103 protein-coding genes, 2 pseudogenes and 1 riboswitch (2 of these 106 cut by a window edge) are annotated in these 111,296 nt (G+C 69.1%); of the genes and pseudogenes, 42 read left to right on the top strand and 63 right to left on the bottom strand.

Going from position 1 to position 111,296, the window contains the following annotated elements; genetic code table 11:
* Positions 1-924, bottom strand: the 5' portion of a protein-coding gene (locus A9977_RS30610) for an aromatic ring-hydroxylating dioxygenase subunit alpha (RefSeq protein ID WP_183028570.1). It extends 279 nt beyond the left edge of the window; only the first 924 of its 1,203 coding nucleotides appear in the window; the start codon lies at positions 922-924; its stop codon lies beyond the left edge, outside the window.
* A 246-nt stretch (positions 925-1,170) separates the two neighbouring features.
* Here A9977_RS30610 and A9977_RS30605 point away from each other — a divergent pair, with 246 nt between their 5' ends.
* Positions 1,171-2,184, top strand: coding sequence for an ABC transporter substrate-binding protein (locus A9977_RS30605; protein WP_259652218.1), 1,014 nt, complete (start codon positions 1,171-1,173; stop codon positions 2,182-2,184).
* Positions 2,181-3,755: a carboxylesterase family protein gene (locus tag A9977_RS30600; RefSeq protein ID WP_183028569.1), complete on the top strand. Its 1,575-nt coding sequence runs from the start codon at positions 2,181-2,183 to the stop codon at positions 3,753-3,755. Before A9977_RS30605 ends, A9977_RS30600 begins: the two co-directional genes overlap by 4 nt.
* Positions 3,756-3,774: 19 nt before the next feature.
* Here the strand turns inward: A9977_RS30600 and A9977_RS30595 are convergent, their stop codons facing one another.
* The 4 genes from A9977_RS30595 to A9977_RS30580 form a co-directional block, all read right to left on the bottom strand.
* Positions 3,775-4,416 carry a TetR/AcrR family transcriptional regulator gene (locus tag A9977_RS30595; RefSeq protein ID WP_183028568.1) on the bottom strand — a complete coding sequence of 214 codons (642 nt, stop codon included), beginning with the start codon at positions 4,414-4,416 and terminating at the stop codon, positions 3,775-3,777.
* Between the two features lie 82 nt (positions 4,417-4,498).
* On the bottom strand, positions 4,499-5,776 hold the full coding sequence (locus A9977_RS30590) for a flavin-dependent oxidoreductase (protein ID WP_183028567.1): 1,278 nt from the start codon (positions 5,774-5,776) through the stop codon (positions 4,499-4,501).
* A 33-nt stretch (positions 5,777-5,809) separates the two neighbouring features.
* A complete protein-coding gene (locus A9977_RS30585) occupies positions 5,810-6,802 on the bottom strand; it encodes a tripartite tricarboxylate transporter substrate binding protein (protein WP_183028566.1) in 993 nt (330 codons plus the stop codon).
* Positions 6,803-6,842: 40 nt separating this feature from the next.
* On the bottom strand, positions 6,843-7,319 hold the full coding sequence (locus A9977_RS30580; RefSeq protein ID WP_183028565.1) for a DUF3237 domain-containing protein: 477 nt from the start codon (positions 7,317-7,319) through the stop codon (positions 6,843-6,845).
* 105 nt (positions 7,320-7,424) lie between these two features.
* Between A9977_RS30580 and A9977_RS30575 the strand changes: the two genes are divergently transcribed.
* The gene (locus A9977_RS30575) at positions 7,425-8,195 is read left to right on the top strand and encodes a helix-turn-helix transcriptional regulator (protein ID WP_183028564.1); all 771 of its coding nucleotides are present in this window, start codon (positions 7,425-7,427) and stop codon (positions 8,193-8,195) included.
* Between the two features lie 10 nt (positions 8,196-8,205).
* On the opposite strand, the gene A9977_RS30570 is transcribed toward A9977_RS30575, so the two are convergent.
* Genes A9977_RS30570 through A9977_RS30550 form a run of 5 tightly spaced genes read right to left on the bottom strand, consistent with a single transcriptional unit; the run spans position 8,206 to position 14,172 of the window.
* The gene (locus tag A9977_RS30570; protein ID WP_183028563.1) at positions 8,206-9,783 is read right to left on the bottom strand and encodes an FAD-dependent oxidoreductase; all 1,578 of its coding nucleotides are present in this window, start codon (positions 9,781-9,783) and stop codon (positions 8,206-8,208) included.
* A 2-nt stretch (positions 9,784-9,785) separates the two neighbouring features.
* Positions 9,786-11,342 (bottom strand): polyamine aminopropyltransferase, encoded by a 1,557-nt coding sequence (locus A9977_RS30565; protein ID WP_183028729.1) that lies wholly within the window; start codon positions 11,340-11,342, stop codon positions 9,786-9,788.
* Between the two features lie 13 nt (positions 11,343-11,355).
* Complete coding sequence (locus tag A9977_RS30560) at positions 11,356-11,583, bottom strand: DUF350 domain-containing protein (RefSeq protein WP_183028562.1); 228 nt, start codon at positions 11,581-11,583, stop codon at positions 11,356-11,358.
* 42 nt (positions 11,584-11,625) lie between these two features.
* Complete coding sequence (locus tag A9977_RS30555) at positions 11,626-13,113, bottom strand: DUF4178 domain-containing protein (RefSeq protein ID WP_183028561.1); 1,488 nt, start codon at positions 13,111-13,113, stop codon at positions 11,626-11,628.
* A 9-nt stretch (positions 13,114-13,122) separates the two neighbouring features.
* Positions 13,123-14,172: an SPFH domain-containing protein gene (locus A9977_RS30550; RefSeq protein WP_183028560.1), complete on the bottom strand. Its 1,050-nt coding sequence runs from the start codon at positions 14,170-14,172 to the stop codon at positions 13,123-13,125.
* A gap of 172 nt (positions 14,173-14,344) precedes the next feature.
* Here A9977_RS30550 and A9977_RS30545 point away from each other — a divergent pair, with 172 nt between their 5' ends.
* The 3 genes from A9977_RS30545 (at position 14,345) to A9977_RS30535 (ending at position 17,810) form a co-directional block, all read left to right on the top strand.
* Entirely contained in the window at positions 14,345-16,702 is a 2,358-nt protein-coding gene (locus A9977_RS30545; RefSeq protein WP_259652217.1) for an NADP-dependent malic enzyme, read from the top strand.
* Positions 16,703-16,905: 203 nt separating this feature from the next.
* On the top strand, positions 16,906-17,313 hold the full coding sequence (locus A9977_RS30540) for a ribonuclease domain-containing protein (protein WP_183028559.1): 408 nt from the start codon (positions 16,906-16,908) through the stop codon (positions 17,311-17,313).
* Positions 17,314-17,366: 53 nt separating this feature from the next.
* A complete protein-coding gene (locus tag A9977_RS30535) occupies positions 17,367-17,810 on the top strand; it encodes a barstar family protein (RefSeq protein ID WP_183028727.1) in 444 nt (147 codons plus the stop codon).
* 266 nt (positions 17,811-18,076) lie between these two features.
* On the opposite strand, the gene rsmA is transcribed toward A9977_RS30535, so the two are convergent.
* Genes rsmA through A9977_RS30520 form a run of 3 tightly spaced genes read right to left on the bottom strand, consistent with a single transcriptional unit; the run spans position 18,077 to position 22,679 of the window.
* Complete coding sequence (gene rsmA / locus A9977_RS30530; RefSeq protein ID WP_183028558.1) at positions 18,077-18,853, bottom strand: 16S rRNA (adenine(1518)-N(6)/adenine(1519)-N(6))-dimethyltransferase RsmA; 777 nt, start codon at positions 18,851-18,853, stop codon at positions 18,077-18,079.
* Positions 18,853-20,274, bottom strand: a complete 1,422-nt coding sequence (locus tag A9977_RS30525; RefSeq protein WP_183028557.1) for a peptidylprolyl isomerase — start codon at positions 20,272-20,274, stop codon at positions 18,853-18,855. The genes rsmA and A9977_RS30525 overlap by 1 nt, the downstream gene beginning before the upstream one ends.
* Positions 20,275-20,285: 11 nt before the next feature.
* Positions 20,286-22,679 carry an LPS-assembly protein LptD gene (locus A9977_RS30520; RefSeq protein ID WP_183028556.1) on the bottom strand — a complete coding sequence of 798 codons (2,394 nt, stop codon included), beginning with the start codon at positions 22,677-22,679 and terminating at the stop codon, positions 20,286-20,288.
* Between the two features lie 210 nt (positions 22,680-22,889).
* Here A9977_RS30520 and A9977_RS30515 point away from each other — a divergent pair, with 210 nt between their 5' ends.
* The 4 genes from A9977_RS30515 to A9977_RS30500 all read left to right on the top strand — a co-directional run bounded on the left by A9977_RS30515 (position 22,890) and on the right by A9977_RS30500 (position 26,626).
* Positions 22,890-23,981 (top strand): aminoglycoside phosphotransferase family protein, encoded by a 1,092-nt coding sequence (locus A9977_RS30515; protein WP_183028555.1) that lies wholly within the window; start codon positions 22,890-22,892, stop codon positions 23,979-23,981.
* A 1-nt stretch (position 23,982) separates the two neighbouring features.
* Positions 23,983-24,702, top strand: a complete 720-nt coding sequence (locus A9977_RS30510) for a 16S rRNA (uracil(1498)-N(3))-methyltransferase (protein WP_183028554.1) — start codon at positions 23,983-23,985, stop codon at positions 24,700-24,702.
* Positions 24,699-26,078, top strand: a complete 1,380-nt coding sequence (locus A9977_RS30505) for a M20/M25/M40 family metallo-hydrolase (protein WP_183028553.1) — start codon at positions 24,699-24,701, stop codon at positions 26,076-26,078. Before A9977_RS30510 ends, A9977_RS30505 begins: the two co-directional genes overlap by 4 nt.
* A gap of 113 nt (positions 26,079-26,191) precedes the next feature.
* Positions 26,192-26,626, top strand: a complete 435-nt coding sequence (locus tag A9977_RS30500) for a YidB family protein (RefSeq protein ID WP_183028552.1) — start codon at positions 26,192-26,194, stop codon at positions 26,624-26,626.
* An 88-nt stretch (positions 26,627-26,714) separates the two neighbouring features.
* On the opposite strand, the gene A9977_RS30495 is transcribed toward A9977_RS30500, so the two are convergent.
* Complete coding sequence (locus A9977_RS30495) at positions 26,715-28,226, bottom strand: M20 family metallopeptidase (RefSeq protein WP_183028551.1); 1,512 nt, start codon at positions 28,224-28,226, stop codon at positions 26,715-26,717.
* Between the two features lie 107 nt (positions 28,227-28,333).
* Between A9977_RS30495 and A9977_RS30490 the strand changes: the two genes are divergently transcribed.
* Positions 28,334-29,149 carry a DUF72 domain-containing protein gene (locus A9977_RS30490; RefSeq protein WP_183028550.1) on the top strand — a complete coding sequence of 272 codons (816 nt, stop codon included), beginning with the start codon at positions 28,334-28,336 and terminating at the stop codon, positions 29,147-29,149.
* A 12-nt stretch (positions 29,150-29,161) separates the two neighbouring features.
* Here A9977_RS30490 and A9977_RS30485 read toward each other — a convergent pair whose 3' ends face one another.
* Positions 29,162-29,683 (bottom strand): polymer-forming cytoskeletal protein, encoded by a 522-nt coding sequence (locus tag A9977_RS30485; protein WP_183028549.1) that lies wholly within the window; start codon positions 29,681-29,683, stop codon positions 29,162-29,164.
* Positions 29,684-29,870: 187 nt separating this feature from the next.
* Here A9977_RS30485 and A9977_RS30480 point away from each other — a divergent pair, with 187 nt between their 5' ends.
* Entirely contained in the window at positions 29,871-30,782 is a 912-nt protein-coding gene (locus A9977_RS30480) for an ion transporter (RefSeq protein WP_183028548.1), read from the top strand.
* 6 nt (positions 30,783-30,788) lie between these two features.
* Here the strand turns inward: A9977_RS30480 and A9977_RS30475 are convergent, their stop codons facing one another.
* From A9977_RS30475 to A9977_RS30460, 4 genes are all read right to left on the bottom strand, one after another.
* Positions 30,789-31,376 (bottom strand): YigZ family protein, encoded by a 588-nt coding sequence (locus A9977_RS30475; protein ID WP_310936225.1) that lies wholly within the window; start codon positions 31,374-31,376, stop codon positions 30,789-30,791.
* Positions 31,377-31,380: 4 nt separating this feature from the next.
* Positions 31,381-31,965, bottom strand: a complete 585-nt coding sequence (metW, locus tag A9977_RS30470) for a methionine biosynthesis protein MetW (RefSeq protein WP_183028546.1) — start codon at positions 31,963-31,965, stop codon at positions 31,381-31,383.
* Entirely contained in the window at positions 31,962-33,128 is a 1,167-nt protein-coding gene (locus A9977_RS30465; RefSeq protein ID WP_183028545.1) for a homoserine O-acetyltransferase, read from the bottom strand. Before A9977_RS30465 ends, metW begins: the two co-directional genes overlap by 4 nt.
* Before the next feature lie 243 nt (positions 33,129-33,371).
* Positions 33,372-33,935 (bottom strand): TMEM165/GDT1 family protein, encoded by a 564-nt coding sequence (locus tag A9977_RS30460; RefSeq protein WP_183028544.1) that lies wholly within the window; start codon positions 33,933-33,935, stop codon positions 33,372-33,374.
* A gap of 11 nt (positions 33,936-33,946) precedes the next feature.
* A riboswitch (yybP-ykoY riboswitch) is annotated at positions 33,947-34,127 on the bottom strand.
* 248 nt (positions 34,128-34,375) lie between these two features.
* Between A9977_RS30460 and A9977_RS30455 the strand changes: the two are divergent.
* Positions 34,376-34,795, top strand: a pseudogene (locus A9977_RS30455) (RNA recognition motif domain-containing protein); the annotation flags it as partial.
* Positions 34,796-34,877: 82 nt separating this feature from the next.
* On the opposite strand, the gene A9977_RS30450 reads toward A9977_RS30455, so the two are convergent.
* Genes A9977_RS30450 through A9977_RS30435 form a run of 4 tightly spaced genes read right to left on the bottom strand, consistent with a single transcriptional unit; the run spans position 34,878 to position 37,856 of the window.
* Entirely contained in the window at positions 34,878-35,657 is a 780-nt protein-coding gene (locus A9977_RS30450; RefSeq protein ID WP_183028542.1) for an SDR family oxidoreductase, read from the bottom strand.
* An 8-nt stretch (positions 35,658-35,665) separates the two neighbouring features.
* Positions 35,666-36,307 carry an LPS export ABC transporter periplasmic protein LptC gene (gene lptC / locus A9977_RS30445; RefSeq protein ID WP_183028541.1) on the bottom strand — a complete coding sequence of 214 codons (642 nt, stop codon included), beginning with the start codon at positions 36,305-36,307 and terminating at the stop codon, positions 35,666-35,668.
* On the bottom strand, positions 36,304-36,855 hold the full coding sequence (locus A9977_RS30440; protein ID WP_183028540.1) for an HAD family hydrolase: 552 nt from the start codon (positions 36,853-36,855) through the stop codon (positions 36,304-36,306). Before A9977_RS30440 ends, lptC begins: the two co-directional genes overlap by 4 nt.
* On the bottom strand, positions 36,855-37,856 hold the full coding sequence (locus tag A9977_RS30435) for an SIS domain-containing protein (protein WP_183028539.1): 1,002 nt from the start codon (positions 37,854-37,856) through the stop codon (positions 36,855-36,857). Before A9977_RS30435 ends, A9977_RS30440 begins: the two co-directional genes overlap by 1 nt.
* 106 nt (positions 37,857-37,962) lie before the next feature.
* Here A9977_RS30435 and A9977_RS30430 point away from each other — a divergent pair, with 106 nt between their 5' ends.
* Positions 37,963-39,948: a monovalent cation:proton antiporter family protein gene (locus A9977_RS30430; protein WP_183028538.1), complete on the top strand. Its 1,986-nt coding sequence runs from the start codon at positions 37,963-37,965 to the stop codon at positions 39,946-39,948.
* 12 nt (positions 39,949-39,960) lie between these two features.
* Here the strand turns inward: A9977_RS30430 and A9977_RS30425 are convergent, their stop codons facing one another.
* The 6 genes from A9977_RS30425 to rpmH form a co-directional block, all read right to left on the bottom strand.
* The gene (locus A9977_RS30425) at positions 39,961-40,428 is read right to left on the bottom strand and encodes a Crp/Fnr family transcriptional regulator (RefSeq protein WP_183028537.1); all 468 of its coding nucleotides are present in this window, start codon (positions 40,426-40,428) and stop codon (positions 39,961-39,963) included.
* 74 nt (positions 40,429-40,502) lie between these two features.
* On the bottom strand, positions 40,503-41,909 hold the full coding sequence (mnmE, locus tag A9977_RS30420; protein WP_183028536.1) for a tRNA uridine-5-carboxymethylaminomethyl(34) synthesis GTPase MnmE: 1,407 nt from the start codon (positions 41,907-41,909) through the stop codon (positions 40,503-40,505).
* 80 nt (positions 41,910-41,989) lie between these two features.
* A complete protein-coding gene (yidC, locus tag A9977_RS30415) occupies positions 41,990-43,726 on the bottom strand; it encodes a membrane protein insertase YidC (protein ID WP_183028535.1) in 1,737 nt (578 codons plus the stop codon).
* Positions 43,723-44,007 carry a membrane protein insertion efficiency factor YidD gene (yidD, locus tag A9977_RS30410; RefSeq protein ID WP_183028534.1) on the bottom strand — a complete coding sequence of 95 codons (285 nt, stop codon included), beginning with the start codon at positions 44,005-44,007 and terminating at the stop codon, positions 43,723-43,725. The genes yidC and yidD overlap by 4 nt, the downstream gene beginning before the upstream one ends.
* The gene (locus A9977_RS30405) at positions 44,004-44,396 is read right to left on the bottom strand and encodes a ribonuclease P protein component (protein ID WP_183028726.1); all 393 of its coding nucleotides are present in this window, start codon (positions 44,394-44,396) and stop codon (positions 44,004-44,006) included. The genes yidD and A9977_RS30405 overlap by 4 nt, the downstream gene beginning before the upstream one ends.
* A gap of 80 nt (positions 44,397-44,476) precedes the next feature.
* Entirely contained in the window at positions 44,477-44,611 is a 135-nt protein-coding gene (gene rpmH / locus A9977_RS30400; RefSeq protein WP_007834827.1) for a 50S ribosomal protein L34, read from the bottom strand.
* 319 nt (positions 44,612-44,930) lie between these two features.
* On the opposite strand from rpmH, the gene dnaA reads away from it, so the two are divergent.
* The 3 genes from dnaA to gyrB all read left to right on the top strand — a co-directional run bounded on the left by dnaA (position 44,931) and on the right by gyrB (position 50,264).
* Positions 44,931-46,310: a chromosomal replication initiator protein DnaA gene (dnaA, locus tag A9977_RS30395; RefSeq protein WP_183028533.1), complete on the top strand. Its 1,380-nt coding sequence runs from the start codon at positions 44,931-44,933 to the stop codon at positions 46,308-46,310.
* A 76-nt stretch (positions 46,311-46,386) separates the two neighbouring features.
* Positions 46,387-47,493, top strand: a complete 1,107-nt coding sequence (gene dnaN / locus A9977_RS30390) for a DNA polymerase III subunit beta (RefSeq protein ID WP_183028532.1) — start codon at positions 46,387-46,389, stop codon at positions 47,491-47,493.
* Between the two features lie 152 nt (positions 47,494-47,645).
* On the top strand, positions 47,646-50,264 hold the full coding sequence (gene gyrB / locus A9977_RS30385; protein ID WP_183028531.1) for a DNA topoisomerase (ATP-hydrolyzing) subunit B: 2,619 nt from the start codon (positions 47,646-47,648) through the stop codon (positions 50,262-50,264).
* A gap of 49 nt (positions 50,265-50,313) precedes the next feature.
* Here gyrB and A9977_RS30380 read toward each other — a convergent pair whose 3' ends face one another.
* The gene (locus tag A9977_RS30380) at positions 50,314-52,686 is read right to left on the bottom strand and encodes a DNA polymerase II (protein WP_183028530.1); all 2,373 of its coding nucleotides are present in this window, start codon (positions 52,684-52,686) and stop codon (positions 50,314-50,316) included.
* Positions 52,687-52,813: 127 nt separating this feature from the next.
* On the opposite strand from A9977_RS30380, the gene A9977_RS30375 reads away from it, so the two are divergent.
* Entirely contained in the window at positions 52,814-53,446 is a 633-nt protein-coding gene (locus A9977_RS30375; RefSeq protein WP_183028529.1) for a LysE family translocator, read from the top strand.
* 14 nt (positions 53,447-53,460) lie between these two features.
* Here A9977_RS30375 and A9977_RS30370 read toward each other — a convergent pair whose 3' ends face one another.
* Both A9977_RS30370 and A9977_RS30365 read right to left on the bottom strand, forming a co-directional pair.
* Complete coding sequence (locus A9977_RS30370) at positions 53,461-54,234, bottom strand: SDR family NAD(P)-dependent oxidoreductase (protein ID WP_183028528.1); 774 nt, start codon at positions 54,232-54,234, stop codon at positions 53,461-53,463.
* A 27-nt stretch (positions 54,235-54,261) separates the two neighbouring features.
* On the bottom strand, positions 54,262-55,131 hold the full coding sequence (locus A9977_RS30365) for an NmrA family NAD(P)-binding protein (RefSeq protein WP_183028527.1): 870 nt from the start codon (positions 55,129-55,131) through the stop codon (positions 54,262-54,264).
* A gap of 120 nt (positions 55,132-55,251) precedes the next feature.
* On the opposite strand from A9977_RS30365, the pseudogene A9977_RS30360 reads away from it, so the two are divergent.
* The 3 genes and pseudogenes from A9977_RS30360 to A9977_RS30350 all read left to right on the top strand — a co-directional run bounded on the left by A9977_RS30360 (position 55,252) and on the right by A9977_RS30350 (position 56,883).
* Positions 55,252-56,219 (top strand): annotated as a pseudogene (locus A9977_RS30360) (LysR family transcriptional regulator).
* Between the two features lie 95 nt (positions 56,220-56,314).
* Positions 56,315-56,503 carry a DUF2970 domain-containing protein gene (locus A9977_RS30355; protein ID WP_183028526.1) on the top strand — a complete coding sequence of 63 codons (189 nt, stop codon included), beginning with the start codon at positions 56,315-56,317 and terminating at the stop codon, positions 56,501-56,503.
* A gap of 122 nt (positions 56,504-56,625) precedes the next feature.
* The gene (locus A9977_RS30350) at positions 56,626-56,883 is read left to right on the top strand and encodes a hypothetical protein (RefSeq protein WP_183028525.1); all 258 of its coding nucleotides are present in this window, start codon (positions 56,626-56,628) and stop codon (positions 56,881-56,883) included.
* A 21-nt stretch (positions 56,884-56,904) separates the two neighbouring features.
* On the opposite strand, the gene A9977_RS30345 is transcribed toward A9977_RS30350, so the two are convergent.
* The 3 genes from A9977_RS30345 to A9977_RS30335 all read right to left on the bottom strand — a co-directional run bounded on the left by A9977_RS30345 (position 56,905) and on the right by A9977_RS30335 (position 59,772).
* Positions 56,905-58,338 carry a short-chain fatty acyl-CoA regulator family protein gene (locus A9977_RS30345; protein ID WP_183028524.1) on the bottom strand — a complete coding sequence of 478 codons (1,434 nt, stop codon included), beginning with the start codon at positions 58,336-58,338 and terminating at the stop codon, positions 56,905-56,907.
* Between the two features lie 154 nt (positions 58,339-58,492).
* The gene (locus A9977_RS30340; protein ID WP_183028523.1) at positions 58,493-59,311 is read right to left on the bottom strand and encodes a dienelactone hydrolase family protein; all 819 of its coding nucleotides are present in this window, start codon (positions 59,309-59,311) and stop codon (positions 58,493-58,495) included.
* On the bottom strand, positions 59,308-59,772 hold the full coding sequence (locus A9977_RS30335; RefSeq protein WP_183028522.1) for a tautomerase: 465 nt from the start codon (positions 59,770-59,772) through the stop codon (positions 59,308-59,310). Before A9977_RS30335 ends, A9977_RS30340 begins: the two co-directional genes overlap by 4 nt.
* Before the next feature lie 93 nt (positions 59,773-59,865).
* Between A9977_RS30335 and A9977_RS30330 the strand changes: the two genes are divergently transcribed.
* The 3 genes from A9977_RS30330 (at position 59,866) to A9977_RS30320 (ending at position 62,775) form a co-directional block, all read left to right on the top strand.
* The gene (locus tag A9977_RS30330) at positions 59,866-60,855 is read left to right on the top strand and encodes a GlxA family transcriptional regulator (protein WP_183028521.1); all 990 of its coding nucleotides are present in this window, start codon (positions 59,866-59,868) and stop codon (positions 60,853-60,855) included.
* A gap of 99 nt (positions 60,856-60,954) precedes the next feature.
* Positions 60,955-61,461 carry a hypothetical protein gene (locus tag A9977_RS30325; protein WP_183028520.1) on the top strand — a complete coding sequence of 169 codons (507 nt, stop codon included), beginning with the start codon at positions 60,955-60,957 and terminating at the stop codon, positions 61,459-61,461.
* A gap of 129 nt (positions 61,462-61,590) precedes the next feature.
* The gene (locus A9977_RS30320; protein ID WP_183028519.1) at positions 61,591-62,775 is read left to right on the top strand and encodes a metallophosphoesterase; all 1,185 of its coding nucleotides are present in this window, start codon (positions 61,591-61,593) and stop codon (positions 62,773-62,775) included.
* On the opposite strand, the gene A9977_RS30315 is transcribed toward A9977_RS30320, so the two are convergent.
* Positions 62,776-63,270, bottom strand: coding sequence for a polyhydroxyalkanoate granule-associated phasin (locus A9977_RS30315; protein ID WP_183028518.1), 495 nt, complete (start codon positions 63,268-63,270; stop codon positions 62,776-62,778). It abuts the gene before it with no gap.
* A 172-nt stretch (positions 63,271-63,442) separates the two neighbouring features.
* On the opposite strand from A9977_RS30315, the gene A9977_RS30310 reads away from it, so the two are divergent.
* Entirely contained in the window at positions 63,443-64,015 is a 573-nt protein-coding gene (locus tag A9977_RS30310) for an acyloxyacyl hydrolase (RefSeq protein WP_183028517.1), read from the top strand.
* Between the two features lie 10 nt (positions 64,016-64,025).
* Here the strand turns inward: A9977_RS30310 and A9977_RS30305 are convergent, their stop codons facing one another.
* Genes A9977_RS30305 through A9977_RS30285 form a run of 5 tightly spaced genes read right to left on the bottom strand, consistent with a single transcriptional unit; the run spans position 64,026 to position 69,885 of the window.
* Entirely contained in the window at positions 64,026-65,549 is a 1,524-nt protein-coding gene (locus A9977_RS30305) for a UdgX family uracil-DNA binding protein (protein WP_183028516.1), read from the bottom strand.
* A gap of 42 nt (positions 65,550-65,591) precedes the next feature.
* The gene (locus tag A9977_RS30300; protein WP_183028515.1) at positions 65,592-66,890 is read right to left on the bottom strand and encodes a putative DNA modification/repair radical SAM protein; all 1,299 of its coding nucleotides are present in this window, start codon (positions 66,888-66,890) and stop codon (positions 65,592-65,594) included.
* Positions 66,891-66,935: 45 nt separating this feature from the next.
* A complete protein-coding gene (locus A9977_RS30295) occupies positions 66,936-67,925 on the bottom strand; it encodes a lysylphosphatidylglycerol synthase domain-containing protein (protein ID WP_183028514.1) in 990 nt (329 codons plus the stop codon).
* The gene (gene clsB / locus A9977_RS30290; protein ID WP_183028513.1) at positions 67,925-69,160 is read right to left on the bottom strand and encodes a cardiolipin synthase ClsB; all 1,236 of its coding nucleotides are present in this window, start codon (positions 69,158-69,160) and stop codon (positions 67,925-67,927) included. Before clsB ends, A9977_RS30295 begins: the two co-directional genes overlap by 1 nt.
* On the bottom strand, positions 69,157-69,885 hold the full coding sequence (locus A9977_RS30285) for an endonuclease/exonuclease/phosphatase family protein (RefSeq protein ID WP_183028725.1): 729 nt from the start codon (positions 69,883-69,885) through the stop codon (positions 69,157-69,159). Before A9977_RS30285 ends, clsB begins: the two co-directional genes overlap by 4 nt.
* A 296-nt stretch (positions 69,886-70,181) precedes the next feature.
* Here A9977_RS30285 and A9977_RS30280 point away from each other — a divergent pair, with 296 nt between their 5' ends.
* Complete coding sequence (locus A9977_RS30280; protein WP_183028512.1) at positions 70,182-70,595, top strand: serine/threonine protein kinase; 414 nt, start codon at positions 70,182-70,184, stop codon at positions 70,593-70,595.
* A 75-nt stretch (positions 70,596-70,670) separates the two neighbouring features.
* On the opposite strand, the gene A9977_RS30275 is transcribed toward A9977_RS30280, so the two are convergent.
* The 8 genes from A9977_RS30275 to A9977_RS30240 form a co-directional block, all read right to left on the bottom strand.
* The gene (locus tag A9977_RS30275; protein ID WP_183028511.1) at positions 70,671-71,216 is read right to left on the bottom strand and encodes a Spy/CpxP family protein refolding chaperone; all 546 of its coding nucleotides are present in this window, start codon (positions 71,214-71,216) and stop codon (positions 70,671-70,673) included.
* Positions 71,217-71,415: 199 nt separating this feature from the next.
* Positions 71,416-72,486 (bottom strand): flavodoxin family protein, encoded by a 1,071-nt coding sequence (locus tag A9977_RS30270; protein ID WP_183028510.1) that lies wholly within the window; start codon positions 72,484-72,486, stop codon positions 71,416-71,418.
* 77 nt (positions 72,487-72,563) lie between these two features.
* On the bottom strand, positions 72,564-72,884 hold the full coding sequence (locus tag A9977_RS30265) for a thioredoxin family protein (protein ID WP_183028509.1): 321 nt from the start codon (positions 72,882-72,884) through the stop codon (positions 72,564-72,566).
* Between the two features lie 76 nt (positions 72,885-72,960).
* Positions 72,961-73,686 (bottom strand): aspartate/glutamate racemase family protein, encoded by a 726-nt coding sequence (locus A9977_RS30260; RefSeq protein ID WP_183028508.1) that lies wholly within the window; start codon positions 73,684-73,686, stop codon positions 72,961-72,963.
* 10 nt (positions 73,687-73,696) lie between these two features.
* Positions 73,697-74,590 carry an ABC transporter permease gene (locus A9977_RS30255; protein ID WP_183028507.1) on the bottom strand — a complete coding sequence of 298 codons (894 nt, stop codon included), beginning with the start codon at positions 74,588-74,590 and terminating at the stop codon, positions 73,697-73,699.
* A gap of 145 nt (positions 74,591-74,735) precedes the next feature.
* Positions 74,736-75,641: an ABC transporter permease gene (locus tag A9977_RS30250; RefSeq protein WP_183028506.1), complete on the bottom strand. Its 906-nt coding sequence runs from the start codon at positions 75,639-75,641 to the stop codon at positions 74,736-74,738.
* A 138-nt stretch (positions 75,642-75,779) separates the two neighbouring features.
* Entirely contained in the window at positions 75,780-77,060 is a 1,281-nt protein-coding gene (locus A9977_RS30245; protein ID WP_183028505.1) for a PotD/PotF family extracellular solute-binding protein, read from the bottom strand.
* A 25-nt stretch (positions 77,061-77,085) separates the two neighbouring features.
* Entirely contained in the window at positions 77,086-78,198 is a 1,113-nt protein-coding gene (locus A9977_RS30240; RefSeq protein WP_183028504.1) for an ABC transporter ATP-binding protein, read from the bottom strand.
* A 174-nt stretch (positions 78,199-78,372) separates the two neighbouring features.
* Here A9977_RS30240 and A9977_RS30235 point away from each other — a divergent pair, with 174 nt between their 5' ends.
* Positions 78,373-78,531 (top strand): hypothetical protein, encoded by a 159-nt coding sequence (locus A9977_RS30235; RefSeq protein ID WP_183028503.1) that lies wholly within the window; start codon positions 78,373-78,375, stop codon positions 78,529-78,531.
* A gap of 6 nt (positions 78,532-78,537) precedes the next feature.
* Here the strand turns inward: A9977_RS30235 and A9977_RS30230 are convergent, their stop codons facing one another.
* The 3 genes from A9977_RS30230 to A9977_RS30215 are packed head-to-tail and all read right to left on the bottom strand — an operon-like array spanning position 78,538 to position 83,360.
* The gene (locus A9977_RS30230) at positions 78,538-79,821 is read right to left on the bottom strand and encodes a biosynthetic peptidoglycan transglycosylase (RefSeq protein WP_183028502.1); all 1,284 of its coding nucleotides are present in this window, start codon (positions 79,819-79,821) and stop codon (positions 78,538-78,540) included.
* A 21-nt stretch (positions 79,822-79,842) separates the two neighbouring features.
* On the bottom strand, positions 79,843-81,279 hold the full coding sequence (xrtQ, locus tag A9977_RS34530; protein WP_259652216.1) for an exosortase Q: 1,437 nt from the start codon (positions 81,277-81,279) through the stop codon (positions 79,843-79,845).
* Positions 81,280-81,293: 14 nt separating this feature from the next.
* Positions 81,294-83,360: a VIT and VWA domain-containing protein gene (locus A9977_RS30215; protein ID WP_183028501.1), complete on the bottom strand. Its 2,067-nt coding sequence runs from the start codon at positions 83,358-83,360 to the stop codon at positions 81,294-81,296.
* 218 nt (positions 83,361-83,578) lie between these two features.
* Here A9977_RS30215 and creD point away from each other — a divergent pair, with 218 nt between their 5' ends.
* Both creD and A9977_RS30205 read left to right on the top strand, forming a co-directional pair.
* Positions 83,579-85,120 carry a cell envelope integrity protein CreD gene (creD, locus tag A9977_RS30210; RefSeq protein WP_183028500.1) on the top strand — a complete coding sequence of 514 codons (1,542 nt, stop codon included), beginning with the start codon at positions 83,579-83,581 and terminating at the stop codon, positions 85,118-85,120.
* A 15-nt stretch (positions 85,121-85,135) separates the two neighbouring features.
* Positions 85,136-87,511 (top strand): penicillin-binding protein 1A, encoded by a 2,376-nt coding sequence (locus A9977_RS30205; RefSeq protein WP_183028499.1) that lies wholly within the window; start codon positions 85,136-85,138, stop codon positions 87,509-87,511.
* A gap of 19 nt (positions 87,512-87,530) precedes the next feature.
* Here the strand turns inward: A9977_RS30205 and creC are convergent, their stop codons facing one another.
* Positions 87,531-88,970, bottom strand: a complete 1,440-nt coding sequence (creC, locus tag A9977_RS30200; protein WP_183028498.1) for a two-component system sensor histidine kinase CreC — start codon at positions 88,968-88,970, stop codon at positions 87,531-87,533.
* A gap of 8 nt (positions 88,971-88,978) precedes the next feature.
* On the bottom strand, positions 88,979-89,731 hold the full coding sequence (gene creB / locus A9977_RS30195; RefSeq protein WP_183028497.1) for a two-component system response regulator CreB: 753 nt from the start codon (positions 89,729-89,731) through the stop codon (positions 88,979-88,981).
* 2,983 nt (positions 89,732-92,714) lie between these two features.
* On the opposite strand from creB, the gene A9977_RS30190 reads away from it, so the two are divergent.
* Positions 92,715-93,656, top strand: a complete 942-nt coding sequence (locus A9977_RS30190) for a YcjF family protein (RefSeq protein ID WP_183028496.1) — start codon at positions 92,715-92,717, stop codon at positions 93,654-93,656.
* Positions 93,657-93,668: 12 nt separating this feature from the next.
* Here the strand turns inward: A9977_RS30190 and A9977_RS30185 are convergent, their stop codons facing one another.
* From A9977_RS30185 to A9977_RS30170, 4 genes are all read right to left on the bottom strand, one after another.
* Positions 93,669-93,833 carry a hypothetical protein gene (locus A9977_RS30185; RefSeq protein ID WP_183028495.1) on the bottom strand — a complete coding sequence of 55 codons (165 nt, stop codon included), beginning with the start codon at positions 93,831-93,833 and terminating at the stop codon, positions 93,669-93,671.
* Between the two features lie 3 nt (positions 93,834-93,836).
* Positions 93,837-94,613 (bottom strand): cupin-like domain-containing protein, encoded by a 777-nt coding sequence (locus A9977_RS30180; RefSeq protein WP_220812196.1) that lies wholly within the window; start codon positions 94,611-94,613, stop codon positions 93,837-93,839.
* A 183-nt stretch (positions 94,614-94,796) separates the two neighbouring features.
* Positions 94,797-95,219, bottom strand: coding sequence for a Cu(I)-responsive transcriptional regulator (cueR, locus tag A9977_RS30175; protein ID WP_183028493.1), 423 nt, complete (start codon positions 95,217-95,219; stop codon positions 94,797-94,799).
* Complete coding sequence (locus tag A9977_RS30170; protein WP_183028492.1) at positions 95,216-95,410, bottom strand: heavy-metal-associated domain-containing protein; 195 nt, start codon at positions 95,408-95,410, stop codon at positions 95,216-95,218. Before A9977_RS30170 ends, cueR begins: the two co-directional genes overlap by 4 nt.
* Positions 95,411-95,526: 116 nt before the next feature.
* On the opposite strand from A9977_RS30170, the gene A9977_RS30165 reads away from it, so the two are divergent.
* The 3 genes from A9977_RS30165 (at position 95,527) to A9977_RS30155 (ending at position 100,051) form a co-directional block, all read left to right on the top strand.
* Entirely contained in the window at positions 95,527-97,743 is a 2,217-nt protein-coding gene (locus A9977_RS30165) for a cation-translocating P-type ATPase (RefSeq protein WP_183028491.1), read from the top strand.
* A 242-nt stretch (positions 97,744-97,985) separates the two neighbouring features.
* The gene (locus A9977_RS30160; RefSeq protein ID WP_183028490.1) at positions 97,986-98,681 is read left to right on the top strand and encodes a response regulator transcription factor; all 696 of its coding nucleotides are present in this window, start codon (positions 97,986-97,988) and stop codon (positions 98,679-98,681) included.
* Positions 98,681-100,051, top strand: a complete 1,371-nt coding sequence (locus A9977_RS30155) for a sensor histidine kinase (RefSeq protein WP_183028489.1) — start codon at positions 98,681-98,683, stop codon at positions 100,049-100,051. The genes A9977_RS30160 and A9977_RS30155 overlap by 1 nt, the downstream gene beginning before the upstream one ends.
* A gap of 12 nt (positions 100,052-100,063) precedes the next feature.
* On the opposite strand, the gene A9977_RS30150 is transcribed toward A9977_RS30155, so the two are convergent.
* From A9977_RS30150 to gstA, 4 genes are all read right to left on the bottom strand, one after another.
* Entirely contained in the window at positions 100,064-100,813 is a 750-nt protein-coding gene (locus tag A9977_RS30150) for a VOC family protein (protein ID WP_183028488.1), read from the bottom strand.
* An 8-nt stretch (positions 100,814-100,821) separates the two neighbouring features.
* Positions 100,822-101,286 (bottom strand): GNAT family N-acetyltransferase, encoded by a 465-nt coding sequence (locus A9977_RS30145; protein ID WP_183028487.1) that lies wholly within the window; start codon positions 101,284-101,286, stop codon positions 100,822-100,824.
* Between the two features lie 40 nt (positions 101,287-101,326).
* Complete coding sequence (locus tag A9977_RS30140; RefSeq protein ID WP_183028486.1) at positions 101,327-102,430, bottom strand: alkene reductase; 1,104 nt, start codon at positions 102,428-102,430, stop codon at positions 101,327-101,329.
* Positions 102,431-102,562: 132 nt separating this feature from the next.
* A complete protein-coding gene (gstA, locus tag A9977_RS30135) occupies positions 102,563-103,171 on the bottom strand; it encodes a glutathione transferase GstA (RefSeq protein ID WP_183028485.1) in 609 nt (202 codons plus the stop codon).
* Positions 103,172-103,388: 217 nt separating this feature from the next.
* Here gstA and A9977_RS30130 point away from each other — a divergent pair, with 217 nt between their 5' ends.
* The 8 genes from A9977_RS30130 (at position 103,389) to A9977_RS30095 (ending at position 109,657) form a co-directional block, all read left to right on the top strand.
* Positions 103,389-103,574: a DUF1328 family protein gene (locus tag A9977_RS30130; RefSeq protein WP_183028484.1), complete on the top strand. Its 186-nt coding sequence runs from the start codon at positions 103,389-103,391 to the stop codon at positions 103,572-103,574.
* Positions 103,574-103,774: a hypothetical protein gene (locus tag A9977_RS30125; RefSeq protein ID WP_183028741.1), complete on the top strand. Its 201-nt coding sequence runs from the start codon at positions 103,574-103,576 to the stop codon at positions 103,772-103,774. The genes A9977_RS30130 and A9977_RS30125 overlap by 1 nt, the downstream gene beginning before the upstream one ends.
* Positions 103,775-103,951: 177 nt before the next feature.
* Complete coding sequence (gene mnmG, locus A9977_RS30120) at positions 103,952-105,910, top strand: tRNA uridine-5-carboxymethylaminomethyl(34) synthesis enzyme MnmG (protein WP_183028483.1); 1,959 nt, start codon at positions 103,952-103,954, stop codon at positions 105,908-105,910.
* Positions 105,907-106,554, top strand: a complete 648-nt coding sequence (gene rsmG / locus A9977_RS30115; RefSeq protein ID WP_183028482.1) for a 16S rRNA (guanine(527)-N(7))-methyltransferase RsmG — start codon at positions 105,907-105,909, stop codon at positions 106,552-106,554. The genes mnmG and rsmG overlap by 4 nt, the downstream gene beginning before the upstream one ends.
* 79 nt (positions 106,555-106,633) lie before the next feature.
* Positions 106,634-107,248 (top strand): LysE family translocator, encoded by a 615-nt coding sequence (locus A9977_RS30110; RefSeq protein WP_183028481.1) that lies wholly within the window; start codon positions 106,634-106,636, stop codon positions 107,246-107,248.
* A 13-nt stretch (positions 107,249-107,261) separates the two neighbouring features.
* Positions 107,262-108,134 carry a ParA family protein gene (locus tag A9977_RS30105; protein WP_183028480.1) on the top strand — a complete coding sequence of 291 codons (873 nt, stop codon included), beginning with the start codon at positions 107,262-107,264 and terminating at the stop codon, positions 108,132-108,134.
* 3 nt (positions 108,135-108,137) lie between these two features.
* Positions 108,138-108,695 carry an alpha/beta hydrolase gene (locus tag A9977_RS30100; protein WP_183028479.1) on the top strand — a complete coding sequence of 186 codons (558 nt, stop codon included), beginning with the start codon at positions 108,138-108,140 and terminating at the stop codon, positions 108,693-108,695.
* Positions 108,696-108,700: 5 nt separating this feature from the next.
* Positions 108,701-109,657: a ParB/RepB/Spo0J family partition protein gene (locus A9977_RS30095; protein ID WP_183028478.1), complete on the top strand. Its 957-nt coding sequence runs from the start codon at positions 108,701-108,703 to the stop codon at positions 109,655-109,657.
* A gap of 67 nt (positions 109,658-109,724) precedes the next feature.
* Here the strand turns inward: A9977_RS30095 and A9977_RS30090 are convergent, their stop codons facing one another.
* A complete protein-coding gene (locus A9977_RS30090; protein ID WP_183028477.1) occupies positions 109,725-111,149 on the bottom strand; it encodes an FAD-binding oxidoreductase in 1,425 nt (474 codons plus the stop codon).
* A gap of 58 nt (positions 111,150-111,207) precedes the next feature.
* Between A9977_RS30090 and A9977_RS30085 the strand changes: the two genes are divergently transcribed.
* Positions 111,208-111,296, top strand: partial view of a cob(I)yrinic acid a,c-diamide adenosyltransferase gene (locus A9977_RS30085; protein WP_183028476.1) — the start only. It continues 508 nt past the right edge of the window; the window shows 89 of its 597 coding nt (coding positions 1-89); the start codon lies at positions 111,208-111,210; its stop codon lies beyond the right edge, outside the window.

Raw genomic sequence — 111,296 nt, 5'->3', positions numbered from 1 at the left:
GGGCAGGGCGTTCTCCGATTCGGGGATCTTCATCGCGAAGCACAGGCGCAGGGTGGTGTCGTCCACCGGCACCACCCAGCCCACGCCCGAGGCCGCGCCGTGCCGCAGCTGCACGTTCGGCACCATGCGCACGTAGGGGAACATGGCGGCCGTCACGCGGTCGACCTCGCGGCCGTCCTCGAGCTTGCGGTAGGCGCTGTAGCGCACGCCGGTGTCGGTGTATTCCCATTGCACGTCGGGCATCACGCCCATCTCGGGCACGAACTGCACGCCGCTGAAGGAGGTGTGCAGCACCGGGATGTGGAAGGGGTCCATCACGTTCTCCCACTCCTGCAGCCAGTTGCAGGGCACCAGCTCGACATCGTCGTCGCCGCCCGCGTAGAGGCTGGAATGGGTGACGTGCAGCTTCATGCCCGGCGCCACGTCCTCCAGGATGTCCCAGCGCGGCAGCAGCGGCATCTTCTCGGGCGGGCCCATGTAGGCCCAGACGATGCCGTAGCGCTCCTGCACCGCGTACCAGGGCTGGCGGATCTTGCCGCGGTGCTCGCCGCCGTTCTTCTCGCAAGGCTGGTCCAGGCACTGGCCGTCCACGCTGAACAGCCAGCCGTGGTAGCAGCAGCGGATGCCCTCGTCCTCGATGCGGCCGAAGAACAGGTCGGTGCCGCGGTGGGCGCAGCGCGGGTACAGCAGGCCGGGGCGGCCCTTGCGGTCGCGGAACAGGATCAGGTCTTCGCCCAGGATGCGCACCCGCTCGGGCCGCTCCATGGTCACGCGCTCGGACAATCCGACGGGATGCCAGTAGCGGCGCATGAACTCGCCGCAGGGCGTGCCCGGCCCGACCTCGGTCAGCGTCGCATCGTGGGTGGCGGGCTTGCGTCCGTAGGCGGTTCCGAACAGGCGGATGGGTTGCGCGACGGCGTTCATCAGGGGGCTTCCTTCGTGGCGGCCCTGCGGGCCCGTCGCACATGGCGGTGGGCTTTCTCGAGGCATGGGCCAATAGTTTTACCGATCGGTCAAACCAAATGATATGCCGCAATGCTGGCCGCGGACAAGCAGGACTTCATCGTCGCGCATCAGGGTAATCTCCAGTTTGACCGTTCGGTTAAACCGTTTGTACAGTCGACCGGAGGATCGGCAACCGACCGGCCCAGCCGCCCCAAGGAAAACACGATGAAACGGTTTCGTTCGATGTCCGGCGCCAGACTGCTGGCCACCGCCGCCCTGCTGGCCGCGAGCGGCTGGGCCTTGGCGCAGGACAAGGTCAGCCTCGCCACCAACTGGAAGGCGCAGGCCAGCCAGGGCGGCTTCTTCCAGGCGGTGGCCGACGGCACCTACGCCAAGCACGGCCTCGAGGTCACGATCCAGCAAGGCGGGCCGCAGGTCAACAACCGGCCCATGCTGGCCGCGGGCCGCGTCGACTTCCTCATGACCGGCGGCCTGCTGACCGCATTGGAGAACACGCGCAACAAGGTGCCCACCACCGTGGTCGCGGCCTTTTTCCAGAAGGACCCGACCGCGCTCATCACGCACAAGGGCCAGTACCGCAGCTTCGCCGAGCTCAAGTCGGCCAAGACGGTCTTCATCGCCAAGAGCAACCAGTTCGGCTTCTGGCAGTGGCTCAAGGCCGAGCACGGCTTCAGCGACGAGCAGTTCCGCCCCTACACCTTCAACCTCGCGCCCTTCATGGCCGACAAGGCCTCGGTGCAGCAGGCCTTCGCCACCGCCGAGGTGCTGTACGCGGCCGAGCTGGGCGCCGAGACCGACGTGTTCCTGCTGGCCGACCACGGCTACAACACCTACGGCAACCTGATCGAGACGCGCAACGAGCTGATCAAGAGCAACCCCGCGCTGGTGCAGCGCTTCGTCGATGCGTCGATCATCGGCTGGCAGAACTTCCTGCACGGCGACCCCAAGCCCGGCCTGGAGCTGATCAAGAAGTTCAACCCCGACCTCAACGACGCCAAGCTGGCGGCCGAGCGCGCCCAGGTCCTCAAGCTGGGCCTGGTCGATTCGGGCGATGCCGCCACGCAGGGCATCGGCGCCATCGACAAGGCCCGCGTGCGCGACTTCGCCGAGCGCATGGTCAAGGCCGGCATCTACAAGCCGGGCGAGGTCAGCGCGGACCTCGCGGTCAGCGACCAGTTCGTGAACAAGAAAGTCGGCCTGAAGTCGGCCGCCAGGTGAGCCCGGGCCTGCGTGCGATCGCGGGCACGGCGCTCCTCGCGTGGAGCCTGGGCGCCGCCGCGGACGACCGGCCCCTGGTGCAGACCGCGCAGGGCGCGGTGCAGGGCACCTACCTCGACGACCACCGCACCGCCGCCTTCCTGGGCATTCCCTTCGCGCAGCCGCCGCTCGGCGCGCGCCGCTTCCAGTCCCCCGCGCCCGCCGCGGCCTGGGCGCCCGCCGTGCTCGACGCGGGCCGCTTCAAACCCGCCTGCATGCAGGACGGCAAGGTGCCGGCCGAGATCGGCATGTCGGAGGATTGCCTCTACCTCAACGTCTACCGCCCCGATGCGGCACGCACGAGCGATGCGCCGCTGCCGGTGATGGTCTTCCTGCACGGCGGCCGCTACTGGACCGGCCGCAGCTCGGAGAACCGGGTGGAACAGCTTGCGCGCGAGGGCCGGGTGATCGTGGTCACGCCGGCCTACCGGCTCAACGCCTTCGGCTTCCTCGCCACGCCGGCGCAGGCCGCTCAAGGCCATGCCAACGCGGGCCTGCAGGACCAGCGCATGGCGCTGCGCTGGGTGGCCGAGCACATCGCGCGCTTCGGCGGCGACGCCGCGCGCGTGACGCTGTTCGGCGAGAGCGCGGGTGCCGGCAGCGTGCTGCAGCAGCTGCTGGCCGAGGACGCGGCCGGCCTGTTCCAGCGCGCCATCCTGCAGTCGACCTGGCAATGGCGGCTGCCCACGCTGGCCGAGGCCACGCGCGGCACGCAGGCCCTGGCGCAGGCACAGGGCTGCCCGGCCGACGGCGAGGCGCTGCTCGACTGCCTGCGCCAGCGGCCGGCCGAGCGGCTGCTGCCGGGCCTGGCGCAGAGCCACGCCTTCCAGCCCACGGTCGACGGCCGGCAGTTGAAGGCGCAGCCGCTGCAGCTGCTGCGCGAAGGCCGCTTCCAGCGCGAGGTCGCGGTGACCCTGGGGCTCAACGCCAATGAAGGCCACTTCATGGCCATGTCGCGCACCGGCTGGAAGAAACCCGGCGAGCCGGTGTCCGATGCGGTCTACGAACAGGCGGCGCGCAGTGCCCTGCAGCCCTTCTACGCCCCGCAGCAGGTCGAGGACATGCTCTCCTGGTACGCACCGCTGCGCGCGGCCGAGGGCAACTGGCAGGCGCTGAGCCGATTGCTGGGCGACTTCTACATCGACTGCGGCAGCCAGGACGCGGCGCTGGCCCTGGTGCGCCACAGCCGGCGCCCGGTGCACGGCTACCGCTTCGCGCATGTGAGCGCGAACCATCCCAAGCCCTACCTGGGCGCCACGCACGGCGACGAGCTGGACCTGCTCTTCAGCGCGCCGGTCTACCCGCCCGGCTACCCCTTCACGCCGCAGGACCGGGCCCTGTCGCTGCGCATGATGCGCAGCTGGGCCGCGATCGCCCACGGCGGCGGTCCGGCCACGCCCGGATGGCGGCCGATGACCGCGCCCGCGCTGTCAGCCTACGTGTGGGCCGAACCGCCCGCCGCCACGCCGCATCCCTTCGCCGACGCGCACGGGGCCTGCGCGAAGTGGCGGCCCTTCCTCGACGCGCGCTGAACCGGCGCCGCGCCGCGCCTCAGGCCAGGTCGTCCTCGCTGGGCGTGAGGCCGCAGCCGTGCAGCACGAAAGCCACCACCTCGCGCACGATGCGCGCCCGGTCCAGTGGCTGGCCGGCGCGCACGCGCATCATGAAGCGCACCTGCACGTCGAAGTCGGCGTAGTGCTGCGTGACGGCCCAGATGTGCATCAGAAACAGCCAGGGATCGAGCGCGCGGATGCGGCCTTCGTCGATCCACTGCGTGAGCGTCTGGATGGCCTGGCCGGCGCGCGTGCGCGGCTGCGTGAGGATGCTGCGCAGCACTTCGGCGCCGCTGATCAGTTCGTTGGCGAACATCTTCGACAGCAGCGGCTGGTCGAAGGAGAAGGCCAGCTTGCGCTTCACGTACGAAGCCAGCACATGGGCCGGATCGCCGTCGCGCTGGCCGAAGGATTCGCGGCTCCATTCGTCCACCACCCCTTGCAGCAGTTCGACGTAGAGCGCTTCCTTGCTCTCGATGTAATAGTGCAGCTGGGCCTTGGACAGCTGGGCCCGCTCGGCGATGGATTGGGTGGTCGCGCCGCGCAGCCCGTGCAGCGCGAATTCCTGTATCGCCGCCTGCCGTATGTCTTCCTGGATCTCCGGTCGCGACCGCTTGGCTAGTTTCCGCTCGTTGACCATGGCGCTCCGTCGCAGTGTCTCACTCGCCCGATGGTAACGGCGGAAGCGAGGCCGCGGCCGGGCGCCGATGGCGCCTCGCGCTTCAGGCCGCGGGCCGCGCCACCACGCTCTTGGGGTCGAAGCCCGCCAGCTGCTTGTAGCGCAGCGCGATGGCCGCGAGTTCGGCGTGCGGCACCACCTGATCGATCTCGGTGAAGCCTCCGGGCGCGCGCTCGTGCGCCATCTGCATCACCTGCTCGGGGCCGTTCATGCGGTTGCGCAGCACGATGCCCGCGGTGCGCGGCAGGCGGTCGGCCTCGTACTCGCGCAGCGCCATCGACGGGTCCTTGAACTGCGTGAGCGCCACGGTGAGCGCGCGCGTGTCCATGATGGCCTGCGCGCTGCCGTTGGAACCGATGGGATACATCGGGTGCGCCGCATCGCCCAGCAGCGTGACGCGCCCGCGCGTCCAGCCCGGCAGCGGGTCCTTGTCGACCATCGGGAATTCGTAGATCGCCTCGGCGCCGTCGATCACCGAGGGGATGTCGATCCAGTCCCAGCGCCAGTCCTGGAAGGCATCGGCGAACACCGACTTGTCGACTTTCTTGTTCCAGTCGCTCTTGGGCGGCGTGTCGTCGTCGGTGCCGGGCACGCGCAGTTCGGCGATCCAGTTGATCAGCGAACGGCCTTCGCGCCGCAGCGGCTCGGAGATCGGGTAGCAGACGAACTTCTGGTCCTGGTGGCCGGCCATGAACATGGTGCGGCCGTCGAGGTAGGGCGCGGCCTCGGTCACGCCGCGCCACAGCAGGCGGCGCGAGAAGCGCGGCAGGTCGCCGCTCGGATAGAAGGACCGCCGCACCGCCGAGTGGATGCCGTCGGCGCCCACCAGCACGTCGGCGCTGTGCTCGCTCAAGGTGCCGTCGGCGCGGCTGCGCAGCGTGAAGACCGCGGGCTGGCCCGGCGCGTCCATCAGGCCCGAGCCGGTGCGCACGACCGATTCGAGCACCTGGCCGGTGTGGATGCGGCCGGCGCCCAGGCGCTGCACCGCGGTCTCGTAGAGCAGCATCTGGAAGGCGCCGCGGTGGATCGAGTACTGCGGCACCGGGTAGCCCGCGGCACGCCCGCGCGGCTCGTGCCAGATGCGCTGGCCGAAGCGGTTGTAGTAGGCCAGCGCGGCGGTCTCGATGCCGATCTCGCCCAGCGCGTCGCCCAGCCCCAGGGCCGTGAGCTCGGCCACCGCGTGCGGCAGCAGGTTGATGCCCACGCCCAGCGGGCGGATGGTCTCGGAGGCCTCGAAGACCTCGGCCTCGATGCCTTCGCGCTGCAGCGCGAGCGCCAGCGTGAGTCCGCCGATGCCGGCGCCGATGATGGCCACTTTCATGATGCTGTCTCCTGGTTGTCGTTCGGCGGCGGCTCAGTCGGCCTTGAAGCCGGTGGCCGCCACGGCCTTGCCCCACACCTGCGTGTCGTCGGCGATGACCTTGGCGAATTCTGCCGCGCTCGTGCCCGTGGCGCGGAAGCCCGCGTCCAGCATCTTCTGCCTTCCCTCGGTCGATTGCACGGCCTTGACGATGTCCGCATTGAGCTTGCGCACGATTTCGGGCGGCGTCTTCGCCGGCGCCACGATGCCGAACCAGGCGGTGAAGGCCAGGTTCGGGTAGCCCTGCTCCTTGATGGTCGGCACCTCGGGCAGCGAGGGGCTGCGCGTGGCGCCGGTGCTGCCCAGCGCGACCAGCTTGCCCGCCTTCACGGTGGAGGCCGCCAGGCCCACGGTGGCGAACACGCCGGACACGTCGCCGCCATAGAGCCCGCCCAGCGCATCGGCCGTGTTGCGGTAGTGCACCGGCTCGGGCTTCTGGCCGATCGCGTCGCCGAACATGTAGGCGCCGAAATGGCCCGGCGTGCCGGCGCCGAAGGTGGCCATGAACAGGCCCTTCTGCTGCTTGCTCCAGTCGACGAACTCGCGCACGTTCTTCGCCGGCACTTTCTGCGGATTGACCAGCAGCACGAAGTCGGAGGTGACCACCTGACTCACCGGCGCGAAGTCCTTGACCGGGTCGTAGGGCAGGCGGTTGTAGCTGCTGGGCGCGATGCTCAGCTGGCCGGTCTCGCCCAGCATCAGCGTGTAGCCGTCGGGCGCGGCGCGCGCGGCCTCGCTGGCCGCGATCAGCCCGCCGGCGCCCGGCTTGTTGTCGACCACCACGCCCAGGTTGCCCCAGCCCTCGGACAGCTTCTGCGCCAGCAGCCGCGCCACGATGTCGGGCCCGGTGCCGGCCGGGAAGCCGACGATGATGCGCACCGGCTTGTCGGGGTAGGCGCCCTGGGCCGCGGCGGACAGGGCGGCGCAGGCGACGAAGGCGGCGGCCACGGCCAGGGCCGCACGGCGGTGCGAAGGGAAGAGGGTCATGACGGTCTCCGGGTGTTTTGGGGGAAAAGCGCGGGCCGGCTCAGGCCACGCTGAAGAACTGCATCTCGACGCGGTCGGGGCGCCGCACGCCGCTGCCGATGAACAGCCGCTCGTTGATCCAGCCCAGCGCCACCGAGGCGGTCTCGAAGCGCGGCGCGCAGCGGAAGTAGATTTCGGCCGGGTCGACCGGCTCGCCGCGCGCCAGCCGCGCCATGGCCTCGGGCGCGCCGCAGCGCAGCGCGGTGTTCTGCACGTAGATCCAGTCGCCGGCATCGGTCTCGAGCGTGTAGCGCGCGTCGAGGTCGGTCATGCCGCTGGCGGTCATGAGTTGGAAGTCGGCCCCGCCCGGCGCCACGCGCGCCTGCCAGCCATGGCCCTCGGCCGAGCCGCCGGTGATCGGGATCAGTCGGCGCCGGCCGCGCGGCGTGACGCCCACGTCCTGGGGCGCGCCGACCTCCACGCGCAGGGTGGCGAAATGTTCGAGCAGGGGCGGGGCGAGGAGGGGGTTCAAGGACATCCGGCTAGCGTAATTCCGGGTGGCCGGGCGGTCTGTCATCCCGGAAGATGACAGCATGCGCGCCGCTCCCGCTTTCCTTCCATCGCCCCCTGGGCAGGCGCGGCCATGAGAAGCTGGCAGGCGGCCCCCGCGAGCGACCGGCGCACCCAGGTGCTGGGCGAACTGATCGGCCATCTCGGCAGCCCCGGCTTCGGCCCGGCCGTGCTCGACGGACTGCAGGAGCTGGTGCCCGCGGCTTCGTGGTCGGTCTACCGGCTGGGCGAGCGGCCGGCGCTGTTCCTTTCGGCCGCCCGCGGCGTGCCCGACACCACGCGCGACTGCTGGCGCGCCTACCTCAGCGGCCCGCACCGCGCCGACCGCAGCTTCGCCCAGGCCTCGAGCGCCACCGACCATGCGCCGCTGCTGTGCCACCTGACGGCCGAAGAGGCGCCGGCCGAGCACCGCGCCAAGGTCTACGAGGCGCACGGCATGGCCGAACGCGTGTCGGTCGCGCAGACGCAGGACGACGGCGGCGTGTTCGCCATCAACTTCTACCGCCACGGCCACCAGAGCGCCTTCAGCGACGCCGCGCTCGACAGCTTCGGCGCGCTGGCGCCGGCGCTGCTCGCGCTGGTGCGCAAGCACATGGCGCTGTCGCAGCCGGTGGCCGAGGCCCACGCGCACGACCTGGAAGCGCGGCTGCGCAGCCTGTGCCCGGCGCTGACCGAGCGCGAACGCGCGGTGTGCATCCGGCTGCTGCAGGGCATGACCCAGGACGGCATCGCGAGCGACCTCGGCCTGGCGCTGCCGACCGTCAAGACCTACCGCAACCGCGCCTTCGCCCGGCTGGGCATCCACTTCCGCAACGAGCTGTTCGCGCGCGTGCTGTCGGCCTGAAGGCCCGGGCTCAGGCGCTGCCCGCCAGGTGGCCGCGGGTGAAGGCCTCCTCGAAGATCGAGTAGCCCGACCAGTCGGCATGCGCGAAGGACAGCCGGCCCGCGACCACCACGCCGTCGGTGCCCAATTGCGCCAGCAGCCCCGGCGTGGGGATCGCCATCGCATGGCCGTAGCGCGTGATGTCGATGCGCGTGGCGCGCTCGGCGAGGTCCGGGTGCGGCACCGAGAGCTCGGCGATGAGCTCGTCGCGCCAGGCGCCCCAGGGCTTGTCCAGCAGCTGCCGGCGCCCGTCGGCACCGTCGAAAGCGCTGGGGCCCAGCGGGCGGTACCAGCTCAGCACGGTGGCGCGCGGCGTGGGGTCCAGCGCCTGGTGGCGCGCGTCGACGTAGCCCAGCCCGCGGCTGCCGTAGACCACGTTGTCCCAGCTGGGTGCGGCGCCGGCATGGTCGGCCAGCGGGCTGTCGATGTGCACGTTGGCCACCAGCCAGGGCGCATGGCGCAGGTGCGCGGCCGCGTGGCGCAGCACGGCGGGCGGGTTCTCGACCACGCGCGCCGCGATGAACACCGGCAGCGCGACGATGCAGCGCTCGGCCTGCCAGCGCACGCGCGACATCGTGGCCGCATCGAAGACGTCGACCTCGACGCCGTCGCGCGCCTGCGCGATGCGCGTGACCACATGGCCGGTGCACAGGCGCTCGCCCAGCGGCGCGGCCAGGCGCTGCGTCAACCAGCCGTTGCCTTCGGGCCAGGTCAGCACCGCGTCGCGCTCGGCGTTGTCGTCGCCCGGCGCATGGAAGCCGTGCCGGCTCGCGAAGTAGTGCAGGCCGGCCCAGGCCGACACCTGCGCGAGGCCCGCGCCGTAGTCGTCGCGGCAGCAGTACTCCAGGTACCAGCGCAGGTGCGGATCGTCCAGGCCCTCGGCATCGAGCCAGGGGCCGAAGGCGACGGCATCGAGCGCCAGCCGCTGCGGCGCGGCCGCGGCGCGCCAGGCCGGGATCGAGAAGCGCATCGCCTGCCGCACTTCGTCGACCCGGCGCGAGAAGCGCTGGTACTGCGCCAGCGTGGTGGCGCCCACGCCCTGCACCGGCAGCAGGCCGTCGTGCCACTCGCCCTGGAAGAAGAGCCGCTCCTGCGGGCTGTGGCACAGGTGGCGTTCGTCGTATTCCCAGCGGCCCGCGACGCGCCGCCGCAGGCCCAGCTCCTCGAGCAGGTCCTGCACCTCGTGCGCCTCGTCGCCGGGCACCGGCAGGTAGTGCGCGCCCAGCGGGCAGGCGATGCCCTGCACCCGGCCGCCGCGGCTGTTGCCGCCGGCCTGGTCCTCGAGTTCGAGCAGCACGAAGTCCTCGATGCCGCGCGCCCGCAGCGCCCGCGCCGCCGCCAGGCCGGCCACGCCGCCGCCCGCGATCACGACCTGCGTGCGCCGCAGCACCGGCGGCACGCCACCCGGCGCCGCGCCGTCACGCAGCGCATGCCCGCGCGCCACATCGATGCCGGTGAAGCCGCCCGCGATGGCGTGCGGCGCATCGCAGCCCGCCAGTGCGAGCGCGCCCGCGCCGAGGGCGCTGCCGATGAATGCGCGCCGCTGCATCGTCAATGCGCCGCGACCTTGCCCCACTCGCGCTCGTAGGTCGTGACCAGCGTCTGGTTCGACAGCCGGTTCACCTCCGCGGGAACGCGGGCCATGTCGAGCGGAAAGTCGAACATCAGCGGCAAGGTGGGCAGCGACAGGTAGCGCAGCCCGGCCGGCAGCGCCTCGGGCCGGCGGTAGGGCCGGTGGCTGGCGATCACGAAGCCCCATTCGCCGAAGCTGGGCACGTGCACGTGGTACGGGGTGGCCGTGAGGCCCACCGATTCGATGGTGGTCGCCACGGTCCAGAAGCTCTGGCGCGCGACCAGCGGCGAGGTGGTCTGCACCACCGCGTAGCCGCTGGCGGCCAGGCGCTTGTCGAGCAGCGCGTAGAAGGAGTTGGTGTAGAGCTTGCCGATGGCGAAGTTGGTCGGGTCCGGAAAGTCCACCACGATCACGTCGAACGCGTCATCGCCTTCCTGCAGCCACTTGAACGCATCGGTGTTGACGATGTGGAGCTTGGGCGATTTGAGCGAGCCGCCGTTGAGCGCCGCCAGCGTCTCGTGCTCGGCGAACAGCTTCGTCATGTTGGGGTCGAGCTCGACCAGCGTGACCGATTCGACCGAGGGGTACTTGAGGATCTCGCGCACCGCCATGCCGTCGCCGCCGCCCAGCACGGCCACCTTCTTCGGCGCGCCGTGCGCGGCCATCACCGGGTGCACCAGCGCCTCGTGGTAGCGGTACTCGTCGCGCTCGGCGAACTGCAGGTTGCCGTTGAGGAACAGCCGGTGGCCCGCGCCGCCGCGCGTGACCACGATGCGCTGGTAGGGCGAGGTGGCGCTGAAGACGATGTGGTCCTGGTAGAACTTGTCCTCGGCCAGCGTGGTGATGCGGTCGGCGAAGACGAAGCCCGCGACCAGCACCGCGAGCGTGAGCACGCAGGCCACCACATGCGCGCCGAGCCGGCGCAGCTCGTGCCGGAACAGCCACAGCGCCCACAGCGCCACGGCCGCGTTCATGAAGCCGAACAGCAGGCCGGTGCGGATCATGCCCAGCTGCGGCACGAAGATCAGCGGGAAGGCCACCGACACCGCGAGCGCGCCCAGGTAGTCGAAGGTCAGCACCTGCGACACCAGGTCCTTGAGCACCGCGTTGCGCTTGAGGATGCGCATCACCAGCGGGATCTCCAGCCCCACCAGCGTGCCGACCACGATCACCAGCCCGTAGAGCAGCAGCCGGAAGGCGCCGGGGATGTAAGCGTTGGCGATGAACAGCAGCGCCGGCAGCGCGCCGCCGATCAGCGCGACCATCAGTTCGATGCGCAGGAAGTGCGCGGGCAGCTGCCGCTCGAAGTAGCGCGAGAGCCAGGAGCCCACGCCCATGGCGAACAGGTAGGTGCCGATGATGGTGCTGAACTGCAGCACCGAATCACCGAGCAGGTAGGAACTGAGCGCGGCCGCGCTGAGTTCGTAGACCAGGCCGCAGGCCGCGACCACGAAGACGCTGGCGAGCAGCGCGATCTCGACCGGCCGGGGGCCCGCGGCCGCATCGAGCTCAGGGCCCCGGGCCGGGCCCTGCATCACGGACACCGGCTCAGCCGCCGTGGATCGCCGCAGCGACGATCAGCGAGACGCCCAGGCTCATGGCCGCGACCACCAGGCCGAGCGCGACGTTCTGCTTCTCGACGATCTCGGCCCACAGGTCGACTGGCGTGATCTTGTCGATGATGAGGAAGCAGAGCCAGAACACGATCACGCCGATGAAGGCGAACAGGATCGAACCCAGAAATGCGGCAGGCCGCAGCCATTCAATTCCCAGCATGAGAACCTCCGGAAGAAAACAGGTTTGAAAAGGCAGCGCGCGTCATTTGTGACCGCCGCCGCTGGAATAGCCGCCGTAGGAACCGCCCGAGCTGCGCGAGGACGAGCCGCCCGAGGAACGGCCGCTGCAGGTGCTCAGGATGATCAGCAGGATGAAGATCACCACGATGATCAGGATGATGGTGCCGCAGCCCATGCTCGAGGCGGCGCTCAGCGGCGCCGCATCGTCGCGCTTGAACATGTCCTTGCGCGCGTCGAGCTTGAAGGCCGAGGCCACGGCCGAACTGTCCATCTTGCTGCCGGACGACCAGGTCAGCTCGTTGGCCGAGCGCTCCATCGACAGCAGCGCGCTGCCGTTGGCGAAGTCGCGGTTGAAGCTCTTCTGCCCGCGCTCGACCTGCCAGTAGAACTCTCCCGCCACGTAGGTGGTCTCGGCGTTGTAGGCGTACTGCTGCTGGTAGCTCTTGCCCAGGTACTTCGCGCTCTTGCCGCTCTCGGCCATGCTGGGCGCGCCGGTGGTCGGGGCCACCATGCTCCAGCCGTCCTCCGCATCGACCAGGAAGCTGAAGCCGCGCTTCTTGTTGTAGAGCAGGTACTCGTTCCAGCCGAAGTGCTCGTCGTCGCCGGGCTCCACGCCCATGCGGTGCTGGAAGCCCACCACCTGCCAGGCTACGCCCTGCAGCTGGCCGATGCTGCCCAGCGCGATCAGCGGACGCACCGGGTCGTTCTGCTCGGCATGCTTGAGCTCGCCGCCGATGCCCTGCGACAGGTCGATGATGCTGTGGCAGTTGCCGCAGGTGATGCTCTTGCTGTCGGCCAGGTTGACCGTCACCGGCGAGCCGCAGTTGGGGCAGTTGAAGCTGCGGCCCTTCTCGTCCTTGGCCGATTCCTCGCGCAGGCCGGTGAGCTGCAGGTCCTCGAGGCGCACCGCGCGCCCGAGGTAGGCGCCCGGCGGCTGCGTGTCGTAGTCGAGGCTGAGCACCTCGCCGGTGTCGCTGCGCAGCTCGACCACCGCGAAGGTCTTGCCGAGCTCGGGCAGGCGCGGCAGTTCGCCCTGCGCCGACACCAGCGCCACCTGCTCGTTGGAGCTGACGGTGTAGGTCTGGCCGTTGAAGGCCGTGGTCGCGCCGACGCGCAGGTCGGTCGGCGCCGGCGCCGCGCGGTCCAGCGTGTGCGGCAGCGCGAAGACGAAGGCGCCGTTGTCCTCGCTCAGGACGCCGGTGCGCTCGCCGTCGAGCGCGGCGATCCATTCGGTCCAGCGGCCGCCCGGGTAGCTGTACTGCAGCCGCCCGACCAGCGTGAAAGGCTTGTTCTGGAGACGGCCCGCGGCGAACAGCTGCAGCGGGCTGAAGTCGTCGAACAGCTCCGCCATCTTGCCGATGCGCGCGAGCGTGTCGCCCTGGCGCACGACGGTGCTCTGGCAGTAGGGGCAGACGGCGAAGGTCGATTGCGCCGACTTGAATTCGACCGGTGCGCCGCAGCCAGGGCAGGGCGCACGGTAGGCGCGCTGGGCGCCCGCTTCCTCAGACATCGGGTCCGCTTAGACCAGCTTCTTCAAGAGCTCGGCCTTCTTCGCGTCGAACTCTTCTTGCGTCAGGATGCCCTTGGTCTTGAGATCGCCCAGCTTCTCCAGCGTGGCCATCACGTCGTTGGCGCTGATCTCGGTCACCGGCGCGGCGGCGGCCACGGCGGCCGTGGCCGCGGCGTTGGGGTTCAGGCCCTGCGCCAGGTTCTGCGCCAGCACCTGGCCCAGCGCCACGCCGGCGCCCAGGCCCATCGCGTCGCCCGCGATGCCGCCACCGCCGCTGGCCGAGCCTTCGGCGAACTTGGGGATCGCCTGCGCCGTCTGGTACTGCATGAACTTGCCCATGTCGTTGCCGACCATGCCCATGCCGATCTTCTGGTCGAGCACCTTCTGCAGCTCTTCGGGCAGCGAGACGTTCTGGACCGTGATGTTCTCGAGCTGGATGCCGATCTTGGCGAACTCGGGCTGGAGCTGGGTCGCGAGCGCCTTGGCGAACTCGATCTGGTTGGCCGCGAGGTCGAGGAAGGGCACGCCGCTCGAAGCGATCGCGTTGCTGATGTTCTGCAGCACCAGGCCGCGCAGCTGGCCGTCGAGGTCGGCCACGGTGTAGGTGTCGCGCGTGCCCGAGATCTCGGTGTGGAACAGCTTGGCGTCGCCGACGCGGAAGCTGTAGTTGCCGAAGGCGCGCAGGCGCACCGCGCCGAAGTCCTTGTCGCGGATCGTGATCGGCTGGGGCGTGCCCCACTTCTGGTCGACCTGCTGGCGGGTGCTAAAGAAGTAGACGTCGCTCTTGAACGGGGACTCGAAGAGCTTGTCCCAGTTCTTCAGGTAGGTGAGCACGGGCAGCGTCTGCGTCGTGAGCTTGTACATTCCGGGGCCGAACACGTCGGCCACCTTGCCCTCGTTGACGAAGACCGCCACCTGCGACTCGCGCACGGTGAGCGAGCCGCCGTTCTGGATTTCCATGTCACGCATCGGGAACCGCCAGGCCAGCGTGCCATCGCCGGTCTCGGTCCACTGGATGATGTCTATGAACTGCTTCTTGATGAAATCCATCAGTGCCATGGTCACTCCTCTTCAAGGTTGTCTTGAGCCGGGAGGATACTGCCACAGTCGCACCACGCGGCAGCGGCCCATTCGGCCGGCCTCGCCGGGGCGCAGGTCTACAATCGCGCCCCCTACAACAGTGTCGCGGACGCGTCATTCCACGCGCCAGCGACAGCCGGAGCACGCAGTCATGTCCGATCTCTCCCCCCTGAGCCCCCCGTCGACGGCCGTGCCGAGCGTCGAAGACAAGCGCGCCGAGCTGCGCCGCGCCGCACTGGAGTACCACGAGCTCCCGGTCCCCGGCAAGGTGGCGATCGCCGCCACCAAGCAGATGGTCAACCAGCGCGACCTGGCGCTGGCCTACTCGCCCGGCGTCGCCGCCCCCTGCGAGGAAATCGTCAAGGACCCGGCCAACGCCTTCAAGTACACGGCGCGCGGCAACCTGGTGGCGGTCATCACCAACGGCACCGCGGTGCTGGGCCTGGGCGACATCGGCCCGCTGGCCTCCAAGCCGGTGATGGAAGGCAAGGGCGTGCTGTTCAAGAAGTTCGCCGGCGTCGACGTGTTCGACATCGAGATCGACGAGAAGGACCCGGCCAAGCTGGTGGACATCATCGCCTCGCTGGAGCCGACCTTCGGCGCCATCAACCTCGAGGACATCAAGGCCCCCGACTGCTTCTTCATCGAGCGCGAGCTGCGCAAGCGCATGAAGATCCCGGTGTTCCACGACGACCAGCACGGCACCGCCATCACGGTGGCGGCGGCGCTGCTCAACGGCCTGAAGGTCGCGGGCAAGGACATCGCCAAGGTCAAGCTGGTCACCTCGGGCGCGGGCGCCGCGGCGCTGGCCTGCCTGAACCTGCTGCTCAAGGTGGGCCTGCAGCGCGAGAACGTGTTCGTGACCGACCTGGCCGGCGTGGTCTACGAAGGCCGCACCGAGCTGATGGACGACGACAAGCGCCAGTACATGCAGAACACCGAGGCGCGCACGCTTTCCGAGGTGATCGAGGGCGCGGACGTGTTCCTGGGCCTGTCGGCCGGCGGCGTGCTCAAGCCCGCGATGGTGGCCAAGATGGCGGCCCATCCGGTGATCTTCGCGCTGGCCAACCCCAACCCCGAGATCGCGCCCGAGGACGCCCACGCGGTGCGCGGCGACGTGATCATGGCCACCGGCCGCACCGATTACCCGAACCAGGTCAACAACGTCCTGTGCTTCCCGTACATCTTCCGCGGCGCGCTCGACTCGGGCGCGACCACGATCACCGACGAGATGGAGATCGCGGCGGTGCACGCCATCGCCGAGCTGGCGCAGGCCGAGCAGAGCGAGCGCGTGGCGGCGGCCTACGTGGGCGAGAAGCTGACCTTCGGCCCCGAGTACCTGATCCCCAAGCCTTTCGACCCGCGCCTGATGATGAAGATCGCGCCGGCCGTGGCCAAGGCGGCGGCCGAGAGCGGCGTGGCGATGCGCCCGATCACCGACCTCGACGCCTACCGTGACAAGCTGCAGAGCTTCGTCTACGCCTCGGGCACCGCGATGAAGCCGATCTTCGACGCCGCCAAGCGCGCGACCAAGAAGCGCGTGGCCTACGCCGAGGGCGAGGAAGAGCGCGTGCTGCGCGCGGCCCAGATCGTGGTCGACGAAGGCCTGGCCCGGCCGACGCTGATCGGCCGGCCGGCGATCATCGCCCAGCGCATCGAGAAGTTCGGCCTGCGGCTCAAGGAAGAACTCGACTACGACATCGTCAACGTCGAGCAGGACCACCGCTACCGCGATTTCTGGCAGACCTACCATCGCATGACCGAGCGCATGGGCACCACGGTGCAGACCGCCAAGATCGAGATGCGCCGCCGCCTGACGCTGATCGGCGCCATGCTGCTGCACAAGGGCGAGGTCGACGGCCTGATCTGCGGCACCTGGGGCACCACCGCGATCCACCTGCACCACATCGACCAGGTGATCGGCAAGCGCCCCGGCGGCTGCGCCAGCACGCCGCAGGACGTGCCGATCTACGCCTGCATGAACGGCCTGCTGCTGCCCGATCGCCAGGTGTTCCTGGTCGACACCCACGTCAACTACGACCCGACGCCCGAGGAGCTGACCGAGATCACGACCATGGCGGCCGAGGAGATGATGCGCTTCGGCATCAAGCCCAAGGCGGCGCTGCTGTCGCACTCGAACTTCGGCAGCAGCAACCAGGCCAGCGCGGTCAAGATGCGCCGCACGCTGGACCTGCTGCGCGTGCAGGCCCCGTGGCTCGAAGTCGACGGCGAAATGCACGGCGACGTGGCGCTCGACGGCAAGCAGCGCGCGGCCGTGATGCCCCACAGCGCGCTGTCGGGCAATGCCAACCTGCTGGTTTTCCCGAACCTCGACGCGGCCAACATTTCCTACAACCTGCTCAAGACCGCGGCCGGCGGCAACATCGCGATCGGCCCGGTGCTGCTCGGCGCGGCCAAACCTGTGCACATTCTCACGGCCAGCGCCACCGTGCGCCGCATCGTGAACATGACGGCCTTGACCGTGGCCGATGCCAACGCCGACCGTTAAGCGCCACCGCGATAGCGGCCGCTAACTTCGCTGCCCCGCACCGGGGCCGAGCGCCTGCTCAAATATTGAGCAGGCGCTTGCTATTTGTGCATCCCTGGTGCACACTGGCAAGCTTGAATTCGCGGGTTAACCCCAAGGTTGACCCCCGTTTCGGCCCCCGCCCTTTTTGCTTGTGGCGCCCCATGGCGGCCGCTGTTCCATCCATGGCCTCGATCTCGTTGTCTGCGTCCCGATTCGCCCTCGCCGGCTTGCTGCTGGTCCTGTTGGCGACCGGCGCCGACGCCCGCGATACCCGAGGCACGATGCCGCAGCAGCCGTCCCAGGCGTCGATCGCGCTGGGCGAGCTGCCGGCACAAGGCCAGCGTACCTACCAGGCCATCCTCAACGGTGGCCCCTTCAAGCACGACAAGGACGGCACGGTGTTCGGCAACCGCGAGCGCCTCCTGCCGTCCGAACGGCGCGGGCACTACCGCGAGTACACGGTCGACACGCCGGGCGCGCGCAACCGGGGCGCGCGACGCATCGTGTGCGGCGGCCAGCCCGCGACGGCACCGACGGCGTGCTGGTACACGGCGGACCATTACGCGAGCTTTCGGCGGATTGCGCCATGAGCAGCAGCAGCAAAGAATTGAACTGGAGCGGCGCATCCCTGCGCCCCGAAGAAATGACGACGACGACGACGACAACCATGGAAAGACCTGCGGAGATGACCTTATCCCTTCGTGCCGTGCGGCCCAACATCGTGCAGTCGATTCGCGCCTTCCGCGTGAACGACCTGCAGGAGGCTGCGAACGCGGCGGGACAGCACTTTCTCTATGCCAATCTGGCCAACGCCCAGACCAAGCAGGACGTGCTCGACCTCATCGCGCAGCAATTCACCTTCCCCTCGCATTTCGGGAAGAACTTCGACGCGCTGTACGACTGCATGACCGATCCCTTGCATAAATCGGGCCCGCAGCCCGGTTTCGTCATCGTGCTCGAGCAGATCCCGGCCAACGCCAAGTTCGACAAGGAAGCGCGCGAGCAACTGCTCGACATCTTCCGCGATGCCTCCGACTACTGGGGTGACCGCAAGATCCCGTTCCGCTGCTTCTATTCTTTTCTGTAGCCCGTTCTGCACACACCAGCCAAGCAGAACGGGCTGTCGAGGCTCCTGAAGGAAGCACGCCGGTCGCCGACATCGAAGTCGCGCCGGTCGATCCCACCGCCGAGAAAATGCCGACCGACAAGTTGGTCGACGTCTCGCCGCTGGCCCTGCGCATGAGCAGCCCCTTCAACGCCGGGTACTGGCTGGCCGCCGCCTGAGCGCCAGCGTCCCGCGACCCTAAAAAAAGCCCGTCGTCGACGGGCTTTTTGTTTGGGCGGGCGCGCCGCTCAGGGCGGCACGGCCTGGGCCAGCGCGACGTATTCGGCCACCGGCACCTCTTCGGCCCGGCGCTGGGCATCGAAGCTGCCGCCGAAGCCATGCTCGTCGAGCCAGCGCCCCAGCGTGTGGCGCAGGATCTTGCGGCGCTGGCTGAAGGCCACCTGCACGATCTCGCCCAGGCGCGCCGCATCGACGGCCGGCGGCTGCGCCAGCGGCACCATGCGCACCACGGCGCTGTCGACGCGCGGCGGCGGCTCGAAACTCTGGGGCGGCACGAACAGGAAGTTCTCCATCGCGTAGCGCCACTGCAGCATCACGCTCAGGCGGCTGTAGTCGGAGGTGGCGGGCCGCGCCACCATGCGGTCGATCACTTCCTTCTGCAGCATGAAATGCTGGTCGGCGATCAGGTGGGCGAAGCCCAGCAGGTGGAACAGGATCGGCGTCGAGATGTTGTAGGGCAGGTTGCCCACCACGCGCAGCGGCTTGTGTTCGGGGCCCGCCAGGCGCGCGGCCAGCGCGGCGAAGTCGACCTTGAGCACGTCGGATTCGATCACCTCGAGCTGGCCGTGCCCGCGCAGGCGCGCCGCCAGGTCGCGGTCGAGCTCGATCACGGTCAGGTGGCCGAGGCGCTCGACCAGCGGCTGGGTGAGCGCCGCCAGGCCCGGGCCGATCTCGACCATCGCGTCGCCGGGCTGGGGCGCGATGCCGTCCACGATCGCGTCGATGATGCCGCCGTCGGACAGGAAGTGCTGGCCGAAGCGCTTGCGCGCGATGTGCTGCGCCATCAGACCGGCGGCTCGCGGAATTCGACGTAGGCGCGGCCGCGCACTTCCTGCACCCAGGTCGCGAAGGCCTCGTCCATCCTCTTCTCGCGCAGCACGGCACGGGCGGCTTCGCGCTGCTCGGTCTGGCTGAGCTTGGCTTCGCGCCGGGCGACGGCCTGGATCAGGTGGACGCCGAAACGCGTGACCACCGGGTCGCTGATCTGGCCCGGCGCGAGCCGGTCCAGCGCTTCCTCGAACTCGGGCACGAACTGGCCGGGCCGCGCCCAGCCCAGGTCGCCGCCGTCCTTGGCGCTGCCGTCCTGCGAGTTGTCGCGGGCCAGCGAGGCGAAATCGGCGGTGCCGGCCAGCACCCGGCGCTTGAATTCGGCCAGTTGCTCGATCGCCTGCGCGGTGCTGCGCTGCGGGTCGTTGCGCAGCAGGATGTGGCGGGTCTGGGTCTGCGTGACCACACCTTCGGCCGCGCCGGCCTGGCCCTTGGCCAGCACCTTGATCACGTGGAAGCCCGCACCCGAACGCACCGGACCGACGATGCCGTTGACCGGCGTGGTCTGCGTGGCCTCGACGAACAGCGGCGGGTAGCGGTCGGCGCCGCGCAGGCCCAGCGAGCCGCCGTTGGCGCGGTCGGGCGAGTCGGAGTTCTCGCGTGCCAGCTTGGCGAAGTCCTCGCCGGCGCGCGCCCGGTCGGCCACGCCCTGGGCCTTTTTCTGCAGCGCCGCGACCTGGGCTTCGCTCGCATCCTCGGGCACGGTGACGAGCACGTGCGCCAGGTTGATTTCCGGCGCGGCCGCGGTGTTGCCGCTGCGCTGGTCCTGGATGAACTGGTCGACTTCGGAGTCGCTGATCTTGACGCGGGCGTTGACCTCGCGCTCGCGCAGGCGGGTCAGCAGCAGCTGGTCGCGCAGGTCGCTGCGGAACTCCGCGCGCGTGATGCCTTCGGCATCGAGCCGCCGGTACAGCTCGTCCTGGCTGACCTGGTTCTGGCGTGCCACCAGCTGCTCGGCCTGGTCCACCGCCTGGTCGTCGACCTTGATGCCGCTTTCCTTGGCCAGTTGCAGCTGCGCGCGCTCGACCACGATGCGCTCCAGCACCAGCTGGTTGAGTTCGGCGCGCGGCACGCGCTGGGCCTCGGGGTTCTCGCGCAGGATCCGGGTCACGCGCTTCTGGACTTCGGTGTTGGTCACGGGCTCGGAGTTGACCAGCGCCACGATGTACTCGGCCGCGCGCTGGCCGGTGGGCGCCGGCTGGGCCGCGGCGCTGCGCGGCACCTGGGCCGGCGCCGTGACGCGGGCGCCGCCACGCATGATGTCGGTGATGCCCGTGCCGCCGCCGGGACGCATGCCCAGTCCCTGCGCATGCACGCCCGACGCGGCGGCCAGCAGCGCCAGGCAAGCCAGGGTGAGGGTGGAGCGAGAAGATTTCATGGTGACAGGGTTCAGTCGTAATTGGTGAAGCGGCTCGGCGTCTCGCCGGGCACGCGCAGGGGCTGGTAACGCTGGATGTTCTTGGCCAGTGCGGTCATCGGATTGGAGCCCACGCCCACGCTGGCGAAGCCCACGAACTCGATCTGGAACATGATCCGCGTGTTGGTTGTGACCTGTCCCGTGGTCAGACGTTCCAGCACCACGCGCCCGATCCAGCAGCAGCCGTCATATTCCACGCCGACGACGCCGTCGGTGAGCTGCCGGTCCTTGAGGCTGTAGTTCAGGCGGCCGACCGCATACCAGCGCCCGCCCCCCTCGCCACGGCCCTTGCCCAGGTCCTTGCCCTTGTCGCCCCAGAGGTCGTTGAGCGGCCATTGCCAGCCCACGTCGATCGACTTGCTGCCGTCCTGCACCAGCGGTGTGCTGTCGGCCTGGTAGCGCAGGGCCGCATTGATGGTGCGGTACGCGCCCGGGCTGTAGCGCGCGCTCAGCGTGCTGCGCACCGAGCGCCCCTCGTCGGGGTTGTACTGGATCGTGGTGTCCATGCTCCACTTGGGCGTCCAGTTGATCTGCGCGCCCAGCAGCACGTCGCTCAGCCGGTCGGTCGCCGGCGGGACGCCCGGCAGCGTGACGCGCTGATCGGCGAAACGGAAGCGCTGCGCGATGCCGAAGCGCGCGGCCTCGGCCCCGGTGTCGGGGTCGATCAGCCGCGTGCTCACGCCGGCCGTCAGCAGGTTGCTGTCGGAGATGCGGTCGCTGCCGGAGAACGCGTTTTCGGTGTAGATGGTCGCGAAGTTGAAGTCGTTGGCCGCGGTGTCGTAGACCGGCAGCTGGCTCTGGTCGCGGAAGGGCGTGTTCACGTAGAACAGGCGCGGCTCCAGCGTCTGGCGGAAGGCCCGGCCGAAGAAGCTCGCATCACGCTCGAACACCAGGCCGCTGTCGAGGCTGAAGGTGGGCACCGTGCGGCTGGCCGAGCTGGCGCCGTTGGCCAGCGGCGTGTCGAACTGGTAGGAGGTCGCATGCAGCTGCAGCTTGGGGATCACGAAGCTCGAGGGCGTGATCCACGGCCGGCTGATCTGCACCGAGCCGAACACGCGCTCGCCGTTGGGTTGCAGCAGCCCGTTGAGCAGCGGGGCGTACTGCGAATCGGCGCGGAAACGCGTGTAGTCGAGCGCGGTCGTGACGTCGAAGCCGCCCCAGTCGTACTGCGTGTTGTTGGCCGTGATCTGCGGCATGCGGTCGTAGGGCGGCGTGATCGGCGACAGCGAGTACTGCAGCGTCTGGTAGGACAGCGCACGCACCTGGCCGCTCCAGTCGCCCTTGCTCCAGTTGACCGCGGCTTCGCTGTCCAGCAGCCGCGAGGTCAGCGTCGGGGTGCGCGAGAAATCGCGCCAGTAGTCGTTGTCGCTGACCCGGTTCAGGCGCAGCGTCGCCGAGAGCGCATCCAGGCCGAAGGGCTTGGGATCGAAGGTCTGGCGGTGCGTGGTCCAGATGCCCCAGCGGTCGCGGTCGCGCAGCGAATCGGCGGGCATGTAGTCGACGCGCGCCGTGCCGCTGTAGCTGTTCTCGAGGTAGCGGAACTCGCTGCCGATGTTGATGCCGCGCTTGCCCATCAGCGTGGGGTAGAGCGTGGCGTCGCGGTTGGGTGCGATGTTCCAGTAGTAGGGCAGCAGCACCTCGGCGCCGTTGACGCTGCCCACGCCGAACACCGGCGGCAGCAGGCCGCTCTGGCGCTGGTTGTTGAGCGGGAAGGTCATCGACGGCAGCGCCGGCGTGGTGATGCCCATGAAGGTCATGCGCGCATCGGTGGCGGTGCCGAGGTTCTCCTCGGTGTCGGTGGTCAGCGTGGCGGCCGACAGGATCCAGGCCGGCATCCAGCCGGGATAGTCCTCGCGCCGGCAGGTGGTGTAGGTGGCCTGCCGGGCCACCGAGACGCTGGAGTCGACGAAGTCGATGCGCTGCGCATCGCCGTGGCCGCCGGTCGCGAGGAACTGATAGCGCACGTTGTTGAAGAAGCCCTCGAAGGTCTCGAGCTTGAGCTGGAGCTCGGGGCCGTCGTAGGTGTTGCCGGCCTGGTTCACGTGCACGTTGCCGCGTGCCTTGGCGAGGTCGTCGGGTTGGTAGTACTCGAGCCGATCGGCGCGGATCACCGTGTCGCCGCGGCGGATCGAGGCATGGCCTTCGATCACCGTCTCCAGGTCGGGCCGCCCGGAAATCTGGTCGCCCTCGATCAGGTTCGGGCGCAGCCCGCGCTCGGTGTTGGGAATGGTCTCGACCAGCTGCGGCGTGCGCTGCAGCACCAGCGGTGCCTCGAGCCAGTTGTCCTGCGCCCAGGCGCCTTGCGCCTGCCACAGCGCCAGGGTCAGCAAGGCCAGGGGCAGCGGCGGGCGGCGCGCCGGACTCATTCGCAGCCTCCCACCGGCGACCGGGCGAGGCCCGGGACCCGTGCGGCGGACGGCAAGGGCACGGCGTGCCGGGCACGGTGGCGTTTCATTTCGGACATGGGCAGGGAAGTCAGCAATCGTCGAAAGAGCGTCGGCCAGAGAAGAGCGGGACCCCGAGGGGGGCAGCTGCCGTGGGGTCCGCCAGGCGCGGATTTGTAGAATCGATTATCCATGACCGCATCCCCGCTTCCGTCCGTTGACGCCGCCTCCCCCCTCCATTGGGACGACCCGGACCGCGCCGCGGCCTTCGTCGCCTGGCTCGCGCGCATCGCGCCCGCCCACGGGCTGAAGCCGGACACGGTCCGGCTGGCCTCGGCCGACGCCAGTTTCCGGCGCTACTTCCGCATCGACAGACTCGACGCCGCCCCCTCGCGCATCGTGATGGACGCGCCGCCCGCCAAGGAGGACAGCGCGCCCTTCGTCCACGTCGCCGGCCTGCTGCACGCGGCCGGCGTGAAGGCGCCCGAGGTGCTCGATTGGGACCCGGCCACTGGCTTCATGCTGCTGGACGACCTGGGCCGCCAGACCATGCTGGACGTGCTCGACCCGGCCAAGCCCGACGCCAGCCGACCGCTCTATGCCCAGGCCATCGACGCCCTGATCGCCTGGCAGCTGGCCTCCAAGCCCGGCGTGCTGCCGCCCTACGACCGGGCCCTGCTCGAGCGTGAACTGGCGCTGTTCCCCGAGTGGTACGTGCGGCGGCACCGCGGCGTGACGATCGAGGGCAAGCTGCAGGAGCGGCTCGAGCGCAGCTTCAAGGCCATCGTCGAGAACAACCTCGCATCGCCCAGCGTCTACGTGCACCGCGACTTCATGCCACGCAACCTCATGCTGACCGGCGCAGTCGATCAACCGCTGGGCGTGCTCGACTTCCAGGACGCGGTCTACGGCCCCATCACCTACGACATCGCCAGCCTGATGCGCGACGCCTTCCTGAGCTGGGACGAGGACTTCGTGCTCGACATCACGGTGCGCTACTGGCAGCAGGCGCGCAAGGCCGGTCTGCCGGTCGACGAGGACTTCGGCGCCTTCTACCAGGCGGTCGAGTGGATGGGCCTGCAGCGCCATCTCAAGGTGGCCGGCATCTTCGCGCGGCTCACGCTGCGCGACGGCAAGCCCCGCTACCTGGCCGACACGCCTCGTTTCATCGCTTACATCCGCGCCACCGCCAGCCGCTACACGCAGCTCACGCCGCTGCTGCGCGCCATCGACGAGATCGAAGGCACGCAGGCGGCGGTCGGTTTCGCCTACGGCCGGGTCTGAGGTGGCGCGCTTCCATTGCGCCGTGGCGCTGGGCGCCGGCACCACGCTCTCGCTGCCGCCGGGCGCGGCGCGCCATGTGCAGGTGCTGCGGCTGCAGCCCGGCGATGCGCTCACGCTGTTCGACGGCCGGGGCGGCGAGTACGCGGCCACGGTCGAGCGCATGGGCCGCAGCGAAGTCACGGTGAACGTCGGCGCGCACGATCCGGTCGAGCGCGAAGCCGCCACCGCAGTGCATCTCGCGCCGGGCATGCCAGCCAACGACCGCATGGACTGGCTGGTCGAGAAGGCAACCGAACTCGGCGTCGCGAGCATCCAGCCGCTGGTCACCGCGCACGGCGTGCTGCGCCTGAGCGCCGAGCGGGCCGAGAAGAAGCGCGCGCACTGGGAAGCGATCGCGATCGCGGCCTGCGAGCAGTGCGGTCGCAACCGCGTGCCGGTGATCCATCCGGTGCGCAGCTTCGCCGACTGGGTCGCGGCCGCCGACGACGGCGCGCGGCGCGCCGTGCTCAGCCTGGTGCCCGGCACCCGGCCGCTGGCCGAACTCGCGCACGAACACGCGGCGTCGGCCTGGCGCATCCTGAGCGGGCCCGAGGGCGGCCTGAGCAGCACCGAGGAAGCGCGCGCGCTGGACAGCGGCTTCCTTCCCGCCCGGCTCGGCCCGCGCGTGCTGCGCGCCGAAACCGCCGCGCTGGCCGCCTTGACGCTCCTGGGCGGCGCATGAGCGGCGCGCTGCGAAGCGGGTCGTTTCGCAGCAAGTGCCGGGCCGCCGGGGCCGCGTCGATCTGGCTCGCGGGCCTCTGCGTCGCCACCGCCGCACAGGCGCAGTACCTGCATTCCCGCAGCGCCGTGCCAGCGCCGGTGCGGCCCGAGGTCGACCGCGCCTACGTCCAGCTGATGGCCTCGCCGACGGTGCAGCGGCTGCTCGACGCGGTGCGCGACGACCATCCACGCGCCACCATCGACCTGAGGCGCCTCACCGAGATCGAGGCGCCGCCGTTCAAGGAGCAGGCGCGCGCCGAGGCCTTCCTGGCCCGGCTGAAGGCGCTGGGCCTCGCCGATGCGCGCATCGACGCCGAAGGCAACGTGCTGGGTCTGCGCAAGGGCCGCGGCAACGGGCCCACGCTGCTGGTCTCGGCCCACCTCGACACGGTGTTCCCGGCCGGCACCGACGTCACGATCAAGGAACGCGACGGCCGGCTCTACGCGCCCGGCATCTCGGACAACACGCGCGGCCTCGCGGTGCTGCTGTCGTGGCTGCGCGTGCTCAACGAGCAGAAGATCCAGACCGAGGGCGACCTGCTGTTCGCGGCCAATGTCGGCGAGGAGGAACTGGGCAACCTGCGCGGCATGAAGCACCTCTTCGCCGAGCACCCGGAGATCGACGGCCTGGTGGCGCTCGAGCCCGCGCCCGACGACAGCGTGCTGATCTTCGGCACCGCGAGCCGGCGCTACGAAGTGACTTTCGAGGGCCCGGGCGGCCACAGCTTCGGCGCCTTCGGCCGGGTGCCGAGCGCGATCCACGGCATGGGCCGCGCGATCGCTAAGATCGCCGACCTCAAGACGCCGCGCTTTCCGCGCACCACCTTCACCGTGGGCACGGTCAGCGGCGGCACCTCGGTCAACACCATCGCGCCGCAGGCCCGCATGGCGATCGACATCCGCTCCGACGCGAACGGCCCGCTGCTGGCCACCGAGAAGAAGATCTTCGCGGCCATCGATGCCGCGGTGCGCGAGGAGAACCACCGCTGGGGCGTGGACACGCTGCGCGTCTCGAGCCGCCTGATCGGCGACCGGCCCGGCGGCCGCACGCCGTCGGACGCGCCGATCGTCGAGGCCGCGGTGCGCGCCAACACCGCCTTCGGCCGCCGCACCGTGTTCCGCGGCGGCAGCACCGACGCCAACGTGCCGATGTCGCTGGGCATCCCGGCAATCGTGGTGGGCGGGGGCGGGCTGACCGGCGGCTTCCACGCGCTGGACGAATGGATCGACCTGCACGAGGCCTGGCGCGGGGCGCAGAACTCGCTGCTCACGGTGCTGGGCCTGGTCGGCGTGCAGGGCGTGAGCGCCCCGCTGCTGGCCAAACGCCCGCCGCCGTAAAGGAATTTCGCACGGGAACGCCGATCGCCTGACTACGATCTGTTTCATTCTGCGCAGCGGCCGAGCACAATCGCTGCGGTACTGTCATACAACAGAAACTTCAAGGAAAAACCATGGGATTGCTCGACTCGGTACTCGGTCAGGTGCTTGGCGGCGCAGCGCAGAAGTCCGGCGGACTCGGCGATGCGGGCGGCCTGGCCGACGCACTCGGCGGGCTGCTGGCGAACAACGGACAGCAGGGCGGGCTGGGAGGCCTGGTCTCGAAGTTCGAGCAGGCCGGGCTGGGCGACGTCATCGGCTCCTGGATCGGCAAGGGCGACAACGCGCCGGTCTCGGGCGGGCAGCTGAACCAGGTGCTGGGCGGCGACGTGGTCTCGGCCATCGCCGGCAAGCTGGGCATCAATGCCGCCATGCTGCTGCCGATGCTGGCCACGATGCTGCCTTCGCTGATCGACCAGCTCACGCCGCACGGCAAGATTCCCGACGAGGGACTGAACACCAACGAAGACCTGCTGTCTTCGCTGAGTGGCCTGCTGCAGAAACGCTGAGAAGCGTCAGCGGTTTCGGTACGGCGCCCTTCGGGGCGCTTTTTTTTGGCCTCTGGCGGCGCAGGCTCGGCCTGCGCCGCCTTCGGGGTCAGGCGGTCGCGGGCTCGGCCTGGGCTGCCTTGTGGGCCACCGGCAGCGCCGCGATCACCTCGGCCACCGCGGCCGTGAGCTTCTTCGCGTAGGGCACATGCAGGAACTCGTTGGGGCCGTGCGCGTTGCTCTTGGGGCCAAGCACGCCGCAGACCATCATCTGCGCCGTCGGGAAGCCGGCGCTCAGCATGTTCATCAGCGGGATCGTGCCGCCCTGGCCGATGTAGCCGCAGGGCGCGCCGAAGTGCGCGCGCGAGGCGGTGTGCAGCGCCTGCTCGAACCAGGGCGTGATCTCGGGCGCGTTCCAGCCGGTGGCGCCGCCACCGCCGTCGAAAGTAACCTTGGCCTGGTAGGGCGCGTTGTCTTCGAGCAGGGCCTTGAGCTCCTGCACCGCCTTTTCAGCGTCCACCAGCGGTGGCAGCCGCAGCGAGAGCTTGAAGGCGGTGTAGGGCCGCAGCACGTTGCCCGCGTCCTTGGGCGCGGGGAAGCCTTCGGCGCCGACCACCGACAGCGCGGGCCGCCAGGTGCGGTTGAGCAGCGCCTCGACCGGGTCGCTGGTGGTGGGCAGCGTGAAGGTGCTCGAGCCGCCGCAGTCGGCATGGGCCCAGGGGAAGCGCTTGAACAGTTCGTCGCCAAGGATGGCGGCCGTGGCCTGGGCCTGCGCCAGGCGGTCGGGCGGCACTTCGCAATGGAAGCTGGCCGGCAGCAGGCGGCCGGTGGCGCTGTCCTCGAGCCGGTCGAGCACCTGCCGCATGATGCGGAAGCTCGAGGGCACGAGGCCCGAGGCGTCGCCCGAGTGGATGCCTTCGGTCAGCACCTCGACCTTGAGCGTGCCGCCCGCGAGGCCGCGCAGCGAGGTCGTGAGCCAGAGCTGGTCGTAGTTGCCGGCGCCGGAGTCCAGGCAGATCACCAGTTCGACCTCGCCGAGCCGGTGCCGGAGGGCGTTGACGTAGGGCAGCAGGTCGTAGGAGCCGCTTTCCTCGCAGGTCTCGATCAGGCCGACGATGCGCGGGTGCGCGGCGCCCTGGCTCTTGAGCGCCTGCAGCGCCGCCACGCTGGCATAGACCGCGTAGCCGTCGTCGGCGCCGCCGCGGCCGTAGAGCAGGCCGTTCTCGTACTTGGGCGTCCAGGGGCCGAGGTCGTTGCGCCAGCCGGTGAACTCGGGCTGCTTGTCGAGGTGGCCGTACATCAGCACGGTTCCCTTCATGTCGGTCCCGCTGGCCGGCACTTCGAAGAACAGCACCGGCGTGCGGCCTTCGAGGCGCACGATCTCGAGCTTCAGGCCCTCGATCTTCTGCGCCTCGACCCAGGTCGCGGCATTGCGCAGCACGGTGTCGAGGTAACCGTTGGCCGACCAGTCCTTGTCGAAGCCTGGCGACTTGGACGGGATCGCGATGTAGTCGGTGAGCTGGCGCAGGATGTCGGAATCCCACTTGGCGGAGACTTCGGACAGGGCACGGTCGGCGTCGAGCAGGCCGGCGGGCATTTCACGGTGCAGGGGGGCGTTCATCGGGGGTCTCCGCGCAAAGGGATCGTCGGGGGAAAAAAGCATTTTGCACCTGCGGCCCCGCCGCGTAGAGTGCGCAGTCCCAAACCCGACAAGTCGGAAGGAACGCGATGAGCAGCAGCAAGGTGACGCCCGGCATCCGCGTGGGCATCGGTGGGTGGACCTTCGAACCCTGGCGCGACAACTTCTACCCGGCCGACCTGCCGCAGAAGCAGGAGCTGCACTACGCCAGCCGGCAGGTCACGGCGATCGAGGTCAACGGCACCTACTACAGCACGATGAAGCCCGAGAGCTTCCGCAAGTGGCACGACGAGACGCCCGAGGATTTCGTGTTCTCGCTCAAGGCCTCGCGCTTCGCCACCAACCGCAAGCTGCTGGCCGGCGCGGGCGAATCGATCACGCGCTTCGTCGAGAGCGGCATCGGCGAGCTGAAGGGCAAGCTGGGCCCCATCGTCTGGCAGTTCATGCCGACCAAGGCCTTCGATGCCGAGGACTTCGCGGCCTTCCTGGCGCTGCTGCCGAAGAAGGAGGGCAGCCGCGCGCTGCGCCACGTGATGGACGTGCGGCACGAGAGCTTCATGACGCCTGAGTACCTGGCGCTGGCGCGCCGGCACGGCGTGGCGACGGTGTTCACCGACTCGCCGAAGTTTCCGTCCTTCGCCAACCTCACGGCCGACTTCGCCTATGCCCGGCTCATGAACAGCGACGCCAAGCTCAAGAACGGCTATGCGCCCAAGGCACTGACGGCCTGGACCGGCCATGCGAAGCAGTGGTCCGAGGGCGGCACGCCCGCCGAACTGCCGCGCGTGGAAGGCGTCGACGACGTGGCGGCCAAGACGCGTGAGGTGTTCGTCTTCTTCATCAACGGCGCCAAAGAAAAAGCACCCGCCGCGGCGGGTGCCTTGCTGGCGAAACTGCGGGGCTGAGCCCGCATCGCATCAAGCCGCCTGCAGGCCGGGCTTCCTGCTTTCGCTGGTGCCGAAGCTGATCTCGCCCGACAGCTGGCCGCCTTCTTCGATCACGATCTTGCCGTAGCGGATCTTGCCCGTGACCTTGCCGGTCGAATGGATCACGAGCTTCTCGCGCACCGTGAGGTTGCCGTCGAACACGCCGCGGATCTCGGCGATGTCGATCTCGGCCGAGCCCTTGAACTCGCCCTGCTCGGAGATCTGGATCACGCGCGAGTCCATGGTGGCCTCGACCATGCCTTCGACCACGAGCGTGTCGCAGTCGGTGATCTCCACGCCCTTGAGCTTGATGTTCGGGCCGACGGTCAGCTTGCTGCCGCCTTCCTTGGCCGCGGGTGCGGCAGCGGCGCTGGCGGCGCCGGTGGTGAGGGAGGAGGGATTGACGGGGGTACCTGCGAGATTGGTGCCGGCGCCGACGAGCGGTGCGGGACGGGAATTGAAGTTGTCGGTGTCGCGGTCACGCTTGCCGAAGAAGGGGGACTGTGAAGCCAAGACTTACTCCTCTGGGAAACGGCCTATCGTAAGAAGCATGTGGACGCTGGTGGCACTTCTTTGAGAAAGATTGGTAACCAATCCATTCCCAGCCATTCACTTGTGAACTTTTGAATTGGGTGGCGCGCCTGCATCCGGCCCCAGGCACAGCCGCCACAATGCCTGCGATTCCACCGAACACCAAGCCATGCCCCCAAAGCCCTTGCCCAGCGGCAGCACAACGCACCTCCCTCCCGGCGACGAGCTGCGCTTCGGCAAACCCACGCATGGCTGGCGCCTGCGCCTCTACTCGGTGATCTTCGAGTCGGAGACGCGTGCCGGCCGCGCCTTCGACCTGCTGCTGATCGCAGTCATCCTGTTCAGCGTGCTGGTGGTGATGCTCGACAGCGTGCAGCCGATCCGTGCGCGCTGGGGCGAGCTGTTCGGCGTCTTCGAATGGATCTTCACCATCGTCTTCACGCTCGAGTACATCGCGCGGCTCGCCTGCCTGGGACGGCCGCTGCGCTACGCGCGCAGCTTCTACGGCGTGATCGACCTGCTGGCGCTGCTGCCCACCTACCTCGCGATCCTTGTGCCGGGGCTGTCGGTGCTGATCGACGTGCGCATCCTGCGGCTGCTGCGCGTGTTCCGCATCTTCAAGATGTCGCGCTATGCGGCCGAGTACCGCGCGCTGGTCACGGCGCTGGCGGCCAGCCGGCGCAAGATCATGGTCTTCGTCGGCTTCGTCTTCATGGTGGTGCTGGTGCTGGGCACGCTGATGTACGTGGTCGAAGGGCCGCAGCACGGCTTCACCAGCATCCCGGTGGCGATCTACTGGGCCATCTCGACCATGACCACGGTGGGCTTCGGCGACCTGGTACCCAAGACCGACATCGGCCGCGCGATCGCCTCGCTGATGATGCTGCTGGGCTGGGGCGTGCTGGCGGTGCCCACCGGCATCGTGTCGGCGGAGATGGTGCGGCACGGGCGCGACGCGACGCCCGAAGGCTTCATGGGCCGCGGCCTGCTCGGCGGCATGCCGCCCTGCGCCGGCTGCGGCGCCGAGGGCCATGCGGCCGATGCACGTTTCTGCCGCCGCTGCGGCAGCGCCTTGGGTTGAGGCGCCTCAGACCTCGCGCCAGTCGGCGCGGCCTTGGGTGAGATCGTCGATGCGCCGCACCAGCGCGGGCGCATCGGACTCGACCACGCTGAACTGCAGCGCGACCAGCGTGCCGTGCTTGACCGCCCCCAGCGTGGCGCCGGCCGCGGCCAGTTCGCGCCGCAGCGCGCCTTCCAGCGCATAGGGCACGGCACAGCAGCAGGCGCGCAGGCGTTGCAACGGCAGCTTGGCCGCACCCAGCAGGGCCTGCGCGACGGCGTCGGTGTAGGCCCGCACCAGGCCGCCCGCGCCCAGCTTCACGCCGCCGAAGTAGCGCACCACGGTGGCGAGCACGCCTTCGAGTTCCTGGTGGCGCAGCACCTCCAGCATGGGGCGGCCGGCGGTGCCGCCGGGTTCGCCGTCGTCGTTGGCAGCCGACTGGCCGCCGGCCATCAGCGCCCAGCAGACATGGGCCGCGCCGGGATGCTGCGCGCGCAGCGCGGCCACGACCTGCAGCGCGGCCTCGCGGTCGGCCACCGGCTGCACGCAGCCGATGAAGCGGCTCTTCTTGATCGAGAGCTCGCTGTGCACCGCGCCGGCCAGCGTCTGCGCCACGGCCTCAGGCGCGTTCGAACTTGAAGACGGCGGTGCTGGCGCGCGCGTTGGGCAGCCAGCGCACCTCGCGGTCCTGCTGCAGGCCGAAGGCATCGAGCACGCGCAGCCGGTTCTTCTGCGCCAGCACCTCGAAGTCCTTGAAGGTGCCGACCCGGATGTTGGGCGTGTCGTACCACTGGTAGGGCAGCCGGCGCGTCACCGGCATGCGGCCGCGCGCGATGCTCAGGCGGTTGGGCCAGTGCGCGAAGTTGGGGAAGGCCACGATGCCGATGCGGCCCACGCGCGCGGTCTCGCGCAGCATCACCTCGGCATTGCGCAGGTGCTGCAGCGTGTCGATCTGCAGCACCACGTCGAAGGTGGCGTCGTCGAACATCGCCAGGCCTTCGTCGAGGTTGAGCTGGATCACGTCGACGCCGCGGCGGATGCACTGCAGCACGTTGCCGTCGGCGATCTCCACGCCGTAGCCGGTGCAGCCGCGCTCGCGCTGCAGCAGGTCGAGCAGTGCGCCGTCGCCGCAGCCGAGGTCGAGCACGCGCGCGCCTTCGGGCACCAGGCGGGCGATCAGGCGTTGGGTGTCGAGGTCGCTCATGCTGCGGCTCCGGCGAGTTCGGCGGCTACACGCTCGAAATAAGAACGCACGACGCCCATGTAGCGCACGTCGTCGAGCAGGAAGGCATCGTGCCCGTGCGGCGCGTCGATCTCGGCGTAGCTCACGCTGCGGCGGTTGTCGAGCAGCGCCTTGACCAGCTCGCGGCTGCGCTGGGGCGAGAAGCGCCAGTCGGTGGTGAAGCTGACCAGCAGGAACTTGGCGCTGGCCCGCGCGAAGGCCCGGGTCAGGTCGCCGCCGTGTTCGCGCGCCGGGTCGAAGTAGTCGAGCGCGCGCGTGATCAGCAGGTAGGTGTTGGCGTCGAAGTACTCGCTGAACTTGTCGCCCTGGTAGCGCAGGTAGCTCTCGATCTGGAACTCGACCTCCTGCGTGGAGTAGCGGTAAGCGGTACCGGCCAGTTCGCCCTCGACCGCGCTGCGCAGCTCGCGGCCGAACTTGGCGTTCATCACGTCGTCGCTGAGGTAGGTGATGTGGCCGATCATGCGGGCGATGCGCAGGCCGCGCTTGGGGATCACGCCGTGCTCGTAGAAATGGCCGCCGTGAAAGTCGGGGTCGGTCACGATCGCGCGCCGCGCCACCTCGTTGAAGGCGATGTTCTCGGCCGTGAGGTTGGGCGCGCTCGCCACCACCACCGCGTTGCGCACCCGGTCGGGGTACTGCAGCGTCCACGACAGCGCCTGCATGCCGCCCAGGCTGCCGCCCATCACGGCGGCCAGTGTCTGGATGCCCAGCGCGTCGAGCAGCCCGGCCTGGGCATCGACCCAGTCCTCGACCGTGACCACCGGGAAGTCGGCGCCGTAGACGCGGCCGGTGGCGGGGTCGGTGTGCATCGGGCCGGTCGAACCGAAACAGGAGCCCAGGTTGTTGACGCCGATGACGAAGAAGCGGTCGGTGTCGAGCGGCTTGCCGGGGCCGATCATGTTGTCCCACCAGCCCTCGGACTTGGGCTGGCCGGCGTAGACGCCCGCCAGGTGGTGCGAGGCGTTGAGCGCATGGCACACCAGCACCGCATTGCTGCGCTCGGCGTTGAGCGTGCCGTAGGTCTCGTAGGCCAGCATGTAGTCGGCGAGCGACGCACCGCTGCGCAGGGGCAGCGGCCCCGGGAAGGACATCGACTGGGAAACGGCTTCGAGGGTGGAAGACATGGACAAAGAAAAACCCGGCCTCGCCAAAAAACGAGCCGGGTTCGGCCACGGTCTTTAGCTGAATTTGTTAAGCGCCCGCAAGCTGTAGCAAATCGGCGCAAGGTCAGTATATCGCCCCCGAGGGCTCGCGCACTGCGTGTCGCTTCGCCTTCCCCCATCCGGGGGCAACACCAGCGGCCCGGCAAAGCCGGTTCCGCGGTGTTTCTGGAAAAGAGAAGCGTGTGGGGCGGAGGGTAGGTGGTGCTACCAGCCCACGATCATGACGATGCCCAGCACCAGGAAGATCGCGGCCGAGAGGCCGTGGACCAGCTTGATGGGCACGCGCCGCATGATGCGTTCGCCCAGGAAGACCACGGGCGCGTTGGCCAGCATCATGCCCAGCGTGGTGCCGGCCACCACGCCGACGTAGTCGTGGACGAAGCGCGCCGCGAGCATCACGGTGGCGATCTGGGTCTTGTCGCCCATCTCGGCCAGGAAGAAGGCCACGACCGTGGTGCCGAACACGCCGAAGTGCGAACGCACGCCGGTGTCCTCCTCGTCGAGCTTGTCAGGGATCAGCATCCAGGCTGCCATCGCGATGAAGGAAGCGCCCAGCAGCCAGCGCAGCGTGGTGGGCCCGAGCCATTGCGTGACGAAGGCGCCGACCGCGCCGGCCAGCGCATGGTTGACGATGGTGGCGGTGAAGATGCCCAGCACGATGGGCCAGGGCTTGCGGAACCGCGCCGCGAGGACGAGGGCCAGGAGTTGGGTCTTGTCGCCCATTTCCGCCAGGGCAACGATGCCGGTGGCGACGAGAAAAGCTTCCATGATGAACGTGGGTTCCTTGGGCCGAAGGACGCAATTGACCATGCAGCGCCTTCGGCCAAATTCCGAAGCTGCATGGTCAAAGGTCTCGCCAAGTGATCGACCGTTTACGCCATGTCCTGTGTGGGGCAGGACAAGTCTGTTGACGCAAACCCTTCTCGCGATGGAAGGCGGCTACTCCCCAATGACCGGCGAATTCTAAACACCTGCCGCAGCCCATTTGTGAGCAAGCACTTGCTTTCTCTAAATTTGCGTGGGGCTTGCGTTCAAGCGCAAATCCTGTTTTCAACTTCGATATTTCACCCATAATGCACGAGCCTCCCTTTAAATTTCCCCGGGGGGCAACTGGGTGATCGGACAGTTTCGCGCGGCTCGGAATGCTCTCCGGGCTGGTGCTTTCGGGACTCCATCGCTTTCATTGATGTGTTTATAGGAGTCCCTCAATGGGCAACAAACTGTACGTCGGCAACCTGCCATATTCCGTCCGCGATGGCGATCTCGAGCAGGCCTTCGGCCAGTTCGGCGCGGTCACCAGCGCCAAGGTCATGATGGAACGCGACACCGGCCGCTCGAAGGGCTTCGGCTTCGTCGAGATGGGCAGCGACGCGGAAGCGCAAGCCGCCATCAACGGCATGAACGGCCAGCCCCTGGGCGGCCGCAGCGTCGTGGTCAACGAAGCCCGTCCGATGGAAGCCCGCCCGCCCCGTAGCGGTGGTGGCCGCAGCGGTGGCGGCGGCGGCGGTGGCGACGGCGGCTTCCGCAGCCCCTACGGCGCAGGCCCGCGCGGCGGCGGTGGCCGCAGCGGTGGTGGCGGCGGTTACGGCGGCGGCGGTGGCGGCTACGGTGGTGGCGGCAACGGCGGCTACTGAACCCACGCGTTCACCCCCCCAAAAAAGCTCCTTCGGGAGCTTTTTTCATGTCCCGTCGAATCTGGCGGAAGGGGCTCTACTCGCCGCGCCGCCGTTTTCGGCCCCGGCCCTGCACGGCGCGGTCGAACAACGCGTTCGGCACCAACCGCATCAGCTTGGCGACCACGCCCATCTGCCAGGGAATGACGCGGTAGCTGTGTCCCGCCTCGATGGTGCGGAAGGCCCGGTCGGCGAAATCGTCGGCCTGCATGAGGAAGGGCATGCCGTAGCGGTTGCCCTGGGTCAGCGGCGTGTCGATGTAGCCCGGGCAGACCGTCACCACCTTGACCCCGCTCGCGCGCATCTCGCCGCGCAGGCTTTCGCAGTACGCGACCACGCCGGCCTTGCTGGCGCAGTAGGCGCCGTGGCCGGGCAGGCCGCGGATCGCCGCCACGCTGCCGATGCCGACCAGCCGGCCGCTGCCGCGCGCCGCCATCGCCGCGACGAAAGGGTGGAAGGTGGCGGCCAGGCCGATGTTGTTGACGGCGAAGGTCTGGGCCAGCACGTCGAGGTCGGCGCGGTCGGCGGTGTCGATGCCCACGCTGATGCCCGCGTTGGCGATCACCACGTCCGGCAGGCCCTGGCGTTCGATGCAGCGCGCACCGGCGGCGGCGATCGCGTCGACCTGGGCCACGTCGGCCCCGTAGATCTCGCAGCGATCGGCGGCGATGCCGCGTGCCGCGACCCAGGCCTCGATCTCGGCGGTGCGGCGCGCCACCAGCGCCAGCCGGTAGCCGGCCTGGTAGTAACGGGCGGCCAGCGCCTGGCCGATGCCGCTCGAAGCGCCGGTGATGAAGACGAGCGGCGCGCCGGCCATGCAGCGTCTCAGCGCGCCGGCCGCATCGCGGCGGGCGAGGGCATGAGCTGGCCGCGCACCCGCCCCTGCAGGTTGGCGACACCGCTCAGGTTGTCGTAGTCCAGCGTGTCGGCCGTGAAGCGGTCGGTGCCGCGGATCAGCGTGACCGGCTTGTTCGACGTGACCCGCTCGGTGTCGAGGTAGGCGTGCAGGAACTCGCCGCGGAACTCGAGGCGGGGCACGGCACGCCCGCTGCTGCCGGTGGCGGCCTCGCGCACCACGATCGCGTTGCCGAACAGCTGGATCTCCGAGCCGTCGCCGTTGGACAGGCCGCGGTTGGCGGTGGCCTGGGTGACCAGCCCTTCGGGCGAGATCGCGCGCATGCGCACCTGGTCGACCTCCATCGTGTCGTTGTCCGGATAGTGCCGGCCTTCCTTGCCGAACAGCTCGCTGCGCAGGTCGCCGCTGGGCAGGAAGTTCTTCACCACGAAGCCGCGCATGAAGTAGTCCGGATCGTGCGTGGGCGCCTCCTTGACGGTGGGCTCCAGCAGCTTGGGCGCGTTGCGCACCAGCCAGTAGGTGCCGAGCGCGAGCAGGGCGGTGAGGATGACGGGAAGGTAGATCGTGACGCGGTCGATCGCGTCGCGCAGCAGCCGCCGCGGGGCCTTCATGCGGCCGGCCCCAGGACCGCGTCGAGCAGGCGGCGGTAGTGGCCGCCGGCGGTCAGCAGCAGGTCGCAGAATTCGCGTGCCGCGCCTTCGCCGCCGCGCGCCGTGGTCACATGGTGGACCCGGGCGCGCACCTCGACGTGCGCGTTGGGCGGCGCGGCCGCGAAGCCGGCGCGGCCGAGCACCGGCAGGTCGGGCCAGTCGTCGCCGATGGCGGCGGCCTGCGCCCAGGAGAAGCCGAGCTGCGCCAGCATGGCTTCGGCCGCGGGCAGCTTGTCCTCGGTGCCGTAGCGCACATGCACGATGCCCAGCGCCTCGAGCCGCACGCGCAGCGGCTTGGAGTCGCGCCCGGTAATCACCGCGGGCTCGATGCCGGCCTTGCGCAGCAGCTTGAGGCCGTAGCCGTCGAGGATGCTGAAGCGCTTGAGCGTCTCGCCGTCCTCGCTGAAGAAGACGCCGCCGTCGGTCAGCACGCCGTCGATGTCGAAGAAGGCGATGCGCACGTCCTGTGCGGCCAGCAGGGTCTCGGGCGTGAAGCGGGCCGTCGTCATCAGATGACCTTGGCGCGCATCAGGTCGTTGATGCTCAGCGCACCGACCAGCACGTTCTGCGCGTCCACCACCAGCACGCTGGTGATGCGGTGCTGCTCCATGAGTTCGGCGGCCTCGACGCCCAGCGCCTCGGCGCGGATGGTGCGCGGCGCGCGGTGCATCACGTCGGCCGCGCTGAGCGAGCGCAGGTCGGCGCCGGTCTCGATCAGCCGGCGCAGGTCGCCGTCGGTGAAGATGCCCTGCACGCGGCCGTCGGCATCGACCACCGCGGCGGCGCCCAGGCCCTTGGAACTCATCTCGCGCATCAGCTCGCTGAAGCCGGCGCTCGGCGCGATGCGCGGCACCTGCTCGCCCGAACGCATCAGGTCGCTGACCAGGGTGAGCAGCTTGCGGCCCAGTGCACCACCGGGGTGCGAGCGCGCGAAGTCCTCGGCGCCGAAACCGCGCGCATCGAGCAGCGCCACGGCGAGCGCGTCGCCCATGGCCATCTGGGCGGTGGTGCTGGCGGTGGGTGCGAGGTTGAGCGGGCAGGCTTCCTTCTCGACGCTGCTGTCGAGCACCAGGTCGGCATGGCGCGCCAGCATCGACCCGGCGCCGCCGGTGATCGCGATCAGCGGCACGCCCTGGCGCTTGACGACCGGCAGGATGGCGGCGAGCTCGTCGCTCTCGCCGCTGTTGGAGATCGCGAGCACCAGGTCCACCGCCTTGATCATGCCCAGGTCGCCGTGGCTGGCCTCGGCCGGGTGCACGAACATCGCCGGCGTGCCGGTCGAGGCCAGAGTGGCGGCGATCTTGCGGCCCACGTGGCCGCTCTTGCCCATGCCCATCACCACGACCCGGCCGCGCACGGCCAGGATCTTGTGCACGGCCTCGACGAAGCTGGGGCCGATGCGCGACTTCAGGCCCAGCACGGCGGCAGCTTCGATCTCGAAGGTGGTACGTGCCCGCGCCAACAGCGTCTCGGGGTCGGCCGCGAAGGCCTGGGGGGGGCGGGTGCTCATCGCCCGGATTTTATCGGTCGGACGCTCCGCGGCCCGCGCCGCACCCCTGCATGGCCTTGCGATGCCCCGGATGCGCCGTGTGCATGGCCCTTGCTAGCATCGGGTGATGTCCTCCCTCGATCTCACGCTGTTGTACCTGCTGGCCGCCGTGATCGGGGTGGTGGCCTGCCGTTCGCTCAAGCTGCCGCCGATGCTGGGCTACCTGACGGCGGGCGTGCTGATCGGCCCGCACGCCTTCGCGCTGGCGCAGAACAACGAGGGCATCCGGCACCTGGGCGAGTTCGGCGTGGTGTTCCTGATGTTCGTGATCGGGCTCGAGTTCAGCCTGCCCAAGCTGCGCGCGATGCGCAAGCATGTGTTCGGGCTCGGGCTGATGCAGGTGGTGCTCACCATGAGCATCGCCACCGTCGCCGCGCTGCTGCTCGCGCGCCTGCTGCCGCCGGCCTGGCAGCTGGGCTGGCAGACCGCGCTGGCGCTGTCGGGCGCGCTCACCATGAGCAGCACCGCCATCGTGGTGAAGCTGATGGCCGAGCGGCTCGAGCTCGAGAGCGAGCACGGCAAGCGCGTGATGGGCGTGCTGCTGTTCCAGGATCTGGCGGTGGTGCCGCTGCTGGTGCTGATCCCGGCGCTGGGCGCGCCGCCCGAGGCGCTGTTCAAGGCGCTGTCGATCGCCATGGCCAAGGCGGTGTTCCTGGTCGGCATCCTGCTCTACGGCGGGCCGCGCGTGATGCGCTGGTGGCTCACGCTGGTGGCGCGCCGGCGCAGCGAGGAGCTGTTCATGCTCAACCTGCTGCTGATCACGCTGGGCCTGGCCTGGCTGACCGAGCTCGCGGGCCTGAGCCTGGCGCTGGGCGCCTTCATCGCCGGCATGCTGGTGTCGGAGACCGAATACAAGCACCAGGTGGAGACCGACATCCGGCCCTTCCACGACGTGCTGCTGGGTCTGTTCTTCATCACCATCGGCATGTCGCTCGACTGGCACATCGTGGTCGAGCGCTGGGTGCTGGTGGCGGTGCTGCTGGTGCTGCCGCTGGCCTTCAAGCTGGGGCTGGTCACGCTGCTGGCGCGCGGGCTGGGCGCGACCACCGGCGTGTCGCTGCGCACCGGCCTCTACCTGGCGCAGGCCGGCGAGTTCGGCTTCGTGCTGCTCGCGCTGGCCCAGGACCGCAGCCTGTTGCCGCCCTGGCTGGCCAACCCGGTGCTGGCCTCGATGGTGCTGTCGATGCTGGCCACGCCCTTCATCATCCTCTACAGCAACACCATCGTGCGCAAGCTGGTGGCCAGCGACTGGATGCAGCAGTCGCTGCAGATGACCAGCATCGCGCGCAAGACCATCAACACCGCGCAGCACGTGATCATCTGCGGCTACGGCCGCTGCGGCCAGAACCTGGCGCGCATCCTCGAACGCGAGGGCATCCCCTACATGGCGCTCGACCTCGACCCGGACCGCGTGCGCCAGGCCGCGGCCGCCGGCGACTCGGTGGTGTTCGGCGACGCGGCGCGGCTGCAGGCGCTGATGGCGGCCGGCCTGGCGCGCGCCAGCGCGGTGGTCGTGACCTACCTCGACGTGCCGGGCGCGCTCAAGGTGCTGGCCAACACCCGCACCCATGCGCCGCAGGTGCCGGTGGTGGTGCGCACGCAGGACGACCTCGACCTGGAGAAACTGCAGGCCGCCGGCGCCACCGAGGTGGTGCCCGAAGCCATCGAGGGTTCGCTGATGCTGGCCAGCCACGCGCTGGCGCTGGTCGGCGTGCCGATGCGGCGCGTGATCCGCGTGGTGCAGGACCAGCGCGATGCGCGCTACAACCTGCTGCGCGGCTACTTCCACGGCGCCGACGACGACAAGGCCGACGAACTGGACCATGCGCGGCTCAACAGCTTCACCCTGAGCACCGGCGCGCGCGCCATCGGCCAGACGGTGGGGCAGGTGGCCTTGCAGGCGGTGGGCGTGCGCATCGTCGGCATCCGGCGGCGCAACGGCGTGGCCGCACCGGCGGTGGACGACACGGTGCTGGGCGACGCCGACACGCTGGTGCTGTCAGGCAAGCCCGACGCGCTGGCGGTGGCGATCGACAGGCTGCAGAAGGGCTGAGCGCCCGGCGCTTCAGGTCACGGCGATCCGCTTGAGCCGGTCGACCATGCGCTTGGCGATCACGCTGCCCAGGGCCTGCACCACCTCCAGCGCCAGGGCGGGTTGGCGGTTCGCCAGCTCGGTGAAGCGGCCCGGCGTCAGACGCCAGACCCAGGCATCGGCGATGGCGGCCACGTTGGCGGAGCGCGGCAGGCGCGAAAAGAAGGCGCCTTCGCCCACCACCGAACCGGGGCTCAGGATCGCCAGCTGCATCTGGCCCTTGCTGCCCGCGAGGTGCACGCTGAGCACGCCGCTCTCGATCAGGAACACCGTGCTGTCCTTGGCGCCCTGGTCGATCAGGGTCTGGCCGGCCGTGAGTTCGAAGCGCTGCATGTAGCCGGCCAGAAGCTCCCACTGCGATGCATTCAGCGCCGGCGTGAAGGCGTCGTAGCTGGTGTTCTGCGCGATCGCATCGCAAAGATTCTGGATCGCGGAAGCCATGGCGCAGGTCCCTTGCTCGAAAAGTGGGTGGGCAAAATGTAATCCAAAATGTTACTACATGTGAGCCAAACTGACTACTTTCCTATGCAGAACCGGGAAAAAATGACGCCCAGCAGGTCGTCCGAGCCGAACTCGCCGGTGATCTCGTTGAGCGCGTTCTGCGCCAGCCGCAGCTCCTCGGCCAGCAGGTCGAGGGCCGGCATGCGGGCCGCCAGCTGCGCCGCGGCGATGTCCAGGTGCACGGCCACGCGGCCCAGCGCGTCCACGTGGCGCGCACGCGCCAGGTAGAGCCCCTCGGGCACGGCCTGCCAGCCAGCCACTTCGAGCAGCCGCATGCGCAGGGCCTCCAAGCCCTCGCCGGTCTTGGCCGACAGCGCGAGGCCGTCGGCCGGCGCTGGCGCGCTCGCGGCATCCTGCTTGTTCCAGACATCGAGCACCGGCACACTGGCCGACAGCTTCTCGCGCAGCGTGCGCAGGATGTCGGCATCGGCCCGCGCGTAATCGGGCGCGCCGGCGCGCGTGAGGTCGTGCAGGAACAGCACCGCGTCGGCGCTCTCGATCTGGTCCCAGGCGCGGGCCACGCCGATGCGCTCGACCTCGTCGCTGCTCTCGCGCAGGCCCGCGGTGTCGGCCACATGCAGCGGCACGCCGTGGATCTGCAGCGTCTGCGAGACCACGTCGCGCGTGGTGCCGGCGATCGCGCTCACGATGGCCAGCTCGGCGCCGGCCAGCGCATTGAGCAGCGAACTCTTGCCCGCGTTGGGCTGGCCCGCGATCACCACCTTGATGCCCTCGCGCAGCAAGGCGCCCTGGCGCGCCCGCTGGCGCACCGCCACCAGCTGCGCCTGCAGCGCGGCGAGCTGGCCGGTGGCGTCGGCCTTCTGCAGGAAGTCGATGTCTTCCTCGGGGAAGTCGAGCGTGGCCTCGACGAGCATGCGCAGGTGGATCAGCGCATCGCGCAGCGTGTGGATCTCGCGCGAGAAGGCGCCAGACAGCGAGCGCCCGGCGCTGCGCGCCGCGGCCTCGGTGCTGGCGTCGATCAGGTCGGCGATGGCCTCGGCCTGCGCCAGGTCGACCTTGCCGTTGAGGAAGGCGCGCTGGCTGAACTCGCCCGGCTCGGCCACGCGCAGGCCGCGCAGCCGCGGACGGCCGGTGGTCGCATCGACTTCGGCCGCGGCCTCGAGGCAGCGCGCCAGCAGCAGCTGCAGCACGACCGTGCCGCCATGGGCCTGCAGCTCCAGCACGTCTTCGCCGGTGAAGGAATGCGGCGCGGGGAAGTGCAGCGCCAGCCCGTGGTCGATGGCCTCGCCGGCCGCATCGCGGAAGGGCAGGTAGGTCGCCTCGCGCGGCTTGAGCGGCCGGGCGCAGAGCGCCTCGACCAGCGCGGAGATGCCGCGCCCGGACACCCGGACGATGCCCACGGCCCCGCGGCCGGGCGCGGTGGCGATGGCGACGATCGGGTCGGAGGTGCGAGCGAGCATGGGCCTATTCTTTCATCGGACTTGGAAACGCGAAGGGCCGCTTGCGCGGCCCTCGGGGGAACGGGGAGTCGACGCCGGGCTTATTTGCCCAGCACGCCCAGCCGCTTGTTGATGAACCACTGCTGCGCGATCGACAGCACGTTGTTCGTGATCCAGTACAGCACCAGGCCGGCCGGGAAGAAGATGAACATCACGCTGAACGCGAGCGGCATGATCCACATCAGCTTGGCCTGCATCGGGTCCGGCGGCGTCGGGTTGAGCCAGGTCTGGAACAGCGAGGTCAGGGTCATGACCACCGGCAGGATGAACCACGGATCGGGTGCCGAGAGGTCATGGATCCAGCCGATCCAGGGCGCGTGGCGCATCTCGACCGAGGACAGCAGCACCCAGTAGAGCGCGATGAACACCGGGATCTGGATCACGATCGGGAAGCAGCCGCCCATCGGGTTGACCTTTTCCTCGCGGTAGATGCGCATCATCTCCTGCTGCATCTCCTGCGGCTTGTCCTTCAGGCGGGCGCGCATCTCCATGATCTTGGGGTTGATGCCCTTCATCTTGGCCATGCTCGCGTAGGCCTTGGCGTTGAGCCAGTAGAAGGCCGCCTTCAGCAGCACCACCAGCGCGACGATGGACCAGCCCCAGTTGCCCAGCAGGCCGTGCAGCTGGTTCAGCAGCCAGTACAGCGGCTTCGAGATGATGGTGAAGATGCCGTAGTCCTTGACCAGTTCGAGGCCGGGCGCGAGCGCCTCGAGCTTCTTCTCTTCTTCCGGGCCGGCGAACAGGCTGGAGTCGATGGTCTTGGTGGCGCCTGCGGCGATGGGCTCCAGCGGCAGCACCATGGCGGCCGAGTAGAGGTTGTTGCCCAGGTCGGCGGCGCGGAACTCGCGCTTGAGGTTCAGGCTGTCCGGCGCGTTGAGCAGCCAGGCCGACACGAAGTAGTGCTGGACCATCGCGACCCAGCCGTTGGTGGCGGGCGGCGGCAGGTCGGCCTTGTTCTTCGTGATGTCGGTGAACGCGACCTTGTGGAATTTCTTCTCGTCGGTGTAGAAGGCCGGGCCGGTGAAGGTGTTGGTGCCGAACATCGTGCCGCCCGCGACCGTGCCGTGGCGCACCAGTTGCAGGTAGAGCTGCGCGTCCTGCGCCTTGTCGCTCACGTTGACGATCTGGTGCTTGACGTGGATCGAGTAGTCGCCGCGCAGGAACTGGTAGGTCTTGACGTACTTGAGGCCGCCCGCGGGCTCCGATTCGAAGGAGACCTCGAGCGAATTCTGGCCGTCGGCCAGTTCGCGCGGGCCGGCCTTGGCCGTCATCAGGCTCAGGTGGTTCGGGAAGCGCGCGCCGCTGTCGACGGGGTTGAGCAGGCCGGTCTGCGCGACGTAGCGCGTCGCGGGCGAGCCGTCTTCCATCAGCGTGACGTTCTTGACCTCGTTCGGCGGCACCGGCTGGCCGATCAGGCGCTTGACGGTGTCGACCAGGCCGTTGTGGTTGGTCTGGTCGTCGTACTTGCGCAGCTGCAGGTTCGACAGGGTGCCGCCCTGGCCGTCAAAGACGGCGGTGAACAGGTCGGTGGACACCGTCACCTTTTCACCGACCGCGGTCTCGGCCTGCGTCGGCACGGTGGCCGTGCCGCCCGGCACGCCGGCCGCACCCGGCAAGGCCGTGCTGCCCGGCGCAGGGGCCGCGGCCGGTGCGGTGGCCACCGGCTTGCCTGGCAGGAAGGTCGGCTTCTGGCCGTTGTGGACCTGCCATTGGTCCCACAGCATCACCAGCGAGAAACCAAAGATCACCAGCAGGATGGTGCGGCGAATATCGTTCATGAAGAAGACTTCTTGTCGGAGGAGAGAAAGGAGAACAGCGTCCCGGAACCGGGACGCTGGGCCTTCGAAGGAGGCACCGGATCGTGGCCGCCCTGGCACCAGGGCTGGCAGCGCGCGAGACGGCGCAGGGTCAGGTAGCTGCCGGTGGCGGCGCCGTGAACTTCGAGCGCCTCGATGGCATAACGCGAACAGGTGGGCTCGAAACGGCAGGACTGGCCGAGCCAGGGGCTCAACAGCAGGCGGTAGGCCTTGACCAGGCCGATGAGCAGGCGCCGGATCATGTCCGTGCCGCGCGGGCCCGCTGAAGCAGTTGTTCGAGTTCGGCGCGCACGGCGGCCTTGAGCTTGTCCGAAGTGGCGCTCACGAATTGCTTGCGATCGAAACCGGCGCGCAAGCGCACCACATGCGCGGCATGCGGAAACGAGGCCTCGGCCAGGGCGCTCACGGTGTAGATCTGCCGCTTGATGGCATTGCGCGTGACCGCGCGGCGCGCCCAGCGCTTGGGCACCATGGCTCCCACCCAGACGTCCGGCGCCACGCCGAACAGCGGCGCGGCCGCACCCGCCGGCGCGTCGAGCGCGCAGCGGTGCAGGGCGAAATGGGTGGTGCGCGCCACGGTGGCTCCGGCGAGGACGGCCTGGAACTGCGCGCGCGTCTTCAGCCGTTGCATGGAAGAAGACGACGGCGTCGGGCCAACGGGAGCGGCGGGCGCGAGCGGCACGTCGAGCCGAGTGCCGTCTTGCTCGGGCCTTAGACGGCCAGGCGCTTGCGGCCCTTGGCGCGGCGTGCGTTGATGACGGCGCGGCCGCCGCGGGTCTTCATGCGGACCAGGAAGCCGTGGGTACGGGCGCGGCGGACTTTGGAAGCTTGGTAAGTGCGTTTCATGATGAGGTTTCCTGGCGCCCGGGGCGTGCCCCTGGGTGCGACGGGTGGAATGTCTGGGACGCCATGCGGCGATGCCCTCGATTCGGGTTTTTCGGGATCGCCCCGAAACACACAAAAGAGGCTTTCAGGGGAACCGAAGATTATCGCAAACATTTGACGAACCACCAAACCAGGGGTTTCGGTGGGTGCTTGCGGGGGCGTGTGCAACGGTGTGGATAAGGCTTTGACAAGTTAGAATGCCCGGCGCTTCCGAGAAGCATCTATCCACAACACCACAACCAGAAAATGATCGAGGGACACCCCCCATTTCAACCCGCCCATGCCGAACGACGGCGCGGGTGACAGCCTCTGGCAGGCCTGCGTCGACCAACTCGCGCAGGAGCTGTCGGAGCAACAGTTCAACACCTGGATCAAACCGCTGACGGCGCAGGTCACGGACGACCTGTCGCGCATGACGGTCTTCGTCGCCAACCGCTTCAAGCTCGACTGGATCCGGGCCCAGTACGCCGGCAAGATCGCCGCCATGGCCGAGAAGATCTACGGCCAGCCCGTGTCCGTGGAGTTGGCGCTCGCTGCGCGTGAAGCGCCCGTGCGCCAGTCGCCGATGGCCGCCCTGGTCGAGACCGACGTGCCGCGCGAAGTGGCCGGCCTGGGCGAGGACCCGGCCCTGGCCGCGTTCAAGAACCGGCTCAATTCCGGCCTCACTTTCGACACGCTGGTGGAAGGCACGGCCAACCGCATGGCGCGCGCCGCGGCGATGCACGTCTCGGGCATGCCCGGCCATCTGTACAACCCGTTGTTCATCTACGGCGGCGTCGGCCTGGGCAAGACCCACTTGATGCACGCCGTGGGCAACCGGCTGCTGGCCGACAAGCCGGACTCCAAGGTTCTCTACATCCACGCCGAGCAGTTCGTCTCGGATGTGGTCAAGGCCTACCAGCGCAAGACCTTCGACGAATTCAAGGAACGCTACCACTCGCTCGACCTGCTGCTGATCGACGACGTGCAGTTCTTCGCCAACAAGGACCGCACGCAGGAAGAGTTCTTCAACGCGTTCGAGGCGCTGCTGGCCAAGAAGTCGCACATCGTGATGACCAGCGACACCTATCCCAAGGGCCTGGCCGACATCCACGAGCGGCTGGTGTCGCGCTTCGACTCGGGCCTGACGGTGGCGATCGAGCCGCCCGAGCTCGAGATGCGCGTGGCCATCCTGATCAACAAGGCGCGCGCCGAATCGGCCGAGATGCCCGAAGAGGTGGCCTTCTTCGTCGCCAAGAACGTGCGCTCGAACGTGCGCGAACTCGAAGGCGCGCTGCGCAAGATCCTGGCGTACTCGCGCTTCAACCAGAAGGAGATCTCGATCGCCCTGGCGCGCGAGGCGCTGCGCGATCTGCTGTCGATCCAGAATCGGCAGATCTCTGTGGAAAACATCCAGAAGACGGTGGCCGACTACTACAAGATCAAGGTCGCCGACATGTACAGCAAGAAGCGCCCGGCCAGCATCGCGCGGCCGCGGCAGATCGCGATGTACCTGGCCAAGGAGCTGACGCAGAAGAGCCTGCCGGAGATCGGCGAGCTGTTCGGCGGACGCGACCACACCACGGTGTTGCATGCGGTGCGCAAGATCTCGGGCGAGCGCCAGCAGCTCACCGAGCTCAACCAGCAGCTCCACGTGCTCGAGCAGACCCTCAAGGGCTGAGCGCGGGCTCCCGCCACGCTCGCCACCGCACACCAACGATTCGAACGAACGAACAAACGAGGAAGAGGTAATCGACATGATCGTCCTGAAGGCAACACAAGACAAAGTCCTCGCCGCACTGCAGTCGGTGGCGGGCATCGTGGAGCGGCGTCACACGCTGCCGATCCTGGCCAACGTGCTGATCCGCAAGACCGGCGGCCAGCTGCAGCTCACCACCAGCGACCTGGAGATCCAGATCCGCACCTCGGCCGAGCTCGGCGGCGACGAAGGCAACTTCACCACCACCATCGGCGCGCGCAAGCTGATCGACATCCTGCGCACCATGCCCACCGACCAGACCGTGAGCCTGGAGTCGAGCGCCAGCAAGCTGGTACTCAAGGGCGGCAAGAGCCGCTTCACGCTGCAGTCGCTGCCGGCCGAGGACTTCCCGCTGGTGCAGGAAGCGGCCAACTTCGGCCCGGTCTTCAGCGTGCCGCAGAAGACGCTCAAGGACCTGCTGGGCCAGGTGTCCTTCGCGATGGCGGTGCACGACATCCGCTACTACCTCAACGGCATCCTGTTCGTGGCCGAAGGCAAGCAGCTGAGCCTGGTCGCGACCGACGGCCACCGCCTGGCCTTCGCCTCGGCGATGCTCGAGGTCGAGGTGCCGCGCCAGGAAGTGATCCTGCCGCGCAAGACCGTGATCGAGATGCAGCGCCTGCTGTCCGACGCCGAAGGCGCGATCGACATGCAGTTCGCCAACAACCAGGCCAAGTTCAGCTTCGGCGGCATGGAGTTCGTCACCAAGCTGGTCGAGGGCAAGTTCCCCGACTACAACCGCGTGATCCCCAAGGCCCACAAGAACAGCGTCACGCTGGGCCGCGCCACGCTGCTGGCCAGCCTGCAGCGCACCGCCATCCTGACCTCTGACAAGTTCAAGGGCGTGCGGCTCAACCTCGAGCCCGGCACGCTGCGCATCGCCTCGAGCAATGCCGAACAGGAAGAGGCACAGGACGAGCTCGACATCGACTACGGCGGCGACGCCATCGAGATCGGCTTCAACGTGACCTACCTGATCGACGCGCTGGCGAACATGAGCCAGGACATGGTCAAGCTGGACCTGGCCGACTCCAACAGCTCGGCGCTGCTGACCATCCCCGAGAACGCATCCTTCAAGTACGTCGTGATGCCGATGAGGATCTAGCCCACCCCCGAAGGCTGCGCGCACTGCGTGTCGCGTGCGCCTTCCCCCTCGAGGGGGCAACACCGGCGGCCCGGCGGAGCCGGTTCCGCGGTGTTCCTGGAATGAGAGCGGAACCGCCGCCCATCCGTTATGAGAGAGTTTGAAAGAGTCCTATGAGCGAAGAAAACAAGCCGGAAGTTCCGCACACCGAACCGGTCTACACCCCGGAAATCGAGAGCGCGATTCCGATTGAAGTCACGCCCGCCGACACCTCGTATGGCGAGGGCTCGATCACGATCCTCGAAGGGCTGGAAGCGGTGCGCAAGCGCCCCGGCATGTACATCGGCGACACCTCCGACGGCACCGGCCTGCACCACCTGGTGTTCGAAGTGGTGGACAACTCGATCGACGAGGCGCTGGCCGGCCATTGCGACGACATCGTCGTGACCATCCACAGCGACAACTCGATCTCCGTCACCGACAACGGCCGCGGCATCCCGACCGGCGTGAAGATGGACGACAAGCACGAGCCCAAGCGCTCGGCCGCCGAGATCGCGCTGACCGAGCTGCACGCCGGCGGCAAGTTCAACCAGAACAGCTACAAGGTCTCGGGCGGCCTGCACGGCGTGGGCGTCTCTTGCGTGAACGCGCTGAGCGTCACGCTGCGCCTGATCGTGCGCCGCGAAGGCAAGATCCACGAGCTCGAGTTCAGCCGCGGCTTCGTGCAGAACCGCCTGCTCGAGACCGTGAACGGCTTCGAGGTCTCGCCCATGAAGATCGTCGGCGAGACCGACAAGCGCGGCACCGAAGTCCACTTCCTGCCCGACACGGAAATCTTCAAGGAGAACAACGATTTCCACTACGAGATCCTGAGCAAGCGCCTGCGCGAGCTGAGCTTCCTGAACAACGGCGTGCGCATCCGGCTGAAGGACGAACGCACCGGCAAGGAAGACGACTTCTCGGGCGCCGGCGGGGTCAAGGGTTTCGTCGAGTTCATCAACAAGGGCAAGACCGTCCTGCACCCCAACGTGTTCTACGCGATGGGCGAGAAGCCGGCCGAGACCTACGGTGGCATCCCCGGCACGCACATCGGCGTCGAGGTCGCGATGCAGTGGAACAGCGCCTACAGCGAGCAGGTGCTGTGCTTCACCAACAACATCCCGCAGCGTGACGGCGGCACCCACCTGACCGGCCTGCGCGCCGCGATGACCCGCGTCATCAACAAGTACATCGAAGAGAACGAACTGGCCAAGAAGGCCAAGGTCGAGGTCACCGGCGACGACATGCGCGAAGGCCTGTGCTGCGTGCTGAGCGTGAAGGTGCCCGAGCCCAAGTTCTCGAGCCAGACCAAGGACAAGCTGGTGTCAAGCGAAGTGCGCGCGCCGGTGGAAGACATCGTCGGCCGCCTGCTGACCGACTACCTGCAGGAACGCCCGAACGACGCCAAGACCATCTGCGGCAAGATCATCGAGGCCGCCCGTGCCCGCGAAGCCGCGCGCAAGGCGCGCGAGATGACGCGCCGCAAGGGCGTGCTCGACGGCATGGGCCTGCCGGGCAAGCTGGCCGACTGCCAGGAGAAGGACCCGGCGCTGTGCGAGGTCTACCTGGTGGAGGGCGACTCCGCCGGCGGCTCCGCCAAGCAGGGCCGCGACCGGAAGTTCCAGGCCATCCTGCCGCTGCGCGGCAAGATCCTGAACGTCGAGAAGGCACGCTACGAGAAGCTGCTGACCAGCAACGAAATCCTGGTGATGATCACCGCCCTGGGCACCGGCATCGGCCGTGCCGGCGCGACCACCGCGGGCGGCGGCGCCGACGACTTCAACGTCGCCAAGCTGCGCTACCACCGCATCATCATCATGACCGACGCCGACGTCGACGGCGCCCACATCCGCACGCTGCTGCTCACCTTCTTCTACCGGCAGATGCCGGAGCTGGTCGAGCGCGGCCACATCTACATCGCGCAGCCGCCGCTGTACAAGGTCAAGGTCGGCAAGGAAGAGCAGTACCTCAAGGACGGCCCGGCCCTCGACGCCTTCCTGCTCAAGGTCGCCCTGAAGGACGCCAGCATCGAGACCGGCGGCGCCAACTCCACCACGCTGACCGGCGACACGCTGGCCGAGCTGGCGCGCAAGCACCAGCTGGCGCAGGCCGTGATCGCCCGCCTGGGCGTGTTCATGGACGCGGCCGCGCTGCGCGCGATCGCCGACGGCGTATCGCTCGATCTCGACACGCCCGCATCGGCCGAAGCCTCGGCCGTGCTGCTGCAGGCCAAGCTGCGCGAACTCAACGACAGCGGCGCACCCGCCGAAGTCGCGAGCGAGTTCGACGTGCGCACCGACAAGCCGGTGCTGCGCATCAGCCGCCGCCACCACGGCAACATCAAGAGCAGCGTGATCACGCAGGACTTCGTGCACGGCGCCGACTACGCGGCCCTGGCCACGGCCGCCAACACCTTCCGCGACCTGCTGAGCGAAGGCGCGGTGGTCAAGCGCGGCGAAGGCGAGCGCGCCAAGGAAGAGAAGGTGGCCGACTTCCGCGTCGCGATGAAGTGGCTGATCGGCGAAGCCGAACGCACCACCTCGCGCCAGCGCTACAAGGGCCTGGGCGAGATGAACCCCGAGCAGCTGTGGGAAACCACCATGGACCCGACCGTGCGTCGCCTGCTGCGCGTGCAGATCGACGACGCGATCGAAGCCGACCGCGTGTTCACCATGCTGATGGGCGACGAAGTGGAGCCGCGGCGGGAGTTCATCGAGCAGAACGCGTTGCGGGCGTCGAATATCGACGTGTAGGCGCGGCGATGGCCGCGGTCGAATCGCTCCAAGGCGATTCGATGCGCTGCTAGAACAGCCCGCGCTGCGCCGTGGTCAGCGCCCCAAAGCTGTCCCCCAGCGGATGAAGAATCGCATCCGCAATGGGCTGGAGCTGCTTGGCCATGTAGTGCCCGTAGTCGATGCGTGATCGGTGCGCCTCCAGCGGCTCGGGGCCGGCTTGCGTCATCACGTATTGGATCCAGCCGCCATTCTGGTACTGCTGGGGCCGGTTGACCCGCGCGTTGTGCGCGTCGGCGATGCGCGCCGCGCGCACCTGGGGCGGCACGTTGACCTGGTAGGCGTCGAGCCGGTGGCGCAGGCGCTTTCGATAGACGAGCAGCGCGTCCATGCGCCCGTCCAGCATCGACCGCGCGTAGTCGGCCACGAAGGCCCGGTAGGGCTCGCCATGGAAGATGCGCGACAGCAGGCCCTCCTGGAATTGCCGGGCCAGGGGCGTCCAGTCGGTGCGGGCCATCTCGAGCCCGCGGTAGACCATCTCTTCGCGATGCTGGGCATCGACGCTCAGGCCGGCATAGCGCTTCTTGCTGCCCACGTCCGAACCCCGGATCGTGGGCATGAAGAACTTGGCGTAGTGCGTGTCGAACTCGATCTCGAGGTGGTTCTCCAACCCTTGTTCCTCGCGCAGCCTGTGGGTCCACCAGGCGTTGATGTCCTGGACCAGGGCGGCCGCGACGGCGTGTGCCTCCTCGTTGGTGTGCGCGCGCTTGAGCCAGATGAAGATGGAGTCCGTGTCGCCGTAGATGGCCTCGTAGCCGCGCTGCTCCACGAAGTCGCGGGTCAGCTTCATCATCTCGTGGCCGCGCAGCGTCACGGCGGAGACCAGCTTCGGATTGAAGAAGCGGCACTCGGAGGCACCCAGCACGCCGGCAAAGGAGTTCATGAGCAGCTTCAGAGCCTGCGACAGCGGCTCGTTCGCGGCCCGCTTGGCCTCGTCGCGGGCGCGCGACAGCGTCGTCACGATGTCCGGCAGGCAGTGCCGGGTGCGCGAGAAGGCGGTGCCCTCCGGGCCCTGCACGATCGCTGTGGGGTCGTCGAGCGTCGCGCCCTCGACCAGGCCCACGGGGTCGACCAGGAAGGTGCGGATGATGGAGGGGTAGAGGCTCTTGTAGTCCAGCACCACGACCGAGTCGTAGAAGCCCGGCCTGGAGTCCATGACGTAGCCGCCGGGGTAGGCCTTGGCCTCGATGTCGCCCACGTTGGGCGCCACGTAGCCCAGCCGGTGCATGCGCGGCAGGTAGTGGTGGCTGAAGGCCGCGATCGAGCCGCCGAAATGGTCCGCCTGCAGGCCCGTCGTCTGCGCGCGCTCGAGCACGAAGCGCAGCAGCCTGGCCTTGTCGAAGATGCGCAGCACCAGCTGGCAGTCGCGGATGTTGTAGCTGGCGAGCGCGGGCTTGTCCTCCTGGTAGCGCCGCTCGATCTCGGCCATCTTGTCGTAGGCGTCGCCGATCTCCTTGCCTTCGCCCAGCAGCACCTGGGAGACGGTCTCCAGGCTGAAGGACGGAAAGCTCCACATCGCGGCCTTCAGCGCGTCGATGCCGTCGATGACCACGCGCCCGGGCATGGGGGCGAACAGGTAGCCCTGCCGGCCCGGGTGGGTGCGCCACGCGATGGGCAGGCGCTCACGGCCCATGAGCAGCGGCACGCCGCAGGCGTCGGCGGTCTTCTGCAGCACGCGCAGGTCGAACTGCACCACGTTCCAGCCGACGAGCACATCCGGGTCGTGGTCCACGAACCAGGCATTCAATCGCTCGATCATTTCTCCGCGGTTGGCGCAATAGACGAGGCGGAAGTCCGGCGGTGCCGCCGCATGCGCCGGCGCCTCGCCGAGCATGAAGACGATGCGGTCGCCCGCGCCGTCGAGCGCGATGGAGTACAGCGCCTCCGTGGCGCTGGTCTCGATGTCCAGCGACACCACCTTCACCGTCGGCCGGTAGTCGGGCGCGGGCCGGAGACGGCCGTTGAAGAGGGTGGAACCGTCCTGCCGCCCGCCCTCGACCCGCACGCCGGCAAAGATGAAGCGCTCCATCAGGTGGCGGTCATGCGGCCGGACGTCGGCTTCATGGAGCGGGATCTGCTGCGCCTGGAGCGCCCGGGCCAGCTTGCCGAGTTGGCGGAACTGCCGTGCGTAGACACCGAGCACCGGCTCCTGGCCGAAGGTCTTCAGTGCGAGTTCGCGCAGTTCCAGCCCCGGCAGGGACGGCAGCAGGGCTTCGACGGCGGACCGGTGGCGGGCCTGGACGAAGGCGACCGAGGTCCGCGACGTCAGGACGACCTTGCGCGGCCCGGCGTCCGTGGCGAGCCAATAGTCGATCTGGGTTCCCTCGGGCGCATCCCGCCAGTGACGGGTGAGGATGAAGCCCTGGAAGTCATGGGACGCCACGGGAGTCTAGTATTCGGATCGAGCAGGAACGTGAGGGGCTGGCGTCCATTTTCGCTGACGAACACGATCGATCCGGCTTTCCCGCGTCCCGACGCAGATTTCGTCCACCTCTTCGAAAGCCTCTCCCATGCAGGAACTCTCCGCCCTCGCCGGCGTGCTCGCCGCCCTCACGGTCGGTGTGATCAGCCCCGGCCCCAGCTTCGTGATGGTCGCGCGCACGGCCGTCTCGACCTCGCGCGCCAACGGCCTCGCGGCCGCGCTGGGCATGGGCGCCGGCGGCGTGGTCTTCGCGCTGGCGGCGTTGCTGGGGCTGCAGGCCGTGCTGCTGGCGGTGCCTTCGCTGTACCTGGTGCTCAAGATCGCGGGCGGCGTCTATCTGGCCTACCTGGGCGTGCGGATCTGGTCCTCTGCCAAGCAGCCGCTCGTGGTGCCGGGCGAGGCGACCGGCAACAGCGCCCCGTGGTCGAAGTCGCTCGCACTGGGCTTCGTCACGCAGGTGAGCAACCCCAAGACCGCCATCGTCTACGCCAGCGTCTTCGCGGCCTTCCTGCCGGCCGCGCCGTCGTGGGGCTTCGACATCGCGCTCGTGGCCGTGGTGTTCGCGATCGAGGCGGGCTGGTACGCGACCGTGGCCCTGGCGCTGTCGTCCGAACGGCCGCGCCGCGCCTACCTGCGCTTCAAGGCCGCGATCGACCGCATGGCTGGCGGCGTCATGGTGTTGCTGGGATTGAAGCTCGTGCTGTCCAGCCACCGGGCCTGAGCGGGCGCCTCGCGTCAGCGCGGAAAGGCCACGCCCGACAGGCGCGCGCACAGCGCCAGCAGCGCATCCTGCAACGGCACGTCGTGCGCGGCCGCCAGCGCTTCCTTCTGTTGTGCGTGATAGAAGTAGCGCCCCGTCACCCGCGTCGCAGGATCGACACCTGCCGCGAGCCAGGCCTGCGTGCGATGCGCCTGATCGAGATCGTCGGTGGCGCCCGGGCCGCCCATGCGCGTGGCGACCCAGCCGGGCTCGAGCGCATTGGCCTGCACCTCGGGCCAGCGGCGCGCGACCGCGAAGGCCAGCAGCACGTCGTGGAACTTGGTCTCGGCATAGGCCTGCGCACCATCCCATTCGCGCCGCTCCCAGAGCGCATCGTCGAGGGTGCCCGCTGCCTGGCGATGCAGCAGTGAGCTCAGGTAGACCAGGTGCTTCGGACGCGCGATCAGGCTGGTCAGCACATAGGGCGCGAGCGTGTTGACCGCGAACAGCTCGGGCAGGCCATCGCTCGTGAGGCGTCGCTGGCTTTCGCGGTAGCCCAGGGCGGCGTTGTGGATCACCGCGTCGGCCACCGGCAGGCGGTTGGCCTGCTCGGCGACCGCGCGCATCTGCGCCAGCGTCGACAGGTCGCCCACCAGCACGGCCTCGGCCTGCGGCAGCGCACGCCGTGCGTCGTCGGCCCGCGCGGCGTTGCGTGCATGCAGGAGGACTTGGTGGCCCTGTTCGACCAGCAGGCGGGCCGCCATCAGGCCCAGGCCGTCGGTGGAGCCGGTGATGAGGATGCGTGACATGCGTCTTTCCTTTTCTTGAAGAACCGATCAGACGGCGCTGCGTTCGATCAGGCCGTGCAGCACGGTGTCCAGGCCGGTCTCGCCGGTGCGGCGCTCCGTGCCTGTTTCTTCGAACGCGATCCAGCCTTCGTTGAAGCCGTCGAGCATCTGCATGCGCGGCAGCGGATGATGCATGCCCTGCGCACGGAACAGCGTCTCCCAGCTGTCGCGCGGCACCGGCTGTGCCTGCACCGCATGGCCCAGCAAGCGGGCGAAGGCATCGGCGATGGCGTGCGGCGACACAAGCTGCGGACCGGCGAGTTCGATGACGCGACGGCCGCTCCACGCCGTGGCCATCAGTTCGGCGCACATGCGGCCCACGTCGGCCGTGGCCACCATCGGAATCGCCCGCTCCAGTGGCTGCAGGAAGCTGGGGACCACGCCCTGGTCACGCGCCGAGGCCACGTCCCATTGCGCGTTCTCCATGAACCAGGCCGCACGCACGAAGGCGGTCGGCATCGGGAGCTCGCCCAGCACCTGTTCCATGTGCGAGAGCTGGCTCAGCAGGTTGGCGCGAGGCTGGTGCGCTCCGACGGTGGACAGGCACACCACGCGCGCAGGACGTGCAGCCGCCAGCGCCGCATGCAGCGCGGTCACGATGGCACGCGACTCGGCCAGGTCCGGCGAGGGGTCGAAGTTGGGCGGCAGCAGCACGAACACCGCCTCGGTGCCTGCAAAGGCCTGCGTCAACGCCTGCGCATCGCCCGCGTCCGCAGTCGCCACTTCGCAACCTTGCTGCGCCCAGGCCTGGGCCTTCGCGGGATCGCGCACCACGGCGCGCACGTCCTGCCCTTCGGCCAGCAGGCGGCGCGCGACCACGCCGCCCACTTGTCCGGTGATTCCTGTGATGGCATGCATCTCGAATTCCTTCTCTTTGAATGACGAATGAGCGGAATTCTGGGCGCCGGCATGCAGGCTGTCGATGGCATGAATGTCACTTTAAAATTGACCTCATGTCATCAATGCAAGAGGCTGATCATGGCCTTTGACGAACGCACGCTCAACGGCATGGGCGTGCTGGCCGCGGTGGTGCGCAACGGCAGCTTTGTGAGGGCCGCCGATGCGCTGGACATGACACCCTCCGGCGTGAGCCGCGCCATCGTGCGACTCGAAGGGCGCCTGGGCGTTCGCTTGTTCGACCGCACCACGCGTTCAGTGGCGCTGACCGACGAAGGGCGGCGCTTCCACGAACAGATCGCGCCGCTGCTGGCCGGCCTGGAGGATGCGGCCAGCGAAGCGGCGCAAGGGCAGGCCGCGGTGCGCGGCCGGCTGCGGGTCAACGTGCATCCCTTCTTCTCGCGCCTGATCCTGGTCCGCGGCTGGGCAGCTTCATGCGCCAGCACCCCGAGCTACGGCTGGAGCTGATCACGCGCGAGGCGATGGGCGACATGATCGCCGAGGGCTTCGATCTCGCGATCCGTTTCGGCGAACCGCGCAACTCCAGCCTGGCGGCGCGCAAGCTGCTCGACACGCGCATCCTGACCGTGGCCTCGCCGGCCTACATCAAGCGCCAGGGCCGGCCTGCGGCGCCGGCCGATCTCGACAGCCCGCAGCACACCTGCATCCAATTCCTCGACCCCGAGACCGGCAAGCGCTTTCCCTGGGAGTTCCATCGCGGGCGCAAGCGGCTCGAGCTGCCCATCGACGGCGCGCTGCTGGTCAACGACGTGGGCACGATGCACGGCGCCTGCCTGGCCGGCTACGGCATCGCGCAGGTGATGGAACTCGGGGCGGAGACACTGCTGGCCGAGGGCCGGCTGGTCAATGTGCTGCCGGACTGGGCCGACGAGCGCTTTCCGCTCTACGCGCTGTACCCGTCGCGCAGCCACGTGCCGGCCAAGACGCGCGCCTTCCTGGACTTCGTGGTCTCGGTGGCCAGGCTGGGCAGCGCGGTGCAGGCGCCGGAACCCGTCGCGCGCACCCGCCGCAACCCACGCGCTGCCTGACTGCTACGCCCGTTCCGGCGCGAACTGATGCTGTTTTCGCCCGCTCCCGAGGCGCACAGTTCAAACATCGTGCTCATGCGTTTCGACGAGGCCCCATGTCCAACTTCCTTCGCTATCTCCGCGCAGTGCTCTGGGGCCTGATCGGCCTGGGCGGGCGGCGCGCGGCCGCCGACGCGCGCGTCGACCGGGCCGGCGCCGTGCCGATGATCGCCATCGCGCTGACCCTGGTGCTGCTGCTCGTGCTCGGGCTGATCGCACTCGCGCGCTTTGCGGCTGGCGGTTGAAACGCCGCGCGGTCTGCGCCTGCGCCTACGTGCGCCTGCAACCTCGGCCGGCCCGCGCGCGGCTCAGCCATCCGCTCAATGGGGGCGTTCATCCGCAGCATCCGCTGCCAAGGAGAAGACCCATGACTTCAAACACCACTCCCCCGGCCAACGAGGCCGCATCGGCCGCCACCGGCGAGCTGCACGAAGCACGCCTGGGCGACCGCGGCGCGGCCTCGGGTCGCAACATCGCGCAGAACCGCGCGATCGGCCAGGACGACCCGCTGGAGGGCAGCCGCATGGGCCGCGAGCAGCACAAGGCCAAGGGCTTCCCGGGTGACGGCGAACCCGGCAGCGGCGAAGGCACCGATGCGGCACAGACGCGCGAGGCCCAGGACTGACGAAGGCGCTGCGCGTGCGCCTCAGGCCGCGTCCATGCCCTCCGCCGGATAGGGCGCGAAGCGGCTCTCGTTCTCGCTGACATCCAGCGGCCGGCCCACGAAGGGGAAGGCGCGCTGCGGGCAGCGCACGCGCTCGCAGACCTTGCAGCCCATGCCGATGGGCGTGGCGATCTCGGGGTCGTCGAGGTCCATGCCGCGTGAATAGACCAGCCGCGGCGCATGGCGGATGTCGCAGCCCAGCGCGACCGAGAAGGTCTTGCTGGGCGCGCCGTAGCCGCCCTGGCCCGCGGACACGGTGCGCGCGATCCACAGGTAGGAGCGGCCGTCGGGCATGCGCGCGAGCTGGGGCAGGATCTTGCCGGGCTGCGAGAAGGCCTCGTAGACGTTCCACAGCGGGCAGGTGCCGCCGGTCTTGGAGAAGTGGAAGTGCGTGGCCGACTGCCGCTTCGAGATGTTGCCCGCGCGGTCGACGCGGATGAAGAAGAAGGGCACGCCCGGCGCGCCCGGCCGCTGCAGCGTGCTCAGGCGGTGGCAGATGGTCTCGAAGCCCACGCCGAAGCGGCGCGACAGCCGGTCGATGTCGTAGCGCAAGGCCTCCGCGGCCTTGAGGAAGGGCGCGTAGGGCAGCAGCAGCGCGCCCGCGAAGTAGTTGGCCAGGCCGATGCGCGCCAGCGTGCGCGCCTGGGGGTCCTGCTGCAGCTCGGGCGTGTCGACCAGCGCATCGAGCAGCGCCGAATGCTCGAGCAGCGCCAGCTGCGTGCCCAGCTGGAAGCCGAGCTGGCCCTTCTCGAGCGTGAGCGACAGGCGCAGCACCTTGCTGCCCGGGTCGTAGCTGCGCTGCCTGGCGTCCATGTCGTCGGGCGAAGGCACGGCGCGCACGCCATGGCGCTGGGCCAGGCGCTGCACCAGCCAGTCGGTCAGCGGCCCGCCCTGTGCATGGGCCTCGGTGGCCAGGGCCTCGGCTGCGCGGTCCACCGCGTCGAAGTGGTTCTGGTGGGTGAAGAAGAAATCACGCACGCGCTCGAAGGCCATGGGCCGCATCGGTGACAGTTCGGCGCGGTCGTCGCCCAGCCGCAGCGCGATCTCCTCCAGCCGCTGCACGGCATCGAGGTTGCGCCGGTGCAGCGCCAGCAGCGCGCGGCCCACCGCGGGCATCTGGGCAGCGATCTCGCGCAGCTCGGGCAGGGCCACGGCTTCACCGCCGGGGTTGTCGGCCAGCGCCTCCTGCATGCCCGCCACCAGCCGCGTTTCCTCGTCTTCGGAGAACTGCTGCACGTCCACACCCAGGGCGCGGCTGACCTTGAGCAGCACGCCCACGGTGAGCGGCCGCTGGTTCTGCTCGAGCTGGTTCAAATAGCTGGGCGAGAGGCCCAGCAGTTGCGCCATCGCGATCTGCGAAATGCCGCGTTCCGCGCGCAGCTTGCGCAGGCGCACGCCCATAAAGGTCTTCTTCATCGGCTGCCTTTGACGGCGGATGAATTCGCAACATTCGCAGAACTTCTGAATTTCATTCGCAAGTCTTCGCTGATGAGTATCGTGGGCACCCCGCGATTGTGCGTAGATTGCGAATCATGGCAAGCCCTGCGCGAAGGGCTGGCGAAGCCGGCTGTCAGCCCTGCAGTCGCATCGCCAGGAAGGCCAGGATCTCGTCACGCGCCGCCAGCGTGGGCTGGCCCTCTTCGTCGATGAGGTGCGCCGTCACCACGCTGTGCGGGCTGCGCACGTGCTGCGCGAAGAAGGGCGGCGGGTTCGGGTGGGCCGCCGCGTCCGGCAGGATGCGGGCCACGAAGCGCGGCCCCAGCGCGGCCGTGTAGGCGGCGAAGCGCTGGGCCCGGCAGAAGCTGTCGCCGTCGAAGCGGTAGGCCATCACCGTGAGGTCTTCGGCTTCGAGGCGGCGGCGCACGGTGGCCAGTGCGTCGGGTGCCATCTCGAGGCCCGCCGGGTCGTCGAGCGGCAGCGAAGGCTGGCACACCACCGGCGCCAGCACCGCCGGCTCGAGCATCATCGACAGCGCGAAGTTGCCGGTGAAGCACATGCCGATCGCGCCCACGCCGGGGCCGCCGCATTCGCCATGCGCCTGCCGTGCCAACGCCCGCAGCCATTGCGTGACCGGGCTCGAGGCATTCGACGCAAAGGCGCGGAACTCGGCGCTCACGCAGGCATGGCGGAAGATCGCCGCGCCTTCCTCGGCGCTGGGGATCGCGCCGTCGCGGCCGAACAGCGAGGGCATGTAGACCGTGAAGCCCGCCGCGCGCACCCAGCGGGCAAAGCGCGCGACATGCGGGCTGATGCCGGGCATCTCGGTCATCACGATCACCGCCGGCCCGCTGCCCGACACCCACACCGTCTTCGTCGCACCGTCGAGCGTGATCTCGCGACGCGCGAAGTCGTCGAGCGTGTCGTGCTGGTTCACGTCGCGCGCGTTCATGCCGCGGCCTCCGCCACCAGGTGCTGAAGGTGCGCATAGCCGGCCGCCTGCGCCAGCGCGGGCAGGGTCCACAGCACGCCGTTGCCGCCCCAGCAGCCTTCGGGCACCTCCTGCACGATCACCGAACTGTGGAGCCGTCGTGTGTCCTCGGCCGGCATCGCCTTCGCGAAGGCTTCATGCATCGAGCCCACGTAGAGTGCCCTCGATCGGGTATCGAGCACGCCCGCGGGTACCAGCGCCAGCGCGAAGAAGGTCAGCACCTTCGCGCCGACGTCGTGGCCACCGCAGGTCCACAGGCCTGCGTCGATCTCCTCGATCAGCACCCAGTACAGCGCACGGTGGCGCGGGTCGTCGGGCATCTGTTCCGCTCTGGCAGCGGCTTCCTGGATGTTCTGCGCGAGCTGCGCGCGCGCCTCGCCGGGGAAGGCGCCGCGGGGAATCTTGACAAGGATGTTGGGCATGGCCTTTTTCGTGGAAAGTCGAGTGCCCATTGAAGCGCCGGCGGCCCTAGACTTCGAGTGTCCACTTCGACATCTTTGATGCGCTTTCAGCCAATGAACGATTTCACGATCCTGGTGCTGCCAGGGAGCTATGCGAGCAGCGTGGCCACCACCCTGGCCCTGCTCGAGGCCGCATCGATGCTGGCGCCGCACATGAAGCTGGCCCGTCCGCGCTGGCGCGTGGTGTCGGTCGACGGGAACGCTGTGCCCTTGAGCAGCGGCATGCACGTCGAGGCCACGCCCCTGCCGAAGCGCCCGCGCGCCGACGGTTCGTGCTGGATCGTGCCGGGCCTGAACCTGGCCAGCCTGCAGACGCTGCAGAGTCGGCTCGCCGACGACGACATGCAGCGCGCGGCCCGCGCGCTGGCCGCGCATGCAGGCCGGGGCGGGGCGGTCGCGGCCTCGTGCTCGGCGGTGTTCCTGCTGCAGGCCGCGGGCCTGCTGGCCGGACGCACCGTCACCACCTCCTGGTGGCTGGCCCCGGCCCTTCGCAGCCTGGAACCGGGCTGCACGGTGGATGCGGACCGCATGGTCTGCGAGGACGGCCCGCTGAGCACCGCCGGCGCCGCCTTCGCCCAGACCGACCTGATGCTGCACCTGCTGCGGCGCCGCTTCGGCGTGGCGATGGCCGATGCGGTGGGCCGCAACCTGCTGATCGACGGGCGGCAGGCGCAGGGGGCCTTCGTGGTGCCGGCGATGCTGGCCAGCGGCCATGCGCTGGTCGCGCGCCTGGTGCGCCGCATCGAGGCGGCGCTGCCCCATCCGCCGACCGTGGAGGCGCTGGCGCAGGAATTCGCGATGTCTACCCGCACCCTGTCGCGGCATGTGCGGCAGGCCACCGGCAAGAGCACCATGGCCCTGCTGCAGAGCGTGCGCTCGAACCGCGCCCGGATGCTGATCGAGTCCAGCCGGATGACGCTGGAGCAGGTGGCCGCGCAGGTCGGCTACGAAGACGCGACCGCGCTGCGGCGGCTGATGCGCAAGGTCGCGGGCGGCAACCCAAGCCGCTACCGGCCGGCGGGCGGCCCGCCTTTGCCACCCTGAACGCCGCGAGATCAAGAAAAATCTAGGCGTAAACGCTGTACCTTGCCCGACTCTTGCTAGGGAAGAATTCCTGACGCAACCCTGGAACGACGGCACAGCATGAACTTCATCCGTACTTCGCGCCGCGCAGCGCCCCTCGTGGCCGGCGCCGCCCTCCTTTTCTGCGGCCTGATGTCAGCGCACGCTTCGGCCAATCCCCCCATCCGCATGGCCGATGGCGTGGAATACATGTGCGGCGGCGCCAACAAGGACGAAGCCAGCTTCCTCAAGATGGTGGCGCCGCGCTGGGCCGCCACGCTGGAGTTCGCGCTGGGGCAGGGTGCCCGCGGCGCCGCACCGGGCGACGTGCAGGTGCTGGTTCTCAACAAGTACACCGGCAAGCCCGTGATGGAAGCCACCGCCACCGGCCCGCTGATGCTGGCGCGGCTGGAGCCGGGCGATTACGCGGTCGAGGCCACGGTCGGCGGCGTCACGCTCACGCAGGAACTCACGGTGTTCAACGGCATGCCGACCTCGGCGCGCTTCGTCTGGCCGTCCAACATCGACGTGCCGCCGCTGAGCGGGCGCACCATGCTGACGCAGGGCGTCAGCGCGTCCAGCCACTGAACGCGGCCTGAGGCCCCCTCGGCGCCGCGGGCGCCGATTTCGTTTGGTGCCGGGCCTCCGGGGCCTTGAATGCGCGCCGGGCGGCTCACAGATGCGCTGCCGGGCGTCGCCCGTCTCTTCCGAATCCGCATGCCGCTTCGCCCCCTGTCCCTCCTCACCGCGCTGCTGCATGCCTACATCGGCCTGCGCCTGCTGCCCGCGCTGTGGGCCCTGAGCCCCATCGGCGCCCTGGCACTGCTGCTCGCCCTGGTCGTCTCGGCCGCCAGCATTCCGCTGCCTTTCGTGGGCCTGGGTTCGCGGCAGCGGCCGCCGCTGCACGACGCCTGGCGCTGGCTCGGCCTGCTGTGCATGGGCTGGTTCTCCTCGCTGCTGGTGCTCACGCTGGTGCGCGATGCGGGCCTGCTGCTCGGCTGGGCCGCGCAGGGGGTGGGCGTCCTGAGCTTCGACGGCGCATCGGCCCGCCGCTGGAGCGCGGCCGCGGTGCCGCTGCTGGCCACGGCGGTGACGGCGGTCGGCTTCTTCAACGCCCGCCGCACCGCACCGGTGCAACGCGTGGACGTGCCGATCCGCGACCTGCCGGCCGCATTGGTCGGCTTCTCGATCGTGCAGCTCAGCGACATCCACGTCGGGCCGACCATCAAGCGCGGCTACATCCAGCGCATCGTCGATGCGGTCAACCGGCTCGAGGCCGATGCGATCGCCATCACAGGCGACCTGGTCGACGGCAGCGTGGCCGAGCTGCGCGAGCACATCGCGCCGCTGGCCGACCTGCGCGCGCGGCACGGCACCTTCGTGGTGACCGGCAACCACGAGTACTACGCAGGCGCCCCGGCCTGGATCGTCGAGCTGCGCCGGCTCGGGCTGCGCGTGCTGCTCAACGAGCATGTGCTGCTCGATGCGCGTGGCGCCGCGGGTGCGCAGACCGACGAGGAGAGCGGCGACGCCACCCTGGTGCTGGCCGGCGTGACCGACTTCACCGCCGGGCATTTCGATGCCACGCAGGCCAGCGACCCGCAGGCGGCATTGGCGGGCGCGCCCGCCTCGGCCACCACGCGCGTGCTGCTCGCGCACCAGCCGCGCAGCGCGCCGGCCGCGGCGGATGCGGGCTTCCAGCTGCAGCTCTCGGGCCACACGCACGGCGGCCAGTTCTTCCCCTGGAACCTGTTCGTGCCGCTGCAGCAGCCCTTCACGGCCGGCCTGCACCGGCTGCGCGACATGTGGGTCTACACCAGCCGGGGCACCGGCTACTGGGGCCCGCCCAAGCGCTTCGGCGCGCCCTCGGAAATCACGCTGCTGCGGTTGGTCGCGGCCTGATCAGGCCTCGGCGTGCGCCAGCCGGCGCGCGTTGGCCGTGGCCCGCGCATGGATCGGCTTGAGGCCGCGCTGCACCACGCGCGCACCGACGCTGCCGATCTGCGTCGCGTTGGCGAGGGTGCGCTGGCCGGCGCTCAACAGCGCATGGCTGTGCGCCGCGGCCTGGGCCGGCGTCAGGCTGGTGGCCAGGCCCAACCAGGCCGTGGTGGCGCCCAGCCAGTCGCGCACCGTGCGCTGCGTGAGCGCCTGGCCGGTGGTGTTCAACTGATTGGCGATCGCGGCGCCCGATTCGCTGACCGCGGCCAGCTTCTCCTGGCCCATCAGCTGGAACTCGACCTGGTCTGCGGCGCTGGGCGCCAGCCCGGCCAGGGCCATGCGTTCGGTGCGCAGCTGGACCACAGCGACGGCGCTCAGCAGCATCTCCTGGGTCGTGAGGGCGACGTCGGCCCACAGCAGCAGCGGATTGAAGAACCGCGAGGAGAAAGTGGGGGACATGCAGGCGTTTCGACGTGGCAAAGGAAGCACTATAGGCCTGCGGCGCTCTTTATGCTGCGGTGCAGCAATTGAAAAAGAATGCGTCCTACCGCCGACCGAGACAAATGACCGGCGGCGTGGTTTTTCCGGTTGCGCGACAGTGGCGCGAACTCCTCACCCTCGAACAACAACCATGAAAAACAAGTTCATCGGGTCGCGCGCGGCGCTGGCCTTCGGCGCGCTGCTTTTCTGCGCCACCCAGGCGCTGGCGTATGGCGACGAGGCGCCGGCTTTCTACGTCGAAGGCGGGCACGCGCTGCATGGAGGGGCCGACACCGATGCGTGGGCGCTGGGCGCGGTGCTGCCCTGGTCGCCGAGCGGTGCCGGGGTGGTCAACGGCCGCTCCTTCGCCTGGGATGTGTTCGCCAGCCAGTGGCGCGCGCCCCACGTATTGGGCGACGGTCGCCGCAGTTATGCCCAGCTGGGCGTGATCGCCACCTGGCGCTACCGCTTCGACCAGGGCGCGTCGCCCTGGTTCGTCGAAGGGGGCCTCGGCGGCACGGTGATGAACCATGTCTACCGCACGCCCGAGCGTTCGTTCAGCACGGCCTTCCAGTTCACCGAGGTGCTGGGCGTGGGCCGCAGCTTCGGCGCGCGCGGCGAACACGAGCTGTCGCTGCGGCTGCAGCATGTATCCAACGGCGGCATCAAGAAGCCGAATCCGGGCGCCAACTTCGTCCGCCTGCGCTACCTCTACCGCTTCTGACGCAGCGGCCTCAACGCGCGGCCGTTTCGCCGGCCTCCGCGCGCACCACCTGCGTGGCCTTCGACAGATCCTCCAGCCAGGCGGCATAGGCTTCGTCGCGTTGCTGCGGATCGCCGCGCAGCAGCGCCGAGGGATGCAGCGTGACCAGCACCGGCTCGCCGCGCGGCCCGGTCTGCCACTGGCCGCGTTCGCGCATCACCGCCACCGGCCGCCCGAGCACCGCGCGCGCCGCCGTGGCGCCCAGCGCCAGCACCGCCTGCGGCCGCACCTGCGCCATCTCGCTTTCCAGCCAGTGCAGGCAAGCCTGCGCCTCCTGCTGCGTGGGCGTCTTGTGGATGCGCCGCTTGCCGCGCAGTTCGTACTTGAAGTGCTTGACCGCGTTGGTCACGTAAAGCGCCTCGCGCGACCAGCCCAGGTCGTGCAGCGCACGGTCGAAGAGCTGGCCCGCCGGGCCCACGAAAGGCCGGCCGCGCAGGTCCTCCTGGTCGCCCGGCTGTTCGCCCACCACCATCAGCGCCGCACCCACCGGGCCCTCGCCGAACACCGACTGGGTGGCGTGCGCGCCGATCGGACATTCGCGGCAGCGGTCGGTGGCGCGCCGCAGCTGGGCCAGCGCGGTGGCCGGATCGGCGGAGCTGTCTTCGTCGGCCAGCAGCGGCCGGGCGATGGGCACGATGCGCCGCGCCGGCACCGTGGCCGGCGCCTCGACCATGCGCTCGCTGCGCGCCGCCGCGTCGGCCGCGAGCGGCGCGATCAGCACCGCCTCGGGCAGGTTCTGCCAGTAGCGGCGCGGCATCTCCTTCTGCATCATCGCGAGCTTGAGCCGGGCCGGGTTGAAGATGTGGCGGTAGTAGGTGAGCCACAGCGCCTCGCCCGCATCGGCCGGCGGCGCGTCCTCGCGGCGCGCGCCGGGGCCGAAGTCGAGCCGGCCTTCGGTGGGCAACGCCTCGCCGCCTTCCGCGTCGGCGGCAGCCCCGGGATGCCATTGCACCGAACGCTCGGGCGTGAGGATGGCCCAGCGCATCGTCGCGAAGCGCCGCACGAAGAAGGGCGCGACGGCCTCGACGATGTGGTGGTCGGGCTCGAACCAGGCGACATGCAGCGTCGGTTCGCCATCGTCCTGCGGCAGCGGCCGGAAACGCACGAAGGCCTTCATCTTGTGCATGTCGCGCCGTACCGCCTGCGCCATGTGGTGCGCGCGCACGCGGTCGGCATCCAGTGGATCGCGGCGCAGCGTGGGCTCGTGCACCAGCCGCCAGAGCAGCCGGTAGAGCAGGCCGAAACGGTCCGGGTCGTCGTGCAGCACCACGGTCTCGCACAAGCGCACGAAGGCCGGCGGCACGATCGCCGAGGCGCTGCCCACGCCCTGCGCGCGCGGCGTCTCGAGCGCCGCGAACAGGTCGCTCTCGGCGCTGGCGCGGGTGTGCCAGACCACGTCTTCCGGCGGCACCTGGCGCGCCAGCAGTGCGCGCGCCTCGCCGCGAAAGCCGGGCCAGTCGGTGTCGCTCGAAAGCGTGACGGTGTGGGTTGCCATGCCGGCAATGTGGCGCGCACCGGAAGCACCCCTTGTAGGCATTCAGGCGGAAAAGAGCGAGGCCTGCACCGGCGCGGGCCGGAAGCGCGCGGCGAAACCGGCCGCGTCGAGCGCGCGGCCCGGCCGGTGGTCGGCCAGCAGCACGAAGGGCAGCACCTTCTTCAGCGGCACATGCAGCCGGCCCAGGTCGGCGCTGCGAAGCTGCCGCACGCGGCGCGCGATCAGCAGCCGCTCGACCGCCTTCACGCCCAGGCCCGGCACGCGCAGCAGCATCTCGCGCGGCGCGGTGTTGAGGTCGACCGGAAAGCGCTCGCGGTGCGCCAGCGCCCAGGCCAGCTTGGGGTCGACGTCGAGCGAGAGCATGCCGCCGGCCGCGCCGGCCTCGGTGTTGGCGGCGGCCGGCACGATCTCGTCGTGCGTGAAGCCGTAGAAGCGCATCAGCCAGTCGGCCTGGTAGAGCCGGTGCTCGCGCACCAGCGGCGGCGCGGCCAGCGGCAGCGACGACGAAGCATCGGGGATCGGGCTGAAGGCCGAGTAGTAGACGCGGCGCAGCCGGTAGGCGCCGTAGAGCTGCGCGCTGGTCGCGAGCAGCGCGCGGTCGTCGGCCGCGTCGGCGCCCACGATCATCTGCGTGCTCTGGCCGGCCGGCGCGAAGACCGGCGCGGGCGCGCGGCGCGGCGCGGCGCCGGGCATCGACATGACCGTGCCCGCGGCGGCGTCGCGGCGGGCACCCTTGGCATCGTCGATGTGCACCCGCATGCGCGCCATCGCGCGCCGGATGCCGGCACCGTCCTTCTCGGGCGCCAGCGCGGCCAGGCCGTCGGCCGTGGGCAGTTCGACGTTGATGCTGAGCCGGTCGGCATAGCGGCCGGCGCGCTGCAGCAGCTCGGGCGAGGCCTCGGGGATGGTCTTGAGGTGGATGTAGCCGCGGAAGTCGTGGTCTTCACGCAGCGCGCGCGCCACTTCCACCACCTGCTCCATCGTGTGGTCGGGGCTCTGGATGATGCCGCTCGACAGGAACAGGCCCTCGATGCAGTTGCGGCGGTAGAAGTCGAGCGTGAGCTGCACCACCTCGTCGGTCGTGAAGCGGGCGCGCGGCACGTTGCTGCTCACGCGGTTCACGCAGTAGAGGCAGTCGTACTGGCAGAAGTTGGTCAGCAGGATCTTGAGCAGCGAGATGCAGCGGCCGTCGGGCGCATAGCTGTGGCAGATGCCCGCGCCTTCGGTCGAGCCGATGCCGCGCCCGCCCACCGAGTTGCGCGCGCCCGTGCCGCTGGAGGCGCACGAGGCGTCGTACTTGGCGGCGTCGGCCAGGATGGCGAGCTTGCGATCGATGTTCACTGTACGAATATACAGTGATGCGAACAACCCTTGTCGCGGGTCGGCTCAAGCGACCGGCGTGCCCGCCGCGAGCCGCTTCGCACGCGCTTCCATCGCGAGGTAGCCCAGGGTGGCGATCGCCAGCGGCGCCAGGTAGTAGAGCGCGCGGTAGCCGATCAGCCCGGCCAGGATCTGGCCCGGCGGCAGCCGGTGCGAGAGCAGGGCGACGAACACCGCCTCGAGCACGCCCAGGCCGGCCGGCACGTGGGTGATCACGCCCGCGACCGCGCCCACCAGCAGCACGGCCAGCACCTCGGGGTAGGGCACCTGCCGCTGCAGCAGCAGCCACACCACGCCGCCCATCAGGCACCAGTTGGTGCAGGACATCAGCAGCTGCAGCAGCGCCAGGCGCAGCGCGGGCGGCTGCCAGGCATGGCCGCGCAAGTGCCAGGTGCGGTCGCTCGCGACCGCGCACAGCGCGAGGTAGGCCGCGGCCAGCGCCAGCAGCGCCGCGCCGAGGAGGCGCAGGCCGGAATTGCCGATCTTCCAGTCGGCCGGCAGGTCCAGCGGCCAGAAGCAGAAGGCGGTGCCCGCCACCACCATGTAGCCCAGCCAGTTGGTCAGCATGCTGAAGCCCAGCACGCGCGTGATGGTGGCGTTGTCCAGGCCCAGCCGCGAGTACAGCCGGTAGCGGAAGGCCACGCCGCCCACCAGCGAGCCCAGATTGAGGTTGAAGGCGTAGCTCACGAAGGTCACGGCCATCACGGTGCCGGCGCGCAGGCCGTGGCCGGTGATGTGCCGGCCCAGCAGGTCGAAGGTGCTGTAGAGCGTGAAGCTCAGCGCGACCAGGCCGCCCGCCATCGCCAGCGTGGAGGCCGGCAGGCGCGAAAACGCGGTCATCACCTCGTCCCAGTCGATGGCACGCGCCTGCTGCACCAGCAGCCAGGCCACGCCCGCGAAGAACACCCAGGTGCCGATGCGTTTGATCCAGGGCCAGGCCCGGCGCCAGGCACTGGCAGGTTCCGCCTGCGCGGTGCTCGCAGGCGCGGTGGCCATCACGCGACCTCGGTCGGCGTCGCGCCGGCCTGCGGGATCGGCGGCGGGTCGAGCGGCTTGAGGCGCGGCGCGTGGCGCGGCAGCCAGCCGGTGAGCGAGGGGTACCAGCGCAGCACGTGGAAGATGAAGAAGCTGCGCACCAGGCGCCAGCCGCTCCACTCGGTCAGGTCCTTGGCCTCGATCTGCTTGCAGCTGTGCGCCATCAGGTGGTCCAGCCGCTCGCTCAGCGTGCGGTTGAACTCGGCGTCGCGCACGATCACGTTGGCCTCGAGGTTGAGCGACAGGCTCAGCGGGTCGAGGTTGCTCGAGCCCACGGTGCTCCAGCGGTCGTCCATCACCGCCACCTTGCCATGCAGCGGCCGCTCGCAGTACTCGTAGATGCGCACGCCCGCGTTCAGCAGGTGGTGGTAGAGCAGGCTGGCCGCGGTCTTGACGATCGGCATGTCGGGCTCGCCCTGCAGGATCAGCCGCACGTCGACACCGCGCCGGGCCGCGCGCCGCATTTCCTTGATCAGCCGGTAGCCCGGGAAGAAGTAGGCGTTGGCGATCACGATGCGCTCGCGCGCGGTGCGGATCGCGGCGCGGTAGTGGCGCTCGATGTCGTTGGTGTGGCGGCGGTTGTCGCGCGTGACGAACTGCACCTGCGCCTCGCCCGCGGGCGCATTGACCTGGTCGTGGTGGGCCGCGCGCAGGCGGCGCCGGAACCAGCTCGGCCCCTTGCCGCCCACCGCGATCGCATGCAGCACGAAACGGTGGATCTCCGAGACGATCGGCCCGCCGATCTCGACCGCGTAGTCCTGCTTGGCCTGCGGGCCGAAATCCAGCAGGTGGTCGGCCGAGTAGTTGATGCCGCCCACGAAGGCCCGCTGGCCGTCGACCACCACGATCTTGCGGTGCATGCGGCGGAACACGTTGAGGCGCTGGCCGAACACGCGCCGACCCGGGTCGAACACCCGCACTTTGACGCCCACCGAGGTCAGGCCGCCGATGAATTCCGGCGACAGGTCGGGCGAGCCGAAGCCGTCGATCATCAGGTCGACCTTGACGCCGCGCTGCGCGGCCGAACGCAGGGCCGCATGCAGGCCTTCGCCGACCTTGTCCTCGAACAGGATGAAGGTCTCGACGATGACCTCGCGCTGCGCTTCGCGGATGGCCTCGAACACGCGCGGGAAGAACTGCTCGCCGTTCTCGAGCAGCTCGAGCCGGTTGCCCTCGCTCCACTGGCGCCCGTTCACAGCTCGATCTCCGCCACCAGCGGTGCATGGTCCGACAGGTGCGACCAGGGGCGCCGCGGCAGCACCACTGGCGAATGCACGCCCGCGTTGCGCACGTAGATGCGGTCCAGCGAGAGCACCGGGAAGCGCGCGGGAAAGGTTCGAGCCGCGGCGCCGTTGGCGTGCAGGAAGACCTCGCGCAGGCCCGCGCCATGGGCCAGCACCGCGTGCGCACGGCCGCGCCAGTCGTTGAAATCGCCGGCCACCACCAGTGGCGCATCGGGCGGTACCTCGTCGCGCACGATGTAGCAGAGCAGCTCGAGCTGCTGCTGGCGGTGCGACTCGGCCAGCCCCAGGTGCGCACAGATCACATGCACCTCGCCCACGCGGCCCGGCACGCGCAGGGCGCAATGCAGCAGCCCGCGCTTCTCAGGCCCGGCGATCGACACGTCGTGGTTGGTGTGATGGACGATCGGGAATTTCGACAGCACCGCATTGCCATGGTGTCCCTTGGGATAGACCGCGTTGCGGCCATAGGCGAACTGCGGCCACATGGTGTCGGCCAGGAATTCGTAGTGCGGGGCCTCGGGCCAGTTGCTGTGCTTGCGCGCATGGCGGTCGTGCGTGCCCTGCACCTCCTGCAGGAAGACCACGTCGGCGCCGACGGTGCGCACCGCATCGCGCAGCTCCGGCAGGATGAACTTGCGGTTGAGCGCCGTGAAGCCCTTGTGGGTGTTCACGGTCATGACCTTGAGCGATGCCGGCGCCCGCGCCAGCGGCGTGGAAGGCGGCACCGCGGCCTCGGCGGAAGGAATGGCGCTCACGGCAGGAAGAAGGGAAGAGAAAGCATCGGAACGGTTGTAGGGCCGCCCGCGCGTGTGCGCTGTAGGACGCCTCACCTTCTTCGACCCATGCCCCGCCACGTCCTACAGGCTGCCGTGCCCACGCCCCACAAAGGCGCACCGAAGTGGCTCCTACGGTGACTTCAGGGCGTCACGAGAGGCCCGCTCTTTGCCACTTTCAACATTCCAAGGACGACATCATGCGCAACCCCCTGATCCACGCCACCCTTCTCGCCGGCCTGATGGCCGCCGGCGCCGTCAGCGCCCAGGGTGTGGTGACCACGCCCTCCACCTCCGGCCAGCCCAGCACCGAGTCGCGTGCCGGCGTGCCCAATCCGACGCAGCGCCCGGACGGCAGCATGCCGGCCTCGCGCGAGGCGGTGAAGTCCGAGGCCCGGGTGCAGAACCGCAACCCGGCCAACAGCAACACGCCCGGCGGCGAGCCCAGCACCATGACCAACAACCAGCCCAACGCCACACCGCAGGTGATGAGCGGCACCACGCGCGCCGAGGTGCGCCAGGATGCGCTCAAGACCAAGCCGCAGTTCGGCGAGAAGGGCGAACGCCCGGAAGTCCCGACCAATCCCAAGACCTCGACCGGCACGCCCAAGTAAGCAAGCTGCGCCTCGAACGGTAAAAAGCCCGCGGCATCTCGCGATGCCGCGGGCTTTTTCATGGGCCCGGTGCGATCAGCCCTTGGGCGCGGGCGGCGGCGCGCGGTGGCCGTCGGGACCGTGGCCGCGGTGACCATGGCCGCGCGGACCGTGCTTCAGCGCCTCGGTGTCGAAGGTCTTCTGCTGCTCCGGCGTGAGCGCGGCGTAGAAGGTGCGGGTCGCATCGGCACGCTGGGCGAAGCGCGCGGCGCGCTCGCTCTGGCGGGCCTGCATGCGGTCCAGACGCTGCGGCGTGGTCAGCTTGGCGAACTCGGCGCGGGCCGCTTCGCGGTCGGCACGGGCGGCCGGTGGTGCCGGCGGCTGCGTGGCGGTGGTGAAGGTGGTCCAGGCGCCTTCCTGGGCCGCGCTGAGCTTGAGCTTGGCCTTGAGGTCCGCCAGGTGCTTGACGCGGCGTTCCTGCATGCGTTCGAAGAACTTGCCGTCGTGCGGCTTGTGCGCGCGCTGCTCGGTGCGCGCCTCGGGACCGGCGGGTGCGGCGGGCGGAGGCGTCTGCGCCGCGGCGGCGAAGGTGGCCGAGGCCAGCAGGCTGGCCCACAGGATGCGTTGACGTGCGGTGATCATGAGAGCATTTCCTTTCAGAGGGTGAAGGCACCGGCCTGCCGATTCGTTGCCCCCGGAAGGGGGCTCGGTGCCTGTGTCCTGCCTGTCGCCTTGTCGGCAGCAGGTGAGAGGAAGTTTGGCCGCCGCGTGTATCGGTGCCTTGGCGCCCGCGTCAACGCTGCGTGAGCGTCGGTAAAGAAGCGTGAACCGCGACGCCCGGCTACTTGGTGCGCGCCGGCTTCAAGCCGCGGTCCGGCTGCACCAGCGTGCCCGCGCGCAGCGCCTGGACGCCGGCCGCCACGGCGCGCGCCACGTTGCGCACTTCCTCCTGCAGCTTCTCGTCGGCATCGAAGGTCTCATGGCTGGTGGCGTAGGGCTCGTAGTAGCCCAGGTAGCGGTCGAGCCGCGCCTTCGGGCCCGCGTCGATCAGCCCCATCCAGTCGAGCCAGTCGCTGAGGTTGCGGCGCAGGCTCTCGATGCCGGCCACGTCGCCGTGCACCACCACCCCGTAGACCCGGCCGTCGAGATGCTTGGGATAGTGCCAGCCCTTGAGCTCGATCTCCTTGGCCTCGGCCGCCTTCTTGCCGTGCGTGCTGCTGGGGTCGGGGTTGCCGCCGTCGGCGCAGACCAGCCGGTCGATCATCGACTTGAGCACGCTGGGCGCCTGGTACCAGTGGGTGGGCGTGAACAGGATCACGCCATGCGCCGACACCCATTGCTCGTAGATCTCGGCCATCCAGTCGCCGGTCTGGCGCAGCGAATGGTTGGGGTAGCAGCTGCAGGGCCAGTGGCACAGCGGCATCGCGGTCGAGACACAGCCCTTGCAGGGGTGGATGTGGCGGTCGTAGTCGGAGGTCAGCCGGCTCAGGTCGAGCACGTCGGCCTCGATGCCCGCGGCCGCGAACTCGGCCTGGGCGAGTTGCACCATGCGATGGGTCTTGGAGATCTCGCCGGGGCAGGTGCCGTCGTTGCGCGGCGAGCCGTTGACCAGCAGCACCCGCGTGGGCGTCGCGGCCTGGCCCCACGCTTCCTGCGCCTTGCGCAGCCGGCGGCTGGTTTCGAGCCACTCGACCGAGATCTCGTAGGTGGGATCCGCGAAACCCTCGCCGCCGGGCCGCGTGACCGGCGCCTTGCGGCCCTCGTCGTAGGCGTCCCAGGCGATGTCTTCCAGCCGTTTGAGCGCCTCCTGCTCGGCCCCGAAGGCCGGGTCCTGGAAGTCCTGCATGAAACGGTCATGGAACGCTTCGCGCGCGAGGGGGGCCGGCGCCTGGCCTTTGCGGATGTCTGTCATCCGCGCAATCTAGGAGTGCCGTCGTGCTGGCCACGCATCGCCGCGGCGCGAGATGCGGTAGGCGGATGCCGACAGCTTCAGGGCGCGAGCGCGGCCAGTGCCTGGTCGATGGCGGCCGGATCGGTGGGCCGCACCAGGCGCGCCACCTCCTGCCCGTCGCGCAGGAACACCAGCGTGGGCCAGAGCCTGACCTTGAAGGAGCGGCCCAGCGCCCGGCCGCTGCCATCCTCGACCTTGTGGTGCGCCAGGCCGGGATGGGCCTCGAAGGCGCGGTCCACCAGCGGCTGCGCGGCCTGGCAGTGGCCGCACCAGTTGGTGCCGAAGTCGATCACGGCGGCGCCCGGCAGGGCGTCGACCTGCGCGCGGGTCTGGGTCTCGGGGAGGTAGGGCTGGGTCATGGGGTCGTGCTCCGATCTGCCGTGATGGTGGCATGGCGGGCACGCCGGCGTCGTCAGCCGGGGCCAAAGCCCGCCGTCAGTCCAGGGCCGCGAGTTCCCACGAGACGTTCTGCCAGTCAACGCCGAAGCCGCTGCCGGCGGCCTCCTTGCGCTTGAGCGCCTCGACGGCCCACTGCGCACCGGCCTGCACGCTGTCGATCAGCGGCACCGGCACCTGCGACGCGATGTCCGCCGCCATGCCGGCCAGGCCGGCGCCGCCCAGGATCACGGCCTGCGCACCGAAGCGCTCGGCCGCCTGGCAGCAGGCCTCGGCCAGCAGGCGGCGCGCGCCCACCGGGTCGGCCGCGAGCTGCGCGCCTGTGGGCGCCACCGTGTGGATGCCGGCCAACGTCTGCGTGTGGCCCAGCGCATGGGCCAGGCGCGCCAGCATCGGGCGCCAGCGGTCGCCGCCGGTCACGATGGCGAAGCGGCCATGCCAGGCCGCGGCCGAGAACGCGGCCTCGGCCAGGCCGCCCACGGGCACGCCCGCGCCTTCGCGCAGCGCGAACAGGCCCGGGTCGCCGAAGCAGCCGATTAGCACCGCGTCGGGCCGGCCGTTCTTGGCCACCTCGGCGGCCCAGGCGTCGAGCACCGCATGGTTGGCGACCGCATAGCCGGCCTCGGAGGCGATGTAGGGCGCGCCGAAGCGGGCGGTGGTGGTCTGCACCGCCAACGCCTCGCCCGCGACGGCCTGCACATGCTGCTGCAGCAGCGCCGACACCGCGGCCGAGGTGTTGGGGTTGATCACGAGCAGTCGGGGCATCGGTCGGACCTCATCGGCGGGGGTGGAGGGAACGGCGACGCAGCAGCGCCACGCCGCCGAGCGCGATGGCCATCACGGCCAGCGAGACCAGCGTGGTGACCGTGCCCAGCGCATAGATCGCGGGCGTGGTCACGGTGGAGGTCAGCGCCTGCAGTTCGAGCGGCAGCGTGTTGACGTCGCCGATGGCCTGCGAGGTGCGCGCGATCTCGTCCCAGCTGAGCGTGAAGCCGAACATGCCCACGCCGACGATCGAGGGCCCGATCAACGGCAGCACCACGTGGCGGAAGGTCTGCCAGGGCGTGGCGCCGAGGTCGCGCGCGGCTTCCTCGTAGGCCGGATTGAAGCGGTTGAAGACCGCGAACATGATCAGCAGGCCGAAGGGCAGGGTCCAGGTCAGGTGCGCGCCGAGCGCCGACGTGAGCAGGCCCAGCGCAGTGCCGTAGTTCTCGAGGGTGGCCGTGGCATCCATCGCGGTGAGTGCATCCTTGATGCCCGTGTCGAGCAGCCGGAACTGTAGCCCGATGCCCAGCGACACGATGATCGACGGCATGATCAGGCTGGCCACGGTGATGAAGAACAGCAGGTTGCCGCCCGCGAGCTTCTTGCGGAAGGCCAGGCCGGCGAGCACCGACAGCGCCACGGTGAAGGCCATCACCACCGCGCCCAGCATCAGCGAACGGCGGAAGGCCGCGGCGATGTCGACCGTGCCGAGGCCTTCGGCCAGCTTGTGGAACCAGTGCAGCGACACCCCGCGCAAGGGAAAGGTCAGGCCGCCCTCGGGGCCCTGGAAGCTCAGCACGAAGATGGTGATCATCGGGCCGTAGAGGAACAGCACGAAGAGCGCGAACACGAAAGCCAGCGGCCAGAAGCCGGCGGCGCGCTTTTCGCCGATGCGCGTGCTCATGTGCGCCGTCCTGCGTTCGCGCGTGCCGAGGCGAGCGAAGCGCAGCCCGTTCGGGAGACACCGCGGAACCGGCTTTGCCGGGCCGCTGGTGTCGCCCCCTTGAGGGGGGAGGCGGCTACACGAAGTGAGCAAGTGACGGGGGTGGTCATAGTTCCTTTCGGATATCGACCAGCCGGGTCAGGCCCCAGATGATCATCAGCACCACGGCCAGCAGGATCATCGCGTTGGCCGCGGCCAGTGGGAACTGCAGGTAGGAGGTCTGCACCTGGATGATCTTGCCGATCGACGCGATCTGCTGGCCGCCCATCACGCCGATGGTGACGAAGTCGCCCATCACGATGGTGATCACGAAGATCGAGCCGATCAGGATGCCGGTGCGCGACAGCGGCACCACCACGTTCCACAGCGTCTGCCAGGCCGATGCGCCCGCGTCGCTCGCGGCTTCGAGCAGCGAGCGGTCGATGCGCATCATCGAGTTGAAGATCGGCACGATCATGAACATCGTGTAGAGGTGCACGAAAGCCAGCACCACCGAGAAGTCGGAGAACAGCAGCCACTCGACCGGCTGATTCACCAGGCCCAGGCCCATCAAGCCCTGGTTGACCAGCCCGTTGCGCCCCAGCAGCGGCACCCACGAGATCATGCGGATCACGTTGGAGGTCCAGAAGGGCACGGTGCAGAGCACGAACAACACCGTCTGCATGGTCGACGAGCGCACGTGGAAGGCCAGGAAGTAGGCCACCGCGAAGCCGATCAGCAGCGTGAGGCCCCAGACCAGCAGGCAGAACTTGAGCGTGCTGAGGTAGGTGCTCAGCGTGACGCAGAGGTCGCCGTTGTCGGTGAGCCGCGAGCAGCCTTCGAACAGGCTCAGGTAGTTGCGCAGCGTGATGGCCGGGATCAGTTCGTACTCGTTGAAGTTCCACAGGCTCACCATCGCCACCAGGGCCAGCGGGACCAGGAAGAACAGCAGGAACACCAGCGCGAAGGGCGCGGCCTGCCACCAGGCCTGGAGGGTGCGATCGGGAGATGCGGTTGCCGTCACGTGGGTCATGGTGTGGTGGTGTTTTTTCCTCCCCCGCTGGGGGAGGACCAGGGTGGGGGCAGCGGCGTATCCATCGTTCCGCGCGTTCTACCGCCCGGAGCCCTCACCCCCGCCCTCTCCCGGAGGGAGAGGGAGAAAGACGGGGCCTCAGGCCGCGACGAACTCGTTCCATTTCCGAACCATGTATTCGTTCTCGTCCATGACGGCGTTCCAGCACGCGATGCCGCCCATGCGCTGCTCGTAGCTGCCGCCGTCGCGCACCGCGCCGACCTTGGCGATCACGTCGCCGCCCGGGCTCTTGATGTCCTGCGTGGCGGGCTTTCCCTCCATCCAGTAGGCCCACTCGTAGGCCTCCATCTTGGCCTTGGCGGTCTCGAGCACCGCGCTGTAGTAGCCCTGGCGGTTGAGATAGGCGCCGGCCCAGCCGTCGAGGAACCAGTTGATGAATTCGTAGGCGCCGTCGAGCTTCCTGCCCTGCAGCGTGGCCGGCAGGCCGAAGCCCGAGGCCCAGGCACGGTAGCCCTCCTTGAGCGGCTGGAAGGCGCAATCGATGCCCTTGCTGCGCACGGCGGTCACGGCCGGCGACCACATCGACTGGATCACCACCTCGCCCGAGGCCATCAGGTTGACCGACTCGTTGAAGTCCTTCCACAGCGCACGGAACTGGCCGGCCTTCTTGGCCTCGATCAGGGTCTTGATCGTGAGGTCGATCTCGGCCTTGGTCATGTTGCCCTTGTCGGCGTACTTGTGGATGCCCTTGGCCTCCACCACCATCGCGGCGTCCATGATGCCGATCGAGGGGATGTTCAGGATCGCGGTCTTGCCCTTGAATTCCGGGTTGAGCAGCTCGGCCCACGAGGAGATCGGGCGCTTGATCAGGTCGGGGCGGATGCCCAGCGTGTCGGCGTTGTAGGTGGTCGGGATCAGCGACATGAACTGGGTGGGCGACTTGGCGAACACCTTGCTCTTCTCGCCCTCGAGGTAGATCACTTTGATCGGCGCCGTGCCCTGGTCGCCGACCTTCTTGCCCGCGACCTCGCCCTTGGTGAACAGCGAGGTGATCTTGTCGGCGTTCTTCACGCGCTTGCTGTCGATGCCCTTCAGGTTGCCGGTGGGCACGATCTTCTTCAGCGAGAAGTACTCGGTGTCGATCAGGTCGAAACTGTTGGGCGCGGTCACGGCGCGCTTGGTCACGTCGTCGGTGGTCACGGCCACGTACTGGATCTCGATGCCGGTGTCGGCCTTGAACTTCTCGGCGATGGCCTTGTCCTGGTTCACCGCGGTGCCCAGGTAGCGCAGCACGATCTTTTCCTGCGCATGGACGAAGGGCGCCATGCCCGCGGCCAGGATGCCGGCCAGGCCGGCGCCGCCCTGGATCAGGGTGCGGCGCTGCAGGCCGGGAAGGGAAGTGTCGAGGGGTTCGGTCATGGGAAGGTCTCCGGTGGCTGTGAATTCAGGCTGAAAAGGCGGCGATGGCCGCGGTGTCGTCGCGCAGGGCCGACGAGGGGGCGGGCGCCGGCGCGGCCGGGCGCTGGACGCCGAGCCCGAGCCCGAGCACGCGCTCGTCGGCCTCGGCCCAGGACAGGTGCACGCGCTCGCCCGGAGTCCAGGGGCGGGCCAGGAACGCGGCTTCGCCCAGCAGCACGGACACGGCCTGGCGCGCCTTCGCGACGCCTTCGAGCTCGAGCCCGATCAGCACGTAGGTGCCCTGGTACTCGACGTCGGTGATGCGGGCCGGCACGCCGGTGCCGCCCTCGGCGTCGGACGCGATCCGCATGTGGTCGTTGCGCACCGCGACCGCTCCGGCCGGCGTGTCGAACACGTTGTGGCCGCCCATGAAGCGCGCGACGAACTCGCTGGCCGGGTGGTTGTAGACCTGGTGCGGCGAGCCGACCTGCTCGATCAGGCCGTGGTTCATCACCACCATGGTGTCGGCCAGCGCCATCGCCTCTTCCTGCGAATGCGTGACGTGGATGAAGGTCAGGCCCAGCGTCTTCTGCCAGCGGCGCAGCTCGGCGCGCATCTGGATGCGCAGGAAGGGGTCAAGCGCCGACAGCGGCTCGTCGAGCAGCAGCACGCGCGGCTCGGTGATCAGCGCCCGCGCCAGCGCCACCCGCTGCTGCTGGCCGCCCGAGAGCTCGCCCGGCTTGCGTTCAGCCAGGTGGCCCATGGCCACGCGCTCGAGCAGGTCGGTGGCGCGGCGTCGGCGCTCGGCCTTGGCCACGCCCTTCATCTTGAGGCTGAAGGCCACGTTGTCCACCGCCGAGAGGTGCGGGAACAGCGCGAAGCTCTGGAACATCATGGCCGTGCCGCGCGCCGCGGCCGGCAGGTCGGTGATGTTGCGGTTGTCCAGCAGGATGTCGCCGCCCGAGACCGACTCGTGGCCCGCGATCATGCGCAGCGTGGTGCTCTTGCCGCAGCCCGAAGGCCCCAGCAGGCAGCAGTAGCTGCCGCTGGCGATGCGCAGGTCGATGCGGTCGACCGCGGCGGGCGTGCCGGCGGCGTAGCGCTTGGTCAGCGCGACGACCTCGATGGCGGCGGAAGAGACGGTGGCGACGGCATCCATGGAAGCCGCTTCGCAAGACATGTGCCACGCCGGCTGCACCACGATCGTGCATCGGTCGGCGCCCTCGTTAACATCGGCGCCTGCTGTTCGCTGCCCCTCTCCCCCTCCCTTCCTTCCTTCTTGCCGCGGCCCCGCCAAGGTTCGCCGCGACTTCCTTCACGCCTTCCCGAAACCATGGACCTTCAGACGACGATCGGACTCGGCCTGCTCACGCTCGTGGGCGCGGTCATCGCCATGGCCGGCACGCAGCGGGAGAACCGCGTGCCCTACGCGATCCACATCACGGTGGTCACGAGCCTGGCCTACATCGTCTCGAAGCTCGGTGGGAGTTGAGCGGCCTCAGGGCGGGGCCGCGAAGCGCGCCGCCGCCACACCCTTGAGCAGGGTGTCGCGCTGCGCGCGGCTGATGCCGCGGATGCCTTCGGCCACGCGCTTGAAACGCGCGGCATCGATGCTGCCGGTGCTCTGCCACTGCGCCAGTTCGGCCGAGGGCTTGTGCAGCATGGCCGCCAGCCAGGCCGCCTGCGCGGGTTCGAGCGTGCGCGCGCTGCGGTTGAAGTAGCGCTTGGCCGCGGCCTCGGCGCCGCACAGCGCGCCGCCCCAGGGCGCGTTGTCGAGGTAGAGCTGCAGGATGCGCGCCTTGCCCAGGGTCTGTTCCATCTCCACCGCATAGAGCAGCTCGCGCAACTTGCGCTCGCCGCTGCGCTCGCTGCCGGTGATCGCCAGCTTGGCCAGCTGCTGCGTGAGCGTGCTGCCGCCGCGCTCGATACCGCCGCGCTTCTGGTTGGCCGCCAGGGCTGCGCCCAGTTCCTCGAGATCGTAGCCCGGGTGGGTGAAGAAGCGCTGGTCTTCGGCCGAGATCACGGCGCGCGCCAGCCAGCTGTCCTTGGTCAGCTTCGCGCTGGGGCCGCAACTGCTGCGCGCGCCCAGCAGGGCTTCCGAGCCCAGGCCGTCGACGCTGAAGCCCGCGATGCGCGGCTGCAGCGCGAGCGCGCCCTCGGGCAGGCCCAGCTGGGCGCGCAGGCCCAGCGTGCCCGCGATGCGCGCCTGCTTGAGTTCGGGCAGCGTGGGCACCATCACCGCATACCAGCGGGCGATCGGGGCATCGTCGGCGTCCAGCGTGAGATGCAGCGCCTGCTGCGTGAGGCGGCCGTCCCAGCGGCCCTTGAGTGCGCCGGACATGGCGGGGTTGCCAGTCTCGGCGCCTTCGGCGCCCTCGGGCTGGGCTTCGAAGCGGCCGGCCAGCAGGTTACCGTCGCGCCGCACCGTGGCGAACAGCTTCGCCACCCGCACCGGTTGCGCGCCGAGGGCTGGCACGTTGACGCTGCAGGGCGCGCAATGCAGCTCGAGGTTCTGGCCGGCCTCGTTCCAGCCCAGCTGCAGCGTGCCGTGGTCGGTGGCGATCGAGCGGCCGGCCAGGTGCGGCGCGAACCAGCTCGAGGTGGCCAGCCGGATCGTGGTGGGCACGCCGACCTCGAAGCGCAGCGGCCCCAGCGCGATCGGCGCCGCCCATTCGCCGCTGGCCGGGGCCAGCACCAGCCGGACGATCAGCACCAGGGCGAAAAAGGCGGTCAGGCCCAGCGCCAGCAAACCCAGCAGCACGAAACGCAATGTTTTCTTCACATCAAATGACCCACGAAATCCTCACATCGGCCGCGCCACGGTCACGGCCTGCCAGGGACCGTGCGACTGACCACCGGCGGCCGCCCAGTACCAGGCTGAAGTGTCGGTGAAAGCACGCCCGTCGGCATCGACGATGCGCTCACAGACTCGCAGGGTTTGCCCATGCTTGCGCTGGGCCGCGAAGCAGCGCCAGAGCCGCTGCTGCGCATCCTGTTCCAGCCGCACCTGCTCCACACGGTAACCCAGCGCGCGGTAGCAGTCGACCGCCGGATGCAGCATGCGCGTCGGCGCCGTGACCTGGCGCAGCACGAACATCGATTCGCCGTCGGTGCGGCGCGCGATGGCGCCGGGAAATTGCTGTGCGAAACGGTGCTCGACCTCGCTCAGCGCCAGTGGCCGCAGCGGTGCGCCATCCCATTCGGCCGGCCATTCGTGGAAAGAACTCGACACCGTCGACGGGACCGCCGGCGCCTGCAGCGCCTGGGCCAGCGAGAACAGCGTGCACAGCCCCATCGCGGCGGCGAACAGGCTCTTGTGCGCGATGCGGTGCACGAAGCGGTTGGCCAGCCAGCGGTCGAGCCAGGGCAGGGCCGACAGGTTGGGTTGCGGGCCAGCCGCCGGCGCCGCCGATGGCCGCGCCATGGCCACGGCGATGCCGCCGCAGACGATGGCGAGCAGCAGCAGGCCCAGCGCCCCGTGTGCCCACGGCCCGAGCGGCTGGCCCGCGCCTTCGAAGGCCACCAGGATCGCGTTGCGCACGATGTTGCCGACCAGCACCAGCAAGCCCACCAGCGGCAGCCGCGTCAGGAAGCTGCGGTCGCTGCGGCGCGCCCACAGCGCGACGGCACAGGCCGTGAAGTAACCCAGCCACACCATCTGCACGCCCGAGCAGGGCGCATCGACGATCACCAGCCGGCCGTCGACCAGCAAGGTGCTGCCTTCGCGCGAGACGTCGAAGCCCGGCATCAGCAGCCAGCGGCTGGCCTCGGCGGTGAGCACGCGCAAGGGATAGCCGGCATAGAACTGCAGCGAGGACAAGAGCGGCAGCGCCAGCACCGCCAGGCCCGCCACCGGGGCTGCGGCCATGCGGCGCGGCAGGAAGGCCAACAGGCCGCAGGCCCAGGCCAGCACAGCGAGCAGGCCTGCGGCCAGCGGCGGCAGCACCGGATGCAGCACCGTGGCGGCCAGGGTGCCGAGCGAGGCACTCAGCAGCCAGCCCAGCCGCGGCGCGGCGCGCAGTTCGCGCCGCGCCTGCCAGACCAGCGCCACCAGCGCGGCGATCGCGAGCAGGCCCAGCGGATCGTCGGAGCCGTCGCGCATGCGCTCGGCCATCCAGGTCCAGGTCGGCCAGAGCGCCACGCCCTGCAGCGCCAGCCAGGCGGTGGCGGGCACGCGGTCGAGCCGGATGCCGCCGTCGATGAAGCGCGGATGGGTGGAGGCGATGGAAGCCAGCGACATCTCTGGACTCCTGGTCACGAGGTGAAGCGACGCGTGTCGTTGCGGCGCGCGCGGCGGCGCAGCATGGCCAGCATCGCGAGCACCACCGCCACTGCGCCCAGCATCTCGGGTTCGGGCGTGCTGGGCACTTCGGCGCCCAGGGCCTGGCCCACCGCGCTGTCTTCCACGCCCTTGGGCAGCGGCGAAGGCTGGTCGACGCCGGCCGCGTTCTGCGGCGCCGGGTTGCGCACCACCTTGTCCACCGCGATGAAGCTGGTGTACTGCGTGAGCAGGCTGTACTTCAGGCCCAGTTCGGTGATGCGCTTGGCGAAGGCGTCGCCGCCCTCGAGCGATTCCTGGTCGCTGAGCGCGGCGATGCGGTGGCGCGCCCACAAGGAACGCAGCGCGGCGGCGTTCTGCGGCGTGCGGCCGTCGATCTCGACCTCTTCACGGTAAGGGCCGCTGGCGCTCTGGCCTTCGATCACCACGCGGCCACGGGCCTCGCCGCGCCACTTGCCGAACACGATCACGGGACGCTCGCCCAGCACGTCGGGCAGCACCGTCGGTTCGACGTCGTACACGTCGAGGCCGCCGAAGGTGGCACGCACGTTGGTCAGCACCGGCGACTCGACCATGCGGCGGAAGCGCGCGGCCTGCTCGGGCGCCTGGATCGGGTCGGTGATGATGAAGGGCTCGCCCATGCCGGCACGGGCCAGGCCTTCCATCAGGTGACGGTTGACGGAGGAGCCGATGCCGAAGGCGAACAGGTTGGCCTTCGAGAGGTTGCGGCGCACGAGATCGAAGGCCTCGCGTTCGACGTCGACATAACCGTCGGTCACCACCACCACGGTGCGCGACACGTTGGGTGCCTTGGGTTCGGCATAGACCCGTTTGAGGGCCGGGATCAGCTCGGTGCTGCCGCTGCCGCTGTAGTTCTTGATCGTGGCCAGCGCCTGCTCGATGTTGGCGCGCGAGGCCGGCACCGACTTCGGCGACAGCATCTTGTTGCTGCCCGAGAACAGCATCACGTTGAAGGTGTCGCTGGGGCGCAGGCCGCCGATCAGGCGCTCGAGCACGGTCTTGGCGGTGTCGAGCGGAAAGCCGTGCATCGAGCCCGAGATGTCGACCACGAAGATGTAGTCGCGCGGCGAGATGGCGCTGGCCGCGACCGACTTGGGCGGCTCGACCATCGCGAGGAAGAAGTTCTCCGCGCCTTCGCCCTGGCCCTTGTAGAGCATCAGGCCCGATTCGATCTTCTCGCCGGCCAGCCGGTAGTCGAGCACGAAGTCGCGGTTCGAAGCGGATTCCAGCGTGGCGGTGAGCGCGACGTTCGCATGGCGGTCGGCATCGCTCTTCTTCACATCGATCGCATGCGTGGCCGAGCGCACTTCCTTCAGGCCCATGGGCGTGTCGAGCGCGACCTTGAGCTGGAAGCCCGCGTTCGAGGGCACGCCCGCATGCAGCACCGGCTGCGCCACGTTGCGCAGCGGCGAGCTTTCCGCTGCCGCCGGGCTGCGGTAGCGCGGCCCCACCACGGTCGGGAACACGAACTGGTAGTTGCCCGCGTTGGGCACCAGCAGTTCGGTGTAGCGCAGTTCGACCTTGACCTCGTCGTTGGGCAGGATGTTGGCCACGTTCATCTGGAACACGTTGGGCAGGTGCTGCTCGAGCAGCGCCGCGGTCTTGCCTTCCTTCTTGGCCGCGTCGTACTCGATGCGCGCCTGCTGCTTCTCGCGGATCTGCGCGGTGATCAGCCGATCGGCCAGGCGCACGTTGAGTCCGTTGACCGCAGCCTTGGTCGAGCCCGGGAACACGTAGCGCGCCTCGATCGCGCGCTGGCCTTCGTTGCGGTAGGTCTGCGTGACCGTCACGTCGGCGATCACGCCCGAGATCTTCACGTCGACCGCGGTGTTCTTCAGCGGCAGCTGGTCGACCGCCGGGTCGTCGCTCTTGACGAAGAAGTAGGGGCTCTCGGTCTTCTCACGCGGCGCGGCCTCCTGCGCATGCAATGGCTGCGCGGTGAGCGCCACGAAGGCGGTGGTGGCCAGGGCCAGAGTGCCGGCCCAGAGCCAGCGTCCGGGTCGCGAGGTGTGGTGTTGCATGGCGTCGTTCCTTCTTGGGTGCTTGCTTGCTGCTGCGTTTCCCCTTGGCGGGGCATGGGAAGGACTGTCGGACGCGCAGGGGAAGGCGGTGCGAAGGGACGGCGTGCTGTGTGAAGTCTGCGTGAAGTGCGTGTGCGCGGCGCCTTCATACGGCCTTCCAACGCCGAGGCGAGCATCGGCGCATCGCCACCATGGCCTCACCCCCAGGGGACAACAACATGCTCTTCCAGATGCTTCGCAACTCCATCCTCACCAAGGTGCTCGGGCTGATCGTGCTGACCTTGCTGCTGTGCATCCCGCTCAGCGAGATCGACACGCTCAACCGCGGCCGCGGCGAGAGCCAGCGCGAGGCCGCCGCGGAACTCGCGAGCACCTACACCGGCCCGCAGACCGTGATCGGCCCGGTGCTGGTGGTGCCCTACACCGAGCGCTGGAACGAACTGCAGCGCAACAGCAGCGGCAAGGCGATCGGCACCGTGCAGCGCAGCGCCCAGCGCGTGCACCTGGTGTTCCCCGACAAGCTGCACATCGAGGGCGCGCTGGCACCGCAGGAGCGCTACCGCGGCATCTTCAAGATCCCGTTCTACGCACTCGACGCCACGCTGAGCGGCGGCTTCGCGCCCTTCGAATCGCGCAAGGTGCAGCGCCTGGGGCCGGACACCAACCTGGAGTTCCGCACGCCCTATGTGGTGTTCAACCTGAGCGACCTGCGCGGCCTCGACGGCTCGCCCACGCTCACGATGCAGGGCGAGACCCTGCGCTTCGCGCAACGCATGCCCGGCCTGTCGGACCAGGCCTTCGGCGCCGGCATCCACGCACCGCTGGGCGGTGCCGCGCTCACGGCCTGGCTCGACGGAAAGACGCTGCCCTTCGAGATGAAGGTCGGCGTGGTCGGCCAAGAGACGCTGTCGCTGGTGCCCATCGCCGACGAGACCACCGCGCACCTGCAGTCGCCCTGGGCGCATCCGCGCTTCGGCGGCCGCTTCCTCGCGGCCGAACGCAGCATCGACGCCAAGGGCTTCGATGCACGCTGGCGCGTGTCTTCTCTGGTGAGTTCGGCGCGCGAGCAGGTGCGCGCGGGCTGGCTCGACGACCGTGCCACGGCCAGCGCTTCGGCGATCGACGTGGCGCGCGCCGCGCCGGCCCGCGGGGAGTCGGTGGCGGTCGAGGCCATGGCATCGACCACGCATGCCGCGCCGCCGGCCGGACCGCTGCAGACCTTCGACATCTCGCTGGCCCAGCCGCTCAACGTCTATGCGATGTCCACCCGCGCCGGCAAGTACGGCGCACTGTTCATCGGCCTGGTGCTGATGGCCGCCTTCATGGCCGAGCTGTTCGGCCGGCTGCGGCTGCACACGGTGCAGTACGGCCTGGTCGGCCTGTCGATCGCGCTGTTCTTCCTGCTGCTACTGGCCCTGTCCGAGAAGCTCGCCTTCGGCCTCGCGTATGCCGCCGCGGCGGGCGCGAGCGTCGCGCTGCTGGCCATCTACTTCAGTGCCGCGCTGGGCGGCTGGCGGCGCGGCGTGGGCTTCGGTGCCTATGTGGCAGTGCTCTACGCCGCGCTCTACGGCCTGCTGGCCTCGGAAAGCAACGCGCTGTTACTGGGCGCCCTGCTGACCTTCGGTATGCTGGCCGCCCTGATGCTTGCAACCCGCAAGGTCGACTGGTATGCGCTTTCGCGCAGCAATACCCAGGTACTCCCGGAAAGCCAGGAACCGATGCGCCCCGCGGCGACTCCGACCGAGCCGACCCCGCGCTGATCTCCCGAACTCCCGATGGCTTCTCTCCCTTCTCCCACTCCCTCCGATCGCGCGGCCCGGCGCCGCCGCACGCTGCGCATCGGCGCCATCGCCAGCGCAGCGGCCGTCGTGGTGCTGCTCGCCGCGGGCGGCATCGCCTGGCGCACCATCGACGCGAAGCTGCCCGACGTCTCGGCGCTGGCCGACTACCAACCCAAGCTTCCGCTGCGGGTGTACACGGCCGACGGCCAGCTGATCGGCGAGTTCGGCGAAGAGCGGCGCCAGCTGGTGCCCATCGACGCCGTGCCCAAGGTGCTCAAGGACGCGGTGCTGGCGGTCGAGGATGCGCGCTTCTACGAGCACGGCGGCATCGACGCCAAGGGCATTGCGCGCGCACTGCTGTCGAACCTGCGCCATGGCACGCGCCAGGGCGCATCGACCATCACGCAGCAGGTCGCGCGCAACGTCTACCTGAGCTCGGAGCAGACCTATTCGCGCAAGGTCTCCGAGGCGCTGCTGGCCCTGCGGCTGGAGCGGCAACTGAGCAAGGACCAGATCCTCGAGATCTACCTGAACCAGATCTACCTGGGCCAGCGTTCCTACGGCTTCGCCGCCGCGTCGGAGGCCTACTTCGGCAAGCCGCTGAAGGACATCACGATCGCCCAGGCCGCGATGCTCGCGGGCCTGCCGAAGGCACCGCGCAGCGCCAACCCGATGAGCAACCCGCGCCGCGCGCGCACGCGCCAGCTGCACGTGCTCGCCCGCATGCAGGAGACCGGTGCGATCACGGCGGCGCAGGCCACCGAGGCCGCGGCCGAGCCGCTGCAGTTGCGCGACGCGGCCGACCCGCGGCAACTGCACGCCGAGTACGTGGCCGAGTCGGTGCGGCGCACACTGTTCGCGCAGTACGGCGACAGCACCTACACGCGCGGGCTCAAGGCCTACACCACGCTGGTCGCGACCGACCAGACGGCCGCCTACCGTTCGCTGCGCAAGGGCATCCTCGACTACGAACGGCGCCAGCCCTACCGCGGCCCCGAGGCCTTCGTCGAACTGCCCACCGAAACCGACGCGCTCGACGATGCGGTGGAAGACGCATTGGCCGACCATCCCGACAACGGCGACGTGATCGCCGCCGTGGTGCTGTCGGCCAGCGCGAAGAACCTGGTCGCGGTGCGCGCCAACGGCGACCTGCTGACCCTGTCGGGCGAAGGCCTGCAGCCCGCGCGCGCCGCGCTGTCGGAGAAGGCACCAGCCACGTTGCGGCTGCGCCGCGGCGCGGTGATCCGTGTCGCGAAGAACGCCAAGGACGATTGGGAGATCGTGCAGCTGCCCGAGGTCGAAGGCGCCTTCGTCGCGCTCGACCCGCGCAACGGCGCGGTCAAGGCGCTGGTGGGCGGCTTCGACTTCGGCAAGAGCAAGTTCGACCACGTGACGCAGGCCTGGCGCCAGCCGGGCTCGAGCTTCAAGCCCTTCATCTATTCGGCCGCGCTGGAAAAGGGCTTCACGCCCACCACCGTGGTGAACGACGCGCCGATGGCCTTCGATGCCGCGGCCAACGGCGGCCAGGCCTGGGAGCCGAAGAACTTCGAAGGCACCTTCGAAGGACCGATGAGCCTGCGCAGTGCGTTGATGGCGTCCAAGAACATGGTGACCCTGCGCGTGATGCAGTCCATCAGTCCCAGCTACGCGCAGGACTGGGTCACGCGCTTCGGCTTCGAGCGCGAGAAGCAGCCGGCCAACCTGCCGATGGCGCTGGGCGCGGGCTCGGTCACGCCGATGCAGATGGCCGCGGCCTATGCGGTGTTCGCCAACGGCGGCTACCGTGTGAGCCCGCAGCTCATCACGCGCGTGACCGATGCACGCGACCGCGTGCTGACCGAGAACGCGCCGCCGGTGCTCGACGAGTCGATGCGCGCCATCCCGGCGCGCAACGCCTTCGTGATGAACACGCTGCTCAACAGCGTGATGAAGGGCGGCACCGGCAGCAAGGCCTGGCAGGCGCTGCGCCGCGACGACCTCTACGGCAAGACCGGCACCACCAACGATTCGCTCGACACCTGGTTCGCCGGCTTCCAGCCAGGCCTGGTGGGCGTGGCCTGGATCGGCTACGACATGCCGCGCCGCCTGGGCGTGCGCGGCGAGACCGGCGGCAGCCTGAGCCTGCCGGTGTGGACCGGCTTCATGAAGACCGCGCTGCAGGGCACGCCGGTGGTCGAAGCGACCGCGCCCGAGGGCCTGGTGCAGATCGACGGCAACTGGTACTTCGACGACTTCACGCCCGGCCACAGCGTGGCCACGTTGGGCATGGAAGACGGCGACACGCCGCCGGCCGAAACGCTCACCGGTGCGCCGATCGGCACGCCGCCATCGAACGAGGAACGCAAGAGCATCCTCGACATGTTCCGCTAGCGTTCTCTGCCGCGCGGCTTCAGTGCCCTGAACTCAGCGGCAGCGTCAGCACCGCCAGCGCGCCGCCGCCCTTGGCATTGGCCAGTTCGATGCGTCCGCGGTGCAGCGCCGCGATCTCCTTGACGAAGGCCAGGCCCAGGCCGGTGCTCTTCTTCTGGCCGTTGGGGCGGGCCAGCGAATAGAACTTCTCGAACACCTTGTCGCGCGCGTAGTCCGGAATGCCCGGGCCATGGTCGCGCACGGCGATGCGCGCCTGCTTCGCATCGGCCTCGAGGCTCAGCAGCACCGCGCTGCCGGCCGGCGAGAAATCGATCGCGTTGTCGAGCAGGTTGCTCACCGCGCGCCGCAGCAGGAAGGGATCGCCTTCGGTCAGCGGCGTGGCGCGCAGGTCGAGCGCCACGCGCACGCCGCGCGCCGAAGCCGCGCCCTGCGCGCTGGCGGCGAGTTCGTCGAGCAGCGTGGCCAGCGCGACCGGCTGGGTGCGCTCGAGCACCCGGCGCGTTTCCAGCGCGGTGAGCTCCATCATGCGGTCCACGATCTCCTGGATGCGCTGGGTTTCGCGCTCGATGTTGGCCAGGAAGTGTTCGCGCTCGTGCTGCGGCATCGACGGCTCCTGCAGCAGTTCGGCCGCACCGCGGATCGCCGACAGCGGGCTCTTCACTTCATGCGTGAAGGTCTGCACGTAGTCGGCCACGTAGTTGCGGCCGGTGAGCGCGTCGCGCATCTCGCCGAAGCCGCCGCGCAGCGCGTCGAGCGCGCGCCGGGCCATGCGGGTCATGCTCAGGCTCTTCTGCGCGCGCGTCCAGCGCACGTAGTCGGAGATCAGCCCGAAGGGCCGCACCAGCCAGACCGACACGATGATCGCCAGCACCAGCAGCGCGAAGGCCGAGCCGACGCCGACCCACAGCGTGCGTGCCCGCGCGTCCTCAACGAACTGGCCGAAGCTCTGCACCGGCTTGCCGACGCTGACCATGCCAACGATCTCGTTGTTCCAGCGGATCGGCGCGCCCGCGTACATCACCGAGGTGCGCGGATCGACCTCGACGTCGCGCGAGGTGCGCGCGCCGTAGACGCCGGCCAGCGCACGGCTGACGTCGATCCAGCGCGAATAGTCGGCGCCGGTGGCGCGGCCCAGCGAATCGAAGAGCACGCGGCCGTTGCGGTCGGTCACGTAGACGCGCAGTTCGACGCGGTTCTTGTGCAGGTTGTAGATCTGGGCCGAGAACTGGCGCGCATAGACCGAACGGAACAACGGCTCGAGCCGCGCGGTGTTGATGGCGCCGGCGATCACATCCTGCTCGATCAGGCTGGCCATGAACTGCGAGGTGTCGACCAGCGACTCCTCGGCCGATTCGCGGTAGCGCGGGTCGATGTCGCCGACCACGCGGTAGAGCAGGAAGGCGATGCCCGCGGCGTAGATCAGGAGGATGCCGAGGAAGATCCGGCTGCGTCGGCTCATGCGCAGGCTCAAGGCGTTGCCGGCAGTTCTTCGTTCAGCGCATAGCCGGTGCCGCGCAGGGTGCGGATCGGCTCGACCTCGGGCGCGATCGCCTTGAGCTTGGCGCGCAGGGTCTTGATGTGGGCGTCGACCGTGCGGTCGAAGCTGTCGCCCGGGTCGTCCCAGACCATTTCCAGCAGCTCGTCGCGCGTGTAGACGCGGCCTGGCCGCTGCACGAACAGGCAGAGCAGGCCGTATTCGTAGCGCGACAGCTCCAGCGCCCGGCCGTAGTAGCGGATCTGGCGCCGCTCGCCATCGAGCAGGAAGGGCTGTGGCGCGCTGGAGGCCATGGGGGCAGGGGGGGCTGCGGACGGGCTGACAACGGCCCTTGCGCTGCGCCTGAGTACCGTTCTGACCCGGGCCACGAGTTCCCTGGGCGAAAAAGGCTTCGCAATGTAGTCGTCGGCCCCCAGTTCCAGGCCGACCACCCGGTCGATCTCGTCGCTGCGGGCGGTCAGGAAGATCATCGGCACGGCCGCGCCGCCGGGCAATGCCTGCAGGCGCTTGAAGAGCTCGAAGCCGTTGAGGTCGGGCAGACCCACGTCCAGGATGGCCAGTGCCGGGGCTTCACGGCTGAACTGCGCGATCGCTTCCTGCGCCGTCGGGCACCAGACGGGCGAGAACCCGTCGCTGCGCAGCACGTACTGCAGCGTGTCGGCGATGCCGGGCTCGTCTTCCGCGATCAGGATCCGGGAGTTGAAGGCGAGTGACGGGGCGTTCATGCCGGGAATGGTAGCGACGCGGCGCGGGTCGCCCGCTGCGGAATGATTTTTTTCGAAGCAAGTTGGCCCTTGTCTTCTCTTTTATTTCTTACATTCAAATTAGTAGTAGTAGATAAGGGTCGCACCCGGCTGTGGACAGGCCCATATTTTCGTGATGTGACAAGGACTTGTGGTCCCGCGAAGCATGTGCGCAGCGCAGCGCTCGCGCTGTCGCGCCGCAGGGAACAACTTGGGCCACGGCCTGCGCGCTGTGAACAACTGCGGTTTCCCTTCGGAATTCTCCCCAGACTTGTCCTTTGACAAGGGCTGAAAAAGCTGTGAAAGGGGTCCTGCGCGACAAGACATCCACTGCTCAAGCGTTGAGCACTTTGTTGTTTTTCCTTTGAAAACAAGCACTTGCAGCGCTCTTACAAGAAAGCACCTGAGTTGTTCACAGAGTTGTCCAGTGTTTGTGGGGAGAAAACACGGGTTGGCGGGTCCGCGCGCGGCGAAGTCGGCGCGTTCTGAGCACTTTTTAGCGGTCGGCGTGCATTGGTCTCCGGTTTATGACCCTGTAGGGCGCCGAGTTCGCTCGCCGACGGCGGCGGTTGCCGCGATGGGCGAGCGAACCGGAGGCCGACCCAGCCGATCCGCGCGAAAGTGGGGACGCCTTCGACGTTTTTTTCGCGCTCTCTATCTCTAATTTCTCTTATTTAAATTAGCAGTAGTAGTAGAGGAAGCGCCAGTTCTGTGGACAGCCCCTTCTTTTCGTTCTCCGACAAGGACTTGCGATGCGTCTAAGCATGTGCGCAGCCCTGCTTCGGCGCTGTGCCGCGCAAGGGAACAACTTCGTTCGCCGCGTCGCGGCTGTGGACAACTGTTCTCTTGTGCCGGATTTTTCCCCAGAGTTATCCTTTGACAAGGCCGAAAATTCTGCTGAATTCGCCGCCTGGAGGCCACGGCATCCACTGCTCAATTCTTGAGCATTCTGTTGTTTCTCCTTTTAAAACAACGACTTGGAAACTCTCTACAGAGGAATGCGTGAGTTGTTCACAGCGTTACCCAGTTTTTGTGGGGAGAACGCTGCCTTCTTCGGCACCACCGCGGCGGCTTCATGAAGCTGTGGGTACCTTTGGCGGAGGTGGGCGGCGAAAGCAGAAAAACCCAAAAAAAATCGAAGGGAACGTTATCCCATCGCCTTGTCGCATTCGGACGGCCCGGATCGGGGTGTCTGCAAAGAAGAGATGAGGGCGCGGCCGGGCCCATGTTTCCGTTTCATGACAAGGACTTGGGAGAGCTCGGCGCAGGCGCGGAATCCCATGTCGACGCGGCCTCGGGTCCCACGCCGCGGAGGCCGGCTGTGGACAACTGGAGGGCTTATGCCGGAGTTCTCCACAGCGTTGTCCTTTGACAGGCTTCGGGGATTCTGGGAAAGCGCTTTTCGGCCCAAAGACATCCACTGCCATAAATTTAAGCAGGCTAAGGATTCCTCTTTAAAAACAACGACTTGCAAAACCCTTACAAAGCAGTGCTTGAGTTATGAACAAAGTTATCCAGTGTTTGTGGGGAGAAACGCTGTTTTTGCGGATGTTCTGTGCATCGCTGCCCGTGGCAGGCCATGCCAGTCACGGGCGGGCAGGCCCGCGTGTGGCGGCGTGAGTACCTGGCTGCGCTCGGGCGCCTCGAGCGGTGTCGGACGACCGCTGGTCGCCCCTGAGAGGCCCGGCAACCGTGTTCGGCAGGCGTACGAAGCGCCATGTCCGCGAAACGATCTCGTACCGGCCGGTGCTCGCAGCGTCGACGAAGCGTAGGGGCGCATTCCGACCGCCCCGGTCAGGCGCTGGCCTGGCGGATGGGGACTGCAGGCCGCGCTTGGCGCAATCGATGATTTTTTGCAGCCGAATTTCGCTCGGTTCCTATCTTTTATTTCTTCTATTCAAATTAGTAGTAGTAGATAAGGAATGCGGCCTTCTGTGGACAGGCCCCGATTCTTCTTTCGCGACAGGGACTTGGCGCAGCCCTATGCATGTGCGCAGCCCTGCTTCCGGGGTGTCTCGCGCACGGGAACAACTTCAGTCCCAGCCTGCCTTCTGTGGATAACTCATGGCTTGTGCCTGTTTTTTCCACAGAGTTGTACTTTGACAGCCGCTGGGCAATCTGAGAAAGGGCTATTTCTCGGCAAATCATCCACTGCTCCAAAATTGAGCAATCTAGAGAATCTCTTTCAAAAACAACCACTTGCAATGCTTTTACAAGACAGTGCGCGAGTTATGCACAGACTTGCCCCACATTTGTGGGGAGAAGGCGAAGTTTGGCCGCGTCTTGCGGATAACTTTCGCGCGCGGTCTGCGCGTTCACGCTGTGAGGACCGCCGGCCCCTGGAACTTGGTGGCGCTTGCAGGTCTGCGAGGAAGGAGGGGAAGGCGCTGCGGTTCGGGCCTGCTCCCATGTGGAACGCTGGTGCTTCAGCGATCGAAGGAGCCGGCATGAAGCCCAAGGCATTTTTTTCCGCCCAGACACGCCTTTTTCTTCTTCTTTCTTTCATCCCGCGTCGCCGCCGCGTAAGAGGCTTCGGCCTCCGCTGTGGAAAGCCTTCTTTTTTCCTGCTGCGATAGGCACTTGCAGTGCCTGAATGCATGTGTGCAGCGGGGCGTCGACGCCGTTTCGATGAAGGCGCGGGCCGGGCCGCAGGCATCGGCACCTGGACGAACAGGCGGGTTGTGCCGGAATTATCCCCAGGGTTGTCCTTTGACAGAGGCCAAAAATTCTGGAAAAGCGGTACTTGCAGAAAAAGACATCCACTGATGAATTCTTGAGCAGTCTGTTGTTTTCTCTTTAAAAACAAGGACTTGCAGCGCTCTTACAAGAAAGAACCTCAGTTATTCACAGAGTTACCCAAGATTTGTGGGGAGAAAGCGTGCAACGCAGGCCTTCGGCCTCAGCATCGATGTTCCGGCGCCGAAAGGCGGCTGACCGTCTTCATTCAGATTCCAAGGAACGTACCGTGAACCCGTCCGAAACCCGCGCCATCGTCACCCTCAGCCTGCTCGCTGCCTTTGTCGATGGCGACAAGCACGCGCGGGAGCGCGACGAGATCAAGCGCATCGCCGAGGGCCTGTCGCAGGCCGATGGGCTGCATCTGCCCACGCTCTACCAGGACGTGCTGATGAAGCGCGTGTCGCTGCCCGACGTGAGCGCGGCATTGCTCAGCCCCGAATCGCGGCAGCTCGGCTACGAGATGGCGGTCTGCGTCTGCGATGCGGATGGCGCGCAATCGGACGCGGAGCGTGCCTTCCTCGCCGACGTGCGCACCTCGCTCGGGCTGGATGCCGGGCAGGCCACGCAATTCACCGCCCAGGCCGAAGCCCTGGCCACGGCGTCGGTCACTTCGGCCGCGCCGGCATCGACGCCGGCGGTCGCTTCGACGGTCGACCAGGCCGAGCTCGACCAGGCGATCCTGAATGCCGCCATCCTCAACGGCGCGCTCGAACTGCTGCCCGAGACGCTCTCGACCATGGCGATCATTCCCTTGCAGATGAAGCTGGTCTATCGCATCGGGCAGGCGCACGGCTATGCGCTCGACAGCGGCCATGTGAAGGATTTCATCGCCACGGTGGGCGTAGGCCTGACCTCGCAGTACCTGGAGCAGGCGGGTCGCAAGTTGCTGGGCGGCCTGCTCGGCAAGATGGGGGGCGGCCTGCTGCGCGGCGTGGGCAAGCAGGCCGTGAGTTCGGGCATGAGCTTCGCCACGACCTACGCGCTGGGCCACGTCGCCAAGCGCTACTACGCGGGCGGCCGCACGCTGTCGACGCAGATGCTCAAGGACGCGTATGCCAGCGTCACGAAGGAAGGACAGGGCCTGCAGGCGCGCTACCTCCCGGCCATCCAGGAGAAGGCGCGCACCCTCGACCCCACGCAGATTCTTTCGATGGTGCGCGGCGCCTGACCCGCCCCCGCCTCAGTTCGTCGGCCGGCGCAGGTGGATCTGCCGGCGCGAAGGCTCGGGCGCGACGGCCGCGGAGATGGGCGCCAGCCGCTCCGGAAAGACCAGGGTGCGGGCCAGGGCCGGCCGCTCGACCTGCAGCCGTTCCAGCGCATCGAGCAAGGCGCCGAGTCCGCGCATCCATTAACGCTTGAGGCGGGACTTGATGTCCGGATGGGTGGCCGGTGTGCCATAGGCGTCGGCGCTCAGGCCCTGCCAATGCATGCCGTCGAGCATGTTGGTGCAGACCGAGATCGAGACCGACAGCGCCCGGGCGGCGTGCCACCAGCCGGTCGGCACGAAGACCATGTCGCCCGGTTTCAGCACCGTGCGGTACTGGACCGCCTGCGCCAGCAGCGGAAAGCGTTCCAGGTCCTGCAGCGCGGGATCGTCGACCGAGGACTGGTTGGGCCTGTCGGGCAGGGGGTAGAGCTTCGGCCCGTCCTCCGGCGCGTACATGATGAATTCCTTGTCGCCGTAGATCTCGGTGATGGCGGCATGCGCGGCTTCGCCGTCGTAGTGCATCACCGGAAATTTGCTGCCCACGCCGCCGACCAGCAGCTTCAGGTAGCCATCGGGCCGTTGCCAGCGCGAGGGCATGAGCGGGCTCGCGTAGCGGCGCGGGAAGGCGTAGGGGTTCTGCGGGATCAGGTCGGGCAGCAGCTCCGGCAGCACCTCGTGCAGGAAGGAGCGGTGCATGTACGGGCCCGGTGCGTCGGCGCTCGAGGCGATCACGCGGTCGATGAATTCGTCGAAGGGCAGGGTCTCGTCGTAGGCGATCGGCATCGGCTTGCTGCCGAAACGCTGCTGGAAGTGGGCGGGCGTCCACTGGCGCATGGCAGCCCATTGCTTCCCGACGTCGGAGATCACCACGGGCCGGTTGGGCCGCATGTAACGTTCGAGGAATTGCTCGTAACTCAAGTCATCCGCATCGATCTTCTCGATCGGACGCCAAGCCGCGGCCACGCGGGACGGAGCCACAGGGGTGGCGGAAGAACCGTTGTGTGCCATGGCAGCTGTTGTAAGTTTTAGTACTTAAATACTAGAAACAAGGACTGCCACCCGCAATGCGAATTTTGTAATCGGTTGTTGGAGCTCCTGTGCTCAATGGCCGGCCAGGTCATCGAGGATCGGGCAGTCGGGCCGCCCGTCGCCGTGGCAGCAATGCACCAGGTGTGACAGCGTGCGCTGCATCGCCTGCATGCTGGCGATGCGTTCCTCGAGTTCGCCCAGGTGGCGTTGCGCGATCTTCTTCACGCTGGCGCTGGCGCGTCGGCGGTTGTGCCAGAGGCCCACGAGTTCGGCGATCTCCTCCATCGAGAAGCCCAGGTCGCGCGAACGCTTGATGAACTGCAGGCTGTGGATGTCGGCCTCGGTGTACTGGCGGTAGCCGCTCTCGGTGCGTGCCACACCCGGCAGCAGGCCCAGGCCCTCGTAGTGCCGCACCATGCGTGCCGACACGCCCGAGCGCTCGGCCGCGGCACCGATGTTCCACGGGCCGGCGTGGGTCGACGGCGTGGCGCTCACTTCACCGCGTAGCCGGCGTTCTCGATCGCGGCCACCAGGTCGGCGCGGGGCTGCGCGCTCTGCACGTCGACATGGCCGGTCGGCAGGTCGACCGTGACCTGCGCTTCGGGGTCGACGGTCTGCAGTGCGTTCTTCACGGTGCTGGCGCAATGGCCGCAGGTCATGCCGGTGACTTCGAATTTCTGGCTCATGGTGTGTTCCTTGGGGATGGATGAAACGAGGCTTCAGTGTGAACCTTGACACCATGAAAAGGTCAAGGAAATTCCATGCTTGACCTTGCCATGGTGTGAGGCTTTAGTCTCGGCCCATGAACACTTCATTGCCCACACTGGACATCGCCGTTGGCGGCATGACCTGCGCGTCCTGCGTGATGCGCGTCGAACGCGCGCTGAAGCAGGTGGCCGGCGTACAGGACGCCAGCGTCAACCTCGCCACCGAGAGCGCGCGCATCACGCTCGCCGCCGATGCGACGGAGGAGGTCGATGCGCGCTTGCGGCGTGCCGTGCGCAGCGCGGGCTACGAGCCGCGCACGGCCGAATCGGCGCAGGTTGCATCCGCGAACGACTCGCCCTGGCAGGGCGTCGGCCCGGTCGCGGCCGGCCTGGCCCTGTCGACGCCGCTGCTCGCGCCGATGCTGCTGGAGCCCTTCGGCTTCCATGCGATGCTGCCGCCGCTGTGGCAGTTGCTGCTGGCCGCGCCGGTGCAGTTCTGGCTGGGCGCGCGCTTCTATCGCGCGGGTTGGCATGCGGCGCGTGCGCTCACCGGCAACATGGACCTGCTGGTGGCCTTGGGCACCAGCGCGGCCTTCGGGCTGTCGCTGTGGCTCTGGTGGCGCGCCGGGCCGGGCGAGATGCCGCATCTGTACTTCGAAGCCTCGGCGGTGGTGATCTCGCTGGTGTTGTTGGGCAAGTGGCTGGAGACGCGTGCCAAGCGGCAGGCGACCTCGGCCATCCGCGCGCTGCAGCAACTGCGGCCCGAAGTCGCGCATCTGGTCGGCCCGCGCAGCGAGACCGACGTGCCGCTGGCCGAAGTCATGGCCGGCGACCGGCTGGCCGTGCGCCCGGGCGAACGCGTGCCGGCCGATGCCCATGTGATCGAGGGCCAGTCGGAGGTCGACGAATCGATGCTCACCGGCGAACCCTTGCCCGTGGCCAAGGGCCCGGGCGATGCGCTGACCGGCGGCTCGGTCAACGGGGCAGGGCGGCTGCTGGTCGAGGTGCGCGCGGTCGGCGCCGAGAGCGTGTTGGCCCGCATCATTCGGCTGGTGGAGGACGCGCAGGCGGCCAAGGCGCCGATCCAGCGCCTGGTCGACAAGGTGTCGGCGGTCTTCGTGCCGGCGGTGCTGGTGATCGCGCTGCTCACGCTGGCCGGCTGGCTGCTGGCCGGTGCCGGCACCGAGGCTGCGCTGGTCCACGCGGTGGCGGTGCTGGTGATCGCCTGCCCCTGTGCGCTGGGCCTGGCCACGCCGGTCGCGGTGATGGCCGGCACCGGCGTGGCCGCCAGGCGCGGCATCCTGATCAAGGACGCGCGCGCGCTCGAGCTCGCGCACCGGGTCGACACCGTGGCCTTCGACAAGACCGGCACGCTGACCCTGGGCACGCCCACGCTCACCGGGTTCGTGCCGGCGTCGGGTGGCGACGCAGATGCACTGCTCGCGGTGGCCGCCAGCCTGCAGCGCGGCAGCGGCCATCCGCTGGCCAAGGCGGTGCTCGCCGCGGCGGCGAAGCAGGGCATCGAGGCGGTCGCGGCGCGCGACCTGCAGTCACCCTCGGGCCGCGGCGTGCGCGGCTTCGTCGGCGCGTCGGAATGGGCCATCGCCAGCCTGCGCTGGTGCGAGGAACTGGATGCGCGGCCCGACGACGCCGCGGTGCAGCGCCTGCAGCGGCAGGGCGCGACGGTGTCGGCGCTGCTGGCCTTCGGCGCCGGGGGCGCGCCGGTGGTGCAGGCCTTGCTGGCATTCAGCGACGAGCCCAAGCCCCAGGCCGCGCAGGCGGTGGCTGCCTTGCGGGCCCGCGGCCTGCGCGTGGTGATGATCTCGGGCGACAACCGGCATGCGGCGCAGGCCATGGCCGCGCGCGTGGGCATCGCGGCCGAGGACGTGCGCGCCGAGGTGCTGCCGGCCGACAAGGCCGCGCAGGTGACGGCCTTGCGCACCGATGCACAGGGCGGGGTGCATGTGGTGGCCATGGTGGGCGACGGCGCCAACGACGCACCCGCGCTGGCCGCGGCCGACGTCGGCATCGCGATGGCCAACGGCACCGACGTGGCGATGGAGGCCGCCGGCATCACCCTGATGCGCGGCGACCTGGCGCTGGTGGCCGATGCGCTCGACCTGTCGGCGCGCACCGTGGCGAAGATCCGCCAGAACCTGTTCTGGGCCTTTGCCTACAACGTGATCGGCATCCCCTTCGCGGCCTTCGGCCTGCTGAGCCCGGTGGTGGCCGGTGCCGCCATGGCGGCCTCCAGCGTGAGCGTGATGGCCAATGCGTTGTTGTTGCGCCGCTGGCGGCCGAGCAAGGGCTAGGGCCTGCTCACACTGTTCCGGGGATCGCGTTGGTGGAACAAGGGGCTGGATGCAAGGCGCCTGCGCGCAGCAAGGCTGGCGCCTTGCAAGCGCGGGCAACGCCGCAGACGGCCCCTGGTTCCACCAACCCTTCGGGAAGGCCTGCCACGACGGGCCACTCGGCGTTGCGCTCCTTGCGCGTGCTTCAGCTTGGTGTAGAAACGCAGCACCCGCGGCCTCTCCCTTTCTTTTCTGCCTGTCCCATGCGAATCCTGTTGATCGAAGACGATGCCGTGCTGAGCGACATGATGTTGCGCAGCCTGCGCGATGCCAACCACCGCGTCGACCTGGCGACCAACGTGGAGGACGCCGACCACCTGTGGCGGGTGCAGTTGTTCGATGCGGTGCTGCTCGACCTCACGCTGCCCCTGACCGGCAGCCGCACCAGCGGCCTGGCCAGCGGCCTGAACGTGCTGCGCCAGGCGCGCGGCCGCGGCGACCGCACGCCGGTACTGGTGCTGACCGCGCGCGACCGCACCGACGAGCGCATCGCCGGCCTCGATGCCGGGGCCGACGACTACCTGGGCAAGCCCTTCGACCTGGCCGAGGTGGAAGCCCGGCTGCGGGCCCTGGTGCGGCGTGCGCAGGGCACCGAGGACGTCTCCACCCTGGGCGGCCTGCGCCTGGACCGCAAGGCGCGGCGCTTCGCCGTGGCGGGCGTACCGCTGGACCTGCCGGCGCGCGAGTTCGAGGTGCTGTGGGAGCTCATGAGCCCGCCTGGCCGCACGGTGAGCAAGCGCGCGCTGTCGGACAAGCTGTCGACCTTCGACGAGTCGCTGGGCGACAACGCTCTCGAGGCCTTCATCTCGCGGCTGCGCAAGAAGCTGGCGGGCAGCGGCGCCAGCATCCGCACCCTGCGCGGCCTCGGCTACCTGCTGGAAGCCGAGGCAGAGGCCTAGTGCAGGCCGCGACGCCGCGAGCCGTTGCGCCGTCGCTCACGCGGCGCGTGCTGCGCGGCGTGCTGCCGCCGCTGGCGCTGACCTGGCTGATCGGCACCGGCATCGCGCTGGGCGTGGCCAACAGCTTCACCGAGCAGGCCTTCGACCGCACGCTGCTCGACGATGCCTACGCGGTGTCGTCCAACGTGCGTGCCACGCCGGACAGCGTCGAACTGACGCTGTCCCCGCGCGAAGTGACGGCCGTGCTGTTCGACCAGACCGAAGCCGTGCACTTCGCCGTGCGGCAACTGGACGGCCGCCACCTGGCCGGCGATGCGGCCCTGCAGGCGCCGTTTCCGGAGGGCACGGCGCTCCACCGGTTCTCGGACATCAGCTTCCGGGGCGAGAAGCTGCGGGTGGTGGTGCTCGACCATGGGCTGCCCCATCCCTACCGCGTGGTGGTGGCGCAGACCACGCGCGGCCGCAGCGCGCTGCTCGAACGCCTGCTGGTCTATTCGCTGGCACCGCAGCTGCTGTTGCTGGCGCTGGTGGCGGCCTGGCTCTGGCGTCACATCAACCGGGAGTTGCGGCCGCTGGGCGAGCTCGAACAGGCGCTGGGGCAGCGCGATGCCAGCGACCTGTCGCCGGTGCCGGTGGCGCGCAGCTCGCGTGAGCTGGAGCGGCTCGGCGATGCGCTGAACTCGCTGTTCAACCGGGTCGCGTTCAGCGTGCGGGCCCAGCGCGAATTCGCCGGCAACGTGGCGCACGAACTGCGCACGCCGCTGGCCGGCATCCGCGCGCTCGCGGACTATGGCCTGGCCCAGACCACGCCGGACATCTGGCGCGAGCAACTGGGACGCATCGCGGCCAGCCAGGCACGCGCCAGCCATCTGGTCGACCAGCTGCTGGGGCTGGCCCTGGCCGACGAGGGGCGCACGGCCCTGCAGCGCGAACCGGTGCGGCTCGACGACATGGTGGAACAGGCGGTGCTGCGCCACCTGGCGCGGGCCGACGCGCAGGGCGTGGACCTGGGCGCGCGCGGCCTCGAAGGCGCGCCGGTGACGGTGCACGCGAGCGTCGCGTTGATCGAAGGCATCCTCGACAACCTGATCGACAACGCGCTGCGCTATGGCGGCCGCACCATCACCGTCGAGCTGTCGGGCACGGTGCTGTCGGTGGTGGACGACGGCCCGGGCATTCCACCGGAGGCGCAGCGCACGCTGATGGAACGCTGGGCCCAGGGGCCCGACGGCCAGAAGCTGGGGCAGGGCGCAGGCCTGGGGCTGTCGATCGTGTCGCGCTATGCGGAGCTGCTGCGGACGGAGTTGCGGCTCGAGGCGGCGGTGCCGACCGGGCTGCGGGTGAGCCTGGCCTTCGGCGAAGCGGCCTGACAGGACGGGAACCTACAGCGGCGTGCCCTGGTGGAAGGCCATGCGCCACCGCCCCTGTCGGCAGCGCCACAGCGAGCTTCGCAGCGAGTCCGCAGCGGGCCGTTCGGCGCTAGCCTCGCGATGCACGCGGTAGCTCACCAGCGCCACATCGTTCGCCATTCTTTTGACGCGAAAATCAGTCATCTTTCGGCTAGAGAAGCTTTCTTCGCGCAATGCGTCGATAACGGCGACGCGTATCCATGTGGTGCCGGACACGCCAAGCTCATGGAAGTCCTCGTCCAGCAGCTCCGCCAGCCGTGTGGCGCTGGCGCGCACTTCGCGCAGGTGCAAGGCGCCCTCGAGTTTCAGCAGCAGGGCGTCGAGGTCCTCCGCTGGCGCGGCTTCGTAGAGCTCCAGCGGAAGGCCGTCGGGATCGGCGAAGAAGGCGAAGCGGCGGCCGGTGAATTCGTCGACGCGCAGGGGCTCGACGGCAACGCCCTGGGCCGTGAGTTGGTCGGCCATGGCCTGCACGTCGGGCACTTCAAAGCACAGGTGGCGCAGGCCCTGCGCTTCGGGCCGCGTGGGCCGCGCGGGGGCGCCGGCAAAGGAGAAGAGCTCGAGCTGCGAGCCGTCGGGCAGGGCCAGGTCGAGCTTGTACGAATCGCGCGCGGCGCGGTGGTTCTCCGCGATCACGCGCAGGCCGAGCACTTCGGTGTAGAAGCGCTTCGATACCGCGTAGTCGCCGCAGATGATGGCCACATGGTGGATGCGCTCGAGCGGCATCGCGTTGCCTAGTGCAAGGGCTTGCGCAGGAACACGCGCGTGCGGCCGTCGAGCGCCTCGCGCTTGTATTCGACGTAGCCGATGCGCTGGTAGAGCGCCAGGTTCTCGCTCATCTTCTCGTTGGTGTAGAGATAGATCGATGCATGGCCCTGCCGTAGCGCTTCGCGTTCGGCGAGCGCGAGCAGGGCCCGGCCGACGCCCGTGCCCTGGTGGGCCGGCGACACCGCGATCACGTCGACCAGGAAGCCCTCGTCGGTCAGGTCCAGCAGCAGGGCCGCGACGGTCTGCTGCTCCAGCGTGGCGACCCAGACCTGCACGCTGGCGATCGCTTCGCGGTAGTCGCGCTGCATCGGCCGGGGCACGATGCCCAGGCGCGTGACATACACCTGGAAGGCATCGCACACGCAGGCGGTCACGGCGGCCGCGTCGGCGGCCGTGGCGCGCCGCAGGGTCCAGGGGGCGGCGTGGGTCATGGCTTCGATGGTTGTTCCCCCTGTGCGGGCCGCAGCGTGCTCAGGCGAGCGCGGGATAGTCGGTGTAGCCCTTCTCGCCGCCGCCGTAGAGCGTGGCCTTGTCGAGCGGGTTCAGCGGCGCGTCCTCGCGCAGGCGGCGCACCAGGTCGGGGTTGGCGATGTAGGGGCGGCCGAAGGCCACCAGGTCGTCGCCTTCCTTGACGGCCGTCTCGGCCAGGGGCTTGTCGTAGTTGTTGTTGACCATCCAGGCGCCCTTGCCGCCGGCCTGGCGGTAGGCGGCCTTGAGGGCTTCGTAGTCGAAGGGGCGGTCGGCGATTTCGCGCGGGCCGCCGGTGGCGCCTTCAATGACGTGGATGTAGGCCAGGTTCAGGCTGGCGAGCTGCTTGACCACGTACTCGAACAGCGGCTGCGGGTCCTCGTCGTGCACGTCGTTGGCGGGCGTGACGGGCGACAGGCGGATGCCGGTCTTGCCGCCGCCGATGGCGTCGGCGATGGCACGCGTGGCTTCCAGCAGCAGGCGGGCGCGGTTCTCGATGCTGCCGCCGTAGTCGTCGGTGCGCTGGTTGCTGTTGCGCTTGAGGAACTGGTCGAGCAGGTAGCCGTTGGCGCCATGCACCTCGACGCCGTCGAAGCCCGCGGTCTCGACCGCATTGCGTGCGGCGGCGGCGTAGCTGTGGACGATGCCCGGCAGTTCCTCGGCCTTGAGCGCGCGCGGCTCGGAGGTCTCGACGAAGCTGGCCACGCCGTCCTTGATCAGCACGGTCTTGCTCTTGGCCGTGATGGCCGAGGGCGCGACGGGCTGGCCGCCGTCGGGCTGCAGCTCGGTGTGCGAGATGCGGCCCACGTGCCACAGCTGGACCACGATCTTGCCGCCCTTGGCATGCACCGCGTCGGTCACGCGCTTCCAGCCGTCGAGCTGCTCGGTGCCGTAGAGGCCCGGCACGTCGGCGTAGCCCTGGCCCTGGTGGCTGATGGCCGTGGCTTCGGTGATCAGCAGGCCGGCGCTGGCGCGCTGTTCGTAGTAGGTGGCGGTGATGGGCAACGGCACGGCGCCGGGCGACCGGTTGCGCGTCAGCGGCGCCATGACGATGCGGTTGGCGAGATGCAGGTCGCCTGCCTGGACGGGGTCGAAGAGAGTGGGCACGGTGCGTCTGGTCGGGGATGAATGGGATGCTCAGCGTAAACCCGCGGGTGCATCCCTGCTGCGGTGAGGTTGTCGTTTTGCTGCTAGGCGGGCCGCCGCGCCACGCCGGCGCGAACGGCCCGGCCAGCGGGCTTACTTCAGCAGGCCTTCGGCCTTGAGCGCCGCCTGCACCGCGGGGCGTGCGCCCACGCGCGCATGCCAGGCCTGCAGGTGCGGGTACGACGTCAGGTCGATGGAGAGGGGCTTGGCCCAGCCGACCACCGTGAAGAGGTAGCCGTCGGCCACGGTGAAGTGTTCGCCCATCAGGTACTGCTTGCTCTCGAGTTCCTTGTCGAGCCAGGTGAAGCGCGTTGCGAGACGGTCCTTGGCGATGGTCTTGGCCTCGTCGGGCATGGCGGGGTTGAACAGCGGGCTGAAGCCCTTGTGGATTTCGGTGCCGATGAAGGTCAGCCATTCCTGCAGGCGGTAGCGCGGCAGCGTGCCGTTGGCGGGCGCGAGGTTCTTCAGCGGCACCATGTCGGCGATGTACTGCACGATGGCCGGGCCTTCGCGCAGGCGCGTGCCGTCGTCGAGCTCCAGCATGGGTACGTAGCCCAGCGGGTTGATGCCGTAGTAGTCGGTGCCATCCTGCAGCTTGTGGCTCTTGGTGCTGGCCAGCACCGGCTCGAAGGCGAGGCCGGCCTCGTGCAGGGCGATGTGGGGCGACAGCGAACAGGCGCCGGGCGAGTAGTACAACTTCATGCAATGCTCCAGAGGGTGGGTGAGGGGACGGAAGAACAGTCCGGCGCACACGCGTCGGGCGCCGGCGCTGCTGCGCACCGGTCAGCCGCCGATCGTAGCGGTTCGGCCTCGCGTTTTTGTCCTACGGGGGCTTGCGCGGCCCGACTATCCGCCGTGTCACAGGCGCTTTCTAAGCTCTTCTCCATTGCGGCGCGGTGCCGCCATCGAGGAGCTTTCCATGCTGAAGTACGCCATCATTTTTGCGCTCGTGTCCCTGGTTGCCGGTGCGCTGGGCTTCGGCGGTGTCGCGGCCGGTGCGGCCGGCATTGCCAAGGTGCTGTTCGGGCTGTTCCTGGTGCTGGCCGTGGTCTTCCTCGTGCTGGCCGCGCTGGGCGTGGGCGCCGTGCGAAAGGCGATCGACTGATGACCCACCGGGTGTTGCGATGGCCGGTGGAGCGCCGCCTGGGCCTGTTGCTGCAGACGCCCGCGCACCGCGTGGTGCGGGTGCTCCAGGTCACGCAGGCCCATTGGGCCACCGCCGACGCGCTGACGTCGGTGCATGCGCCCACACCGCCGCGCCCACGGCGAGAGGCGGCGCGCCAGCCCGAGGCGCAGACGGCCTGAACCGGGCTCGATTGCTATTAAATAGATAGCGACTCAACGCATGACGGAGCGGCCTGCCGGGCCGCATGAGGGGCCGGGCGGAGCCCCCACAGGCCCTGCGAAAGGCAGGCGCCGCTTAAAATCGGGGTCCCTCCCTGCAGACTCCCACGCCGCGCACGCGAGAGTGCGCCCCATCTCATGCTCTATCCTGAAGAATTCGACGTCATCGTCGTCGGCGGCGGTCACGCCGGTACCGAAGCCGCACTGGCCTCCGCCCGCATGGGCGCCAAGACGCTGCTGCTGACCCACAACATCGAGACGCTGGGGCAGATGAGCTGCAACCCCTCGATCGGCGGCATCGGCAAGGGCCATCTGGTGCGCGAGGTCGACGCGCTGGGCGGCGCGATGGCGCTGGCCACCGACGAGTCGGGCATCCAGTTCCGCATCCTCAATTCGAGCAAGGGCCCGGCCGTGCGCGCCACGCGGGCCCAGGCCGACCGCGTGCTCTACAAGGCGGCGATCCGCCACCGGCTGGAGAACCAGCCGAACCTGAGCCTGTTCCAGCAGGCGGTGGACGACCTGATGGTGGAGGGCGATCGCGTGGTGGGCGCGGTCACGCAGGTGGGCATCCGCTTCCGTGCGCGCACCGTGGTGCTGACCGCCGGCACCTTCCTCGACGGCCGCATCCATGTGGGCCTGGACAACTACCAGGCCGGCCGGGCAGGGGACCCGCCGGCCATCAGCCTGTCGGCCCGGCTCAAGGAATTGAAGCTGCCCCAGGGCCGGCTCAAGACCGGCACGCCGCCGCGGCTCGATGGCCGCAGCATCGACTTCTCGAAGTGCGTCGAGCAGCCGGGCGACGGCATGCCGGGCGGCGAGACCACCACCATGCCGGTGTTCAGCACCATGGGCCGCGCGGACATGCATCCGCGGCAGATGGCCTGCTGGATCACCAACACCAACGCGCGCACGCACGACATCATTCGCTCCGGCTTCGACCGCAGCCCGATGTTCACCGGCAAGATCGAGGGCGTGGGCCCGCGCTATTGCCCGAGCGTGGAGGACAAGATCAACCGCTTCGCCGACAAGGAAAGTCATCAGATCTTCCTCGAGCCCGAAGGCCTGACGACGAACGAGTACTACCCGAACGGGATCTCGACCAGCCTGCCTTTCGACATCCAGTACCAACTGGTGCGCTCGATGGTGGGCCTGGAGAACGCGCACATCCTGCGCCCGGGCTATGCGATCGAGTATGACTACTTCGATCCGCGCGAGCTCAAGAGCAGCTTCGAGACGCGCGCGATCCAGGGCCTGTTCTTCGCCGGCCAGATCAACGGCACCACCGGCTACGAAGAAGCCGCGGCCCAGGGCATGTTTGCCGGCATCAACGCCGCGCTGCAGTGCCGGGGCGAGGGCGCCTGGCTGCCGCGCCGCGACGAGGCCTACCTGGGCGTGCTGGTCGACGACCTGATCACCAAGGGCGTGACCGAGCCCTACCGCATGTTCACCAGCCGCGCCGAGTTCCGGCTGCAGCTGCGCGAAGACAACGCCGACATGCGCCTGACCGACACCGGCCGCAAGCTGGGCCTGGTGGACGACGCGCGCTGGGATGCGTTCTCGCGCAAACGAGACGCTGTTTCACGTGAAACACAGCGGCTGAAATCGGTCTGGGTCAACCCCCGCAACCTGCCGGCCAGCGAGTCGCAGCGGGTGCTGGGCAAGGCCATCGAGCACGAATACAACCTGGGCGACCTGCTGCGTCGCCCCGACGTCGACTACGCGGCGTTGATGTCGCTGGACGGCGGCAAGTACGCGCCGGCCGAGCCGCTGGCACCGGTCGAGGTGGAGCAGGTCGAGATCTCGGCCAAGTACTCGGGCTACATCGACCGCCAGCATGACGAGGTGGAGCGCGCCGCCCACTACGAGAACCTGCGCCTGCCGGCAGACTTTGACTACAGCCAGGTGAGCGCACTGAGCTTCGAGGTGCGGCAGAAGCTGGAACGCCAGCGGCCCGAGACCCTGGGCCTGGCCTCGCGCATTTCCGGCGTGACGCCGGCCGCCATCTCCTTGCTGATGGTGCACCTGCGCAAGGGCGGACATCGTGCGTTCGCCCGCGATGCCGTGGCCGACACCACCGCGCCGGTGACCGAACAATGAGCCAGTCGATTCAGTTGCAAGAGGGCGCCAAGGCCCTCGGCCTCGACCTGAGCGATCTGCAAGCCGAGCGGCTGCTGGCCTACGGTGCGCTGATCCTCAAGTGGAACAAGGTCTACAACCTCACGGCCTTGCGTGAGCCCGATGCGGTGCTGAGCCACCACCTGCTCGACAGCCTCTCGGTGCTGGCGCCGCTGCAGCGCGAGCGGCCGGCCAGCGCCGTCGGTACCAAGCTGCTGGACGTCGGCGCCGGGGCAGGGCTCCCGGGCGTGGTGATCGCCATCCTGCGCGAGGACATCGACGTGACCTGCCTGGACGCAGTGGCCAAGAAGACCGCCTTCGTCCAGCAGGTGGCGGCCGAGCTGCGCCTGCCCAACCTGCGCGGGCTGCATGCGCGCGTGGAGGCGCAGCGCGGTGCATACGACGTGATCAGCTGCCGGGCCTTCGCCTCGCTGCCCGACTTCTACAACGGCTCGCAGCAACTGCTCGGCCCGCAGGGCATCTGGCTGGCGATGAAGGGCAAACTGCCTTCGGACGAACTCGCGCAATTGCCGCCCTTCGTCGATGTGTTTCACGTGGAACAACTGACGGTGCCGGGCCTGGACGCCGAGCGCTGCATCGTCTGGGCACGAAAAGCAGCGTCCTGAACGCTGCAGGGGTGTCGGTGGCAGGGATGGCTCGCTTAGACTCGCAGCTCCCTCCCACCTCCGGCCTCAGGCACATCCCATGTTCGGCATCGCTGATTACGGCGCATTCGTTGCGGCCATCGTCCTGTTTCTCGCGATCCCAGGCCCCGGCAACCTGGCCCTGATCACCTCGACAGGGAAGGGCGGCATCCGCGGCGGCCTGGCCGCCACGCTGGGCGTGATCGCCGGCGACCAGGTGCTGATGTGGATGGCGGTGGCCGGCGTGGCCGCGCTGCTGGCGGCCTATCCCACGGCCTTCCACGCGGTGCAGTGGCTGGGCGCCGCCTACCTGGCCTGGCTGGGCGCCCGCATGCTGCTGGCCAAGCCCGGCGCGGCCCCGATCCTCAACATCCGCCCGCGGCAGTTCTTCCGCCAGGCGATGTTCATCACCTTGCTGAACCCCAAGGCGATCGTCTTCTACATGGCTTTCTTCCCCTTGTTCGTCGATCCGGCGCGCCACCAGGGCTTCCGCACCTTCGCCTTCATGGCCCTGACCATCGCGGTGCTGACCTTCCTGTACGGCCTGGCGGCGACGCTGCTGACCCATTTCCTGGCGGAGCGGCTGCGTGCCAATCCGCGCATTTCGCAGACCCTGGAGAAGCTGGCGGGCGTCTTCCTGATCGCCTTCGGTATCAAGCTCGCCGTGTCGCGCTGAGAGAGAAGAGACGATGGCCAAGATTTTCTGCATTGCCAACCAGAAGGGTGGCGTCGGCAAGACCACCACCACCGTGAACCTCGCCGCCGGCCTGGCCAAGGTGGGCCAGCGGGTGCTGATGATCGACCTCGACCCCCAGGGCAACGCCACCATGGGTTCGGGCATCGACAAGCGCCAGCTCGAGCTGACGGTGTACGACGTGCTGCTGGAGTCGGCCACGGTGGCCGAGGCCCGCGTGCGGGCCGAGCGATGCAACTACGACGTGCTGGGCGCCAACCGCGAGCTGGCCGGCGCCGAGGTCGAGATGGTCGCGCTGGACCGCCGCGAGAAGCGCCTGCGCACCGCGCTGGCGGCCGTGGGCGCCGAGTACGACTTCATCCTGATCGACTGCCCGCCCAGCCTGAGCATGCTCACGCTCAACGGCCTGTGCGCGGCCCATGGCGTGATCGTGCCCATGCAGTGCGAGTACTTCGCGCTCGAGGGCCTGACCGACCTGGTCAACACCATCAAGCAGGTACACGCCAACCTCAACAAGAACCTGCAGATCATCGGCCTGCTGCGCGTGATGTTCGACCCGCGCATCACCTTGCAGCAGCAGGTGAGCGAGCAGCTCAAGGGCCATTTCGGCGACAAGGTGTTCGACACCGTGATCCCGCGCAACGTGCGGCTGGCCGAGGCGCCGAGCTACGGCCTGCCGGGCGTGGTGTTCGACCCGTCGGCGCGCGGCAGCCAGGCCTTCATCGCCTTCGCGCAGGAGCTGGTCGAGAAGATGCCGCCGGCCAGCGCGCTGGCCCAGCCCGCGCCCCCGCCGGTCGAGCTGCCGGTCGAGCCCCAGAACGCCGGCACCGCCGCCGCTGCCGCAGCCGCCGATGCGGCCGAGGAATAGGTCATGAGTGCCACCACCACGATCCTTCTGCTGCCCGGCTGGCAGGACAGCGATGCGCCACATTGGCAGAGCCGTTGGGAGGCCGTGCATGGCGACCACCGGGTCGTGCAGCACGAATGGATGCACCCCCGCCGCGGCGACTGGCTGGCCCGGCTGGAGGAAGAAGTGCTGGCCGCGCCCGGCCCGGTGGCCCTGGTGGCGCACAGCCTGGGCTGCATCCTGGTCGCGGCCTGGGCCGCGCACTCGCGCAGCACCGCCAAGGTGCGCGCGGCCCTGCTCGTGGCGCCCGGCGACCTGGAACGCGATGACCTGCGCCAGATGATTCCCGGCTGGGCGCCCATCGTGCGCCAGCGATTGCCTTTTCCTTCGCTGCTGATCGCGGCGAATGACGATCCCTATTGCGACGCCGCGCGCTCGCGCCAGATGGCGGCCGACTGGGGCGCGCGTTTCGTCGATGCCGGCGCCGCCGGCCACCTCAACGGCGAATCCGGCCTGGGCGACTGGCCCCAGGGCCGCGCGCTGCTGAACGACCTCCTGAAGACCACAGACAAAGAAGACTGACCTCGATGGCCACCAAGAAACCCAAGGGCCTCGGCCGCGGACTCGAAGCCCTGCTGGGCCCCACCTTCAACGGCAGCGCCGACGAACCGGCCACCCCCGACGCCAACGCCCCGGCGCCCCAGCCCACGGTGCTCAAGCTCGAGCAGATGGTGGCCGGCGTCTACCAGCCGCGCACCCGCATGGACGAGGGCGCGCTCTACGAGCTGGCCGAGAGCATCAAGGTGCAGGGCATCATGCAGCCGATCCTGGTGCGCCGCCTCGACGCCGAGTCGGCGGCCACCAAGAACGCCGAATTCGAGATCATCGCGGGTGAGCGCCGCTTCCGCGCCGCCAAGCTGGCCGGCCTGGACAGCGTGCCGGTGCTGGTGCGCGACGTGCCCAACGAGGCCGCCGCGGCCATGTCGCTGATCGAGAACATCCAGCGCGAGGACTTGAACCCGCTGGAAGAGGCGCAGGGCCTGCAGCGCCTGGTGGCGGAGTTCGGGCTCACGCACGAAGCTGCGGCCCAGGCCGTGGGCCGCTCGCGCAGCGCCGCCAGCAACCTGCTGCGCCTGCTGAACCTGGCCGAGCCCGCCCAGGCCATGCTGATGGCCGGCGACATCGACATGGGCCACGCGCGCGCGCTGCTGTCGCTGGACCGGGGCACCCAGATCACGGCCGCCAACCAGATCGCGGGCAAGAAGATGTCGGTGCGCGAGGCCGAGGCGCTGGTCAAGAAGCTGGCCGCCGACTTCAGCCTCACGCCCTCGCCGCGCCGCAACGGCGCGGCCGACAAGTCGCGCGACCTGCTGCGGGTCGAGGAAGAGCTGGCCGACCTGCTGACCGCCGAGGTCGAGGTGCGGATCAAGAAGCGCAGCAAGCGTGGCGGCAAGGTCGAGGAGAGCGGCGAACTGGCGATCCATTTCGGCTCGCTGGAGGCGCTCAACGGTCTGATCGACCGGATCCGGCAGACGGCCACCTGAGGCCCGCACGCCATGCAAAAAGCCCGGCGCTCTCGCGAGCGGCCGGGCTTTTTGCCGGGGTGACAGATCAGAGGCTGAAGATCTTCCCCGGGTTCATGATGTTCTTCGGGTCCAGCGCGCGCTTGATGGTGCGCATCATGTCGACCGCGCCCGCGCCGGCCTCGTCGACCAGGAAGCCCATCTTGTGCAGCCCGATGCCGTGCTCGCCGCTGCAGGTGCCTTCCAGCGCGATCGCGCGCGAGACCAGCGCATGGTTGAGCACCTCGGCCTTGGCGCGTTCCTCGGCGTCGTTGGGGTCGATCAGGTAGCCGAAGTGGAAGTTGCCGTCGCCCACGTGGCCTACCAGGAAGTAGGGAATGCCGCTGGCGTCGGCCTCGGCCACCGAGTCGAGCAGGCAGTCGGCCAGGCGCGAGATCGGCACGCAGGTGTCGGTCGAGATCGCGCGGCAGCCCGGGCGCGACTGGATGGCGGCGAAGTAGGCGTTGTGCCGTGCGGTCCACAGGCGGGTGCGTTCCTCGGGCGTGGTGGCCCATTCGAAGGCGTTGCCGCCATGGCCGCTGGCCAGTTCCTGCACCGTCTCGGCCTGCTCCTTGACGCCCGCGGGCGAGCCGTGGAATTCCATCAGCAGCATCGGCTCCTCGCGCAGGCCCAGCTTGGCGTAGGCGTTGACCATGCGCACGGTGTTCACGTCGATCAGCTCGACGCGCGCGATCGGCACGCCCAGCTGGATCGTCTCGATGGTGGTGCGCACCGCGGCCTCGATGCTCGGGAAGGAGCAGATGGCGGCCGACACCGCCTCGGGCAGCGGGTAGATGCGCAGAGTGATCTCGGTCACCACGCCCAGCGTGCCTTCGCTGCCGACCATCAGCCGCGTGAGGTCGTAGCCGGCCGAGGACTTGCGCGCGCGGGTGCCGGTGCGGATCGTTTCGCCGGCGGCCGTCACCACTTCGAGGCCCAGCACGTTCTCGCGCATGGTGCCGTAGCGCACCGCGTTCGTGCCGCTGGCGCGGGTGGCGACCATGCCGCCGATGGAGGCGTCGGCGCCCGGGTCGATGGGGAAGAACAGGCCGGTGCTCTTGATCTCGTCGTTGAGCTGCTTGCGCGTGACGCCGGGCTGCACCGTGACCGTGAGGTCGTCGGCGTTGATCGACAGCACGCGGTTCATGCGCCCCAGGTCGAGGCTGATGCCGCCCTGGACGGCCAGCAGGTGGCCTTCCAGCGACGAACCGACGCCGAAGGGAATCACCGGCACGCTGTGCGCGCCGGCCAGCCGCACGGCATCGGCCACGTCCTGCGTGCTCTCGGCGAACACCACGGCCGCGGGCGGCGGCGCCTCGAAGGAGGACTCGTCGCGGCCGTGCTGGGTGCGCACCGCCAGCGCGGTCGAGCAGCGCTGGTCGAAGCGCGCCTTGAGCGCGTCGACCAGCGCCGCGGGCACCTCGCGCAGGTGGAATTCGGGCAAGAGCTGGTCGGCGGTGGCGGGCGCGTTCATCGTGGGTCTCCAGGAGCGGTCTACCATTCTAAGAACAGCACTCTTCCAAGGCACTTCCATGGGCAATCGACTCACGCAGATCGCGACGCGCACCGGCGACGACGGCAGCACCGGCCTGGGCGACAACACCCGCGTCCCCAAGGACCA

Origin of the sequence: Variovorax sp. UMC13 (genome assembly GCF_014170375.1) — a bacterium.
In the GTDB taxonomy this organism is placed as follows: domain Bacteria; phylum Pseudomonadota; class Gammaproteobacteria; order Burkholderiales; family Burkholderiaceae_C; genus Variovorax.
The sequence above is the reverse complement of the archived record's forward strand: the minus strand, read 5'-3'. Positions and strand labels throughout refer to the sequence as shown.

Excerpts from the sequence above, each read along its gene's own strand:
- A9977_RS30095 (WP_183028478.1), top strand. The coding sequence starts at position 108,701 with ATGGCCACCAAGAAACCCAAGGGCCTCGGCCGCGGACTCGAAGCCCTG.
- A9977_RS30350 (WP_183028525.1), top strand. The coding sequence starts at position 56,626 with ATGACTTCAAACACCACTCCCCCGGCCAACGAGGCCGCATCGGCCGCC.
- rsmG (WP_183028482.1), top strand. The coding sequence starts at position 105,907 with ATGAGCCAGTCGATTCAGTTGCAAGAGGGCGCCAAGGCCCTCGGCCTC.
- A9977_RS30325 (WP_183028520.1), top strand. The coding sequence starts at position 60,955 with ATGAACTTCATCCGTACTTCGCGCCGCGCAGCGCCCCTCGTGGCCGGC.
- A9977_RS30275 (WP_183028511.1), bottom strand. The coding sequence starts at position 71,216 with ATGATCACCGCACGTCAACGCATCCTGTGGGCCAGCCTGCTGGCCTCG.
- A9977_RS30560 (WP_183028562.1), bottom strand. The coding sequence starts at position 11,583 with ATGCTGGGAATTGAATGGCTGCGGCCTGCCGCATTTCTGGGTTCGATC.
- A9977_RS30090 (WP_183028477.1), bottom strand. The coding sequence starts at position 111,149 with ATGAACGCGCCCGCCACCGCCGACCAGCTCTTGCCCGAATTCCACCTG.
- A9977_RS30500 (WP_183028552.1), top strand. The coding sequence starts at position 26,192 with ATGGGATTGCTCGACTCGGTACTCGGTCAGGTGCTTGGCGGCGCAGCG.
- A9977_RS30170 (WP_183028492.1), bottom strand. The coding sequence starts at position 95,410 with ATGAGCCAGAAATTCGAAGTCACCGGCATGACCTGCGGCCATTGCGCC.
- A9977_RS30315 (WP_183028518.1), bottom strand. The coding sequence starts at position 63,270 with ATGTCCCCCACTTTCTCCTCGCGGTTCTTCAATCCGCTGCTGCTGTGG.
- A9977_RS30480 (WP_183028548.1), top strand. The coding sequence starts at position 29,871 with ATGCCCCCAAAGCCCTTGCCCAGCGGCAGCACAACGCACCTCCCTCCC.
- A9977_RS30260 (WP_183028508.1), bottom strand. The coding sequence starts at position 73,686 with ATGCCCCGACTGCTCGTGATCAACCCCAACACCTCGGCCGCGGTGTCG.
- A9977_RS30235 (WP_183028503.1), top strand. The coding sequence starts at position 78,373 with ATGGACCTTCAGACGACGATCGGACTCGGCCTGCTCACGCTCGTGGGC.
- dnaN (WP_183028532.1), top strand. The coding sequence starts at position 46,387 with ATGATCGTCCTGAAGGCAACACAAGACAAAGTCCTCGCCGCACTGCAG.
- A9977_RS30310 (WP_183028517.1), top strand. The coding sequence starts at position 63,443 with ATGAAAAACAAGTTCATCGGGTCGCGCGCGGCGCTGGCCTTCGGCGCG.
- rpmH (WP_007834827.1), bottom strand. The coding sequence starts at position 44,611 with ATGAAACGCACTTACCAAGCTTCCAAAGTCCGCCGCGCCCGTACCCAC.
- A9977_RS30145 (WP_183028487.1), bottom strand. The coding sequence starts at position 101,286 with ATGACCCACGCCGCCCCCTGGACCCTGCGGCGCGCCACGGCCGCCGAC.
- A9977_RS30165 (WP_183028491.1), top strand. The coding sequence starts at position 95,527 with ATGAACACTTCATTGCCCACACTGGACATCGCCGTTGGCGGCATGACC.
- A9977_RS30495 (WP_183028551.1), bottom strand. The coding sequence starts at position 28,226 with ATGAACGCCCCCCTGCACCGTGAAATGCCCGCCGGCCTGCTCGACGCC.
- mnmG (WP_183028483.1), top strand. The coding sequence starts at position 103,952 with ATGCTCTATCCTGAAGAATTCGACGTCATCGTCGTCGGCGGCGGTCAC.
- yidC (WP_183028535.1), bottom strand. The coding sequence starts at position 43,726 with ATGAACGATATTCGCCGCACCATCCTGCTGGTGATCTTTGGTTTCTCG.
- dnaA (WP_183028533.1), top strand. The coding sequence starts at position 44,931 with ATGCCGAACGACGGCGCGGGTGACAGCCTCTGGCAGGCCTGCGTCGAC.
- A9977_RS30545 (WP_259652217.1), top strand. The coding sequence starts at position 14,345 with ATGTCCGATCTCTCCCCCCTGAGCCCCCCGTCGACGGCCGTGCCGAGC.
- A9977_RS30355 (WP_183028526.1), top strand. The coding sequence starts at position 56,315 with ATGTCCAACTTCCTTCGCTATCTCCGCGCAGTGCTCTGGGGCCTGATC.
- A9977_RS30450 (WP_183028542.1), bottom strand. The coding sequence starts at position 35,657 with ATGGCCGGCGCGCCGCTCGTCTTCATCACCGGCGCTTCGAGCGGCATC.
- A9977_RS30585 (WP_183028566.1), bottom strand. The coding sequence starts at position 6,802 with ATGACCCTCTTCCCTTCGCACCGCCGTGCGGCCCTGGCCGTGGCCGCC.
- A9977_RS30595 (WP_183028568.1), bottom strand. The coding sequence starts at position 4,416 with ATGGTCAACGAGCGGAAACTAGCCAAGCGGTCGCGACCGGAGATCCAG.
- A9977_RS30365 (WP_183028527.1), bottom strand. The coding sequence starts at position 55,131 with ATGCATGCCATCACAGGAATCACCGGACAAGTGGGCGGCGTGGTCGCG.
- gstA (WP_183028485.1), bottom strand. The coding sequence starts at position 103,171 with ATGAAGTTGTACTACTCGCCCGGCGCCTGTTCGCTGTCGCCCCACATC.
- A9977_RS30205 (WP_183028499.1), top strand. The coding sequence starts at position 85,136 with ATGGCTTCTCTCCCTTCTCCCACTCCCTCCGATCGCGCGGCCCGGCGC.
- A9977_RS30305 (WP_183028516.1), bottom strand. The coding sequence starts at position 65,549 with ATGGCAACCCACACCGTCACGCTTTCGAGCGACACCGACTGGCCCGGC.
- A9977_RS30370 (WP_183028528.1), bottom strand. The coding sequence starts at position 54,234 with ATGTCACGCATCCTCATCACCGGCTCCACCGACGGCCTGGGCCTGATG.
- A9977_RS30435 (WP_183028539.1), bottom strand. The coding sequence starts at position 37,856 with ATGAGCACCCGCCCCCCCCAGGCCTTCGCGGCCGACCCCGAGACGCTG.
- A9977_RS30375 (WP_183028529.1), top strand. The coding sequence starts at position 52,814 with ATGCAGGAACTCTCCGCCCTCGCCGGCGTGCTCGCCGCCCTCACGGTC.
- A9977_RS30110 (WP_183028481.1), top strand. The coding sequence starts at position 106,634 with ATGTTCGGCATCGCTGATTACGGCGCATTCGTTGCGGCCATCGTCCTG.
- A9977_RS30460 (WP_183028544.1), bottom strand. The coding sequence starts at position 33,935 with ATGGAAGCTTTTCTCGTCGCCACCGGCATCGTTGCCCTGGCGGAAATG.
- A9977_RS30295 (WP_183028514.1), bottom strand. The coding sequence starts at position 67,925 with ATGGCCACCGCGCCTGCGAGCACCGCGCAGGCGGAACCTGCCAGTGCC.
- A9977_RS30270 (WP_183028510.1), bottom strand. The coding sequence starts at position 72,486 with ATGACAGACATCCGCAAAGGCCAGGCGCCGGCCCCCCTCGCGCGCGAA.
- A9977_RS30240 (WP_183028504.1), bottom strand. The coding sequence starts at position 78,198 with ATGGATGCCGTCGCCACCGTCTCTTCCGCCGCCATCGAGGTCGTCGCG.
- A9977_RS30580 (WP_183028565.1), bottom strand. The coding sequence starts at position 7,319 with ATGTCCTTGAACCCCCTCCTCGCCCCGCCCCTGCTCGAACATTTCGCC.
- metW (WP_183028546.1), bottom strand. The coding sequence starts at position 31,965 with ATGAGCGACCTCGACACCCAACGCCTGATCGCCCGCCTGGTGCCCGAA.
- A9977_RS30405 (WP_183028726.1), bottom strand. The coding sequence starts at position 44,396 with ATGCAACGGCTGAAGACGCGCGCGCAGTTCCAGGCCGTCCTCGCCGGA.
- A9977_RS30550 (WP_183028560.1), bottom strand. The coding sequence starts at position 14,172 with ATGGCACTGATGGATTTCATCAAGAAGCAGTTCATAGACATCATCCAG.
- A9977_RS30430 (WP_183028538.1), top strand. The coding sequence starts at position 37,963 with ATGTCCTCCCTCGATCTCACGCTGTTGTACCTGCTGGCCGCCGTGATC.
- A9977_RS30465 (WP_183028545.1), bottom strand. The coding sequence starts at position 33,128 with ATGTCTTCCACCCTCGAAGCCGTTTCCCAGTCGATGTCCTTCCCGGGG.
- A9977_RS30255 (WP_183028507.1), bottom strand. The coding sequence starts at position 74,590 with ATGAGCACGCGCATCGGCGAAAAGCGCGCCGCCGGCTTCTGGCCGCTG.
- A9977_RS30250 (WP_183028506.1), bottom strand. The coding sequence starts at position 75,641 with ATGACCCACGTGACGGCAACCGCATCTCCCGATCGCACCCTCCAGGCC.
- creB (WP_183028497.1), bottom strand. The coding sequence starts at position 89,731 with ATGAACGCCCCGTCACTCGCCTTCAACTCCCGGATCCTGATCGCGGAA.
- rsmA (WP_183028558.1), bottom strand. The coding sequence starts at position 18,853 with ATGGCGCAGCACATCGCGCGCAAGCGCTTCGGCCAGCACTTCCTGTCC.
- A9977_RS30535 (WP_183028727.1), top strand. The coding sequence starts at position 17,367 with ATGACGACGACGACGACGACAACCATGGAAAGACCTGCGGAGATGACC.
- A9977_RS30150 (WP_183028488.1), bottom strand. The coding sequence starts at position 100,813 with ATGCCGCTCGAGCGCATCCACCATGTGGCCATCATCTGCGGCGACTAC.
- A9977_RS30280 (WP_183028512.1), top strand. The coding sequence starts at position 70,182 with ATGCGCAACCCCCTGATCCACGCCACCCTTCTCGCCGGCCTGATGGCC.
- yidD (WP_183028534.1), bottom strand. The coding sequence starts at position 44,007 with ATGATCCGGCGCCTGCTCATCGGCCTGGTCAAGGCCTACCGCCTGCTG.
- A9977_RS30160 (WP_183028490.1), top strand. The coding sequence starts at position 97,986 with ATGCGAATCCTGTTGATCGAAGACGATGCCGTGCTGAGCGACATGATG.
- A9977_RS30345 (WP_183028524.1), bottom strand. The coding sequence starts at position 58,338 with ATGAAGAAGACCTTTATGGGCGTGCGCCTGCGCAAGCTGCGCGCGGAA.
- A9977_RS30265 (WP_183028509.1), bottom strand. The coding sequence starts at position 72,884 with ATGACCCAGCCCTACCTCCCCGAGACCCAGACCCGCGCGCAGGTCGAC.
- A9977_RS30590 (WP_183028567.1), bottom strand. The coding sequence starts at position 5,776 with ATGAAAGTGGCCATCATCGGCGCCGGCATCGGCGGACTCACGCTGGCG.
- A9977_RS30520 (WP_183028556.1), bottom strand. The coding sequence starts at position 22,679 with ATGAGTCCGGCGCGCCGCCCGCCGCTGCCCCTGGCCTTGCTGACCCTG.
- creD (WP_183028500.1), top strand. The coding sequence starts at position 83,579 with ATGCTCTTCCAGATGCTTCGCAACTCCATCCTCACCAAGGTGCTCGGG.
- A9977_RS30185 (WP_183028495.1), bottom strand. The coding sequence starts at position 93,833 with ATGCGCGGACTCGGCGCCTTGCTCGATGCGCTGGAACGGCTGCAGGTC.
- A9977_RS30105 (WP_183028480.1), top strand. The coding sequence starts at position 107,262 with ATGGCCAAGATTTTCTGCATTGCCAACCAGAAGGGTGGCGTCGGCAAG.
- A9977_RS30330 (WP_183028521.1), top strand. The coding sequence starts at position 59,866 with ATGAACGATTTCACGATCCTGGTGCTGCCAGGGAGCTATGCGAGCAGC.
- A9977_RS30130 (WP_183028484.1), top strand. The coding sequence starts at position 103,389 with ATGCTGAAGTACGCCATCATTTTTGCGCTCGTGTCCCTGGTTGCCGGT.
- A9977_RS30505 (WP_183028553.1), top strand. The coding sequence starts at position 24,699 with ATGAGCGGCGCGCTGCGAAGCGGGTCGTTTCGCAGCAAGTGCCGGGCC.
- A9977_RS30575 (WP_183028564.1), top strand. The coding sequence starts at position 7,425 with ATGAGAAGCTGGCAGGCGGCCCCCGCGAGCGACCGGCGCACCCAGGTG.
- A9977_RS30335 (WP_183028522.1), bottom strand. The coding sequence starts at position 59,772 with ATGCCCAACATCCTTGTCAAGATTCCCCGCGGCGCCTTCCCCGGCGAG.
- A9977_RS30285 (WP_183028725.1), bottom strand. The coding sequence starts at position 69,885 with ATGACCGTGAACACCCACAAGGGCTTCACGGCGCTCAACCGCAAGTTC.
- creC (WP_183028498.1), bottom strand. The coding sequence starts at position 88,970 with ATGAGCCGACGCAGCCGGATCTTCCTCGGCATCCTCCTGATCTACGCC.
- A9977_RS30605 (WP_259652218.1), top strand. The coding sequence starts at position 1,171 with ATGAAACGGTTTCGTTCGATGTCCGGCGCCAGACTGCTGGCCACCGCC.
- A9977_RS30340 (WP_183028523.1), bottom strand. The coding sequence starts at position 59,311 with ATGAACGCGCGCGACGTGAACCAGCACGACACGCTCGACGACTTCGCG.
- xrtQ (WP_259652216.1), bottom strand. The coding sequence starts at position 81,279 with ATGTCGCTGGCTTCCATCGCCTCCACCCATCCGCGCTTCATCGACGGC.
- mnmE (WP_183028536.1), bottom strand. The coding sequence starts at position 41,909 with ATGCTCGCTCGCACCTCCGACCCGATCGTCGCCATCGCCACCGCGCCC.
- A9977_RS30565 (WP_183028729.1), bottom strand. The coding sequence starts at position 11,342 with ATGCAGGGCCCGGCCCGGGGCCCTGAGCTCGATGCGGCCGCGGGCCCC.
- gyrB (WP_183028531.1), top strand. The coding sequence starts at position 47,646 with ATGAGCGAAGAAAACAAGCCGGAAGTTCCGCACACCGAACCGGTCTAC.
- A9977_RS30100 (WP_183028479.1), top strand. The coding sequence starts at position 108,138 with ATGAGTGCCACCACCACGATCCTTCTGCTGCCCGGCTGGCAGGACAGC.
- A9977_RS30570 (WP_183028563.1), bottom strand. The coding sequence starts at position 9,783 with ATGCAGCGGCGCGCATTCATCGGCAGCGCCCTCGGCGCGGGCGCGCTC.
- A9977_RS30320 (WP_183028519.1), top strand. The coding sequence starts at position 61,591 with ATGCCGCTTCGCCCCCTGTCCCTCCTCACCGCGCTGCTGCATGCCTAC.
- A9977_RS30125 (WP_183028741.1), top strand. The coding sequence starts at position 103,574 with ATGACCCACCGGGTGTTGCGATGGCCGGTGGAGCGCCGCCTGGGCCTG.
- A9977_RS30215 (WP_183028501.1), bottom strand. The coding sequence starts at position 83,360 with ATGCAACACCACACCTCGCGACCCGGACGCTGGCTCTGGGCCGGCACT.
- A9977_RS30425 (WP_183028537.1), bottom strand. The coding sequence starts at position 40,428 with ATGGCTTCCGCGATCCAGAATCTTTGCGATGCGATCGCGCAGAACACC.
- A9977_RS30440 (WP_183028540.1), bottom strand. The coding sequence starts at position 36,855 with ATGACGACGGCCCGCTTCACGCCCGAGACCCTGCTGGCCGCACAGGAC.
- A9977_RS30555 (WP_183028561.1), bottom strand. The coding sequence starts at position 13,113 with ATGTCTGAGGAAGCGGGCGCCCAGCGCGCCTACCGTGCGCCCTGCCCT.
- A9977_RS30540 (WP_183028559.1), top strand. The coding sequence starts at position 16,906 with ATGGCCTCGATCTCGTTGTCTGCGTCCCGATTCGCCCTCGCCGGCTTG.
- A9977_RS30515 (WP_183028555.1), top strand. The coding sequence starts at position 22,890 with ATGACCGCATCCCCGCTTCCGTCCGTTGACGCCGCCTCCCCCCTCCAT.
- lptC (WP_183028541.1), bottom strand. The coding sequence starts at position 36,307 with ATGAAGGCCCCGCGGCGGCTGCTGCGCGACGCGATCGACCGCGTCACG.
- A9977_RS30490 (WP_183028550.1), top strand. The coding sequence starts at position 28,334 with ATGAGCAGCAGCAAGGTGACGCCCGGCATCCGCGTGGGCATCGGTGGG.
- A9977_RS30525 (WP_183028557.1), bottom strand. The coding sequence starts at position 20,274 with ATGAAATCTTCTCGCTCCACCCTCACCCTGGCTTGCCTGGCGCTGCTG.
- A9977_RS30245 (WP_183028505.1), bottom strand. The coding sequence starts at position 77,060 with ATGACCGAACCCCTCGACACTTCCCTTCCCGGCCTGCAGCGCCGCACC.